The 115,343-nt window shown below is 66.1% G+C and carries 100 protein-coding genes, 1 pseudogene and 2 riboswitches (1 of these 103 running past the window's edge); of the genes and pseudogenes, 72 read left to right on the forward strand and 29 right to left on the reverse strand.

Features of this window, described 5'->3' with window-relative positions:
* Positions 1 to 25: 25 nt before the first annotated feature.
* A complete protein-coding gene (locus WFP78_RS12825; protein ID WP_336962801.1) occupies positions 26 to 1,123 on the reverse strand; it encodes a tyrosine-type recombinase/integrase in 1,098 nt (365 codons plus the stop codon).
* 232 nt (positions 1,124 to 1,355) lie between these two features.
* Between WFP78_RS12825 and WFP78_RS12830 the strand changes: the two genes are divergently transcribed.
* Together WFP78_RS12830 and WFP78_RS12835 are read left to right on the forward strand one after the other, a co-directional pair.
* A complete protein-coding gene (locus WFP78_RS12830; RefSeq protein ID WP_336962803.1) occupies positions 1,356 to 1,484 on the forward strand; it encodes a hypothetical protein in 129 nt (42 codons plus the stop codon).
* 229 nt (positions 1,485 to 1,713) lie between these two features.
* Complete coding sequence (locus tag WFP78_RS12835; protein WP_336962805.1) at positions 1,714 to 1,944, forward strand: hypothetical protein; 231 nt, start codon at positions 1,714 to 1,716, stop codon at positions 1,942 to 1,944.
* 4 nt (positions 1,945 to 1,948) lie between these two features.
* Here WFP78_RS12835 and WFP78_RS12840 read toward each other — a convergent pair whose 3' ends face one another.
* Together WFP78_RS12840 and WFP78_RS12845 are read right to left on the reverse strand one after the other, a co-directional pair.
* The gene (locus WFP78_RS12840) at positions 1,949 to 2,452 is read right to left on the reverse strand and encodes an isoprenylcysteine carboxyl methyltransferase family protein (RefSeq protein ID WP_336962807.1); all 504 of its coding nucleotides are present in this window, start codon (positions 2,450 to 2,452) and stop codon (positions 1,949 to 1,951) included.
* Positions 2,449 to 3,501, reverse strand: coding sequence for a type III polyketide synthase (locus WFP78_RS12845; RefSeq protein ID WP_336962809.1), 1,053 nt, complete (start codon positions 3,499 to 3,501; stop codon positions 2,449 to 2,451). Before WFP78_RS12845 ends, WFP78_RS12840 begins: the two co-directional genes overlap by 4 nt.
* 141 nt (positions 3,502 to 3,642) lie before the next feature.
* Between WFP78_RS12845 and WFP78_RS12850 the strand changes: the two genes are divergently transcribed.
* Positions 3,643 to 5,175, forward strand: coding sequence for a DHA2 family efflux MFS transporter permease subunit (locus WFP78_RS12850; RefSeq protein WP_336962812.1), 1,533 nt, complete (start codon positions 3,643 to 3,645; stop codon positions 5,173 to 5,175).
* A 58-nt stretch (positions 5,176 to 5,233) separates the two neighbouring features.
* On the opposite strand, the gene WFP78_RS12855 is transcribed toward WFP78_RS12850, so the two are convergent.
* Positions 5,234 to 5,626 (reverse strand): cupredoxin domain-containing protein, encoded by a 393-nt coding sequence (locus WFP78_RS12855; RefSeq protein WP_336962814.1) that lies wholly within the window; start codon positions 5,624 to 5,626, stop codon positions 5,234 to 5,236.
* 392 nt (positions 5,627 to 6,018) lie between these two features.
* On the opposite strand from WFP78_RS12855, the gene WFP78_RS12860 reads away from it, so the two are divergent.
* The 5 genes from WFP78_RS12860 (at position 6,019) to WFP78_RS12880 (ending at position 14,341) form a co-directional block, all read left to right on the forward strand.
* Entirely contained in the window at positions 6,019 to 9,099 is a 3,081-nt protein-coding gene (locus WFP78_RS12860; protein ID WP_336962817.1) for a TonB-dependent receptor domain-containing protein, read from the forward strand.
* 35 nt (positions 9,100 to 9,134) lie between these two features.
* A complete protein-coding gene (locus WFP78_RS12865; RefSeq protein ID WP_336962820.1) occupies positions 9,135 to 10,271 on the forward strand; it encodes an alpha/beta fold hydrolase in 1,137 nt (378 codons plus the stop codon).
* 140 nt (positions 10,272 to 10,411) lie between these two features.
* The gene (locus tag WFP78_RS12870) at positions 10,412 to 12,079 is read left to right on the forward strand and encodes a M1 family metallopeptidase (RefSeq protein WP_336962823.1); all 1,668 of its coding nucleotides are present in this window, start codon (positions 10,412 to 10,414) and stop codon (positions 12,077 to 12,079) included.
* 299 nt (positions 12,080 to 12,378) lie between these two features.
* Positions 12,379 to 13,113: a tetratricopeptide repeat protein gene (locus WFP78_RS12875; protein ID WP_336962826.1), complete on the forward strand. Its 735-nt coding sequence runs from the start codon at positions 12,379 to 12,381 to the stop codon at positions 13,111 to 13,113.
* A gap of 187 nt (positions 13,114 to 13,300) precedes the next feature.
* Positions 13,301 to 14,341 (forward strand): rod shape-determining protein, encoded by a 1,041-nt coding sequence (locus WFP78_RS12880; RefSeq protein WP_336962829.1) that lies wholly within the window; start codon positions 13,301 to 13,303, stop codon positions 14,339 to 14,341.
* Positions 14,342 to 14,813: 472 nt separating this feature from the next.
* Here WFP78_RS12880 and WFP78_RS12885 read toward each other — a convergent pair whose 3' ends face one another.
* Positions 14,814 to 17,276 carry a patatin-like protein gene (locus tag WFP78_RS12885; protein ID WP_336962832.1) on the reverse strand — a complete coding sequence of 821 codons (2,463 nt, stop codon included), beginning with the start codon at positions 17,274 to 17,276 and terminating at the stop codon, positions 14,814 to 14,816.
* Between the two features lie 62 nt (positions 17,277 to 17,338).
* On the opposite strand from WFP78_RS12885, the gene WFP78_RS12890 reads away from it, so the two are divergent.
* From WFP78_RS12890 to WFP78_RS12960, 15 genes are all read left to right on the forward strand, one after another.
* On the forward strand, positions 17,339 to 17,704 hold the full coding sequence (locus WFP78_RS12890) for a VOC family protein (protein ID WP_336962835.1): 366 nt from the start codon (positions 17,339 to 17,341) through the stop codon (positions 17,702 to 17,704).
* A 117-nt stretch (positions 17,705 to 17,821) separates the two neighbouring features.
* Entirely contained in the window at positions 17,822 to 18,355 is a 534-nt protein-coding gene (locus WFP78_RS12895; RefSeq protein ID WP_336962837.1) for a Csu type fimbrial protein, read from the forward strand.
* A gap of 1 nt (position 18,356) precedes the next feature.
* On the forward strand, positions 18,357 to 18,926 hold the full coding sequence (locus WFP78_RS12900) for a Csu type fimbrial protein (RefSeq protein WP_336962840.1): 570 nt from the start codon (positions 18,357 to 18,359) through the stop codon (positions 18,924 to 18,926).
* 9 nt (positions 18,927 to 18,935) lie between these two features.
* Entirely contained in the window at positions 18,936 to 19,751 is an 816-nt protein-coding gene (locus WFP78_RS12905; RefSeq protein WP_336962843.1) for a fimbrial biogenesis chaperone, read from the forward strand.
* Between the two features lie 6 nt (positions 19,752 to 19,757).
* Positions 19,758 to 22,076, forward strand: a complete 2,319-nt coding sequence (locus WFP78_RS12910; protein WP_336962846.1) for a fimbria/pilus outer membrane usher protein — start codon at positions 19,758 to 19,760, stop codon at positions 22,074 to 22,076.
* Positions 22,067 to 23,071 carry a Csu type fimbrial protein gene (locus tag WFP78_RS12915; RefSeq protein ID WP_336962848.1) on the forward strand — a complete coding sequence of 335 codons (1,005 nt, stop codon included), beginning with the start codon at positions 22,067 to 22,069 and terminating at the stop codon, positions 23,069 to 23,071. Before WFP78_RS12910 ends, WFP78_RS12915 begins: the two co-directional genes overlap by 10 nt.
* A gap of 557 nt (positions 23,072 to 23,628) precedes the next feature.
* Positions 23,629 to 23,718: a K(+)-transporting ATPase subunit F gene (gene kdpF, locus WFP78_RS12920; protein ID WP_336962850.1), complete on the forward strand. Its 90-nt coding sequence runs from the start codon at positions 23,629 to 23,631 to the stop codon at positions 23,716 to 23,718.
* A 13-nt stretch (positions 23,719 to 23,731) separates the two neighbouring features.
* Complete coding sequence (gene kdpA / locus WFP78_RS12925) at positions 23,732 to 25,435, forward strand: potassium-transporting ATPase subunit KdpA (RefSeq protein ID WP_336962852.1); 1,704 nt, start codon at positions 23,732 to 23,734, stop codon at positions 25,433 to 25,435.
* A gap of 26 nt (positions 25,436 to 25,461) precedes the next feature.
* The gene (gene kdpB, locus WFP78_RS12930) at positions 25,462 to 27,498 is read left to right on the forward strand and encodes a potassium-transporting ATPase subunit KdpB (protein ID WP_336962855.1); all 2,037 of its coding nucleotides are present in this window, start codon (positions 25,462 to 25,464) and stop codon (positions 27,496 to 27,498) included.
* A gap of 12 nt (positions 27,499 to 27,510) precedes the next feature.
* Positions 27,511 to 28,101 (forward strand): potassium-transporting ATPase subunit KdpC, encoded by a 591-nt coding sequence (gene kdpC / locus WFP78_RS12935; protein ID WP_336962858.1) that lies wholly within the window; start codon positions 27,511 to 27,513, stop codon positions 28,099 to 28,101.
* On the forward strand, positions 28,098 to 30,764 hold the full coding sequence (locus WFP78_RS12940) for a sensor histidine kinase KdpD (RefSeq protein WP_336962862.1): 2,667 nt from the start codon (positions 28,098 to 28,100) through the stop codon (positions 30,762 to 30,764). The genes kdpC and WFP78_RS12940 overlap by 4 nt, the downstream gene beginning before the upstream one ends.
* Positions 30,761 to 31,453, forward strand: coding sequence for a response regulator transcription factor (locus tag WFP78_RS12945; RefSeq protein ID WP_336962864.1), 693 nt, complete (start codon positions 30,761 to 30,763; stop codon positions 31,451 to 31,453). Before WFP78_RS12940 ends, WFP78_RS12945 begins: the two co-directional genes overlap by 4 nt.
* 172 nt (positions 31,454 to 31,625) lie before the next feature.
* Positions 31,626 to 33,320, forward strand: a complete 1,695-nt coding sequence (locus WFP78_RS12950; protein ID WP_336962867.1) for a TIR domain-containing protein — start codon at positions 31,626 to 31,628, stop codon at positions 33,318 to 33,320.
* A 25-nt stretch (positions 33,321 to 33,345) separates the two neighbouring features.
* Positions 33,346 to 33,942 carry a hypothetical protein gene (locus WFP78_RS12955; protein WP_336962870.1) on the forward strand — a complete coding sequence of 199 codons (597 nt, stop codon included), beginning with the start codon at positions 33,346 to 33,348 and terminating at the stop codon, positions 33,940 to 33,942.
* A 299-nt stretch (positions 33,943 to 34,241) separates the two neighbouring features.
* The gene (locus WFP78_RS12960) at positions 34,242 to 35,768 is read left to right on the forward strand and encodes a TRAFs-binding domain-containing protein (protein WP_336962872.1); all 1,527 of its coding nucleotides are present in this window, start codon (positions 34,242 to 34,244) and stop codon (positions 35,766 to 35,768) included.
* Here the strand turns inward: WFP78_RS12960 and WFP78_RS12965 are convergent.
* Complete coding sequence (locus tag WFP78_RS12965; protein ID WP_336962874.1) at positions 35,745 to 36,410, reverse strand: Crp/Fnr family transcriptional regulator; 666 nt, start codon at positions 36,408 to 36,410, stop codon at positions 35,745 to 35,747. The genes WFP78_RS12960 and WFP78_RS12965 overlap by 24 nt on opposite strands.
* A gap of 546 nt (positions 36,411 to 36,956) precedes the next feature.
* Here WFP78_RS12965 and WFP78_RS12970 point away from each other — a divergent pair.
* A complete protein-coding gene (locus tag WFP78_RS12970) occupies positions 36,957 to 37,742 on the forward strand; it encodes a DUF2189 domain-containing protein (protein ID WP_336962876.1) in 786 nt (261 codons plus the stop codon).
* Positions 37,743 to 37,770: 28 nt separating this feature from the next.
* Here the strand turns inward: WFP78_RS12970 and WFP78_RS12975 are convergent, their stop codons facing one another.
* Positions 37,771 to 39,069, reverse strand: a complete 1,299-nt coding sequence (locus WFP78_RS12975) for a cobyrinic acid a,c-diamide synthase CobB (RefSeq protein ID WP_336962879.1) — start codon at positions 39,067 to 39,069, stop codon at positions 37,771 to 37,773.
* A gap of 63 nt (positions 39,070 to 39,132) precedes the next feature.
* The gene (locus WFP78_RS12980) at positions 39,133 to 39,711 is read right to left on the reverse strand and encodes a hypothetical protein (RefSeq protein WP_336962882.1); all 579 of its coding nucleotides are present in this window, start codon (positions 39,709 to 39,711) and stop codon (positions 39,133 to 39,135) included.
* Between the two features lie 216 nt (positions 39,712 to 39,927).
* A riboswitch (cobalamin riboswitch) is annotated at positions 39,928 to 40,125 on the reverse strand.
* 69 nt (positions 40,126 to 40,194) lie between these two features.
* Positions 40,195 to 40,385: riboswitch (cobalamin riboswitch) on the forward strand.
* A 155-nt stretch (positions 40,386 to 40,540) separates the two neighbouring features.
* On the opposite strand from WFP78_RS12980, the gene WFP78_RS12985 reads away from it, so the two are divergent.
* The 9 genes from WFP78_RS12985 to WFP78_RS13025 are packed head-to-tail and all read left to right on the forward strand — an operon-like array spanning position 40,541 to position 47,987.
* Complete coding sequence (locus WFP78_RS12985; RefSeq protein WP_336962884.1) at positions 40,541 to 42,481, forward strand: TonB-dependent receptor plug domain-containing protein; 1,941 nt, start codon at positions 40,541 to 40,543, stop codon at positions 42,479 to 42,481.
* Positions 42,481 to 42,900 carry a DUF1636 domain-containing protein gene (locus WFP78_RS12990; protein WP_336962887.1) on the forward strand — a complete coding sequence of 140 codons (420 nt, stop codon included), beginning with the start codon at positions 42,481 to 42,483 and terminating at the stop codon, positions 42,898 to 42,900. Before WFP78_RS12985 ends, WFP78_RS12990 begins: the two co-directional genes overlap by 1 nt.
* A complete protein-coding gene (cobT, locus tag WFP78_RS12995; RefSeq protein WP_336962890.1) occupies positions 42,897 to 43,943 on the forward strand; it encodes a nicotinate-nucleotide--dimethylbenzimidazole phosphoribosyltransferase in 1,047 nt (348 codons plus the stop codon). The genes WFP78_RS12990 and cobT overlap by 4 nt, the downstream gene beginning before the upstream one ends.
* Positions 43,940 to 44,506: a histidine phosphatase family protein gene (locus tag WFP78_RS13000; RefSeq protein WP_336962893.1), complete on the forward strand. Its 567-nt coding sequence runs from the start codon at positions 43,940 to 43,942 to the stop codon at positions 44,504 to 44,506. Before cobT ends, WFP78_RS13000 begins: the two co-directional genes overlap by 4 nt.
* The gene (locus WFP78_RS13005) at positions 44,503 to 45,213 is read left to right on the forward strand and encodes an adenosylcobinamide-GDP ribazoletransferase (protein WP_336962896.1); all 711 of its coding nucleotides are present in this window, start codon (positions 44,503 to 44,505) and stop codon (positions 45,211 to 45,213) included. Before WFP78_RS13000 ends, WFP78_RS13005 begins: the two co-directional genes overlap by 4 nt.
* Positions 45,210 to 46,196 (forward strand): threonine-phosphate decarboxylase CobD, encoded by a 987-nt coding sequence (cobD, locus tag WFP78_RS13010; protein WP_336962899.1) that lies wholly within the window; start codon positions 45,210 to 45,212, stop codon positions 46,194 to 46,196. Before WFP78_RS13005 ends, cobD begins: the two co-directional genes overlap by 4 nt.
* On the forward strand, positions 46,189 to 47,124 hold the full coding sequence (cbiB, locus tag WFP78_RS13015) for an adenosylcobinamide-phosphate synthase CbiB (RefSeq protein WP_336962901.1): 936 nt from the start codon (positions 46,189 to 46,191) through the stop codon (positions 47,122 to 47,124). The genes cobD and cbiB overlap by 8 nt, the downstream gene beginning before the upstream one ends.
* A gap of 40 nt (positions 47,125 to 47,164) precedes the next feature.
* Positions 47,165 to 47,671 carry a bifunctional adenosylcobinamide kinase/adenosylcobinamide-phosphate guanylyltransferase gene (gene cobU / locus WFP78_RS13020; protein WP_336962904.1) on the forward strand — a complete coding sequence of 169 codons (507 nt, stop codon included), beginning with the start codon at positions 47,165 to 47,167 and terminating at the stop codon, positions 47,669 to 47,671.
* A gap of 43 nt (positions 47,672 to 47,714) precedes the next feature.
* Complete coding sequence (locus WFP78_RS13025; protein ID WP_419722963.1) at positions 47,715 to 47,987, forward strand: hypothetical protein; 273 nt, start codon at positions 47,715 to 47,717, stop codon at positions 47,985 to 47,987.
* A 27-nt stretch (positions 47,988 to 48,014) separates the two neighbouring features.
* On the opposite strand, the gene WFP78_RS13030 is transcribed toward WFP78_RS13025, so the two are convergent.
* Complete coding sequence (locus tag WFP78_RS13030; protein WP_336962908.1) at positions 48,015 to 49,205, reverse strand: MFS transporter; 1,191 nt, start codon at positions 49,203 to 49,205, stop codon at positions 48,015 to 48,017.
* A gap of 487 nt (positions 49,206 to 49,692) precedes the next feature.
* On the opposite strand from WFP78_RS13030, the gene paoA reads away from it, so the two are divergent.
* Genes paoA through paoC form a run of 3 tightly spaced genes read left to right on the forward strand, consistent with a single transcriptional unit; the run spans position 49,693 to position 53,475 of the window.
* Entirely contained in the window at positions 49,693 to 50,328 is a 636-nt protein-coding gene (gene paoA, locus WFP78_RS13035) for an aldehyde dehydrogenase iron-sulfur subunit PaoA (protein WP_336962911.1), read from the forward strand.
* Positions 50,325 to 51,275 (forward strand): FAD binding domain-containing protein, encoded by a 951-nt coding sequence (locus WFP78_RS13040; protein ID WP_336962914.1) that lies wholly within the window; start codon positions 50,325 to 50,327, stop codon positions 51,273 to 51,275. The genes paoA and WFP78_RS13040 overlap by 4 nt, the downstream gene beginning before the upstream one ends.
* Positions 51,276 to 51,279: 4 nt before the next feature.
* Positions 51,280 to 53,475, forward strand: a complete 2,196-nt coding sequence (paoC, locus tag WFP78_RS13045; protein ID WP_336962917.1) for an aldehyde oxidoreductase molybdenum-binding subunit PaoC — start codon at positions 51,280 to 51,282, stop codon at positions 53,473 to 53,475.
* A 78-nt stretch (positions 53,476 to 53,553) separates the two neighbouring features.
* Here the strand turns inward: paoC and cueR are convergent, their stop codons facing one another.
* A complete protein-coding gene (gene cueR / locus WFP78_RS13050; protein ID WP_336962919.1) occupies positions 53,554 to 53,949 on the reverse strand; it encodes a Cu(I)-responsive transcriptional regulator in 396 nt (131 codons plus the stop codon).
* Complete coding sequence (locus WFP78_RS13055) at positions 53,946 to 56,318, reverse strand: heavy metal translocating P-type ATPase (RefSeq protein WP_336962924.1); 2,373 nt, start codon at positions 56,316 to 56,318, stop codon at positions 53,946 to 53,948. The genes cueR and WFP78_RS13055 overlap by 4 nt, the downstream gene beginning before the upstream one ends.
* A 144-nt stretch (positions 56,319 to 56,462) precedes the next feature.
* Here WFP78_RS13055 and WFP78_RS13060 point away from each other — a divergent pair, with 144 nt between their 5' ends.
* From WFP78_RS13060 to WFP78_RS13080, 5 genes are all read left to right on the forward strand, one after another.
* Positions 56,463 to 56,741 carry a hypothetical protein gene (locus WFP78_RS13060; protein ID WP_336962927.1) on the forward strand — a complete coding sequence of 93 codons (279 nt, stop codon included), beginning with the start codon at positions 56,463 to 56,465 and terminating at the stop codon, positions 56,739 to 56,741.
* The gene (locus WFP78_RS13065) at positions 56,738 to 57,178 is read left to right on the forward strand and encodes a periplasmic heavy metal sensor (protein WP_336962930.1); all 441 of its coding nucleotides are present in this window, start codon (positions 56,738 to 56,740) and stop codon (positions 57,176 to 57,178) included. The genes WFP78_RS13060 and WFP78_RS13065 overlap by 4 nt, the downstream gene beginning before the upstream one ends.
* Positions 57,175 to 57,738: an RNA polymerase sigma factor gene (locus WFP78_RS13070; protein ID WP_336962933.1), complete on the forward strand. Its 564-nt coding sequence runs from the start codon at positions 57,175 to 57,177 to the stop codon at positions 57,736 to 57,738. Before WFP78_RS13065 ends, WFP78_RS13070 begins: the two co-directional genes overlap by 4 nt.
* A 49-nt stretch (positions 57,739 to 57,787) precedes the next feature.
* Entirely contained in the window at positions 57,788 to 59,650 is a 1,863-nt protein-coding gene (locus WFP78_RS13075) for a copper resistance system multicopper oxidase (RefSeq protein WP_336962936.1), read from the forward strand.
* A 77-nt stretch (positions 59,651 to 59,727) separates the two neighbouring features.
* Positions 59,728 to 60,825 (forward strand): copper resistance protein B, encoded by a 1,098-nt coding sequence (locus WFP78_RS13080; RefSeq protein WP_419722964.1) that lies wholly within the window; start codon positions 59,728 to 59,730, stop codon positions 60,823 to 60,825.
* A 27-nt stretch (positions 60,826 to 60,852) separates the two neighbouring features.
* Here the strand turns inward: WFP78_RS13080 and WFP78_RS13085 are convergent, their stop codons facing one another.
* Positions 60,853 to 61,185, reverse strand: a complete 333-nt coding sequence (locus tag WFP78_RS13085) for a PilZ domain-containing protein (protein ID WP_336962940.1) — start codon at positions 61,183 to 61,185, stop codon at positions 60,853 to 60,855.
* 228 nt (positions 61,186 to 61,413) lie between these two features.
* Positions 61,414 to 61,902: a hypothetical protein gene (locus WFP78_RS13090; protein WP_336962942.1), complete on the reverse strand. Its 489-nt coding sequence runs from the start codon at positions 61,900 to 61,902 to the stop codon at positions 61,414 to 61,416.
* Between WFP78_RS13090 and WFP78_RS13095 the strand changes: the two genes are divergently transcribed.
* The 15 genes and pseudogenes from WFP78_RS13095 to WFP78_RS23435 form a co-directional block, all read left to right on the forward strand.
* Complete coding sequence (locus WFP78_RS13095; protein ID WP_336962945.1) at positions 61,849 to 62,460, forward strand: M48 family metallopeptidase; 612 nt, start codon at positions 61,849 to 61,851, stop codon at positions 62,458 to 62,460. The genes WFP78_RS13090 and WFP78_RS13095 overlap by 54 nt on opposite strands.
* Positions 62,461 to 62,905: 445 nt before the next feature.
* Positions 62,906 to 63,517 carry a tyrosine-type recombinase/integrase gene (locus WFP78_RS13100; RefSeq protein WP_336962948.1) on the forward strand — a complete coding sequence of 204 codons (612 nt, stop codon included), beginning with the start codon at positions 62,906 to 62,908 and terminating at the stop codon, positions 63,515 to 63,517.
* A 196-nt stretch (positions 63,518 to 63,713) separates the two neighbouring features.
* Positions 63,714 to 65,024 (forward strand): EAL domain-containing protein, encoded by a 1,311-nt coding sequence (locus WFP78_RS13105; RefSeq protein WP_336962951.1) that lies wholly within the window; start codon positions 63,714 to 63,716, stop codon positions 65,022 to 65,024.
* Positions 65,021 to 65,152, forward strand: coding sequence for a hypothetical protein (locus tag WFP78_RS13110; RefSeq protein WP_336962954.1), 132 nt, complete (start codon positions 65,021 to 65,023; stop codon positions 65,150 to 65,152). The genes WFP78_RS13105 and WFP78_RS13110 overlap by 4 nt, the downstream gene beginning before the upstream one ends.
* Before the next feature lie 58 nt (positions 65,153 to 65,210).
* The gene (locus tag WFP78_RS13115) at positions 65,211 to 65,498 is read left to right on the forward strand and encodes a hypothetical protein (protein ID WP_336962957.1); all 288 of its coding nucleotides are present in this window, start codon (positions 65,211 to 65,213) and stop codon (positions 65,496 to 65,498) included.
* Positions 65,499 to 65,612: 114 nt separating this feature from the next.
* Complete coding sequence (locus tag WFP78_RS13120) at positions 65,613 to 67,037, forward strand: sugar transferase (protein ID WP_336962960.1); 1,425 nt, start codon at positions 65,613 to 65,615, stop codon at positions 67,035 to 67,037.
* A gap of 155 nt (positions 67,038 to 67,192) precedes the next feature.
* The gene (locus WFP78_RS13125) at positions 67,193 to 68,458 is read left to right on the forward strand and encodes a nucleotide sugar dehydrogenase (protein WP_336962962.1); all 1,266 of its coding nucleotides are present in this window, start codon (positions 67,193 to 67,195) and stop codon (positions 68,456 to 68,458) included.
* 67 nt (positions 68,459 to 68,525) lie between these two features.
* Entirely contained in the window at positions 68,526 to 69,878 is a 1,353-nt protein-coding gene (locus WFP78_RS13130) for a glycosyltransferase (RefSeq protein WP_336962965.1), read from the forward strand.
* A gap of 5 nt (positions 69,879 to 69,883) precedes the next feature.
* A complete protein-coding gene (locus WFP78_RS13135) occupies positions 69,884 to 71,185 on the forward strand; it encodes a lipopolysaccharide biosynthesis protein (RefSeq protein ID WP_336962968.1) in 1,302 nt (433 codons plus the stop codon).
* Positions 71,178 to 72,542, forward strand: a complete 1,365-nt coding sequence (locus tag WFP78_RS13140) for a hypothetical protein (RefSeq protein ID WP_336962970.1) — start codon at positions 71,178 to 71,180, stop codon at positions 72,540 to 72,542. The genes WFP78_RS13135 and WFP78_RS13140 overlap by 8 nt, the downstream gene beginning before the upstream one ends.
* A complete protein-coding gene (locus tag WFP78_RS13145; protein WP_336962972.1) occupies positions 72,539 to 73,618 on the forward strand; it encodes an acyltransferase family protein in 1,080 nt (359 codons plus the stop codon). The genes WFP78_RS13140 and WFP78_RS13145 overlap by 4 nt, the downstream gene beginning before the upstream one ends.
* Before the next feature lie 47 nt (positions 73,619 to 73,665).
* Positions 73,666 to 74,385 carry a polysaccharide biosynthesis/export family protein gene (locus WFP78_RS13150; protein ID WP_336962975.1) on the forward strand — a complete coding sequence of 240 codons (720 nt, stop codon included), beginning with the start codon at positions 73,666 to 73,668 and terminating at the stop codon, positions 74,383 to 74,385.
* Between the two features lie 40 nt (positions 74,386 to 74,425).
* Complete coding sequence (locus tag WFP78_RS13155) at positions 74,426 to 76,657, forward strand: GumC family protein (RefSeq protein WP_336962978.1); 2,232 nt, start codon at positions 74,426 to 74,428, stop codon at positions 76,655 to 76,657.
* 5 nt (positions 76,658 to 76,662) lie between these two features.
* Positions 76,663 to 77,790 (forward strand): hypothetical protein, encoded by a 1,128-nt coding sequence (locus tag WFP78_RS13160; RefSeq protein ID WP_336962981.1) that lies wholly within the window; start codon positions 76,663 to 76,665, stop codon positions 77,788 to 77,790.
* A gap of 680 nt (positions 77,791 to 78,470) precedes the next feature.
* Positions 78,471 to 78,893, forward strand: a pseudogene (locus tag WFP78_RS23435) (O-antigen ligase family protein); the annotation flags it as partial.
* 261 nt (positions 78,894 to 79,154) lie between these two features.
* Here WFP78_RS23435 and WFP78_RS23440 read toward each other — a convergent pair.
* Positions 79,155 to 79,868 carry a heparin lyase I family protein gene (locus tag WFP78_RS23440; protein ID WP_419722965.1) on the reverse strand — a complete coding sequence of 238 codons (714 nt, stop codon included), beginning with the start codon at positions 79,866 to 79,868 and terminating at the stop codon, positions 79,155 to 79,157.
* 86 nt (positions 79,869 to 79,954) lie between these two features.
* On the opposite strand from WFP78_RS23440, the gene WFP78_RS13170 reads away from it, so the two are divergent.
* From WFP78_RS13170 to WFP78_RS13190, 5 genes are all read left to right on the forward strand, one after another.
* Positions 79,955 to 81,742 carry a heparinase II/III family protein gene (locus WFP78_RS13170; RefSeq protein ID WP_336962984.1) on the forward strand — a complete coding sequence of 596 codons (1,788 nt, stop codon included), beginning with the start codon at positions 79,955 to 79,957 and terminating at the stop codon, positions 81,740 to 81,742.
* Positions 81,739 to 82,110, forward strand: coding sequence for a hypothetical protein (locus tag WFP78_RS13175; RefSeq protein WP_336962985.1), 372 nt, complete (start codon positions 81,739 to 81,741; stop codon positions 82,108 to 82,110). Before WFP78_RS13170 ends, WFP78_RS13175 begins: the two co-directional genes overlap by 4 nt.
* 175 nt (positions 82,111 to 82,285) lie before the next feature.
* Positions 82,286 to 82,534 (forward strand): hypothetical protein, encoded by a 249-nt coding sequence (locus tag WFP78_RS13180; RefSeq protein WP_336962986.1) that lies wholly within the window; start codon positions 82,286 to 82,288, stop codon positions 82,532 to 82,534.
* 62 nt (positions 82,535 to 82,596) lie between these two features.
* The gene (locus WFP78_RS13185) at positions 82,597 to 83,895 is read left to right on the forward strand and encodes a L,D-transpeptidase family protein (RefSeq protein ID WP_336962988.1); all 1,299 of its coding nucleotides are present in this window, start codon (positions 82,597 to 82,599) and stop codon (positions 83,893 to 83,895) included.
* Positions 83,896 to 83,969: 74 nt separating this feature from the next.
* The gene (locus tag WFP78_RS13190) at positions 83,970 to 84,653 is read left to right on the forward strand and encodes a phosphatase PAP2 family protein (RefSeq protein WP_336962990.1); all 684 of its coding nucleotides are present in this window, start codon (positions 83,970 to 83,972) and stop codon (positions 84,651 to 84,653) included.
* On the opposite strand, the gene WFP78_RS13195 is transcribed toward WFP78_RS13190, so the two are convergent.
* The 6 genes from WFP78_RS13195 to WFP78_RS13220 form a co-directional block, all read right to left on the reverse strand.
* On the reverse strand, positions 84,650 to 85,921 hold the full coding sequence (locus WFP78_RS13195) for a dipeptidase (RefSeq protein ID WP_336962993.1): 1,272 nt from the start codon (positions 85,919 to 85,921) through the stop codon (positions 84,650 to 84,652). The genes WFP78_RS13190 and WFP78_RS13195 overlap by 4 nt on opposite strands.
* A 107-nt stretch (positions 85,922 to 86,028) precedes the next feature.
* Positions 86,029 to 87,282 carry a bifunctional alpha/beta hydrolase/OsmC family protein gene (locus tag WFP78_RS13200; protein WP_336962995.1) on the reverse strand — a complete coding sequence of 418 codons (1,254 nt, stop codon included), beginning with the start codon at positions 87,280 to 87,282 and terminating at the stop codon, positions 86,029 to 86,031.
* Positions 87,283 to 87,305: 23 nt separating this feature from the next.
* A complete protein-coding gene (locus tag WFP78_RS13205) occupies positions 87,306 to 87,689 on the reverse strand; it encodes an OsmC family protein (protein WP_336962997.1) in 384 nt (127 codons plus the stop codon).
* A 25-nt stretch (positions 87,690 to 87,714) separates the two neighbouring features.
* Positions 87,715 to 88,611 (reverse strand): pirin family protein, encoded by an 897-nt coding sequence (locus WFP78_RS13210; protein ID WP_336962999.1) that lies wholly within the window; start codon positions 88,609 to 88,611, stop codon positions 87,715 to 87,717.
* Between the two features lie 32 nt (positions 88,612 to 88,643).
* Complete coding sequence (locus WFP78_RS13215) at positions 88,644 to 88,961, reverse strand: hypothetical protein (protein ID WP_336963001.1); 318 nt, start codon at positions 88,959 to 88,961, stop codon at positions 88,644 to 88,646.
* A 157-nt stretch (positions 88,962 to 89,118) separates the two neighbouring features.
* The gene (locus tag WFP78_RS13220; RefSeq protein ID WP_336963004.1) at positions 89,119 to 89,817 is read right to left on the reverse strand and encodes a pirin family protein; all 699 of its coding nucleotides are present in this window, start codon (positions 89,815 to 89,817) and stop codon (positions 89,119 to 89,121) included.
* Positions 89,818 to 89,930: 113 nt separating this feature from the next.
* On the opposite strand from WFP78_RS13220, the gene WFP78_RS13225 reads away from it, so the two are divergent.
* Positions 89,931 to 90,860 (forward strand): LysR family transcriptional regulator, encoded by a 930-nt coding sequence (locus tag WFP78_RS13225; RefSeq protein WP_336963006.1) that lies wholly within the window; start codon positions 89,931 to 89,933, stop codon positions 90,858 to 90,860.
* Positions 90,861 to 90,948: 88 nt separating this feature from the next.
* Here the strand turns inward: WFP78_RS13225 and WFP78_RS13230 are convergent, their stop codons facing one another.
* The 8 genes from WFP78_RS13230 to WFP78_RS13265 all read right to left on the reverse strand — a co-directional run bounded on the left by WFP78_RS13230 (position 90,949) and on the right by WFP78_RS13265 (position 98,352).
* Positions 90,949 to 91,647 (reverse strand): YoaK family protein, encoded by a 699-nt coding sequence (locus WFP78_RS13230; RefSeq protein WP_336963008.1) that lies wholly within the window; start codon positions 91,645 to 91,647, stop codon positions 90,949 to 90,951.
* Between the two features lie 136 nt (positions 91,648 to 91,783).
* Positions 91,784 to 93,181: an alginate export family protein gene (locus WFP78_RS13235; protein WP_336963011.1), complete on the reverse strand. Its 1,398-nt coding sequence runs from the start codon at positions 93,179 to 93,181 to the stop codon at positions 91,784 to 91,786.
* Positions 93,174 to 93,611: a DoxX family protein gene (locus WFP78_RS13240; RefSeq protein ID WP_336963014.1), complete on the reverse strand. Its 438-nt coding sequence runs from the start codon at positions 93,609 to 93,611 to the stop codon at positions 93,174 to 93,176. The genes WFP78_RS13235 and WFP78_RS13240 overlap by 8 nt, the downstream gene beginning before the upstream one ends.
* Positions 93,608 to 94,513 (reverse strand): VOC family protein, encoded by a 906-nt coding sequence (locus tag WFP78_RS13245; RefSeq protein WP_336963016.1) that lies wholly within the window; start codon positions 94,511 to 94,513, stop codon positions 93,608 to 93,610. Before WFP78_RS13245 ends, WFP78_RS13240 begins: the two co-directional genes overlap by 4 nt.
* 41 nt (positions 94,514 to 94,554) lie before the next feature.
* Positions 94,555 to 96,498: an amidohydrolase gene (locus WFP78_RS13250; protein ID WP_336963018.1), complete on the reverse strand. Its 1,944-nt coding sequence runs from the start codon at positions 96,496 to 96,498 to the stop codon at positions 94,555 to 94,557.
* Positions 96,495 to 96,743, reverse strand: a complete 249-nt coding sequence (locus tag WFP78_RS13255) for a XapX domain-containing protein (protein ID WP_336963021.1) — start codon at positions 96,741 to 96,743, stop codon at positions 96,495 to 96,497. The genes WFP78_RS13250 and WFP78_RS13255 overlap by 4 nt, the downstream gene beginning before the upstream one ends.
* 22 nt (positions 96,744 to 96,765) lie before the next feature.
* Positions 96,766 to 97,596 carry an alpha/beta fold hydrolase gene (locus tag WFP78_RS13260; protein ID WP_336963023.1) on the reverse strand — a complete coding sequence of 277 codons (831 nt, stop codon included), beginning with the start codon at positions 97,594 to 97,596 and terminating at the stop codon, positions 96,766 to 96,768.
* Between the two features lie 96 nt (positions 97,597 to 97,692).
* On the reverse strand, positions 97,693 to 98,352 hold the full coding sequence (locus WFP78_RS13265; RefSeq protein ID WP_336963026.1) for a hydrolase: 660 nt from the start codon (positions 98,350 to 98,352) through the stop codon (positions 97,693 to 97,695).
* A gap of 326 nt (positions 98,353 to 98,678) precedes the next feature.
* Between WFP78_RS13265 and WFP78_RS13270 the strand changes: the two genes are divergently transcribed.
* The 5 genes from WFP78_RS13270 (at position 98,679) to WFP78_RS13290 (ending at position 106,088) form a co-directional block, all read left to right on the forward strand.
* Positions 98,679 to 99,287 carry a TetR/AcrR family transcriptional regulator gene (locus tag WFP78_RS13270; RefSeq protein WP_336963028.1) on the forward strand — a complete coding sequence of 203 codons (609 nt, stop codon included), beginning with the start codon at positions 98,679 to 98,681 and terminating at the stop codon, positions 99,285 to 99,287.
* Positions 99,288 to 99,670: 383 nt separating this feature from the next.
* Positions 99,671 to 100,075, forward strand: coding sequence for a hypothetical protein (locus tag WFP78_RS13275; protein WP_336963031.1), 405 nt, complete (start codon positions 99,671 to 99,673; stop codon positions 100,073 to 100,075).
* A complete protein-coding gene (locus WFP78_RS13280) occupies positions 100,072 to 101,355 on the forward strand; it encodes an efflux RND transporter periplasmic adaptor subunit (protein WP_336963034.1) in 1,284 nt (427 codons plus the stop codon). The genes WFP78_RS13275 and WFP78_RS13280 overlap by 4 nt, the downstream gene beginning before the upstream one ends.
* 126 nt (positions 101,356 to 101,481) lie before the next feature.
* Positions 101,482 to 104,670 (forward strand): efflux RND transporter permease subunit, encoded by a 3,189-nt coding sequence (locus WFP78_RS13285; RefSeq protein WP_336963036.1) that lies wholly within the window; start codon positions 101,482 to 101,484, stop codon positions 104,668 to 104,670.
* Positions 104,671 to 104,681: 11 nt separating this feature from the next.
* Positions 104,682 to 106,088, forward strand: coding sequence for an efflux transporter outer membrane subunit (locus tag WFP78_RS13290; RefSeq protein ID WP_336963040.1), 1,407 nt, complete (start codon positions 104,682 to 104,684; stop codon positions 106,086 to 106,088).
* A 246-nt stretch (positions 106,089 to 106,334) separates the two neighbouring features.
* On the opposite strand, the gene WFP78_RS13295 is transcribed toward WFP78_RS13290, so the two are convergent.
* Positions 106,335 to 106,796 (reverse strand): MarR family winged helix-turn-helix transcriptional regulator, encoded by a 462-nt coding sequence (locus tag WFP78_RS13295; RefSeq protein WP_336963042.1) that lies wholly within the window; start codon positions 106,794 to 106,796, stop codon positions 106,335 to 106,337.
* A gap of 137 nt (positions 106,797 to 106,933) precedes the next feature.
* Between WFP78_RS13295 and WFP78_RS13300 the strand changes: the two genes are divergently transcribed.
* The 5 genes from WFP78_RS13300 to WFP78_RS13320 form a co-directional block, all read left to right on the forward strand.
* On the forward strand, positions 106,934 to 108,097 hold the full coding sequence (locus WFP78_RS13300) for an HlyD family secretion protein (RefSeq protein ID WP_336963044.1): 1,164 nt from the start codon (positions 106,934 to 106,936) through the stop codon (positions 108,095 to 108,097).
* 14 nt (positions 108,098 to 108,111) lie between these two features.
* On the forward strand, positions 108,112 to 109,632 hold the full coding sequence (locus WFP78_RS13305; protein ID WP_336963210.1) for an MDR family MFS transporter: 1,521 nt from the start codon (positions 108,112 to 108,114) through the stop codon (positions 109,630 to 109,632).
* 8 nt (positions 109,633 to 109,640) lie between these two features.
* The gene (locus WFP78_RS13310) at positions 109,641 to 111,086 is read left to right on the forward strand and encodes an efflux transporter outer membrane subunit (protein WP_336963046.1); all 1,446 of its coding nucleotides are present in this window, start codon (positions 109,641 to 109,643) and stop codon (positions 111,084 to 111,086) included.
* Between the two features lie 544 nt (positions 111,087 to 111,630).
* Positions 111,631 to 112,995 carry an oligogalacturonate lyase family protein gene (locus WFP78_RS13315; RefSeq protein ID WP_336963048.1) on the forward strand — a complete coding sequence of 455 codons (1,365 nt, stop codon included), beginning with the start codon at positions 111,631 to 111,633 and terminating at the stop codon, positions 112,993 to 112,995.
* Between the two features lie 144 nt (positions 112,996 to 113,139).
* Positions 113,140 to 115,343 carry the 5' portion of an exo-rhamnogalacturonan lyase family protein gene (locus WFP78_RS13320; RefSeq protein WP_336963050.1) on the forward strand. It continues 511 nt past the right edge of the window, so the window shows 2,204 of its 2,715 coding nt (coding positions 1-2,204); it begins with the start codon at positions 113,140 to 113,142; the stop codon falls past the right edge of the window.

Genomic DNA, 115,343 nt, shown 5'->3' on the forward strand with positions numbered 1-115,343 from the left:
AAACCATCGAAATGAGGGGTCCCTTTTAGACGCCGATCACCCCGCTAACGGGGTCCTTTTTGCACGCCGATCCACAGGTCGTTGAAAAGACAAAGTCGGACTTCGCCGGTCGATCCGGGTGATCGATCGCTTCTTTGATTAGCGATCGCGCCAATGTCGATATCGGCACCCGCAACGCGTTCCGATTCTTGGTTCTGGGCGCGGGAAGCGTCCACACGGCGCTCCCCGATTCCTCATCAGTTCCAAGTGCAAGTTCCTTGAGCGACATGGCGGCGATCTCTTCTCGGCGCATCGGCACAACGATGAGCAAGCGGAAGAGTTGTGCGAACGGATACCCGAGATCATCGGTGGCCGCCCAGATTTCTCTAAGCTCGTCCACGGAATGGTAGCGGTCTCGTGTGTTCTCTTTCGCCGGCTTCTTGAGCCTGATGGCAGGGTTAAGTTCCAGTATTTCTTCGTCTACGCACCAATTGAAGAATGCCTTGGCATATGCAAGTTGGCGGTTAGCGGAGGCGGGAGCGATAGCGACTTTCGCCTTCACTGCCTGCGAGATATCACTGCGCGTAATTGAAGCCGGCTCGCGATCGACCAAGTCTTTGAACAGCCCTTGTTCGCCGTCAAGCGCCCTGCGCGTAGCCTTTCCGCGAGCCAGATAGGCAAGATGCTCGCTCTCGTACCGGTCAAGCACATCTTTTAGAGACTTGCGATTGCGAGCGGCCTCCTCTTCCTGCAACCGCTGCTTCTCGGTTTCGGCACGGCGACGCTCCTCCTCGAGCCGCTGCTGCCTCGAAATCTCGGCGGGATCGATGCCCTGCCGGATGAGATTTTTCCACTCGACTGCAATCTCGCGGGCCCGTTGCAGCGTCACGCCTCCTAATCCTCGCGAATAAGTTCCGATCGCGCGACGGGTCGGGTTGTGACTCGGCGGAAAACGGGCGAGCAGCACGAAGGTGATCCGAGAGGCCTTGCCGCGATAGCGCCCTCCCTCCACTTCTTCATCGCTTACGCGAATGCGCAAACCTGAGATGAGCGCATCGGCAATCTCATAGCGGCTACCAGCCTGGGCCGGCGGAAGATTATCGAGTTTAAAGCTCGTTAGTTCAATTTTTTGCGTGGCTAGCATGACGCTTTAGGGCTACATTTTGGGCAACAAAATAGCAAGCTTCTGCGAAACCGTTTGAGACAGCTTGGTACGCTCATTCATAGATATATATCAAATATACAATGAGTTATAAAAACACACTTGGCATTTTGAGACGATTTGAGATCGCTTGAGACAAATGGAACCGCGTCTCTTAATCAGCGGGTCCTTGGTTCGAGCCCAAGGGGACGAGGCTCGAACCAAGGACCCGCTGATGAGGGTTCCTCTCCCGAAGCCGTTCATTATTGAGCAGCTTCCACCGGATCGCCGGCAACTCGGCGCCGACGGGGTCGAGATCGTGTTGGGACAGCGATTGCTCGCGCTGCTCACCGACGCCATATGATAGCGATAAATATCATTTTTACGACAGTTACAAAAATCGGTCGAGGCGATCATACGCGCGCCAAAACGCGCCCGGCGATGCACGAATTTATTGGTAACTGCGCCGGATCGCGGCCTGATATGTTGACCTGCCATCCCTTTTCCGGTGTCTAATACCGGTACATGATTTGCGGACTCGCCACGCCATGAAACCAGCCTTCCTTCGCCATTTCCAGGGTCATGCCGTCTGCGTGACGCTGTCCGCCGCTGCCCTGGGCGGAACCGCCCATGCCGCCGCGCCCGATCCGGCCAGGAAGGCCTGCGCCAGGGAAGCAAAGACTCTCTGCCCGGCCGAGATGAAGTCGTTCAGCCGCAAGAAGGTGGAGGCGTGCATGATCGTCAAGATCAGCCAGACGTCGACTGAATGCCACGCGGCGATGCTGCGCATCAAGGCCGAGCGTGAGGCTGCCGGGAAGCGCTGAGCCGTCAGGCCCCCTGCCCCGTGCCACCATATAGCACCTGCGATTCGCTGCGTATCCGCACCCACAGGATGGCCGCGTTGAGGCACGAAAAGACGATCGCCACCCCGACCAGCCCGAACACCAGCGGCAGCACCGCGATCTCGCCGATCACCACGCAATAATTGGGATGGCGCAGAAACCGGAACGGCCCGCGGCTGACCAGCGGCGCGCCGGGCAGGACGATGATCCTCGTGGTCCAGCGCCGCCCGAGGGTCGCCAGCACCCAGACCCGCATCGCCTGCAGCGCCAGGAACAGCCCGAGCAACGGCAGGTTGACCGGACGTCCCCCGACCATCAGCCAAAGCGCGAGCAGCCACGACGCATGGATCGCGACCATGGCCGGGTAATGCCCGCGACCGATTTCGATCGCGCCCTGCGCGCGCAGGTGGCGCGTGTTGCTGTCCGCGATCGCCAGCTCTCCCAACCGCTGGATCGTAACCAGCGCCATGATCATATAGGGCAGCATCATGCCGCGCGCTTCAGCGTCACGGTGCTCGCGGTGAAGCCGGGGCCAAGCGCGGTCAGCACCGATCGCGGTGGCAGTTCTTGCGCACGCGCGCGGTCGAGCACGAACAGCGCCGTCGGCGCGGACATGTTGCCGTGGAGGCGGAGCACCTCGCGTTCATGATCGAGCGCGCCCTGGTTGAGCAGCAGCGCGGTCTCCAGGGCATCGATCACCCTGGCGCCGCCCGGATGGCAGATGAAACGATCGACATCGCCGGTGCGCAGGCCCTGCGGCTCAAGCATCTGTGCCATCGCCTCCGCCATATGGCGGCGCGCAAAGGCCGGAATCGCGCGGTTCAGCACCACGCCCAGCCCGCTCGGCTCCATCTGCCACCCCATGATGTCGAGTGTATCGGGCCAGGTCTTCTCGGCGCTGTCGGTGATCTGCGCAAAGCCCTCGTCGCCGGCCCTAACCACGCAGGCCGCCGCGCCATCGCCGAACAATGCGGCGGCGACGACATCCGCCTTGTCCACCGTGGCATCGCGTATCGTCAGGCTGCACAGTTCGACCGTCACGAACAGAACCGTCGAGCCCGGCGCAACCCGCGCCAGCTTGGCGGCGAGGCCCAGCCCGGAAACGCCGCCCGCGCAGCCGAGCCCGAATATCGGCACCCGCACCACATCGCTGCGAAAGCCCATGCGGCCCAGCGCGCGCGCCTCCAGGCTGGGCGTGGCGATTCCGGTCGAGGACACGGTGATGATCGTGTCGACCGCGCTCACGTCGATCCCGGCCTGGGCGAGCGCCTTTTCCGACGCCGAGACGAAGAGGTCGAGCGCGACTTCGAGATAGACCGCCGTCCGTTCGGTGAAGTCGTGCGGGGTGAGATACCATTCGACCGGCCGGGCCAATTGCCGATATTGGATACCCGCATTGGCGAAGACCGACGTCATCCGCTCGAAATCACGGAATTCATGCGCCATGAGATCGCGCGCGGCGGCCAGCGCGACATGCTGATCGAGCACATGTGGCGGACTCGCCGTGGCAAGCGAAAGAAGCGTTACCGGCGTTGTCATACCCGTCCTGTCTGTCCGGCTTGCCGGTGAGTTTCGATTGCATAAGAAACGAACCCGCGCAATGTCCGTTCCACCATCTCCGCGCGAACATATCCGGCGACCAGCACATGGCGATCATGATTCTCCCCGCAGAGCCCCTGCATGAATGACGACATGATGCCCAATCCCGGCCTGCGGATATGGATAGGGTTCGTCATCATGTGCATCGGCATGTTCATGGCGATCCTGGACATCCAGATCGTCGCGACATCGCTGCCCACGATCCAGCACGCGCTCGGGATCGCGCCCGACCAGATGCTGTGGGTGCAGACGGCCTATCTCACGGCCGAGATCGTCGCGATCCCGCTGACGGGCTATCTGACCGGATTGTTCGGCATGCGCCGGCTGTTTGTCCTGGCGGTGACGGTCTTCACCGTCGCTTCGGCGGGCTGTGCGCAAAGCCAGGATTTCGCCGCGCTGATCGGCTGGCGCATCGTCCAGGGCTTTGCCGGGGGCACGCTGATCCCGGCGGTGTTCTCGGCGGTGTTCCTGCTGTTCCCCCCGCGCCTGCAGGGCATAGCGACGACGATCGCGGGGGTCGCCGCGGTGCTTGCGCCCACGGTCGGGCCGATCGTGGGCGGCTGGATCACGCAGACTTGGTCGTGGCACTGGCTGTTCCGCATCAACATCGTGCCCGGTCTCCTTGCCGCGTTCGGTGCCGCGGCAATGCTGCGCGGGGGCCCAAGCGACCAGCGCCAGGCGCGCGCGTTCGATCCGGCGGCGCTGGTCGCGCTGGCGCTGGCGCTGAGCGCGCTCGAAATCGGGCTCAAGGACGCGCCAGTGCTTGGGTGGGATGCGCCGCGGGTGCTAACGCTGCTGGCGGTATTCGCGCTGGGCAGCGCATTCTTCGTGGTCAAGACGCTGCGTTCGGCCTGGCCGCTGGTCGAGATCACATGCTTTGCGGATCGCAATTTCACGATCGGCTGCGTGCTCAGCTTCGTCCTGGGGATCGGCCTGTACGGCTCGACCTATCTGATGCCGTTCTTCCTTGGCCTGGTGCGCGGCCATGGCGCGCTGCGCATCGGCGAGATCATGCTGGCAACGGGAATCGCGCAGCTGCTGGCCGCGCCGTTCGCGGTGTTCCTCGAACGCCGGCTCGATGCACGGCTGTTGACGTTCGCCGGGTTCGGGCTGTTCGCCCTGGGGTTGCTGCTCAGCACGCGCCAGACGCAGGCCACCGACGCCGCCGACATGATGCTGCCGCAGATCGTGCGGGGCGCGGCGATCATGTTCTGCCTGCTACCCCCGACCCGGCTGGCGCTGGGCCAGCTCGCCAGGCCGCTCGTGGCCGATGGCAGCGGCCTGTTCAACCTGATGCGCAACCTGGGCGGCGCGGTGGGGCTGGCGCTGATCGACACCGTCATCTTCAGCCGCAGTGCAACGCATGCCGGGCAGATCGTCGCCCAGCTGCGTGCCGGCGACATCGCCACCGCCGTGGGGATCGGCATCCCCCGCGCCGCCTTCATCGAGCAACTGGGCGAACCGCCCGACGCGTTCACCGAGGAAATGGTCCGGCCGCTGGTGGAAAAGGCCGCGCTGGTCCATGCGATCAACGACGCCTGGCAATTGATCGCCCTGCTCACCGCCGCCGCGGTGGTGCTGGTGCTGTTCGTCCGCCCCATGCCGCGCGACTAGGGTCGATCGCCCCTGGAATATTGTGCGGAAAAGCGGGCCGGCGCGCCTTCCAGATCCGTCAGCCTACAATGATCTCGCCCTTCATCCCGAAGATCCGGTGAAAGCTGTGGGTGCATTTGAGCGGATATTGCCCGGCCCTGGGCACCAGGCCGATATCGACGCTCTGATGTTCGGGCACTTCGACGGTGCCTTCGTGGATCATCGCTGCGTCGGTCGGCCGCACCGCGGCCGTATCGAAAAATGCCCTGGCCGTGAAATTATGCCCTCCGGACGCCGTATTGACGATATGGAGGATGACCGGCCGGTCGGCTTTCAGATGGAGCGAGCGTGGCGCGAATTTGAAATTCGACAACGTCACCTCGGCCTGATCGGCATGGCTCCAATCGGGTGTTGGGACAGTTCCCGGTGCCGCCACAAGAAATGCGAATGGCACGCATGAAATCAGGCGCATCACACCCTCCACGAACATTTGCCTTCACCGGGCTTATAGCAGACCGGCGGGCATAAAGGCAGCCTTCCCTCGCCAGCGCGCCCTTGCGCGCGCCGCCAGCTTCGCTGCATGCCCCCTCCCCCGGTCGGCCAGCGCTACCAGCATGAGAGTTGCGCGAACCGCCCGGGTTTGGCGCATGCGTGGCGATGGCCGCCCTTATCGACGGCGTCGCGGAATCAAGGGCATCGATCACCGGGATGTCGTCCCGGCCATAACCTGCGGCGCGGGCCTGCCGCGCCCGCTCCATCCCCCTCGGAATCCCGTCATATTTCTTTGCCCGATCGACTTGACAAGCCGAGCACCGATGATCGTATACTGTAAATCTTCTACAAATATGACAACAGGGGGCTGTTATGTCGAATGGGGATGGACGTTCCACCAAATCGAAGTTGCTCACAGGGGCGGCGCTGCTTTATATTTTGACGGGTCCGGGCTGGGCGATGGCGCAGGATGCGGCGCAGGCGCCCGCCGCACGGGATGCGGCCACTCCTCCCGAGAACGGCGCATCGTCCCGCGAGGCGGCGCAGAGCCAGGAGATCACCGTCACGGGATCGCGCATCCGGACCAGCGACACCACCACGCCGGCGCCAGTGACCATCATCAGCCCGGCCGTGATCGAGGAGCGCGGCTTTACCCAGATCGGCCAGGCGCTGAACGAAATCCCTTCGATCACGCCGTCCTATTCGCGCAACACCGGCATCGGCAGCCAGGTGACGGTGCAGAATTATCCCAACCTGTTCAATCTCGGCGCCGGGCGCACGCTCAGCCTGGTCAACGGTCGCCGCATGGTCACGACCGGGTCCGGGCTGGAGGATGCTGCGGTCGACACCAACATCATTCCGCTCGGGCTGATCGACAGGGTCGATGTCGTGCAGGGCGGCGGGGCCGCCGTCTACGGATCGGGCGCCATGGCCGGCGTGATCAACTATGTGCTGAAGCGCAATTTCCAGGGCATGGTGCTGGACGGCCAGTACAGCATCTCCTCGCATGGCGATTATCCGGTCTACAGCCTGCGCGGCACATTCGGCACCAACTTCAAGGAAGGGCGCGGCAACATCGCGGTGAACGTCGACTATTCGAAGTCCGACGCGCTGCTGTTCCCCGATCGTGAGGCGTCGCGCCTGGTGCCGTTCCCCGGCACCAACCCGGCGAACAAGACCGGCACCGACGGCATCCCGGCGACCGTCTATTTCACCGATACCAAGACCTGGTCGTCCAGCTACAACGGCATGTTCTGGGCCAATACCGGCACGACGCTCGGCTCGCTGCTCAAGGTCAATGGAAATTACGTCCAGTTCAACCAGGCCGGCACGGCGCTGGTGCCCTATGACACGGGCACGGTCGTGTTCTCCAACCTCGCCCAGGGCGGGGACGGCGTGGCCTATAACTCCAAGTCGACCCTGTTCGCGGGCATCGAGCGGCTTTCCGGCACGATGGTCGGTCATTATGACCTGACCGACAACATCACCGTTTCCACCGAGCTTCTGTACGCGCGCACCGTCGCCAACGATCCGCTCGCCCGCATGCGCCCGATGCAGTTCGACAATACCGGTTCGGCGGCCGGCGGCACCTTTTCGTTCGCGGTCTATCGCGACAACGCCTATCTGGCCCCCGCGGTCCTCTCCCAGCTCAGCGCGGCGTCGCCCAGCTTCGCGGCGGGCGGTCCGCTTTATCTCGGCAAGTTCCTCGACAATATCATGCCGGACACCAACCTGCGGACCGATACCAAGACCTATCGCGGCCTGCTGGCGCTGGATGGCAAGTTCGAGGCGCTGGACCGCCAGTTCAACTGGTCGGCCTCGGTCAGCCGGGCACGCGTCGATACCAGCTATCAGGGCTGGAACCTCAACCAGATCCGGCTTCGCAACGCGGCCGATGCGGTCAGGAACAGTGCCGGACAGACGGTGTGCCGCATCAACCAGCTGACCGTCACCGATCCGAACTGCGTGCCGATCAACCTGTTCGGGCATGACAACATCACCGAAGCCGCGCGCAGCTATGTCACCGTGCAGAGCGGCACCAACCAGAGCAGCGTGCTGCCCAATTATGTCAACGACCAGACCGATGCCCTGCTGAGCTTCAGCGGCGACGTGGTGAAGCTGCCGGGGGGCATGGCGAAGTTCAACCTGACCTATGAATATCGTCAGGAGAAGGTGGACGCCACGCCGCTGGAGGCCGATCGCCTGGGGCTGATCGGCGCGGGCTCCAAGCTCCTGCCGTTCAAGGGCGGCTACCACACCAACGAAATCGCCGGCGAGTTGCTGATCCCGCTCGTGGGCGAGGATTTCACGCTGCCGCTGGTGGACTCGTTCGAGATCAACGGCTCCTATCGCCTGGTCAACGATTCACTGGCCGGCCGCGAGAATGTGTGGGGCTTGGGCGCGCGCTGGGGCGTGTTCCGCGGGCTCACCATCCGCTCCTCGCTCAGCCGCAACTTCCGCGCACCGAACCTCAACCAGTTGCTCCAGCCGCAGACCACGGCGGTTGCGACCGCCACCAATCCCTGCTCCAACGCATCCATCGCGAGCGGCTCCAATCCCACCGCGCGCTACAATAACTGCCTCGCCCTGTTCCAGGCCAACCCGACCTATGGCGCGACCGATGCGCTGCCCGCGGGGTCGCCCGCGGCCGCGCGCCTTGCCGGGTTCTTCGATCTGGGCGGCACCTTCCGCAGGGTGCTGGTGACGACCGGCGGCAATCCGGACCTCAAGAACGAAACGTCGCAAACCTTCACCCTGGGCTTCGTGTTCCAGCCCGGCTTCATCCCCGGCCTGACGCTCACCGCCGACCGCATCCGCCTCAGCCTCGACGAGGCCTTGTCGAGCTTCTCGTCCTCGTCCTTCCTATCGACCTGCTTCGACAGCCCGAACCCGGCCCCCAGCATCTGCAGCACCTTCTCCTTCAATCCGGACGGCACGCTCGCCTCTGCGCGGGCGACCACCTTCAACGCCGGCTATCTCAAATATCATGGCGAGATCTATACCGCGAGCTACCGCGCCGACCTGGCCGACCTGTTCGGCGCCAGGGGCAATATAGGCACGCTGACGCTCAGCCTGCAGGCCACGCACAACACGCTCCGGATCACATCGGTGACGGGCCTCGACATCGTCCGGATCGACGACACGACGTCGCTGCCGCGCTGGGTGTGGAAGCCCGACGTCCGTTATGCCATCGGGCCGTTCCGGCTGAGCTACAGCGCCTACATCCTGCCGGCGGAGAAGATCAACTATACCGATACGGTCGAGAACGCCTCGGTCCTGCCAGTGGCCGGCAACACCCGCCACAACATCTCGGCGGAGGTCACCGTGGATCGCTATACGCTGCGCGCCGGCATCAACAACTTCACCAACAAGCAGCCGTCCTTCCCCTATAGCGCCGGTTATGGCGACATCATCGGGCGCCAGTTCTTCGTCGGCGTCAAGGCAGCATATTGATCATGCTCCCGCACCATCTTCGCAAGGGCCAGCAAATGAACCGGACCATTTCGACTCTTCGGCGCATGATCCTCGGCACCGCCGCACTCGCCCTGGCGGGGATGGCGGGCGGTGCCGCCGCCCAGCAAGCGGCGCGCCCGCCGGAACCACCGGCAGCCATGCCCCAGCGCCCGCCATCGCCATGGAAAACCGTGGAGGCCGACTATGCTGCGCCGAACTTCAGGTTCCACACCGGCGAGACCCTGCCCAGGCTCAACATCCATTATGCAACGCTGGGCACGCCCAGGCGCGACGCGCAGGGCCATGTCACCAATGCGATCATGCTGCTCCACGGCACCGGCGGCACCGGGCGCGGCATGGCCTCCGCGGCGTTCGGCAACGAGGTGTTCGGCCCCGGCCAGATGTTCGACATCGCCAGATATTTCATCGTCATGCCCGACGGCATCGGCCATGGCGGCAGTGCGAAACCCAGCGACGGGCTCAAGGCCGCCTTCCCCAAATATAATTATCTCGACATGGTCAACGCGCAGCGTGCGCTGGCCGGCCATCTGGGCATCGACAGGTTCGAGCTGATCGGCGGCCAGTCCATGGGTTGCATGCATTCCTGGGTGTGGGCAACCACCTATCCCGACGCGATGAAGCGCATCCTGCCGCTCGCCTGCACGCCCACCGCGATCGCCGGCCGGAACCGCATGTTCCGCAAGATGCTGATCGAAAGCATCAAGAGCGATCCGGCCTATATGGACGGCAACTACACCACGCCCCCGGTCTATGGCCTGCGCGAGGCCAATTTCATCCTGAGCTTCTCCACCTCGACCGCGCAGACCCTGCAGCGCCAGTTCCCGAACCGGGAAGCCGTCGACGCCCATATCGATCGGCTGGTGCAGAGCGCGCCGCGGCAGGACGCCAACGACATGATCTATCAGTTCGACGCCTCGCGCGACTACAATCCCGAACCGGACCTGGGCAAGATCAAGGCCAGGATATTGTGGATCAACAGCCAGGACGACTTCGTGAACGATCCCTTTGCCGGAGAGGTTCCGCGCATGGCGGCCAAGCTCAAGCCAGAGCAGTTCATGATGATCCCGTTCGGGCCCGAGACGGTCGGCCACGGCACGACGATGCGGCCCAGATTATGGGGCGACCGCGTCGCCGCGTTGATGCACGAATAAGCGAAACGCGGTCCGCCGTTCCGGCGCGGCCTGCGATCCGATGACATCGGATCGGCCGCGCCATGGCCCGGGTTGACCGCGCTTTCTTGACCGGCGACCGATCCCGGTCGCTTGAAAATCGCTCCAGGAAGGGGAATGAGATGCGTCGATCGTTGAAGCTTGCCGTACCGTTGATGTGCGTGGCGCTGGGCAGCGGGGCCGCCGGGGCCGAAACCTATGAGCGGCAGCCGGGCATTTCGGTCGAACATTATGTCTTCAACGTCGAAGTTGCGGACAACAGCCACAAGATCGCGGGCGAGACGGTGATCACCGTGCGCTTCGCCGCCGCGGGCGTCGACCGCTTCTTCCTCGATCTCGCCGCGCGGCGACCCGATGGCAGCGGCATGCAGGTCGCCTCCGTGACGGAGAAGGGCGCGGCGGTACGCTATACCCATCAGGGCGCCAGGCTCACCATCCTCACCGGCACCGCGCCCAGGCCGGGCGAGGTCCGCGCATATCATGTGCGATATTCGGGCGAGCCGCAGGACGGAATGCGCTTTGGCACCACCGACGCGGGCCAGCGCGGCATCTTCTCCTGGAACTGGCCGACGAAGATGCGCGAATGGGCGCCGACGCTCGACCATGTCTCGTCCAAGGTGACGACCGAATTCGTCATCACCGCGCCCGAGCAATATTCGGTCGCGGCCAACGGCCTGCTCCAGAGCGAAGTCTCGCTGGGCGACGGGCGCAAGGTGACGCACTGGAAGCAGGGCGTGCCGATCACGCCATGGCTCAACGCCGTCGCGATCGCGCGTTTCCAGACCTATTATGGCGGCACCGCGCGCGGCATTCCGCTGCAGATCTGGGCACCGGTCGGGCAGAAGGTCGATGTCGAAAACGGCTTCACCGTCGCGCGGCGCACCATCGACTTCTTCGGCGATCTGGTCGGCCCCTATCCCTATGAAAAGCTGGGCCAGGTGGTGGCGCCGTTCGACCATTCGAGCACCGAGCATGCGAGCGTGATCTTCTATGGCGGCGGCGGCACGCGCGACGGCGAGCAACCGATCCAGCGGCGCGGCGGACAGGAGGCGTCGGTGCTCGGCCGCACCGGCCTGCTCGCGCACGAGATCGCGCATCAATGGTTCGGGGATTCGATCACCGAGGCGGGTTGGGGCGACGTGTGGCTGAGCGAGGCCTTCGCCACCTATTTCGCCGATCTCTATGCCGAACATTATGACGGCCGCGATGCTTTCGTCGCGTCGCTCCGCAATGAGCGGACAGGCGCGCTGGCCGCCGAGCGGCGGGAGCGCGATCCCGTCATCACCCCGGTGGACGACGCGGCGGGCCCAGACCTCACCCGCGTGCAATATCTGAAGGGCGGATGGGTGCTCCACATGCTGCGCCAGCAGGTGACGTCGCCGGTCTTCTTCAAGGCGATCCGCACCTATTATGCCGGCCATGCCGGCGGGCATGCGACCACGCCGGACCTGCGCCGCACGATGGAGGAGGCGTCGGGGCAGGATCTGGGCTGGTTCTTCGATCAATGGCTGACGCGGATCGATTCGCCCAAGCTCGATGCGCGCTGGACCTATGACGAAAGCACCAAGGCCGTGCGCCTGACCGTCACGCAATCGCAGCCCGGCGCGGCCTATCGCCTGCCGGTCGAGATCGGCATCGCCGACGCGCCGCGCGGCACCCTCCAGGTTCACAAGGTCGAGATGGACGGCAAGACCCAGACATTCACGATCCCCGCTGTCAAGGCGCCGGCCGAACTGATCCTCGACCCCGACACCAACCTGCTGGCAGAGATGACGCTGACGGCACAATGACATGCCCGGCCGTGGCCAATGGCCCGGCCGGCGGGGCATGCCGCAGTCGCCGTTCCTTCTCCGACAGGCATTGCCTGGTCTCGCTTATGGTCCCGCCGACGCCGCGCATCTCCCGGGTGCAGCGTCGGCTGGCCCGTCCGTGGCGTCGGTTGCCGGCGCGAGGAGCACCATGCGCAGGCGCTCCGCAACGATCCGCAATCGCATCCGCCCGCTTCTTTTCCTCCGTGCCTGTTCAACGGAACATCTTCCTGATAAGCGCTCGCAATAGCATGGCGAAGGAATGGAAAGGCGCGACGCCCATGACACTGCATCGAACAGCGGCGGCGGACCTGCTTGCCATGTCGGCGGACGAGATGCGGACGCAACTCGCCACCTCGCCGGAGGCGGCGGCCGGGCTTCTGCAAGCCGGCGCGCAAGCCGGCCTACCCGAGGCCCAGGCGCTCTATGGCCAGATTCTGCTGGACGGTCGCGGTGTTGCGGCCGATCCCGTGGCCGCGCTGAAATGGTTTCTCCAGGCCGCGCGATCGGGGCATCTCATGGCGATCAACATGGTGGGCCGCTGCCATGAGAAAGGCTGGGGCACCGCCATCGACAAGGGGGTTGCGACCCTATGCTACAAGGCGGCGGCCGAGGGCGGCCTCGATTGGGGCATGTATAATTATGGCAGTGCGCTGGGGCTTGGGTCCGGCATCGCCAGGGACGAGCGCGCGGCGCTGGACTGGTTCCGCAAAGCCGCGGCGCTCGGCCACGCCAAGTCGATCAACTTCGTCGGCGCCTTCTTCGAGGAAGGCCGGCTGGTGCCGCAGGATATCGACAAGGCGGCCGCATGCTACAAACGCGCCGCTGAAGGCGACGACTTTCGCGGCCAGTTCAACCATGCCCGGATGCTGGCGCAGGCCGGCAGGCCCGACGAGGCGGCCGCATGGCTGATGAAAGCCGATGAGACATGCACCCCAGACTTCCGGCAGATGATGAAGACCTTTCTTGAAGCCTCTCCCCTCCCTGCCCTGCGGACGCTCGCCTCCAGGCTCTAGCCAGGGGAAAGCCCGCCACGCGACAGGCGCATATGGGCGCACGTCAGGCGATGCGTGCCGTGAGCGAGAGCGGGCATTCCAACGTTCAAACGCGGATTTTGCCCCGGCGCATCCACCTCAGCCGTAGCATTGACCGGTTGGCCGCAGTTCGGTTGCCCCAGCCCGTCCAACGCTCTTGGTCCCGCTCATGAAAATGCCGCGCTTTTTTAACGCGATCGCGCACGATATGGCGATCGACCTGGGAACTGTGAATACCGTCGTTCATGTGCGCGGCAAGGGCATCGTGCTGAACGAACCGTCCGTCATCGCCATAGAAACGCTCAATGGCCTGCGCCGGGTCAAGGCGGTGGGCGATGAGGCGAAGCTGATGATGGGCAAGACGCCCAGCGGCATCCAGGCCATTCGCCCGCTGCGCGACGGCGTGATCGCCGACATCGACGTGGCCGAGCAGATGATCAAGCATTTCATAGACAAGGCGCTGGGCGGCCCCAGCCGTTTGCCGCGCCGCTATGAGGTCGTGATCTGCGTGCCTTCCGGCTCCACGATGGTGGAACGCCGCGCGATCCGCGATGCCGCGTCCAATGCCGGGGCTTCGCATGTGCGATTGATCGAGGAACCCATGGCCGCGGCCATCGGCGCGGGGCTTCCGGTCACGGAACCTATCGGGGCGATGGTCGTCGATATCGGTGGCGGCACCACGGAAGTTGCCGTCCTGTCGCTGCGCGGCATCGCCTACAGCAATTCGGCGCGGGTCGGCGGGGACAAGATGGACGATGCGATCTCATCCTATATCCGGCGCAGGCACAATCTGATGATCGGCGAAATGACGGCGGAACGGGTCAAGCATGAAATCGGTTCGGCGGTCATGCCCGATGGCCCCGGAACGATGCTGCGGGTCAAGGGGCGCGATCTCGTCAATGGCCGGCCGAGCGAACTGCATATCTCGGAAGCGGAAATCTGCGAGGCTCTGTCGGAACCGGTGGCGCAGATCGTCAGCGCGGTCCTGTCGGCACTGGAGCAGACCGCGCCCGAGCTTTCGGCGGATATCATCGAGGAAGGGATTACCCTGACCGGCGGCGGCGCGCTCCTGGGGCGCATGGATGAAGCACTGGCCGCCGCGACGGGCCTTTCGGTCAAGGTCGCCAAAGATCCCCTGATCTGCGTTGCCATGGGGGCGGGCCTTGCGCTGGAAGATCCGGCCTATGATGGCGTATTGGCGGCGGCCTGACGCTCCGCTGTGCCGTTTCCCCGTAAAAGCGCCATCGCCGGGGGCGGCGGTAGCGTTATTGCGCCTTATCCCAGACGTCCAGCCCTTATTCCGGGCACTCCGAAGCAGCCCCTTCCCCCTCGCCCATGCGCGCGCGAACCCGCGACACAGGCATGACCGGGGAGCAGCGCCACGCCGGAATCACTTGTCATTGCCGCATTTTCCGGGGGGCTCGAAAAGAAATTCGAGATCGGAAGTCTCAGTAACCCATTGGTCTATGGCGTATTCAAGCTCTGCCGCATGCTTTCGACGTCTTCGAAACAACCGAAAGCGCAACGCCCGGATGCGACATGCAATTTGCATATCCATTGCAACATGATCCTGATTGCACGCCATCGTGTCGCGGCCCTGTGCCGCAGCAGGCCGTGCAATGCACAAATGGCGAAGACTTGATAGCATATTTCCCCGGAAAATGCAAAAGGCATCGCCGCTTTCACAGCCCTTCCACGATGGCGTCGACCGCCGCCAAAATGTCCGGAATGTGCGTAAGCCGGCCGCTTTCCTGATGCAGCATCGCCTGGAAGGCCCTCTTCTTGAGGGCGCGCAAATCCGGATGCACGTCAGCCAATTCGGATGCCGCCGTGCTGGTCACAATATCGAACAGCCGATCGATGGCGTGGATGCGCCCCCATAAATAATCGTTTTCGCGGGCACTGCGGCTCAGGAATCCGCCAAAGCCGATCATCGAGGCGCCGCGCAAGCGGCTGGCTTCCGTATCCGGGCAGATCGTCTTTGCGTCATTCGGACTGATGCGATCGACAAGCACTTCCTCAAAGGCACTTGTCTCAAGGCCAAGAGCGCTCATGGCCGGCAGCAGAATGACGTCCCAATAGGGAAAGCCCAGATAGCCGGTCAGGACGACCCGACGGCAATTTGGCCCCATTTCAGAGACAAGGGGCGAGGCCAGGATCGCGTCCAGCTCCTCATTCGCGCCCACCAGTCCGCATTCCTTGCCCACGGCCAGGACCAGTTCGGAGAGCGCCGCCTGGTTTTGCGCCACGAATATTTGGGGGCTCGGCATGGCATCGGAGGGCACGCCCTTAAACAGAACATCGATTAAATCTGCAAAACCCGCATGGGAAATCTCAATATCGTCATAACCGGAGATAGATTTAAGACAATGGCTGATCTCCCTCTTCAAATTATCCAATTGTTCTGGGGAAGTGCCGCAACCGTATAATATTTCCTTATCTTCATAAAGCCTATTAATATCCTGAAGAATGAATGTAATTCTTCTCCTTTTATATTTCGCCCCGAAATCCACGATGAATCTTCCAAATGCCGGAAGCTCGGCATCCTTGGCGACGCTCACCGGAATTTTGTAGTTTTCCGGGAACATGCCCTGCGTTCCGCACCATGCCTCGATGACTTTGTGAATCCAGTGCGCATGGCGCGACCGGTGTCGATAGCCGCATTTCCGCATGATGATTTCGCTCAGGACATCGGCGGATTCCAGGACCAGCGCCCTCATCCAGGCATTGTAGACAATGGCAGTCTGAGACAGGAGCGTATTCGATGTCAGCCGCCAGTGCCGGAGCTGCTCGATCGTGATCCTGCCGGTCAATTCCCCCGAGGTCGTCTCTTCGATCAGCGCTTCGACCTGCGGGCGGGAAATCTGCATGATGGCCTTCAGGCGGCTGACCTGATCGTTGAACCGGCTTGTCTCTTCGAGTTCCTCGTAGATCGGACTGTGCCGGGGCAGATCGCTCAATGCCCTGCGCAGGGTCGTGAAAAATCCCGGGACTTTGGTGATGGACGGGATATTCGGCCGATCCGGACGGGGGTCGATATAGACCAGCCGGCGATCGACCTCCCGATAGGCGCTGTGGGTGCGGATGGCCTCGATGGCGGCAAGGATCGGCTTGTTGTTGAGAATGCTGCCGTCGAGCAGGGTCGTGGCATCCCTTTGCATGCCGATATCCTGATAATAAGCGAAATTGCTGTTCAGGAAATTCTCGCGCTCCGGCCAGTCCATGCTCCGGCTCGCGATGATTCCGTCCATCTCCTTGATCTGCGCCGGCGGGAACGCCCCTGGATAGCTGGCTGAAGCACGCCCGGCAAAGGCGAGCGACGGGATATTGGCGGACTCGAAATCGGATTTATAGCGACCTGTTGCCGATCTTTCCGCGCAAAAACGCAGGAACTGGCGATGTTCGCGCTCGTAAATCTCCCCCGGATCATGAAGGAAGACCGTCTGCTGCGAGCCATAATAATCGGTCACGGCGATCAGCAGATCCAGCCTGACCTCCGGCGGCAGCAGCGTCGCGTCGGCGCTCCCGACGCTCTCCATCGCGGCCAGGCCATCCAGCAGCAGATTGGAAAAATAGGGGCCGTCGAACGGCGGCTTGAACCAGCGCGAGCGGAGGAAGGTGGAGATTCTCTCCCGGATCTCGGCATCGGGATTGCGAGGGAGCATGCCTTCATGGGAGAGATGCGTCATTAGCGGCCGCATGAACGGCCAGAAATACCATTTGCTCCACGGCCCGGCCCGTGCATCCGGGGCGATCAGCTGTTTCAGATCCGCCTTGGCGAACCATAATTCCGTGAGCGGCGACAGGCTGAGATCATGGGCGATGGCACGGGCAAGCGCGATGCCGTTGATCCCCCCGGCGGACGATCCGGTGATGACGTCGATGATGATCCGCAGGTCCAGCGATCTGCCGATCAGCTTGAGCAGGTCGACATAGATCGCCTCGGTGGACGTTGTCCGGCTGCCCTTCGCCGGATGGACCTCGGCATTGGCGTCGACAGGTCCTGCCGTGGAGGATCGCGCCTTGTGATAAGCCTTGGAAGCCCGGATCAGGTTCAGGATTTCGACATTGACACCATGCTGGTAGATGGCGAGCGACACGCCGCCATAAAAGACCAAGGCCAGGCGAAGCTCTTTTTCCTTCATCGTTCCATACCGGGCAGCTCGGCTGGCATTCCCGACCTGCCGATCGTCTTTATAGCATGAAAGTGACGGAAGATATTGTTCGATATCCGGTGCTGGAGCGCGAGCGGATCAGGAGGAAGCAGCCAATGGCTCGGCTTATCCGCATCGATCATCTTGCGGTACGGGTTGGCGATCTTGCCGGATCGAGGGCCTTTTACGACCGGCTGCCGGGGGTTATGGATTTCGAGCGGGAATGGGGGGAGTTCGGCGAGGTCGTCGGCTGGAACAATGGCGAAACCCTGTTCTGGATCACGCAGGCCGACGCCGAAAGCCGACGCCATAAGCACCGATCGACCGAGAGGTCCGGACCATCGCCTGTTACCGAACCCGTCGAACCGTCCGGCGGGCGCGTCCAGCCGCTTAAACGACTGAAAAAATTTCAGAATTAAAAGTTCATTTACTATTCATGTGGCATAAAAATCAAAAGAAATTCAAGAATACTGCCAAATAGTCAGAATAAATATGACAGGATTGACATATTTATGATCTTGAAAGGTGTGGATAGCATGAGCAGGCTGTTTAATATCACATCGTCCGTCATCGCCATAACAGGATGCGCCCTTGGCACGCCGGCCATTGCCCAAAATGTTTCTGGTACCGTAGATGCCACGATCACCCTGACTTCGGCTTGCGAAGTCAATGGCTCCACCGGCACAAGCAATGTCGATTTCGGCACGCTCGACTTCGGGACGCATTCAACCCTTTTTACTAGCGCGACGGCCCAGGTGAACGGCAATGGCAGCGGCGAGATCGCCGTCCAGTGCTCGCCGGGCGCGGACGCCACCCTGACGTTCACGGGCGGCCTCCACGATGCCGCGATCGGCGGCTCGGGGCGGGCGATGTCCGATGGCACGCTGTTCGTGCCTTATGACATCTACCGGGATTCCGCGTTCAACACTGTCCTGGCCAACGGCGCCAGCATCACGATCACGGCGGACGGCAGCATCCAGCACATTCCCGTCTATGGCAGGGCGCTGGGCATATCCGGCCTTGCCGCCGGAACCTATACCGACACGATCTCCGTCATGCTGGCATTCTGACATGCGACATCGCGGGAACAGCCTGCCCGGCGTACCGCGCCGGGATATGATGGCGCGCGCCCTGGGCATCGCCATGGCGAGCGTCGCCGCGCTGCCATCGGCGGCGGAGGCGGCGACATCGGCCTTGTTCCAGGCATCGGCCACCATCGTCTCGGGCTGCGAGATCAACCGCGCGCTTCCCGCCGGCGGCGCATCCCTGGGCGAGATCGGCACGCTCGATTTCGGGACGCATTCCGCCCTCGCCACCGGGCCGGCAACGGCGATGATGGCGCAGGATGCCAGCGTCGAACTGCGCTGCACCCCCGATGTCACGCTCACCATGACTACCGACGCGGGGCTGCATGGCGGCACGACGCGCAACCTGCAGGCATCGCACAGCAGCGACCGCCTGCCCTATCGCCTCTATCGCGACGCCGCCTTCAGCCAGGAAGTGCTGGCGAACCAGCCCATCGCGGTGAGTTTCAGCGCGGCCTCGCAGATCAGCCTGCCGCTCTACGGCCGGATGACCCTGCCCGGAAACATGCCGCCCGACACATATGGCGACACCATCGTCGTGACCCTGAACTGGTGAAGGAAGGCCATGAACAAGCATCTTCCCGGCGCGCCCTCCCCCCTCCTGCTTCTGGCGGGCGCCGCCCTGTGCCTGTGGGCACCGGGCACGGCCCATGCCGGCGCTTCGCTGCGCATCTGGCCGATAGACCCGGTGATCGAGGCGGATCGCTCGTCCGGCGCGCTGTGGCTGGAAAATCCCGGCGACGCGCCCGCCCTGATCCAGGTGAGGCTGTTCGGCTGGACACAGGCGCAGGGCGAGGACGTCTATGACGGCCAGCCCGCCGTCGTCGCCAGCCCACCGGTCGTCTCCATTCCGCCCAAGGCGCGTCAACTGGTGCGTCTGTCGAACATGCTGGGCGTGCGCCCGGCCGGCGAAAGCGCCTTCCGGATCGTCATCGACGAGATTCCCGTCGATCCGACCTCGCCCGGCGCAGCGGATGCGCGGAGCCCGGCAACGCCCCCGCGCGAGGCGCACGCCATCAAATTCCAGATGCGCTATTCGATCCCGCTGTTCGTCTATGGCGGACAGCCCAGGCGGAACGGCGGCGGCGGCGCGCCGGCCAGCGCGGCAGGCGCCACGCTGCGCTGCGCCCTGGTGGAGCGGGCCGGCAGGACATTCGTCCAGATCCGCAACAGCGGGCCTTCCCATGCCCGCCTGGTCGACGTGCATTTCGCACCTCCCGGCCGCGCGGCCCCGCTGGCGGAAGGATTGCTGGGCTATGTGCTGGCGGGCAGCAGCATGGCGTGGCCCCTGCCCGCCGGCGTGACCGGCCGCGAGCCGCTGTCCCTCTCCGGCCCCACGCGCGGGGCCCGCATCGTCCTTCCCGAATGTACCGACGGATAACGCGACATGGCGCGCCTGCGGCATTGTCTGGCGGCATTTGCCCTGGCTGGCGCGGCGGCTCCGTCGCCGGTGCTGGCCGGGCTGCCGCCGCCGCAGACGATGACGCAGCTGCCCGCCATGCAGCTGCAGCTTGAACTGGTCGTCAACGGCATGGCGACAGGGCGGACCATGTCGGTGCTGATGGAGCGGGGCAGATATCTGATCGCGGCGGAAGACCTGCGCTATGTCGGCTTCGACATCGACACGCTTCCCGCGGGGCAGGTCGACCTGGCCGGGGTGCCCGGCATCGCCCTCGCCTATGACGAACGCGCCCAGCGGCTGTTGCTGCAGGTGCCCGACGACTGGCTGCCGCAGCAGTCATTCAGCCAGAGCGGCGCGGTCGAACGGATAAGGCCGGAAAGCAGCACGGGCGCCCTGCTCAATTATGACGTCTATGTCGCCGACAGCGACGGCGACGCGACCTATGCGTCCGTCGCGAGCGAGATCAGGGTCTTCGGCAGTTTCGGCGTGGTCCGCAATACGGGCGTCTATCGCCTGTCGGGGCCGGGCGGACAGGACGGCTATGTCCGCCACGACACCAGCTGGACCTTTGTGGACGAGGAGAAGATCCGCACCTACGAGGTCGGCGATTTCGTGACCCGCACGCTGGCATGGAGCAATCCGGCCCGGCTTGCGGGCGTCCAGATTTCCCGCGATTTCGCGGTCAGGCCGGATATCGTGACCTATCCGCTGCCGATCTTTGCCGGCAAGGCATCGGTGCCGACGACGCTCGACCTGTTCATCAACGGCCATAAGACGGCGAGCCAGTCGCTCCAGCCCGGCCCCTTCATGCTGAGCGACGTGCCCTATGTGAACGGCGCCGGCGAAGCCGTGATGGTGACGACGGACGCGCAGGGGCGCCAGGTGAGCACATCCGTCCCCTTCTATGTCGCCAATACATTGCTGCGGCCGGGGCTGGCCGACTACACCCTTTCGGTGGGCATGGTGCGACGCGACTATGCGATCAGGAGCTTTTCCTATGGCGAGGCGGCGGCCAGCGGCGCGGTGCGCTATGGCCTGAGCGGTGCATTGACCCTTGAGGCGCAGGCGCAGGCGGCGCAATCGCTGAAGCTGGTCGGCGCGGGCGGCGTGTTGCGGCTGGGCAATCTGGGCGTCCTCAACGCATCGACGACATTCAGCCAGCATGAGGGGCAGGCCGGCAGCCAGCTGACATTCGGCTACCAATATAGCGACCGGCGCATCACCCTGATGGCAGGGCATACCCGCCGCAGCCGGGATTTCATGGATCTTTCGGGCTATGGCCTGTCCAATTTCCGGTTCGCCAAGGAACAGACGCAGGCGACAGCAAGCATCGTGCTTGGCGATACGCTGGGGACGCTGGCGGCAAGCTATGTCGAATCCGAGGATCGGGACGACCGCTTCCGGCTGTTCGGCCTTTCCTACTATAAATCCCTGTGGGGCCGCAGCAGCCTCTACCTGTCGGGCAATCACGAGCCCGGCCGCGGCCGGACGAGCGCGATGCTGCAACTGGTCGTGCCGCTCGGCCGGATGGGGACGGCCATTGCCGGCATCGACAGGACAGGCGACAGCGCCGTTCGCGAGCGCATGGCCTATAGCCGGTCGGTGCCCAGCGCAGGCGGGCTGGGATGGGGCATGACCGCCACGCGCAGCGACCGGGACGGCGCGCAATATCAGGCCGACCTGACATGGCGGGCACAGGCGTTGCAGGTGCAGGCGGGTCTGTATGGCGGAGGCGGCAGCCAGACCCGGTGGAGCGACGTCAGCGGATCGCTGGTGCTGATGGACGGCGGCATGTTCGCTGCCAATCGGATCAACGACGCCTTCGTGCTGGTCAGCACCGATGGCGTGGCCGGCATACCGATACGCTATGAAAATCAGGAGATCGGCAGGACGAACGGCGACGGGCAGCTGCTCATCCCCTGGGCGAGCGCCTATTACAGCGCCAAATATGAGATCGACCCGCTCGATCTTCCCTCGGACGTCTCCACGCCGGTCGTCGCCCAGCAGGTGGCGGTCAAGCTTGGCAGCGGCCGCATCGTCCGCTTCCCCGTCCGTCATCTGGCCGCCGCCACCCTGACCTTGGTCGACAGCCAGGGGCATTATCTGAAGGCCGGCACGCCGATCCTCACCGACGATGGCGCGACCATCTATGTCGGCTGGGACGGGCTCGCCTATCTGGAAGGGGTGAAGGCCGACAACCGGCTCACCGCCACATTATCGGACGGCACATCATGCACCGTCGCTTTCGCCCATGACATGGCGACGCAGGGCATCGCGAAGATCGGGGCCCTGACATGCCGGTGATCGGCACCTTCCCCAGGGCGAGAGTCTCCGCGCTGCTGGCCATGGCCCTGTTCGCCATGCTGGCGATATTCTCGCCCCCCGCCCATGCCGGATGCACGACCCAATCGGGCACCGTCAGCCTGGGCTCGGTCAACGCCTTCACGGTCGAATCCACCCCCCAGAATGCATCGGGATCGACCGGCTTTGCCTGCACCGGCAGCCTGCTGTCCATCATTTCGACAAACCAGATCCATGCGACCATCGCCAGCGTGACCAACAGCAACGGCACGCAGGCGCGATTATACAATGCGGCCAGCGGCGACTATATCCCCTATGTCATCTGCAAGGACGCCGGTTGCAGCGCGACCTATGCCGTCGGCAGCCAGATCGACTGGAGCAGCACCACCTTCCTGGGCATCCTGTCGCTGTTCAATGCCAGCGACGGCACATTGCCCATCTATATAAGAACGGCGCCGGGCGCGCGGGTTGCCGCCGGCACCTATAGCAGCGCGATCAGCCTGAACTGGAGCTGGCATCTGTGCGCGCTGGGCGCGCTCGGGCTTTGCGTCTACGATGACGGCACCACCACCAGCATCGTCAATGTGACGATGATCGTGACGAACGATTGCGCCATCACCGCGCCCACGCTGAACTTCGGCAGCGCCGCATTTGTGGGCAGCTTCGACCCCGTCACGCAATCCATCGCCATCCGCTGCACGAAGGACGCCGCCTATTCCGTGGGCATCGACAACGGCACGCATTTCTCCGCCACGCGGCGGTTGGGATATAATGGCAATTATATCCCCTATGAAATCTACTATCCGGCATCGTCCACAACGCGTTGGGGCAATATCGGCGCAGAACGACGCAGCAGCGCCCTGGCGACGACCAATGCAGGCGTCTATACCGGGGCGGTCGACCAGATATACACCTATAAGGCGGCCATCCTGCCGGGGGGATCTTCGCTGCCCGCCGGAACCTATACGGACACGCTCATCATCGACGTGCAATTCTAGGACGAATCGACATTCAACTCTCTTGAATAATTGAGCTATGTTTATTCCAATTTGTCATGCCGAACGTGTTTCAGCATCCATTCCTCCACATGCGCGATGGCTTCAGGAGGCGCGATGGATTCTGAAACACGTTCAGGATGACGATGGTCCTCCTGGCTGTAGCCAACCTGCCCTCTTCTGAATGTCGATCCGCCCTAGGCAAGGGCGACGGCACCGCTTTCGGGATGTGCCGAGCCGATAGCATGCATTGTCATCCCGGCGGCCCCGTCGGGCCCGTCCGCTGGCGAAATGTCGCATTCCATATGCAAAACATATGCGACCTCCCGGCGCTGTGTCTCGTTTTCAAATGCGTCCAGCGCCTAATCGGCTCCCACATTCCATCGGCATGTGGAGGCCATGATGCACATTTTCGTCACAACCCGGTCCGCGCCTGAAAAGGGGCGCTGACATGCAGGATATTCTCTGGATCGGCCTTTCGCTCGGCATCGTGGCCGCGACGCTGGCCTATCTCCGCCTCGCCGACAGCGCCTGAGCGAATTTACCATGGGGAATTTGCCATGAACATCGATCTCACCCTGGCCGCGCTGACCGCGGCCGGATTGCTCGTCTATCTGGTCGCGGCGCTGCTGCGGCCCGAACGCTTCTGATCGGAGGAGCATCATGACCTTTCAGGGATGGACACTCATCATCCTCTTCGTCGCGATCCTGCTAGCCCTCACCCGGCCGATGGGATTGTGGCTCCACGCCCTTTACGAAGGGCGGCGCACCCCGCTCCATGCCGTGCTCGGCCCGGTCGAGCGCGGCTTCTACCGCCTGTCGGGCATCGACCCGAACGAGGAGCAGGGCTGGCGGCGCTATGCCGCGCACATGCTGTTGTTCAACGCGGCGCTGATGCTGCTGACTTATGCGGTGCTGCGGCTGCAGGGCTTATTGCCGCTCAATCCGCTGGGCTATCCCGGCCTGTCGCCGCATCTGGCGTTCAACACCGCCATCAGCTTCACCACCAACACCAACTGGCAGAGCTATAGCGGCGAAAGCACGATGTCGAACCTCAGCCAGATGCTGGGGCTCACCATCCATAATTTCCTGAGCGCCGCGACCGGCATCGCGCTGGCCTTCGCGCTGTTCCGCGGCTTTGCCCGGCGCAGCAGCGCGACGATCGGTAATTTCTGGGCCGATGCGACGCGGGTGACGCTGTACCTGCTGCTGCCGCTGTGCGTCGTCTACACCCTGTTCCTGATCGCGAGCGGCGTGCCGCAGACGCTGGCCGGTTCCATCGACGCCACCACGCTGGAGGGCGCAAAGCAAACGCTGGCGCTCGGCCCGGTGGCGAGCCAGGAAGCGATCAAGATGCTGGGCACCAATGGCGGCGGCTTCTTCAACGCCAACAGCGCCCATCCGTTCGAGAACCCGACCGCGCTGGTCAACCTCGTCCAGATGCTGTCGATCTTCGTCATCGGCTTCGGCCTGACATGGTGCTTCGGCAAGGCGGTGGGCAACACACGGCAGGGCTGGGCGATCCTGTCGGCCATGCTGGTGCTGTTCATCGCCGGCGTCACCGTCACCTATTGGCAGGAAGCGGCCGGCACGCCGCTGATGCACCATCTGGGCGCGGCCGGCGGCAATATGGAGGGCAAGGAAATCCGCTTCGGCATCGCCGCCTCCGCGCTCTTCTCGGTCATCACCACGGCGGCGTCCTGCGGCGCGGTCAACGCCATGCATGACAGCTTCACCGCGCTGGGCGGCATGATCCCGCTGTTCAACATCCAGCTGGGCGAAGTCGTCGTTGGCGGCGTGGGCGCGGGCATCTACGGCTTCCTGCTGTTCGCCATCCTCGCGGTGTTCATCGCCGGGCTGATGGTGGGCCGCACGCCCGAATATGTCGGCAAGAAGATAGAAGGCCGGGAAGTGAAGCTGGCGGTGCTGGCCATCGCCGTCCTGCCGCTCATCATCCTTGGCTTCACCGCGCTGTCCAGCGTGCTGCCCGCCGGCCTTGCCGGGCCGCTCAACAAGGGGCCGCACGGCTTTTCGGAGATCCTCTATGCCTTCACCTCGGCGGTGGGCAACAACGGGTCGGCCTTTGCGGGGCTCAGCGCCAACACGCCTTATTATAACGGCATGCTGGGGCTCGCCATGTGGATCGGCCGCTTCTTCGTGATCGTGCCGATGCTGGCCATCGCCGGCAGCCTGGCGGCCAAGAAATATACGCCCGAAAGCGCCGGCTCCTTCCCCACCACCGGCCCGCTATGGGTTGGCCTGCTGATCGGGATCATCCTGGTGATGGGCGGCCTCACCTTCCTGCCCAGCCTCGCGCTCGGCCCAATCGCCGATCATCTCGCGATGATCCGCGGCCAACTCTTCTGATGCCAACTCTTCCGACGAGGGCCATCATGGCACACACCGCATCCAAATCATTGTTCACCGCAGACCTGATCCTGCCCGCCTGCCGCGACGCGGTGCGCAAGCTCGATCCGCGCCAGCTTATCCGCAATCCGGTGATGTTCGTCACCGCCTGCGTCGCGATGCTGCTCACGATCCTGCTGGTCGTCGGCCATGACAGCCTGTCGACCGGGTTCAAGCTGCAGCTGGTCATCTGGCTCTGGCTGACCGTGCTGTTCGGCACCTTTGCCGAGGCGCTGGCCGAAGGGCGCGGCAAGGCGCAGGCCGCCTCGCTGCGCGACACCAAGGCGGACCTGAAGGCCAAGCGCCTGCTGGGCGTGGGCGACACCTATGAGATCGTGCCCGCCACCCGGCTGGAGAAGGGCGAGGTTTTCCTGGTGGAAACCGGCGACCTCATCCCGTCCGACGGCGAGGTGATCGAAGGCGTCGCCTCGGTCAACGAAGCGGCGATCACCGGCGAATCCGCCCCCGTCATCCGCGAGGCCGGCGGCGACCGGTCGGCGGTGACGGCGGGCACCCGCGTCATCTCCGACGCGATCAAGGTGCGCGTGACGGTGGAGCCCGGCCAGGGCTTCCTCGACCGGATGATCGCGCTGGTCGAGGGCGCCGAGCGGCAGAAGACCCCGAACGAGATCGCGCTGACGATCCTGCTCGTCGGCCTGACCATCATCTTCCTGATCGCGGTCGGCACCATTCCGGGCTTTGCCGCCTATGCCGGCGGCTCCGTGCCGGTGGCGATCCTGGCCGCGCTGCTCATCACCCTCATCCCCACGACCATCGCCGCGCTGCTCTCCGCCATCGGCATTGCCGGCATGGACCGGCTGGTGCGGTTCAACGTGCTGGCAAAATCCGGCCGCGCGGTCGAGGCGGCGGGCGACATCGACACGCTGCTGCTGGACAAGACCGGCACCATCACCATCGGCGACCGTCAGGCGAGCGAATTCCGCGCGGTCGGCGGTGCCTCGCCCCAGGAACTGGCGCATGCCGCCCTGCTCGCCAGCCTGGCCGACGAGACGCCCGAAGGCCGTTCCATCGTCGTCCTCGCCCGCGAGCAATTCGGCGCGGAGACAAAGGCGCTGCCGCACGATGCGGAAGTGATCCCCTTCACCGCCCAGACCCGCATCTCGGGCGTCAGCATCGACGGCGTCACGATCATCAAGGGCGCGGTGGACTCCGTGCTCAAAGCCTATCCCGCGCTGGTCGACACCCCGGCCGCGAACGAACTGCGCCGCGTGACCGACGAGATCGCGCGGGGTGGCGCCACCCCGCTCGCCGTGGCCCGCGACGGCCGGCTGATGGGGGCGATCGCCCTGAAGGACGTGGTGAAGGCGGGCATTCGCGAACGCTTTGGCGAACTGCGCCGCATGGGCATCCGCACGGTGATGATCACCGGCGACAATCCGCTGACCGCCGCCGCCATCGCCGCCGAGGCCGGGGTGGACGATTTCCTGGCGCAGGCGACGCCGGAGGACAAGCTGGCCCTGATCCGTCAGGAGCAACGGGGCGGACGGCTGGTCGCGATGTGCGGCGATGGCACCAACGACGCCCCCGCCCTGGCGCAGGCCGATGTCGGCGTCGCCATGAACACCGGCACGCAGGCGGCACGCGAAGCGGGCAACATGGTCGATCTGGACAGCGACCCGACCAAGCTGATCGAGGTCGTGGGGCTGGGCAAGCAGTTGCTGATGACGCGCGGCGCGCTCACCACCTTTTCCGTCGCCAATGATGTCGCCAAATATTTCGCGATCATCCCGGCCATGTTCGTCGCGCTCTATCCGGGCCTTGGCGTGCTCAACCTGATGGGCCTCGCGACACCGGAAAGCGCGATCCTTTCGGCGATCATGTTCAATGCGATCATCATTCCGCTGCTCGTGCCGCTGGCGCTCAGGGGCGTCACCTACCGGCCGGTGGGCGCCGGCGCGCTGCTGCGCCGCAACCTCGCCATCTATGGCCTTGGCGGGCTGATCGCGCCGTTCATCGGCATCAAGCTGATCGACATGGCCATCGGCGCCGTCGGTCTCGTCTGAAGGAAGCGTTTCATGTTCAAGGATATTGCCTCCGCCCTGCGCCCCGCGCTCATGATGACCATGTTGTTCGCGCTGCTGCTGGGCCTTGCCTACCCCCTCGCGCTGACCGGCATCGGCCAGCTCGTCTTCCCCGCGCAGGCCAATGGCAGCCTTGTCCGGCAGGATGGCCGCATCGTCGGCTCCAGCCTGATCGGGCAGGGTTTCGCCAGCGACCGCTATTTCCATGGCCGCCCGTCCGCCGCCGGCAAGGGCTATGACGCGATGGCCTCCTCGGGCTCCAACCTCGGCCCGGCATCCCAGGCGCTGTCCGATCGGGTGACGGTCGACAGCGCCGCACTCCGTCTCTCTTCACCAGGTCTCCCCGTTCCACCGGACCTCGTGACCACTTCCGCCTCGGGGCTAGACCCCCATATCAGCCCCGAGGCGGCCTTTTTCCAGGTAGAGAGAGTGGCGCATGCGCGCGGCATCCCGGCGGCACGGCTGCGCGGACTGGTGGAACAGGGCACCGAACGGCCGATGCTGGGCTTCCTTGGCGAACCGCGCGTCAACGTGCTCGCGCTCAATCGACAGCTGGATTCATTGGGTGCAGATAGGAGGCCATGAACGCGCCCTCCGATCGCCCCCAGCCGGAAGCCTTCCTGCGCGCCGCCGCGCAGGAAGGCCGTGGCCGTCTCAAGGTCTTCCTTGGCGCCGCGCCCGGTGTCGGCAAGACCTATGAGATGCTGAGCGAGGGCATGGCGCGGCTGCGGGCGGGCGTCGACGTCGTCATCGCTGTGGTCGAGACGCATGGCCGGGCGGAGACCGAAAGCCTGACGCAAGGCCATGAGATCATCCCCCGCCGCGCGATCGACTATCAGGGCCGCGTGCTGGAGGAGATGGACATCGACGCCATCCTCGCCCGCCACCCCGCGCTCGCGCTGGTCGACGAACTCGCCCATACGAACGCACCCGGCAGCCGCCACCCCAAGCGCTGGCAGGATGTGCAGGAGTTGCTGGCCGCCGGGATCGACGTGTTCTCCACCGTCAATATCCAGCATCTGGAAAGCCTGAACGACGTCGTCGCCTCCTTCACCCGCGTCCGCGTGCGCGAAACCGTGCCGGACAAGGTGCTGGAGGAGGCGGAAATCGAGGTTGTCGACATTCCGCCCGACGAACTGATCGAGCGGCTGAAGGAGGGCAAGGTCTATGTCCCCCATGAGGCGACGCGGGCGCTGGGCCATTTCTTCGCCAAGTCCAACCTCTCCGCCCTGCGCGAACTGGCGCTGCGCCGCGCCGCGCAGGCGGTGGACAGCCAGATGCTCGACTATCTGCGCCAGCATGCGCTTGCTGGCACCTGGGCGGGCGGCGAGCGCGTGCTGGTCGCGGTCAGCGAGCATCCCGGCTGCGAAGCGCTGGTCCGCGCGGCCAAGCGCATCGCCGACGCCCTGCGCGCGCCATGGACGGTGCTGCATGTCGAAACCGCCCGCGACGCGGACTTCGGCGATGACGAGCGGCGGCAACTGGCCAAGATATTGAACCTTGCCAGCCAGCTGGGCGGCGCCGTCATGTCCCTGCCCGCGCAAACCGTGCTGGCGGGCATAAAAACCTGCGCGGCAGACATGCGCGCCACCCAGATCCTCGTCGGCAAATCCAGCCGCTCGCGCTGGTTCGAGCTGCGCCATGGCTCCGTGGTCGACCGGCTGGTGCGCGAAACGCCGGGCGTTGCCGTGCATGTCTTCCCCATGGATGCGGAGGGCGTGCCCAGGGGCCGCCGGTCGGCCCCGCGCGACTGGGGACAGGCCAGCCACTATGCCTGGACGCTGGCGATGGTCGCGGCCGTCACCGGCATCGCCTCGACGCTGTTCCACATCCTCAACCTGGGCAATGTCGCCCTGCTCTATCTGCTGCCGGTCATGGTCGCGGCCAGCACCTTCAGCCTGCGCGCAGGGCTGTTCGCCGGCATCGCCTCCAGCCTTGCCTATAATTTCTTCTTCCTGCCGCCCACCGGCACGCTGACCGTCAACAATCCGGAAAATGTCGTCACCATCGTCGTGCTGCTGGGCGTCGCCTTTGCCACCAGCCAGCTTGCCGCGCGGGTGCGCGGCCAGGCGGACCTTGCGGCATCCAGCGCGCGCCAGAACGCCGCGCAGGCGGGGTTCCTGCGCCAGCTCAACGCGGCGGGCACCGACGAGGAAGTGATGCAGACCATCTGCGCCGAGATCGCGCGCCTGCTGGACGTGCGCACCGTGCTCATCACCCCCTCCGCCCATGGCCCCGAACTGCGCGCCGCCATGCCGCCGGAGGACCGGCTGGACGCATTGGCCCGCGCGGCGGTCGACTGGACGCTGGAACGCGGCCAGTCCGCCGGGCGCGGCTCCGACACGCTGACCGCGTCCGACTGGCTGTTCCATCCGCTCGCAACGCCTGCACGCACGCTGGGCGCGCTGGGCGTCGCGCGGGACGATGGGCGCGATCCGCTGCGGTCGGACCAGTTGCCCCTGTTCATGAGCCTGCTGGATCAGGCGACGCTGGTGCTGGAGCGCATGCGGCTGGAGGACGAGATGCGCGATGTCGCGCAACTCAAGGAACGCGACCGGCTGCGCGCCGCCCTGCTCTCCTCCGTCAGCCACGATCTGCGCACGCCGATCACCGCCATCTCCACCGCCGCCTCCCAGCTTTCGGGCGAAGGCGACATGGCGCTGGCGGGCACGATCCAGACGGAGGTCGCGCGGCTCAACCGCTTCGTCGCCAACCTGCTCGACATGGCGCGGGTGGAGGCCGGGGCGCTGACGCTCGCCGTCGAGCCGACCGACCTTACCGACGCGATCGCCAGCGCCGTGCATGACACCCGCGCCACGCTGGAAGGGCATGCCATCGATCTGGACGTGTCGCCGGGGCTGCCGCTGGTCCGCGTCGACCCGCGCCTGCTCCACCACATCCTCATCAACCTGCTCGACAATGCCGGGCGCTATGCCGATCCCGGCACGGCGATCGCCATCGCCGCCAGCCGCCAGCCCGGCGCGCTGATCCTCTCGGTCATCGACCATGGGCCGGGGCTGCCGCCGGGCAGCGAAAGCCGCATCTTCGACAGTTTCAAGCGCATCGAGGGATCGGACCGCACAAAGGGCGGCACCGGCCTGGGCCTTGCCATCGTCAAGGGCTTTGCCGATGCGATGGGCATCGGGGTAGAGGCCCGATCCCGGCTGGATGACAGCGGCGCCGTCTTTTCCCTGCGCTTCCCCGAAACGCTGCTGGTCCGGCAGATGGAAGCGGGAACCCTGACATGACCAGAAGCGCCACCATCCTGATCGTCGAGGACGACCAGCATATCCGCCGCCTGCTGCAGGGCGCGCTCAGCCGCGCCGGCTATCATATAATCGAGGCCGCGACGGCGCGCGATGCCGTCGCCAGCCTCAAGGCCGATCCCCAGCTCATCCTGCTCGATCTTGGCCTGCCCGATCGCGAGGGGATGGAATTGCTGCCGGTCATCGCCAGGCAATCGAAGGCGCCTGTCCTCATCGTCTCGGCCCGTGAGGCGACGGAAGAGAAAGTCACCGCGCTGGACCTGGGCGCGGTGGATTTCGTCACCAAGCCGTTCGACACGGACGAACTGCTGGCCCGCATCCGCGCGGCGCTGCGGACGGTCCTCGCGGCCGATGGCGGGCGATCCAGCGTCACCATTGGCGCCATCCAGATCGACCTGCTCAACCACCGCGTCACCCGCGACGCAGAGGAAGTGCATCTGACGCCCAAGGAATTCGCGGTGCTCGCCGAGTTGGCGCGCTTCCCTGGCCGGGCCATCACCCACCGCCAGCTGCTCTCCGCCGTCTGGGCCAACGACTATGACCAGCATATCGAATATCTGCGCGTCGTGGTGCGCAACATGCGGCAGAAGCTGGAGCCCGATCCGGCGCGGCCGTCGATCATCGTCAATGAACTGGGCGTGGGATATCGCCTGATGGGCAGCGACGGATAGCGGGCGGAAACCGCCTTCCCCCCGATGCCGCCGGGGCGCTGCCGGGCCGGCGGCACGGCTTCGCCCTCACCCTGTCGCCGACGGGCCGAACGCGCGCCGGTTGCGGAAATATTTCCCCGCGCGCACGCCACGATGATAAAGGACGATGGGTACGCATGGGGGTAGGTTTGGCGTGGCAGCAGACGAACAGGCATTGGCGGCCACATATGCCGCCTTCCTCAGTTACAATCACAAGGACGCCGGAGAAGCCCGCCGGCTTCACCGGAGGCTGGAGGCCTACAGGCTGCCAAGGGGCCTGACCCATGGCGACCCTTCCCGAAAACTGGGGCCGATATTCCGCGATCAGGACGAGCTTCCCGCCGCGGCCGACCTTTCCGAGGCCGTAAAGGCGGCCATCGCCAAATCGCAGGCGCTGGTCGTGCTGTGCTCGCCGCACGCCGCCGCCTCTTCCTGGGTCGACCAGGAAATCCGCCTGTTCCGCGCAATCCATCCCGATCGCCCGGTGCTGGCCGCGCTGGTCGCCGGAGAGCCCGAGGACGCCTTCCCCGCCGCCCTGAGGGAGGGGTATGAGCCGCTGGCCGCGGACCTGCGGCCCGATGGCGGCAGCTATCGCCATGGCATGCTGAAACTGGTCGCCGGCCTTGCCGGGGTCGGCCTCGACCAGCTGGTGCAGCGGGACGCGCAGCGGCGGATAAGACGCGTGACGGCGATCACGGTGGTCTCCCTGATTGTCATGCTATGCCTGCTGATGCTGTCCGTTTTCGCCTGGCAGGCACGGCGGGAAGCCGAGAAGCAACGCGCCGAGGCAGAGGGACTGGTCGAATTCATGCTCACCGATTTGCGGCAGCGACTGCGCAGCGTCGGAAGGCTCGACGCGCTGGCCGCGGCGAATGAGCAGGCGATGAACTATTACCGCGCGCAGGGCGATCTGGAGCGGCTGCCCAGCGCCAGTCTGGAGCGGCGCGCGCGCATCCTGCATGCGATGGGGGAGGATGACATCGCCAAGGGCAATCTGGCCGGCGCACTGGGCAAGTTCAACGAAGCGCATCGGACGACCGCGGCCATGCTGGAGAACGCCCCGCACGATCCGGAACGCATCTTCGTGCATGCACAGAGCGAATTCTGGGTCGGTTATGTCGATCAGCTCGAAAAGCGCCCGGATGAGGCGCTCAGCCACTACAGCGCCTATCTGGACCAGGCGCAGCAATTGCTGAAGCAGGAGCCGAACCGGCCGCGCAGCTTTGTCGAGCTGGGATATGCGCTCAGCAACATCGGCGCGGTGAAGCGCAAGTTCCTGGCGGACTATGCCGGCGCGCTCGCGGACTATGAACGCTCGCTCGCCTGGTTCCAGCGGGCCCAGGCCGCCGACCCGAAAGCGCTGGACGTGCGCATGGAGGTTGCGGAACGCCACGCACGGATTTCCGATGTGCAGTTCGACCTCAAACATTATCCCGCCGCACGCGCCCACCGGCTGGAACAGCTCAGGCTGCTAGCGCCGCTGCGGCAGGAAGATCCCCAGAATGGCGACCTGGCCTATGACACCCTGGTCGCCACCCGGGCCCTGGCCCGGATCGCCTTTGAAATCCGGGATTTCACGACCGCCGCCGGCCTGCTGAAGGACGCGGAGGTGGAGGCAGCGCGGCTGCAGAGCCGGGATCGCGACAACCAGCGCTGGTTCGAACAATATCTGCGCGTCGTCGTGGATGCCGCGGAAGTGGCGGCTGGGCAGAAGAACGAGGCCGAAGTCGTCCGGCTGTCCGGCCTCGCCCGCGGCCTGCTGCGCGAAGACGCCTCGCATCCGGCGGCGGAACCTGCATTCCAGGCGGAAACCATGCGCCGCCTGAAAGCGCTCGACCAACCAGACTGAAACGCTTTTTTTCAAGGAGTAACTTATGACTTTTGGAGACAGCATAAGAACTGCCGGGCCGGAGCGGCCCATAAAGCATGTGACCCTGCTTTACATCGGCGTGACGGATGGCCTGTGGACGGTCAATCGCTGGTTCGCGCCGATCGGCAAGGAGGGGCTTGAGGCGACCGAGGCCAGGTTGCTCAAGCTGGCGCAGTCGGACGATCCCGAGCGCCATCCCGAATTCCAGGGCTTTGGTTTCGAGGATATCCGGTTCGCCCGGCTGGTCTCCTATTTCACCATCGTGCTGAACGCCAAGGGGTACAGCTTCCACGACGGGGCGGACACCGATCCGATCTGGTTCCTGGAGAAGAAGGAAAATTCATCCCTGCCGCCGCCGCCGGCGCCGGTTGCCCCCAACAAGAGCTTCTGCGATCTGGAAAGCGTTGTCGTCGGCGGCCTGCCGGCGCTGCGGTGCCGGAACTATCTGCGCAACGGCTATGATGGCGCGCCGCTGAAGGAAGGCGAAACCCAGGGCTTCATCTTCAACATCTACATTCGCGCCGACTATGCGCAGGGCAGCAAGACGGGGGTCGTGCTGGTGATCGACCCCGACGGCACGAATTCCGGGCCGGACGGCTGAAGCCCGGTCATGTCACTGCACGGGCCGGCGCGTTTGCGCATTGCGCGACAATATGCCGGCCCGTGTCGCCGCATTTTCGAACCCGATCATCGTTTCATGGTCGTCCTGAAAATGCTCCAAAGCATTCTGAAATCGGCTGGAACAGCCCACGGCGCGCAGAATGCGGAAAACAAAAGACAATCAGGGCGGCGAACGATTCAATCCAATCGTTCACCGCTCTGGAGCGGTTTCCAGGCGACCGGAATCGATCGCTGGTCAAGAAATCGCGATCAATCAAGGATATGGAACAGAGTCCCTGAATGACGAGATCGCAACTGAACATGATCACGCGCCTGGCGCGCGCAGGCGCGCTGGAGCGGGCCTGGGCCTTGTTCCATGCCGGCGGGGGCGATCTGGCCGGATCGCAGGACCCGGACGTGCTCACGGTGCATGGCCGATTGCTGAAGGATCGCGCCGCCCAGGAACAGGGCGCGGCGCGGGAGACATCGCTCAACGATGCCATTACCGCCTATCTGCGGGCCTCGGAACTGTCGCGCGCCACCTATCCCCTGATCAATGCGGCCACGCTCGCCTGCCTCGCCGGGCGTCGCGATCAGTCGCAACGCCTTGCGCAGGAAACCATCGCGCTGCTCGACGGCGGCCAATATGCGCCGGAAACGGATTATTGGCTCAATGCCACCAGGGCGGAAGCCCTGCTGCTGCTCGACAGGATATCCGAGGCCGACGCCGCGCTCGGAACGGCAATCCGCTGCCAGCCCGAGGCATGGGAGGACCATGCCTCCACCCTGCGGCAATTCTCCCTGATCCTGCGGGAAACGGGAGGCGCCGAAACATGGCTGGCCCCCTATCGCCCGCCGCCATGCCTGCATTTCGAGGGCATATTGGGGATCGCGGCCGATGACGCGGCGGCACAGGCCGCCATCGAGGATCAGGTGCGGGCCATCGCCCCCAGCTATGCCATCGGCGCCCTTGCCGCCGGCGCGGATATCCTCGTCGCCGAGGCGGCCGTCCGGGCCGGGGGGCTGGTCCATGTCGTCCTGCCCTGCCCCCCGGAGCTGTTCTGCGAACTGTCGATCGCGCCATTCGGGGCGGCATGGCAATCCCGGTTCGACCTGCTGATGGATCAGGCCGCTTCCGTGCTCATCCTGGATGACTGGCACCCGTTGAGCGGCGCCTCGGTTGCCGTCGCCCGCGAGGCGGCCATGGGCCAGGCCATCAAGGAAGGCCGTCGGCTGCAATCCTCTGCCCTTGCCCTGCGCGTCCGTTCCCTGGACGAGGCGCCGCCGCCGTTCGATGACGACGCCCTGAAACAGGTGGGCATTCCGCTACGCGAGGTCACGGTCGAACGGAGCAGCAACGTCCAATCCGCCCTGTCCGCCGATATGCGCCCGATGGCCCTGCTCGCGGTGCCGCCGGGCGCCGGCGCCAAGCTGGAGCCGGAGGCATTGGGGTCGGGCCGGCGGCTGTCGGGTCGGCGATTGGGCAAGCAGCAGGATCATCTCATCTTCGGCTTCGATGCGCTGGCCGATTGCGCCGAAGTCGCCTGTTCTTTCGCCCGGCGCCATCCCGATGTCCGGCTGGGGATCGACTATCGGGCGGTGCCACTGGCGAACAGGCATGATCTTCGCGCGGATCGCGCCGCCGCGATCGCCTTGGCCGATCTGGGCGGCGCGATCGGCCTCAGCGAAAGCGCGGCCCTGGCGCTGGCGGTTCACCTACCCTCGGCGCATGTCCAGACCATGGGGGATATCCACACCGCCGCCGGCGACGTGGCCATTTACGGCCTGTTCCTCGACACCGCGTCAGGCGACAAGATCGGCCAATAGGCGCGGCGACAGGATTTCCAACGCCGTTTCGGACCGGCGGACGATCCCGCGGCGCGCCAGATTCGCGATGGCGCGCGAGGTGGTTTCCCGGGTCGTGTGGACGTTGAGCGCCAGCGCGGCAAGCACGGGCGGCGGCGCGATCCGGCCGGACGGCCCGGCCATCCTCAGAAGCTCGGCATAGACCCGCCCCGTCGCCGTCAATGTCGTCCTGGCCGCCATGCGGTCCAACATGATGTCGAGTTGCCGCGCGAACAATGCCGACAAGCCGCAGCCGATGTCCGCATGCCGACGGGCGAACGCCATCAACGCACCGGATTCGATGGTCAGCAGGTGGAGGAAACCCACGGCGATGATATCCGCGCGAAGCGGCGCGGGTTCCGGATAATTGCCGAAGATCTCGCCCGGCCCGTAGACCGCGAGCAGCGTTTCCTGGCCGTCGGACGAAATGATGCGGGACTGGGCCGTGCCCTCCACGACCAGCCAGCACTGCCCGGAAATGTCACCCTGCCGGGCGACCGCGCTCTTGTTGGCGAATCGGATATCCTTCATCGCGGCAGCCAGGGCGGCCGCGCTGTCGCTGTCGCAGGCAAAGACGGTTCTGATCACGGCCAGCCGTTCCGCTTCCTGCAACTTGTCCCCCACCGATCATTCAGACAGCGGCCCAAAAGCGCCCTTGCGGCCCGTCCTGTCAACTCACTGCGTGATGCGGCCGTAGCATAAAAAATGACCCGGCAAGCGGTAAGGCTTGCCGGGTCAGGATATAGGAAATCAGGAGTGTCTGATCTCCTCGGGTCGCGCCGCTAGAATAGATGATTCGCACGGGCGCACGCGTGATCGCCGTCACGCATCTGAAAATAGTCATGCGGCGCAATGGCGCGCCCGTTCCGCCCCTTTTCTGCCGCACGGACCCCGGCAGCGCTTCCCGCGTGAAGCGCAGGAACAGGCAGCATCCATCGCGGCGCAAACAACGGTGCTGGAATCCGGCATGGGAAAGGCGTATCGTTCTTCAATCGGATAGCGCTTTTGCACCCGCGCCATGTCCGTTCGGCAGCTTGGCTGATCGTAGCCCGGAACTGCCGGGAGCATTTTCGGCAATGGCCGGGAAACAGGCATTCGGGCCGAAAATGCGACCACAAGGGAAAGAGCGTTTCCGCGCCATGTGGCGACGCTCCAGTTGGGAGACTCGCTATGGTCGCCGCGTCACCGCATCTGTCTTCGATGTCATCCTTGAAGCTGCGCCGCATTGGCGTTGCCGATCTCCATTGGGCGCTCCGGGAGGGCGTGCGTGATTTTCTCGCGCTTCGGGGCGATTTCCTCTTCGCGGGCATCATCTATCCGGCGGTGGCGCTCATCGCCGCGGCGTTCGCGCTCAACCGCCATATGGTGCCGCTCATCTTCCCGATGGCGGCCACCTTCACGCTGCTGGGGCCGGTCATCGCCATCGGCTTCTACGAACTGGCCCGGCGCCGCGAAAAAGGGCTGGAGACCGGATGGAATCATTTCTTCGATCCCCTGCGCGGCACCTCGCGCGTCCAGATCCTGGGGCTGGCGGCGGCGCTGACCATCATGGCCATCGGATGGATGGTGGCGGCCCGCGCCATTTACGATGCCACGCTCGGCACGCTGGCGCCGGCGGATGTCGGCGCGTTCCTGACGCAATTGTTCGGCACGCCCGAAGGCTGGCGCCTGATCGTCATCGGCAATGCCGTCGGCCTGTGCTTTGCCATCGTCACCCTGACCATCTCGGTGATTTCCTTCCCGATGCTTGTCGACAGGCCGGTGCATGCGAGCGACGCGGTCGAGGCGTCGTTCCGGGCGACCGTGCAGAATCCGATCGTCATCTTCCGCTGGGGGCTGTATGTCGCGATCATCCTGGCGGTGGCCTGCATTCCCGCATTCATCGGGCTGGCGGTGGCACTTCCGGTGCTCGGCTATGCCAGCTGGCATCTCTATACGCGCATCGTGGAGCGTTAGGGCCAGTCACCATTCAGCTCCATGCCGATCAGGCGTGCCGCGCCGTGAACAGCGCCGCCACGGCAGCGGGGCATGACGGGAAATAGAAATGCACATAGGATGCCGTGAGCGAACCCCGCCGGTACACGGCCTCCCCCACGCCGCCATTGGGATTTGACGTCCTCGCCAGGGGTAGCTCCGCCGTTTCGAGCCGGGAATAATGGAAGCTGTGCCCCCGCAGATGGCCCTCCGGCAATGTCACCTCCTGCAGGCCCAGCCCGGACAGGCGCGGCTGCATGCTTGCCCCGGCATCCAGCAGGCCGAGCATGGACGCCTGCTCCCCCGCGACATCGGCCAGCGTGCGCGCGCAATACAGCATGCCCCCGCATTCGGCGAGGATCGGCCGGCCCAATGCATGATGCGCGCGAATGCTCTCCATCATCGCGATGTTTCCGGCGAGCGCCCGCAGGTGAAGCTCGGGATATCCGCCCGGCAGCCACAGGGCATCGCAGGGCGGCAGCGCCCCATCGCGAATCGGGGAGAAAAAGCGCAGGCGAGCACCCATCCTTTCCAGCAGGGCGAGATTGGCCGGATAGAGAAACGCAAAGCCATCGTCGCGGGCGACGGCGATTCTGACATCCTCCAGCAGGCGCGGCGGCTCCCCATCGTCCGGCGCGGCGAAAGACACCGGCGGCGGCAGCCATTGCGCATCGGCGGACAGAAGCGCCGCCGCGCGCTCGATCCGGGCATCGAGATCGTCGATTTCCTGCGCCTGGACGAGCCCCAGATGCCGTTCTGGAAGTGCGATCCCACCATCGCGGAACAATGCGCCCAGCCAGCGGACATCCCCCCTTAGGCTGTCTCGCAGCATCCCGGCATGGCGCGCACCCGCCACCCGATTGGCGAGCACGGCGCTGACACCGATATCGTCCCGATAGCTGGCAAGGCCATGCACCAGCGCGCCGAAGCTCTGCGCCATCGCGGAACCATCGACCACCGCCAGCACCGGCAGGCCGAAGCGCGCCGCTAGGTCGGCGGCGGAAGGATGGCCGTCGAACAACCCCATCACGCCTTCGACAAGGATCACATCGGCGTCGCGCGCCGCTTCATGCAGCAGGGCGCGGCAATAGGCCTCACCCCCCATGAACAGGTCGAGCTGATGGACGGGCGCCCCCGATGCGCACTCCAGGATCATCGGGTCCAGGAAATCCGGGCCGCATTTGAACACGCGCACCCGCCGCCCGGCCATGCGATGCCGCCGGGCGAGCGCCGCGGTGACAAGCGTCTTGCCCTGCCCCGATGCCGGCGCGGCGACCAGCAAGGCCGGGCATCGGGCGTCACCCCGCATCGATCGATGCCGCCACGGCCCTCGGATCAACGACCGCCTTGTGGTGCTGGCCCTCCATGTCGCTCATCGGCGCTGTCCCGATGACTGGCCGGACGTCAGCAATACGACCACCGCATGACAGGCGATCGCAACGCCCGTCCATGTCAGCGTCGACAGCAGCGATCCGGGGAAATAGCGGATGATGCGCCCCGCGAACCCGGCCAGCGACGGGTCCTTGAAATGGCCGCTCAGGACATAGAATCCACCGCTGGAAAACAGATGGCCGACAAATGTCGCGCCGACCGCCAGCACGACGATCGCGGGCAGGATGGCAAGGCTCGCCCCCATGCGCTTCGCCGCGAAACGCCCGGCGCACCACATGGTGCCATAGGCCGGCACCAGCATCCAGTAGGCCGGGGTGAAGCAGAAGGACGCCCCGCCCCTCGCGCCGATGACGACAAGGTCGATGGCAAAGGCGAGCAGGAACAGCGCCGGAAAGGCCATGCGCGAACGGATATAATATCCGGCGACGAAAAAGCTCGCCCAGCCGGTGTCGGGCAGGTGGACATAGGCGCTGAGCGAATGGGTGCGGGTGGCAAGCATCACCAGCGCCAGCAGCGCAAAAATGCCAAGGTCGAAACGCGTGCGTTGGGCCATCATCATGGTCTCCGAACAGGAAAGGGAATCAGCGATGCCGGCGCAAAGGCCGGCGGGGAAAGCGCATCGTGGCCGGCATGGTGGCTGCACACCACGCGCGCCGGGCCATGGCGTCATTCTTCAGCTGTGAGGCATCATCGCGGCTCCCCCCTTCAACGTTACGCACAATGTCGTCACGCAAGGGGTTCAGCCCTCGTCCGCCCGGTACATCCCGCCCGCGCGAAGGATCGACGGCAACCGGCCGGTTTCCTGACTTCTCGGTTCCTCGCGCCCTCGCCGCCTTCTCAGGGCCAAGACCCCAATGGCATGTGGCGAAGCGCTCGCCGATGACAGTTGCGGGAGCAGTGCCGGCTTTGGCCAGATGGCCGTTCCGGACTTCCCGATTAAGCCCTTTCGGGCACCCGTTGCGCCACCGGGGATAGGATAGCGGGCGTCGTTGCGCAAGCGTGCGGCATGATCGCGGCTTGCGGAATGCTGCAACGCACGGTATCTGCCCGCCTCGCGACAGGTTCCCCGAAAGGGGATTCAAAGGGAACGGGGTTCGATACCCCGGCTGCCCCTGCAACTGTGAGCGGTGAGCCATCGGGCCAAATGCCATTGGGACTTTCGGGTTCTGAGAAGGCGGTCCGGAACGGCGTCGACCCGCAAGCCAGGAGACCTGCCTGACGCGGTCGTTCTTCGTCCGGGCAGGGTGCACCGGCCGAGCGGGGTCTTCCTCGAGCAACGACATTGACTGCCTCGCGCGGGAAAGCGCGGGCCGGATGTCGTGCGCATGCGCCCGTGCATTCTCCCGCGTCTCCCGTTCGGGGCTCCGTGCCTTTGGGGGACCGAATCAATGCATACCGTTTCACATTTCTTCTGCCTTTCCGCTCTTATCGCCTCGCCCGCGCTGGCCCAGACGCCCGATACGGAAGCCAGTGCTGGCGCCGACGCCGACAACAGCCAGATCGTCGTCACCGCGCTGCGCACCCCGGTCGAGCGCGACCGGGTCTCGTCCAGCGTGACCGTGCTCGACCGCGAGGATATCGAACAGGCACAGCCGATCGCCATATCGGACGCGCTCGTGCGGACACCGGGCATCAGCATGGTCCGCAACGGCGGCTATGGCACCACGACATCGCTGCGCATCCGTGGCGCGGATGCCGGGCAGACGGTGTTCGTCATCGACGGGATGCGGCTGGCCGATCCGTCATCGACGGCGGGCGGCTACAGCTTTTCCAACCTGCTGACCGACGATATCGAGCGGATCGAGATATTGCGCGGGCCGCAATCCATCCTCTGGGGCAGCGACGCCATCGGCGGCGTGGTGAATGTCCAGACCGCGCGCCCCACAAAAGCGCTGGAGGGCAGCGCCGCGATGGAGGCCGGATCGCGCCAGACGATCAGCGGCCGGGCGGCTGTCGGCGGGCATAGCGACCTGCTGGACTGGCGCCTGTCCGGATCGACCTTCACCACGGACGGGATTTCCGCGCTCGCCAGCGGAACGGAAAAGGACGGTTATCGCCGCAACGCCGGCAATGGCACCGCCACGCTGCGCCTCTCGCAGGCGGTCTCGGTCGACCTTCGCGGCTATTATGCCAGCGCCCGCAATGATTTCGACGGCAGCTCCGGCGACGCCCCCGTCTATGGGCTGACGAAGGAATGGACCGTCTATGCCGGCATCAACGCGGCGCTGCTGGATGGCCGGCTGAGGAACCGGATCGCCATCCTGCAGAGCGATACCGACCGCGAGAATTACGATCCGCGCCGCACGATCCGCGCCCTCAATTTCGATGCGAAGGGCAAGGTCCGCCGCTATGAATATCAGGGCACCTTCACGCTTTCACCGCTGGCCGACATGGTCTTCGGCGCGGAGCGCGAGGAGCAGCGGATGACCAATGGCTCGCCCGCCAACAACGCCCTGCCCTATACACTGACGCAGACGCGCGCCGATATCGACAGCCTCTATGCCGAGCTGCGCCTGACGCCTCTTGCCGGGCTGACGCTGAACGGCGGCGCGCGGCGGGATCATCATTCCAACTTCGGCGGAAACACGGTATTCAGCGCCGGGGCGGCATGGTCGCTGAACAAGGGGGCGACCGTGCTGCGCGCCAGCTATGACGAAGGGTTCAAGGCGCCATCGCTCTATCAGCTGTTCAGCCTCTATGGCGCGGCCAACCTGCAGCCGGAAAAGGCGCAAAGCTGGGAGGCGGGCATCGAACAGGCGCTGCTGGGTGAGAAGCTGCGGCTTTCGGGCACATGGTTCGAACGGCAGACCGATAATCTGATCGACTTCGCCTATTGCCCGACCAGCGGCGCGCTGCCGGCCATATGCTATGTCCCCGGCACCACGACCACGCGTTTCGGCTATTATGCCAATGTGAACAAGAGCCGCGCCCATGGGCTGGAATTTGCCGGCACGCTCCACCTCGGGCGCCTGACCATGGATGGCAATTACAGCTGGATCGCCGCCGTCGACCGGACCGAAGGCGGCAATTTCAATCGGCAGCTGGCGCGCGTGCCCCGGCATCTGGCCAATGGCCGGATCGGCTATGATTTCCCCTTCGGCGTCACCACCAGCGTTGCCCTGCGCTATGCGGGTGGCAGCCTCGACCGGATCGGCGGCACCATGCTGGACGATTATCTGCTGACGGACCTGCGGGCGGAATGGAAGCTCCTGCCCGGCCTGACCGTGCAGGGCCGGATCGAAAACCTGTTCGACGTCGCCTATGAGACGGCGGGCGGCTATTCATCGCTCGGCCGCTCCGTCTATCTCGGCATCAGGAGCCGTTTCTGATGCTGCGCCGGGTGGAGGATGGATCGGCGGCTGGAACGGGGGTGGTCGTGTGCAGCACATGCCGCCTTTCCCCCGAACAGCGCGAGGACGGGGACGGGCGGCGCGGCGGTGCGCTGCTCGGCGATGCCTTGCGGCGCGTCAAAGACGGCGATCCCGCCTTTGACGGCATCGCCGTGCAGGACATGGCCTGCCTGTTCGCCTGCACCCGGCACTGCACCGTCCACATCCGCGCGCCGGGCAAGATCGGCTATGTGCTGGGCGATTTCACGCCCGATGACGATGCCGCCCGCGCCATCCTCGATTATGCCCGCCATCATGCCGCCAGCGCGGAAGGACAGGTGCGCTATGCCGACTGGCCGGCCGGCGTGAAAGGCCATTTCATCACCCGCACCCCGCCAGAGGGATTTGTGGTGCCATGAGCCTGTTTCCTTCCGTCGCGGCATTCGAGCATGCGCTCGCCAACCTGACGCAGCCCGATCCGCAGGCCATGGAGGCCACTTCGCTCCGGCAGGCGGCATTGACCAAACCGGCCGGATCGCTGGGGCGGCTGGAAGAGATCGCGCTGTTCATGGCGAGTTGGCAGGGCACCGCCCGCCCCCGCGCGGAGCGCATCCGGGCGGCCGTGTTCGCCGGCAATCATGGCGTGGTCGCGCAAGGGGTCAGCGCCTTTCCGCCGGAGGTGACGCAGCAGATGGTCGCCAATTTCCGCGCCGGCGGGGCGGCGATCAATGCGCTGGCGGGGGCGTGCGGGGCCGAGCTGACGGTCATCCCGCTCGACCTCGACAGGCCAACGGGCGACATCAGCCGCGCGCCCGCGCTGACCGAAGCGGAATGCCTGGCCGCCCTGTCGGCCGGGGCACAGGTCGTCACCGCCGGCATCGACCTGCTGTTCGTCGGCGAGATGGGGATCGGCAACACCACCCCCGCCGCCGCGCTCTGCGCACAGAGCTTCGGCGGGACAGTGGAACGCTGGGTCGGGCGCGGCACGGGCATCGACGATGCCGGCATCGGTCGCAAGACAAGCGTGATCGCGCAGGCGCTCGCCTTTCACGCGGCGGGATGCATCAGCCCCTTCGAAACGCTGCGGCGCCTTGGCGGGCGGGAAATCGCCGCCATGGCGGGCGCCATCCTGGCCGCGCGGATGCAGCGCGTGCCGGTGCTGCTGGACGGGTTTATCTGCTGCGCGGCCATCGCACCGCTGGCAGCCGCCGTCCCCGGTTTCACCGCCCATTGCCTCGCCGCGCATTGCTCGGCGGAAGCGGGGCATGTCCGGCTGCTGGAAAAGCTCGGCCTGGAGCCGTTGCTGCAACTGGGCATGCGCCTTGGCGAAGGCACGGGCGCCGCGGTGGCCGCGCAGATCGTCCGCTCGGCGCTCGCCGCGCATAACGGCATGGCGACCTTCGCCGAAGCAGCCATCGCCGGCGCCCTGCAACTGCCCTCCCTGCCACCGCCCGCATCGTGACCGCCTTCACGCTGCACCTCATGCGCCATGGCGCGCCCGTCGGCGCCGGACGGCTGCTCGGCCATACCGATGCCGCCGCTACCGACGAGGGCTGCGCCGCCTGCCTTGCACGCGCGCGCGAACTTGAGGTCGATGCGGTCGTCTGTTCGGACCTTGTCCGGGCGCGCGATCCAGCGGACATGATCGCGGCATCGCATGGCCTGCCGCTGCGCATCGACCCACGCTGGCGTGAGCTGGATTTCGGCGCATGGGACGGCGCCCATCCCGGCGAACTGGACACGGCACGGCTCGCCGCCTTCTGGAACGACCCTCTGGGCCATGCGCCGCCGCAGGGGGAGACATGGCACGCCCTTGTCGCGCGCGTCGGCGCCGCGCTGGAGGAGATCGGGGCACCGACGCTGGTGGTCACGCATGCAGGCGCCATGCGGGCCGCGCTGTCCTGCCTGTTCGGCCTCGATTACCGGCAGAGCTGGGCCTTCGACCTTCCCTATACGGCGCTCATCTCCTTGCGGATATGGCCCGGCGCGCAACGCACCGCGCTCATTACGGCGCTGGCCACATGAGGCGGCTGATCCTTGCCATGCAGTTCATGACGCGCCTGCCCTTGCCCGCCATGGCGGCGAGCGAAGAGGATTTCGCGGCCTGCATGCGCTGGTTCCCGGTGGCCGGGCTGGCGGTCGGCGCGGTGGTGTCCGCCGCGACCTGGGCGGGGGGACGGGTCGATCCCTGGGCGGGTGCGCTGGCGGGGCTTGTCGGCTGGATATGGGTGACGGGCGCGTTGCACCTGGACGGCCTTGGCGACATCGCCGACGCCGCGGGCGCGGCGCACAAGGACAGGAGTCGGCTGAGCGCCGTGCTGGCGGACCCCCATATCGGCAGTTTCGGCGCGACCGCCATCGCGCTGCAACTGATCGCCAAGCTGGTCCTGCTGCGGCTCGCGATTCCCGCAGCGCCGCTATGGGCCATCGCCGCTGTGCCGGCCATCGCCCGGATCGGGCCGCTCGTCTGGACGCTATGGCTGCCCCCGCTGCATCAGGGGCTTGGCGCGCGGTTTGGCGGCGCGATCCGCTGGAGTCATGTCGCCTGCTGGCTGGCGGCCGGCGGGATTGCGGCCTGCTTCGCGCCGGGGCTGGCGATTGCGCTCCCGCTCTTTATCGCCTGGGGCTGGTGGATCGGGCGCCGGATCGGCGGCATCTCCGGCGACGGCCATGGCGCAGGCATCGAACTGGTGGAGAGCGGGCTGCTGTTGGGCCTGCTGTGCGCGGCATGAGCGGCGAGTGGACATGGCATGGCGGCCGCCTTGCCGAAGCGCGCGCCTTTTTCGGCGAAGGCGCCGAGCCGTGGATCGACCTGTCCACCGGCATCAACCCCGTCGCCTGGCCGGGAGCCGCCGCCATCGCGCCGGACTGGCATCCCCTGCCCGATCCCCGGCAGCTGGCCGCTCTGGAGGCGGCGGCTGCGCGGCATTTCGGCGTCGATCCCGCCCATTGCTGCGCCGTGCCCGGCAGCGAGATGGGCTTGCGCCTGCTCGCCGCCATCCTCCCCCTGCCCGCGCTGCATTTCACGCCCGCCTACCGAACCCATGGCGCGATCTTTCCGCAGAGCCGGGGGATCGCCGATGTCCCGGCCTCGCTGGCGGAACCATCCGCGCTGCTGCTCGCCAATCCCAACAATCCCGATGGCCGGATGGTCGCCCCGGCGCAATTGCTGGCATGGCTTGGCCGGATGCAGGACGCCGGCGGCTGGCTGATCGTGGATGAAGCCTTTGCCGATGCCGCGCCGGGGCAGTCCGTCGCGGCCATGGTGGCGGATGACCGACAGCTGATCGTCATGCGCTCCTTCGGCAAATATTTCGGGCTGGCCGGTCTCAGGCTGGGTTTCGTGCTGGGTCCGGCGCGGATCGTGGCGGCCTATCGCCAATGGCTGGGCGATTGGCCGCTGTCGGCGGCGGCGCTGGCCATCGGCACGGAAGCCTATCGGGACACAGGCTGGATCGCCCGGACGCGCGCGGACCTGCCGGAACGGGCGGCGCGGCTGGACGATCTGCTCATGCGCCACGGCCATCGGCCCATCGGCCATTGCCCCCTGTTCCGCCTGATCGAGGCGGACGACGCCCATGGCCTGTTCCAGCATCTCGCCCGCCATGCCATCCTGACCCGTCCCTTCGCGGAAAACCCGCGCTGGCTTCGCTTCGGCCTCCCCTCTGGCGCGGCGGCCTATGAACGGCTGGACCGGGCGCTTGCCAATGGCTGACCCCGTCGCCCTCGCCGCGCTGATGCTCGACGCGAGCATCGGCTGGCCGCGCTGGCTCTATGCACGGGTCGGGCACCCCGTCGGCGGATTTGCCCGGATCATTGCTGCCTGCGAAACCCGATGGAACCGCCCGGACCTGCCCGATGCCATGCGCCGGGCAGCGGGCATCGCCACTCTTCTGATCCTGTTGCTGGCGGGCGGTGGCACGGGGTGGCTGATCGCGCTGGCGATCGACCATCACGCCGGACCGGCCGGCTGGCTGCTGATCGCGCTGGCGGCATGCCCCGCGCTCGCACAGCGCAGCCTGTTCGACCATATCCTGCCGGTGGCCCGCGCGCTGGAGCGCGACGACCTGCCCGCCGCCCGGCAGGCCGTTGCCATGATCGTCGGCCGCGATACCGCCGGGCTGGATGAGGCCGGGATCGCTCGCGCCGCCATCGAAAGCCTGGCCGAAAGCTTCTGCGACGGCGTCGCCGCACCTTTGTTCTGGCTGATGCTGCTGGGGTTGCCGGGCATCTGGGCCTATAAGGCCGTCAATACCGCGGACAGCCTGATCGGCCATCCCGAGCCGCCATTGCGCGCCTTTGGCTGGGCTTCGGCCCGATGCGACGATCTGGCCAACCTGCTGCCCGCCCGGCTTGCCGCCATGCTGCTGTGCCTTGCCGCCGGGCGGGGATGGCGCATCCTGCGGCGCGATGGCGGCAAACATGCTTCCCCCAATGCGGGCTGGCCGGAGGCGGCGATGGCCGGTGCGCTGGGCATCCGCCTTGGCGGACCGCTGCGCTATGACGGCGTGGCGACGCCCAAGCCATGGCTGGGCGATGGACGAGACCCATGCCGGCATGACGTCCGCCGCGCGCTTGCCCTGTATCGCCGAGCCTGCCTGGGGCTCTGGATCGTGGCGCTAGGATGGGCGTGGATAGTATGAGAACCCCGCAAACAAATGACACCGGGAGGCGCACCAGAACATGACCTCGATCCTCATCCTCGGCGGCGCGCGATCGGGCAAGAGCCGCCATGCGCAGGCACGCGCGGAGGCGTTGCCGGGTGCGCTCCTCTATATCGCGACAGGGCAGGCGCTGGACGAGGAAATGGCGGAACGCATCGCGCGCCATCGGGAGGACCGGGGGCCGCGATGGCGCACCATCGCGGCGCCGTTCGCGTTGCCCGAAGCGATTGAAGAGGCCGCGGGCGACGAGCAGGTGCTGCTGGTGGATTGCCTGACGCTGTGGCTGTCCAACCTGATGCTGGCCGGGCACGACCTTGAGGATGCGGCGGAGAGCCTTGCCGATGCGGTCGGCCATGCGCCCGGCACCGTCATTCTGGTGGCCAATGAAGTGGGCCTGGGCATCGTGCCGGAAAACGCCCTCGCCCGGCGGTTCCGCGACGCGGCGGGGCGGCTCAACCAGAAGGTCGCGGGCTGCGCCGACGAAGTGCTCCTTGTCGCCGCCGGCCTGCCGCTGAGGTTGAAGTAGGCGGGCCGGGCGCGTAACGCTCCGCCATGCCGGACATCGCATGATGGCCACCATCTTTGCAAGGAACCATGTCGTGAAGCCTATCCCCTGGGACCAGCCAGCCACCCTCATCGACCTGGCGGGCAAGGCGCCCCTGATCGCCACCATCCGCGAATGCGTGCGGCATTTTGTGGCGCTCAAGGCGCTCCATCAGGCCGAAGCCCGGATATTGCTGACTCACCCGATGGCACGCGAGGGGCAGAAGACCCGGACATGGCTGCTCGAACCGCAGGAGATCGAGCGCCTGTTCCTGCAACTGCGCGCCGAAGGCAACTGACGGCCGGGCAACGCGCGGAGGCGCCGCCTATGCGCGGGCAGAGCGCGCATTCGCCCATTCCGCCAGCATCAGCGTTGCCAGCATCAGCAGCGCCAGCAACGCGATCACGCCGCCAAGCGCCGTCCATCCCCAACAGGACACGACCAGACCGCCGAGCGGCGGACCGATCAGCGCGCCTCCGGCCCCGAACTGGGTCAACAGGCCCGTCGCCACGGCGATGCGGGGATCGTCGGGGCTTGCGGCACCCGCCAGGATCGGCAGACGCGCGAAGACCAGCGGAGAGCTGATGCCGCTCAGCGTCACGGTGAGAAAGGCGAGCAGGCCGGGCACCGTCGCGCCCGCGCCCGGCACGCTGCCTCTGGCAAAGACCAGTGGCGAGAGCGCGGCGGTGACGACAAGGCAGGCGATGAGGACGGCATAGAGCGCCCTGCCCTCCAGCGTGCCCCGCCGCATGGCCAGGATGGCGATTGTCGTCGCCGGCAGCGCCGCAAGCGAGACGAGCCCCGCAATCACGCCCGCATCGGCCACGCTCGCGCCGGTCTTCTCCACCAGGAAACTCGGCAGCAACATCATCAGCGCGCAGACGAACATGGTGTAGAAACCGAAGGCCAGGGTCGCGAGCCACGCGCCGGCCAGCGGCATCCGGATCGCGGCGCGCTGCCCGCCACCGCCGATCGGCAATTGCCAGGCGAAAAGCAGCGCGGCGCAGGCCACCCCGCCCCAGAGCAGGATGGTGCCCGAAGCCCCCACGCCGCCCACCAGCAGGCCCGTCAGCGCGCTGCCCAGTGCGATGCCCACCGGCACGAATGTGCTCCAGACGGCAAGGGCGGCGGCGCGCTGACGCTCATGGGCGATGGCGATGATCAGTGTCGGTGCGGCGATGACGACCAGGACATAGCCGATGCCTTCCGCCGCGCGGGCAAGGAACAACGGCAAGGCATGCGCCGCAAGCCCCTCGACCGCGCTGGTCGCGGCCAGGATCACCAGCCCCGTCAGGAGAAAGCGGCGCGCGCCGATCCGGGCGACGCCCAGGCCGGAAACGAAGCCGAACAGCGCGCCCCCGACCTCAAGCAGCGAGATCAGTAGCGCGACCTGCGCAAGGGTCAGCCCGTAGCTCTGCCGGAGGATCGGCGCCAGCGCGGAGAATTTGGCGAGCTGTGCCGCAGCCAGCACGCCGATCAGATAGAGGCCGATGATGGAGAACCAGTTGCGAGACATGCGCGCCGCCCAGAGCATTTCCGGCCATGACCATGGAACAGCCATCGGGTTCGAAAATGCGACCACAAGAATAGGCGTTTCCGCCCCATGCGGGATCGCTCTAGCGTGCGCAGGCGCGAAGCGACACGCATAAAATATGCGCGTCAGCCGATGGACGATGGGTCCGGCATGGATCGTTCCCGGGGGCCTGATTGCGACAGCCGTCACAATCGCGGTCCATAACCGCGCCGACAGATGTCTCTGCCGATGGATATCGCCCATATCCATCGTTCCGGACGCGGATGCATGATTGATGAAGTGCCGATATCGCATTATGCCTAGCGGAGATATTTCTTCGTGGAACTGCCGGGCGTTACGTTCGCTTGAAACATCACCATGAGCCGGGCGGCGTCACGGTCGTCACGGTTCATTTCGAAAAGACATGGCGGCAAATGCCGCTCCCTTCGGCTTCATATCGTGGCCGGCCTGACGAAAGAGAGCGACCATCATGAGCAGCATGCCCGAACTTGAGCTATCACGGCGAGAATTGCTCGCGACGGGGGCCGCCGGTGTCGCCGTCGCCACCGTTCCCGTGGCCGAAGCGCAGGCGCCCCGGCAGCAGCCCGACCCGGAAAAAGTGAAGACAAGCTTCGTGGTCAACGGCACCCCGCGGGAGATGGCGCTCGACACGCGCACGACACTGCTCGACGCCCTGCGCGAACATCTCCACCTGACCGGCACGAAAAAGGGCTGCGACCATGGCCAGTGCGGCGCCTGCACGGTGATCGTCGAAGGGCGGCGCATCAACAGCTGCCTGACCCTGGCCGTGATGCATGAAGGCGATGCGATCACCACCATCGAGGGATTGGGCACGCCCGACAACCTACACCCGATGCAGGCGGCCTTCGTCAGGCATGACGGCTATCAGTGCGGCTATTGCACGCCGGGCCAGATCTGCTCGGCCGTGGCGGTGCTGGACGAGATCGCGGCGGGCATCCCCAGCCATGCAAGCGAAAGCCTCACCAGCCGTCCGCAGGCCAGCAATGATGAGATCCGCGAGCGCATGAGCGGCAATATCTGCCGCTGCGGCGCCTATTCCAACATCCTGGAAGCGATCACCGACGTCGCCGGGAGGCGTGCATGAAACCCTTCACCTATGAACGCGCCGGTTCGCCGACCGAGGCGGCGGCCGCCGCCATCCGCACCCAGGGCGCGAAGTTCATCGCCGGCGGCACCAACCTGCTCGACCTGATGAAGCTGCAGATCGAGGCGCCCACGCATCTGATCGACGTCAACGGCCTTGGCTTCGACAGGATCGAGACGACGCCCGAGGGCGGGCTGCGCATCGGCGCGCTGGTGCGCAATACCGATCTTGCCGCGCATCAGCGGGTGCGGCGCGACTATGCGCTGCTCTCCCGCGCACTGCTGGCCGGCGCATCGGGCCAACTGCGCAACAAGGCGACGACGGCGGGCAACCTGCTCCAGCGTACCCGCTGCCCCTATTTCTACGACACCAACCAGCCGTGCAACAAGCGCAAGCCAGGCAGCGGCTGCGCCGCCATCGGCGGGGTCAGCCGGCAACTGGGCGTGATCGGCGTCAGCGATGCCTGCATCGCGACTCATCCCAGCGACATGGCGGTCGCCATGCGCGCGCTCGATGCGCGGGTGGAAACGGTGAAGGCGGACGGCCAGACCCGCGCCATTGCCATCGCCGACTTCTATCGCCTGCCCGGCGACACCCCGCATATCGAAACGGCGCTGGAGGCCGGGGAACTGATTACGGGCGTCACCCTGCCTCCCCCCGTCGGCGGCACCCATGTCTATCACAAGGTGCGGGACCGCGCGTCCTACGCCTTCGCCCTCGTTTCGGTGGGCGCGATCATCCAGCGCGACGGCACGGGGCAGGTCGCCCTGGGCGGCGTTGCCCACAAGCCCTGGCGCATAGAGGCCGCCGAAGCGGACATGCCGCGCGGGGCGAAAGCGGTCACGTCCGCGCTGCTCGCTGGCGCGAAGCCCACCCATGACAATGCATTCAAGCTCAAGCTGGTCGAGCGCACGCTCGGCGCGGCCATGGCGCAGGCAAAGGGATAAGGCGATGAAATTCGATACGCCCGCGACCACCAACCCGATCGACCAGCTGAAGGTCATCGGCAAGCCGTTCGACCGCATCGACGGGCCGCTCAAGACCAGCGGCCTCGCGCCCTATGCCTATGAGCGGCACGATGTGATCGCCAACCAGGCCTATGGGTTCATCGTCGGCGCCGGCATCGCCAAGGGGCGCATCGCCAGCATCAGGCTGGATGCGGCCCGCGCGGCGCCCGGCGTGATCGGGATCGTGACGGCGGCGGAGGCCGGCACGCTCGGAAAGGGCCGGATGAACACCGCCAGATTGCTGGGCGGCCCGGTCATCGAACATTATCATCAGGCCATCGCCATCGTCATCGCCGAGACATTCGAACAGGCGCGCGCCGCGGCGCAGCTTGTCCGCGTCGACTATACGCGCGAAAAGGGCGCGTTCGACCTCAGCCATGCGCTGGACGGCGCCACCGAGCCGGCCGGCGACACGGATATCGCGGTCGGCGATTTCGCCAGCGCCTTTGCGGCCGCCCCCGTGACGCTCGACGCGCATTATACGACGCCGGACCACAGCCATGCGATGATGGAACCCCATGCCTCCATCGCCGCATGGGAAGGCGACAAGCTGACGCTGTGGACATCGAACCAGATGATCGCGTGGAGCGTGGGCGAAGTCGCGACGACGCTGGGCATCCCCAAACAGAATGTGCGGCTGCTCTCGCCCTATATCGGCGGCGGTTTCGGCGGCAAGCTGTTCGTGCGGGCGGATGCCATATTGGCGGCGCTGGGCGCGAAGGCGGTCGGGCGGCCGGTGAAGGTGGCGCTGACCCGCCCCATGATCATGAACAACACCACCCATCGCCCGGCGACCATCCAGCGCATCCGCATCGGCGCATCGCGGGATGGCAGGATCACCGCGATCGGGCATGAAAGCTGGTCCGGCGACCTGCCGGGCGGCGGCCCCGAAACCGCCGTGCAGCAGACCCGCCTGCTCTATGCCGGGGCCAACCGGATGATCCGCACCCGGCTGGCCGTGCTCGACCTGCCGGAGGGCAATGCGATGCGCGCGCCCGGCGAAGCGCCGGGCCTGATGGCGCTGGAGATCGCCATGGACGAGATGGCGGAAAAGCTGGGCATGGACCCCATCGCCTTCCGCATCCTCAACGACACGCAGGTCGACCCGGAAAAGCCCGGCCGGCCCTTTTCCCAGCGCCAGCTGATCCAGTGCCTGCAACAGGGGGCGGAGCGCTTCGGCTGGAACAAGCGGGCGGCGCAGCCCGGCCGCGTGCGCGATGGCCGCTGGCTGGTCGGCATGGGGGTCGCGGCGGCCATCCGCAACAACCTGCTGATGAAATCGGCGGCGCGGGTCAGGCTGAACAGCGGCGGCATCGTCACGGTGGAAACCGACATGACCGACATCGGCACCGGCACCTATACGATCATCGCCCAGACCGCCGCCGAGATGATGGGCCTGCCGATCGACAGGATCGTCGTGACGCTGGGGGATTCCAGTTTCCCGGTCTCCGCCGGGTCCGGCGGCCAATGGGGGGCGAACAACGCCACCGCCGGCGTCTATGCCGCCTGCGTCAAGCTGCGCGATGCGGTAGCGGCCAGGCTCGGCTTCAATCCCGCCGATGCGGCATTTTCCGACGGGGAGGTGCGTTCGGGCAACCGCCGCGCGAAGCTTGCCGACGCGGCGCGGGATGGCGAGCTGGTGGCCGAAGACCTCATCGAATATGGCGACCTGGGCAAGACCTATCAGCAATCGACATTCGGGGCGCATTTCGTGGAAGCGGCCGTGGACGCCGCGACCGGAGAGATCCGCGTCCGCCGCATGCTGGCCGTCTGCGCGGCGGGGCGTATCCTCAATCCCAAATCGGCGCGCAGCCAGGTCATCGGCGCGATGACCATGGGGGTCGGCGCGGCGTTGATGGAGGAACTGGCGGTCGACAAGCGCTTCGGCTTCTTCGTGAACCACGACCTTGCCGGATATGAAGTGCCGGTCCACGCCGACATCCCGCATCAGGAGGTGATCTTCCTCGATGAAACCGACCCCATCTCGTCACCGATGAAGGCGAAGGGCGTGGGCGAGCTGGGCATATGCGGGGTGGCCGCGGCGGTCGCCAATGCGATCTACAATGCGACGGGCGTGCGGGTGCGCGAATATCCGGTCACGCTGGACAAGCTGCTCGCCGGGATGCCGGACTATGCCTGAAGGGCTGGGCTGAGGGCATGTCCGGGGTTTCCGGGCGCCACTCGGGGAATGACGGGCGACGACGGCGCCGGCGATCGCTCATGCCGGGCTGCGCGCGATCCCGTCGATGATCGGGCAATCGGGCCGGCTGTCGCCATGGCATTGCCGCGCCAGTTGCAGCAGGGTCGCGCGCATCCGCTCCAGCCGTTCCGCCTTGCGATGCAGTTCCTCCGCCCGCGCCAGCGCCAGCGCCTTCACGTCCGCGCTCGACCGGTTCCGGTCGGCCCAGAGCGAGAGCAGTTCGCGGATCTCCTCGATGGGAAAGCCCAGATCGCGCGCATTGGCGATGAAGCTCAGGCGGTGCAGATCGGCATCGGCATAATCGCGGAAGGTGCCGTTGCGGCGCGGCGGCGCCGGGATGAGGCCGATCTTCTCATAATGGCGGATCATCCGCTGCGACACGCCCGCGCGCGCCGCGATCTCCCCGATGTTCATCCCCGTCCCCCCAGATCGACCAGCCGCAGGCGCAAGGCGTTGGTGATGACGCTGACCGAGGACAGCGCCATGGCCGCCGCCGCGATGGCGGGCGAGAGCATCCACCCGAAGGCGGGATAGAGCGCGCCCGCCGCAATCGGCACGCCCGCGACATTATAGGCAAAGGCGAACAGCAGGTTCTGCCGGATATTGCGCATCACCGCCCGCGACAACCGGCGCGCCCGCACGATGCCGTTCAGATCGCCCTGAAGCAGCGTGACCCCCGCGCTTTCGATCGCGACGTCGGCGCCTGCCCCCATCGCGATCCCCACTTCGGCGGAGGCGAGAGCGGGCGCATCGTTGACGCCGTCGCCGGCCATCGCGACGCTGCGCCCCTCGCGCCGCAGACGCTGCACGACGCTCGCCTTGTCCTCCGGCAGCACCTCCGCCTCGACCGCGTCGATGCCGAGCCGGGTCGCCACGGCCTGCGCGGTCGTGCGATTGTCGCCGGTCATCATGACGATGCGGATGCCCTCCGCCTTGAGCGCCCGGACCGCTTCGGCGGAGGTCGCCTTGATGGGATCGGCTATGCCCAGCATCCCGGCCAGTGCCCCGTCGATCCCGCAGAAGATCGCGGTCGCCCCTTCGGCGCGGATCGCTTCGGCGACGGCATCGAGCGCGCTTGTGTCGATATGCCGTTCGGCCATGAAGCGCGGCCCGCCGAGCAGGATATGCTTGCCCGTCACGATCCCGGTGATACCGCGCCCGACCGGCGAATCGAAATCGCGCGCCTGCTCAAGGGCAAGGCCCCTGCCTTGCGCGGCGCGCAGGATGGCGTCCGCCAGCGGATGCTCGCTGCCCCGTTCCAGGCTGGCGGCCAAGCGCAGCAATTCATCCTCTTCCATGCCGCCGACCGTGCGGATGGCCGTCACCGCCGGGCGCCCCTCTGTCAGCGTGCCGGTCTTGTCGACCACCAGCGTGTCGATCTTCTCCAGCCGCTCCAGCGCCTCGGCATTCTTGATGAGCACGCCTGCCTGCGCGCCGCGCCCGACGCCGACCATGATCGACATCGGCGTCGCCAGCCCCAACGCACAGGGACAGGCGATGATGAGCACCGAGACGGCAGCGACCAGCGCATAGGCAAGGCGCGGATCGGGCCCGAACAGCGCCCATGCCGCCGCCGCGACCAGCGCGACGCCGACGACCGCCGGCACGAACCAGCCGGAAACCTGATCGGCCATGCGCTGGATCGGCGCGCGGCTGCGCTGCGCCTGCGCCACCATCTGGACGATGCGCGCGAGCAGGGTGTCGCTGCCCACCTTCTGCGCGGTCATGACGAAGCTGCCCGTGCGGTTCAGCGATCCGGCGATGACGGCTGCGCCCGTCTCCTTCGTCACCGGCATGGATTCGCCGGTCACGAGGGATTCGTCGATCGACACCCGGCCTTCCAGGATGACGCCGTCGACCGGGATCTTTTCGCCGGGGCGCACCCGCAGCCGGTCGCCCACGGCGATCAGGTCGAGCGTCACTTCCTCATCGCTGCCGTCGGGCGTGATCCGCCGGGCGGTCTTGGGCGCGAGGTCGAGCAGTGCCTTGATCGCGCCCGATGTCCGCTCCCGCGCGCGCAGTTCCAGCACCTGCCCCAGCAGGACGAGTACGGTGATGACGGCCGCCGCCTCGAAATAAACCGGCACCGTTCCCATCGCGTCGCGGAAGGCCGGCGGAAAGGCGCCCGGCATGAAATGCGCCGCCAGGCTGTAGAGATAGGCGACGCCGACCCCCATCGCGATCAGCGTGAACATGTTGAGGTGGCGTGATTTGAGCGAGGCCCATCCGCGCACGAAGAAGGGCCAGCCCGCCCACAGCACCACCGGCGTCGCGAGCACGAACTGGACCCAGTTGGACAGACGGTGCCCGATGGGCATGCGATGGCCGAGCAGGTGCCCGCCCATTTCCAGCACGAACACCGGCAGCGCCAGCGCCAGCGCGACCCAGAAGCGCCGGGTCATGTCCGCCAGCTCGGGATTGGGGCCGCTCTGCGCCGACACCGTTTCGGGCTCCAGCGCCATGCCGCAGATCGGGCAGGAGCCCGGCCCCGGTTGCCGGATGTCCGGATGCATCGGACAGGTATAGATGACATGGGCGCCGCCGGCGGGGACCGAGGCAGCCTGGGCCGGGGTGAGATAGCGCGCGGGATCGGCGATGAATTTCGCGCGGCAGCCGGCGCTGCAGAAATGATAGTCATGGCCCGCATGAACGGCATGATGCTCTGTCATGGCCGGATCGACCGTCATGCCGCACACCGGGTCCGTCACAACCGGCGCCCCGGGCACAGGCCCTGCGCCATGATGTCCGGCATGATGCGCGTCCTGATGATCCGATATTGCCATGGCGATTCTCCTTGCACGCACCGCCATCTGGGGTCTGACACCATGTCAGGGTCAATAGGTAAAGGCACCAATGATCGCGCAAGAAATGATTGAGGGGTTGGCCGATGGGCCGCGTATGATGTCAAAAGCGTCCGGAGGAGCAGAATGATGGACATCGACAGCAGCCTTGCACGCCTGCGCGCGCTTCCGGTTGACCCGCGTCTCGCCGATATCGACGCGGCGGTGCTTGACGGACTGGGCAAGCACGCCCTGTCGGGCTCGGGGCCGTCCACCGCGATCATCGGCATGGCGGCGGCGCTGGCGCTGCTGACCGGCATTGCCGGTGCCGCCATGCCCGACGGACGGGATCGTGCCGCCAGCCTCTTCCCGCTCGGCGCGCCCGCGGCGCTCGCCCCGTCGACCCTGCTGGCAAGCGCGCAATGAACGGCCGCTCCCGGTTGATCGTCATGGCGCTGGTCGCCTTTGGCGCGGCGCTGGCCGGCGTGCTCGTCGGCCGCACTGTCATCGCCCCCGCCCCGCCGGTGGAAAGCGAACTGCATCAATTGCTGCACGACCGGCTCGCCCTGGATACCGATCAGGAACGCCGGATCACCGCCATCGAAACGCGCTTTGCCGTCGAGAAGCGGGCGCTTGAGCTGGAACTGCGCGCGGACAATGCTCGCCTCGCCAGGGCGATCCAGCAGGAGCATGGCTATGGCCCGCAGGTGAGCGCGGCCATCGACCGCTCGCACAAGGCGATGGGCGAACTGCAAAGGGCGACGCTCGCCCATGTCTTCGCCATGCGCGGGGTGCTCCGCCCCGAACAGGCGCGCACATTCGACGATGCGGTGGTCAAGGCGCTGACCGTCCCGGAAAAATGAGCCTGGACCTTGCCGACTGTTCCGATGGCGAGCTTGCCGCGCTGGCGCTTGGCGGGCGGCAGGCCGCCTATGGCGAACTGATGCGCCGGCACCGGGAGGCGGTCTTTCGCCTGGCGCGCCTGCACACCGCCAATGACGACGCCGCGCTCGACATCACCCAGCAGAGCTTCATCGCGGCCTTCGCGGCGCTGGAACGCTTCGACCGGTCGCGCCCCATGCGCCACTGGCTGGCGCGGATCGCCCTCAACAAATGCAGGGACTGGGCGCGGCGGCGCAAGGTGCGCGCGCTGTTCGCCTTTGCCGTGCCCCTTGACGAGGCGCCGGAAGCGGCGGACCCGTCGACCGACATCGAGCGCGCGGCCAGCGATCGGTCGGAACTCGCCCATGTCCTCAAGGCGGTCAACCGGCTGCCCGCCGGGTTGCGCGACGTCATCGTCCTGCGCGCCATCGAGGGCTGGCCCCAGGCAGAGGCCGCCGCCGTCCTGGGCATCAGCGAAAAGGCGGTCGAAACGCGCCTCTATCGCGCCCGGCAAAAATTGCAGGATATTTTGAGGGGCTGACGCGGCGCCCGCGTATGGGTGCATGACGGATCAAGCACGGGGCATGTTCATGAATTCTGGTTCCAATCGCGACAGGCGCATGGATCGCCGCACGCTGCTGCGCGGGGCCGGGTTCGCCGGTGGCGGGCTCGCGCTCTCGGCATGGATGCCCGGCTGGGCACAGCCGGTCTCGCGCGGGATCGCAAGGGCCATGCCCGCACTGTCCGGCCCCGAACTTTCCGGCGACTCCATCGCCCTTCAGGTCGCCCATGCCATGGTGAATGTCGACGGGCGGCAGGCGCATGCCGTCGCCCTGAACGGCACGGTGCCCGCTCCCCTGCTCCGCCTGCGCGAGGGGCAGACGGTGCGGATCACGGTGGACAACAGGCTGGAGGAGGAAAGCTCGATCCACTGGCACGGGCTGCTGCTGCCGTTCCAGATGGACGGGGTGCCGGGCCTGAGCTTCCCCGGCATCAAGCCGCGCTCGTCTTTCACCTATGAATTTCCGCTGATCCAGTCGGGCACCTATTGGTATCACAGCCATTCTGGGCTGCAGGAGGCGATGGGGCTTTATGGCCCGATCGTCATCGACCCGAAGGATGCCGATCCCATCGCCAGCGATCGCGAGCATGTGGTGATGCTCTCCGACCACAGCGCCGTCCATCCGCACCGGCTCTTCACCAAGCTCAAGCAGGAGCCGGGCTATTACAACCGGCAGAAGCAGACATTGTCCGGCCTGCTGGAGGGCAAGGACCAGCCGCTTGCCGAACGCCTGCAATGGGGCGCGATGCGCATGGACGCGACCGACATCCTGGACGTGACCGGCGCCGCCTACACCTATGTCGTCAACGGCCATGGCCCGCGGGACAACTGGACCGCGCTATTCAGGCCGGGCGAACGCGTGCGGCTGCGCTTCATCAATGCCGCCGCCATGACCATCTTCAACATCCGCATCCCCGGTCTGCGGATGACGATCGTCGCGGCGGACGGCCACCCCGTCCGCCCGGTCGAGGTCGACGAGTTCCAGATGACCATCGCGGAGACCTATGACGTGATCGTCACCCCGCAGGACGATCGCGCCTATAGCATCGTCGGCGAGGCGGCCGACCGCTCCGGCATGGCGCGGGCAACACTGGCCCCGCGCGAGGGCATGGCGGCGCAAGTGCCGCCGCTGCGGACCCGCCCCGTCCTCGACATGAAGGACATGGGCATGGGGGACATGGCGATGGGCGACGGCGGGGCGACGGACCATGGCGCGATGCCCATGGGCGATGCCACGGCCACGCCCGACATGGCCGGGATGGACATGCCCGGGATGAACCATGGCAGCATGGATCATGGCGCCACGAATCAGGAATCGGCCAACATGTCCGGCCATTCCATGAAGATGCGCGATGGCGCCAATGCGCCGGCCGTCACCCTTGGCCCCGGCGTGCAGAGCATCGCCCCGATGCCGATCGACCGCACCGGCGAGCCCGGCGTCGGCCTGTCCGATGTGGGACACAAGGTGCTGGTCTATCGCGATCTCGTGGCGCTGGATCGCAACCCGGACGTGCGCGGGCCGGCACGCGAGGTCGAGCTGCACCTGACCGGCAATATGGAACGCTATATGTGGTCGTTCGACGGCAAGACACTCTCGGAAGCCAGGGTGCCGATCCCGATCCGCACCGGAGAGCGGGTCCGTATGACGCTCATCAACGATACGATGATGAACCACCCCATCCACCTGCACGGCCATATGTTCGAGCTGGTGACGGGGCATGGCGACCATTCGCCCCGCAAGCACACCGTCAACGTGCCGCCGGGTGGCAAGCTGAGCTTCGACATGACCGGCATCCATGGCGACTGGGCCTTTCACTGCCACATGCTGTTCCACATGCACGCGGGCATGATGCGCATCGTGCAGGTCCGCGATGCGGGAGCGGCAGCATGAGCCGCCTGTCGCTGCCGGACCTGTCGCTGCCGGGCCTGTCGCTGCCAGGCTTGGCCCTGCTGGCCGTGTCGCCCCTGATGCTCGCCGCCCCGCTCCGGGCGCAGACCGTGGACCATGGCGCGCATCAGGGCCACGACATGGGCACGATGCAGATGCCCGCCAGTCCTGCGCCCAGCCCCGATCCGCAACCCAGTCCACGGGCCGGTCAACAGGCCGATCAACAGCCCGATCCGCATGCCGGGCACCGGATGGACACGAGCGAAGAGAGCAACGCCCATAAGGGCCATGCCATGCCGGGCATGGACGGCATGCCCATGGACCATGACATGAAAGCCATGAACGGGATGCCGATGGATCATGCCATGCCCGGCATGGCGCATCCCGCACCACCCGCCCCGCAGGAGCCCGCCGGCCCTTTGGGAACCGATCTGGGGCCCGGCAATGCCGCCCCGCCGCCCATCGCGCAGGATCGCCCGGCGGATCGCTATTTCGATCCGGCGGCCATGGCCGATGCCCAGGCCATGCTGCTGGGCGAACATGGCGGCATGACCTTCTACAGACTGTTGTTCAACCTGGCCGAATATCAGGCGCGCAAGGGCGGCGACGGCTATCGCTGGGATGCCGACGCCTGGATCGGCGGCGATATCGACCGGCTTGCCCTGAAGTCCGAAGGCGAAGGCGGTTTCGGGGGCGCCATGGACCATGCCGAGGTGCAGGCGCTCTGGTCCCGCGCGCTCGATCCTTACTGGAACCTGCAGGCTGGCGTGCGGCAGGATTTCGGCACCGGGCCGGATCGCACCTATGCGACAGTCGGCGTGGAAGGTCTGGCGCCCTACTGGTTCGATCTGGGCGCGGCGGCCTTCCTTTCCACCAAAGGCGACGTGCTGGGTCGCATTTCGGGCCATGTCGATCAGCGCATCACCCAGTCGATCGTCCTGCAACCCCGTGTCGAAGCCAATTTCGCCGTGCAGGATGTGCCGGAGAACCGGATCGGCGCCGGGCTCTCCAGTCTCGAAACGGGGCTGCGCCTGCGCTATGAGGTGGTCCGGGAATTCGCACCCTATGTCGGCATATCCTGGGAGCGCCGCTTCGGGCACAGCGCCGACATGGCCCGCGCCGCCGGCGACAGCCCGGAAACGACAAGCCTTGTCGCGGGTGTGAGGTTCTGGTTCTGAAAGCCCCCGGAGGCCCCGGGGGCCCGATCAACCTGCCGCCGGACCAGCCTGGGCGATAGCAGCCCTGTACCGTTCAAGGTCGATAGACGTCTGGAACTTCACGCCTGCGCTGGCGCGCTTGAGACGCACGACCCGCCCCATGACGGCGCCGAGCCCGGGCAGCGTTGCGATGATGATGTCATCCACGGTCAAAAGCCCGAAATGATCGACAAGCATGCCCGACGAGGAGATATTGTGGAGCGTGGTGCGGAACGCCCCCACCGTCGGGCCGGAGATTTCGATCTTGCATAAAGAGGCATTACGATGCGCGCGAACCATGAAGGCCTGCCGTTGCAGGGGGCGCGGGATATTCCGGGGCATCTGTCTATCCAGCCAATGAAAAACATATATCGACAACGCCTGACGACAATATCAATGCGCAACGCGACACGTCCGGCATTGCTGGGGAATTAGGCATGCATATCGCTCTCCATTTCCTTCAAAACGCTAATGGCATGCATATGCATGATTTTCGCCCGTGGGCAAAAGGCCTTCGATGAACGCCCGTCTCCCATGGCATGAGCTGCCCCGATGCCCTCTGACCACGCATCAATGCTGAACAGCGCCCGGCCCCGCAGCCTGGGGGGCTGCGCCTATCGTCTCGCTGTGCTGCTGCTTGTGGGCCCGATCCCGGGCACTGTCCAGGCGCAAGCACCCGCCGCGGCACAGATGGAAGCCATCCGCGCCGCGGACATCAGGGTCGCCGCCGTCGGTGAACGCCTTGCCATCGCCAATCGCGCGCTCTGCACCCGGACAACCTATCGGACCGGCCTGCTGCTCCACGACCGCCGCCAATATGCCGATGCTGTGCAGGATGCGGCACGCAGCGTCTTTCGCTTTGACCGCGATATCGCCGTCGAGGCCGTCGTCCCCGGCAGCCCGGCGGACCGGGCCGGCATTCACCGGAACAGCGCCCTTCTCGCCGTGGACGGCATTCCCGTCGAGGCCCTCGTCAAGGCGGGATCGGGCGATCCCTTCGCGCGGATGGACATGATCCTGGATGAAATCGAGCGGCGAAGTGCCGATGGCATCCTGCATGTCGATCTTCTTGAAGACGGGACGGTGCATCGGCGGGAGATCGCGGCGGAAAATGGCTGTGCCGGCCGCTTCCAGATCGTGCTCGAAGGGGCGTTGAATGCCTATTCCGATGGGGAATATATCCAGATCGACGGCAGGATGGTCGATTTCGCGCAGGATGACATCGCACTCGCCGCCATTCTCGCGCATGAACTGGCCCATGATATTCTCGATCATCGCCAAAGACTGAATGCCGCCGGCGTCGATCGAAGCCTCTTCGGCGGCATTGGCCACAACGCCGCGAAAATCCGCGCGACGGAAGCCGAGGCGGACAGGCTTTCCCTGTACCTCATGGCCAATGCCGGCCTCGACCCGGCCGCGGGCATCGCATTTTGGGCGCGCCTCGGCCGGAAAGCCGGTGCCAAGATCCTGCCGGATGAAACGCATGGAAGCAGCAAGACCCGCCTCGCCATGCTGCAGAAGGAACTGGCGGCCCTAAAACAACTGCGTGAAGAAACGCCCTCGGGTCAATTACTGATCCCGACTTTTGCCCACCCCCCATTTCCTCCCCTGCGCTGATAATTTCCAAAACACACTCTTGCGCCGAAGATTCAAAACACAATCCTCACGGCGATCTGCGGCAAAACGCCCTTTTTCCCGCACCCTCCGTAAAAACCCGAATAGGGCTAACCCATATTGCGACAGCCGGCGTGTCGCGGGATAATTACGCTAACGATAAAAGGGTCATTATAGTTAATGATCCGATGTGGAGGGATGGATGCAGCGCACAAATCGCGCCTTTTTGGAATTACCTCGTCCGATATGACGGTAATTTAACGCGCTCTTCAGGTTTAATTCAATATAACTAGGTTAACTCGAAAATCCATGCGGTATTTTCGGATAAAGTGACTTATAATTAACTTTGATACAATTTACCCAATTTTGTATCAACCTCGCTCGTTACGAAAGTATACAGCCCGGTCGCTAATAAGATATACACGAATAGAGATTGAAGGAATTTCCCATGGAATGGTCAATGTATAATGACTATGGAGAAAGAAAATATCTAACATTGGATGAGTTTGAAGAATTCATGAACTGTGCATCCAAGGAAAATGACGATGTTAAATCGTTTTGTTATGCTGTTGCAATTTCAGGATGCAGAATTTCTGAGGCACTTTCACTTTCATCTAGAAGTATAGATTTTTCTGATGGTCATTTGATCGTTGATACATTGAAGAAGCGGGAGCGGCGACTCTTCCGTGCGGTGCCCTTGCCGACCTGGATGTTGACGCTGCTCGACGAGCAGATTCAGGCGGGCATTTTGTTGCCGCAGCAGCTGTGGCCATGGTCCCGGATGACGGGCTACCGCCGCATTTGCGAGGTGATGACGGCGGCTGGTATATTCGGCGCCCATGCCTGCCCAAAGGGTTTGAGGCACTCCTTTGCCGTCCGGGCCATCCAATCGGGCGCGCCGCTCAACCTTGTCCAGCGTTGGCTTGGGCATGCGGATATCAAGACGACAGCCATCTATACGAATGTCATGGGGCCTGAAGAAAGGGCCATCGCGTCAAGGATGTGGAGTAAATATCAGCCATCGAAGAGTAATTCCAGCGTGCTTCAGGCCGCGTTCTGAATGCATGACTGTGCCGGCTCCGACCCAGGATCAGCAAAAGATCGTAGATTACGAAAAACTGTTCCATTTTGAAACAAATGGAAATTTACCATTCTTTTTACGAGCAAGAATCCGAAATGCCGTTGCTCGCTGATACAAAATTGGGTAAACAGTCTCACGTCGGCGCCAGATGGCCCGCCGAGATGGGGATTGTTGCATGGCACAAACGGTCGAAATGGCGAGCAAATCCGCGCCTCCGGGCGCGGCTTCGTCTTCATCGCGGACCCCGGAAACCGATCGCCCGGCGCATGCCCGTTTCACATTCCGGGTCGAAAATTATTTACATATCGCTGCTGTTTATGGCCGGGTGGTTGCCGACACGCTGCTCGACGAGGTGGGTCAGCTGCTGGCCGCCTCGCTGGGCGAGAACGGCATCATCCGCGCCGATCGATTGGCCGGCGGTTTCACGATCAGCAACGCATATCGCTGCAGTGCACATCATGTCGGCCAGCAGCTTGCGCACGACCTCAAGGCTTTCTGCACCGCAACAACCAGCCGTGCGTTTCGCTGCGCCGGGCACAGGCTGCACCCGATTCTTTCATGGTCGCGGCTGTCGCTGGACGGCGAACTTTTCTCCATGCCCACAGAGCAGCTCGGCTTTGGCGGCGACGCCGTTCGCCATGAAGGAGACTGGGTCGCCCGATATCGCCGCGACATGGAGTTGGCGGCGGGCCTGCTGGCGGATATCGCCGAAGACCGGCTCTTCCTGCAGTGGCAGCCCATCGCGCCGGCGGGTGGCGATTTCGGTGCCCTTTTCCATGAGGCCATACCCTGCCGCATGAATGCCCGCGACGGCAGCGCATCACCCCTGCATGAGGTCGAGGCCGCCGAGCGCGTCGGCCTTGTCCGGATATTCGACCGCTGGTCGGTTAGCCAGGCGATGCGCCGCCTTGATGCCGGCGCATTCCCGCAACTGGGGGTCTGCATCTCCGCACAGAGCGCAGTCGTGGATGGCTGGTGGACGGATATCCTCGCTCATCTGCGCCGCTATCCCGATCAGGCGCAGCGGCTGACGCTGGTGATTTCCGGCGCGACGCCATTTCCATCCATCAACGATGCGCTGAAATTCGTGCGCCAGCTGCGCACGCTGGGATGCCGGATCGCCCTGGACGGCTTTGGCGTAGGCTTTTCGTCATTGCGGCATCTGCTGGCGCTGTCGCCCGACATGGTCAGGATCGACGGTCTTTTCGTCCATTGGGCGGAACAGTCCGCGCGCGACGCGTCGATGCTGCATCACGCGGTTCAACTGGCCGGCGCGACCGGCGCGACGGTCGTCGTCAACGGCATCGCCACCAAGCGGCAGCATGCCCTGGCCATCGAAGCCGGCGCGCGCTGGCTTCAGGGAGAATTTGTCGGCCGGTCCGGCTTGGGCTTCTCCCGCTTTTCCCAGGCGCGCCACCACCCGCAAGCGGCGGCGAGCGAACATCACCACCACCCTGAGCCTTCTTACCGGAGTGCATCATTGTGAAATGGACCGACCAATATGAGCTGCACGGCGCAGAATTCATGCACGGCATGCTCTGGGCCATCATGGTCAGCGCCGGCGCATTTGCAGTCATCGCACTGATCATAATGACTTTTTTATTATTTCAATAATGAAAATCACCTGGAGAGGTTCACGAGAGGCGAACGTCCATAGACATGGAGAACTGTGATGTTGAAGCAATCATTTCTTTTCAAGGCAGGGACGATAGCGTCCCTTATTTCCCTAGCCGTGGCGGCACCCGCCATGGCCGCGCAAAAGGCATCCGATCAGGCCGGCACCCGGATCGGCAATAATGTGGGCGTCCGGACGGGCGCAACGGCGGACCGGGCACAGCGCAGCAAGGCGCTGGGCGGGGCTTCGCTGGGGCTGCTCCTGCTTGGCGCGGCGGCGGCGGCCACGGCCGTCGTCGTGATTGCGGACGACAATAACGACGAACCGGCAAGCCCCGGGTCCTGATCGCCCGGCTCCTGACCGCATAAATCCGCTGCGCTGCTCGCCGGCAGCCTGTTATCGACTTGGACGTCGGCCTCGGCCGGCACGCAGGCAGCGGATATTTCCTGGAGAAGCAGCGTGCCAGCCTCTCAAGCTGAACTCACATTTTTGCCCGTGCCGCCCGTCGTCCTTGAACGACCGGTCGCGCCAGGCACGCGTCGGCGGGAACGCAAGCGCTTTGCCGCGCATATGCAGCTTCGGCTGATCGACGTCATCGGCATGGCCTGTGGCTATGGCATCGTGCTTTTGATGCCGGTGGATGCAAGGCAGCAGACGGTCGACATCCGTGTGCTGGCCGCGCTTGTCGCCGTATACCTGCTGGTCGCCAGCAATTTCCGCGCCTATGCGATGGATGTGTTTCAGGGCAGCAAGGCCGGCGTCGGCAGGGCGATCCTCTCCTTCCTCATTCCCGTCAACCTCATCGGCCTGCTCGCGATGCAGCTGGGCGCCAGTTCCGCCCTTGTCGAGGGACTGCTCCTGCGCATGTCGCCCGCCCTGTGCCTGGGGCTTGTCGCCGCGCGCGTGCTCTTCGCCTTTCATGCCTCCAGCCGGCGGCGGCGCGGGCTGGACGACTGGCCGGTCACGCTGATCCTCTCCGACGACGCAGACGACATCCCGATGCCGGCGGGCGCGACCGTCATCAACGCGGCGAAATATGGCCTGAGGCCCGACATCGCCGATCCCGATGCGCTGGACGCGCTGGGCAATATCGTCAGCGGCGCGGACCGCGTGATCGTCGCCTGCCCGGCCGACCGGCGCGCGAACTGGTCGATGGCGCTCAAGGGCGCCAATGTCGACGCGGAAATCATCACGGCGGAAATCGCTGCCCTTGGCCCCGTGGGCGCAGGCAGCTTCTTCGGCCATACGACCATCAAGGTATCGACCGGCCCGCTTGCCCTTCGGGATCGCGCCCTCAAGCGACTGTTCGATATCGTCGTGGGGACAGCCGCGCTTCTGTGCCTTGCCCCCATCATGCTGGCAACGGCAATCGCCGTGCGGCTCGACAGCCCCGGTCCGGTCTTCTTCAAACAGAAGCGGATCGGCCGGGGCAATCGCATCTTCTACATGCACAAGTTCCGCAGCATGCATGTCGCGCGGCAGGATGCCGACGGCAGCCGCCTGACAACCGGCAAGAATGACGACCGCGTCACCCGTGTCGGCCGCTTCATCCGGGCGACCAGCATCGACGAGCTGCCACAGCTGATCGACGTGATCCGCGGGGACATGAGCATCGTCGGCCCCCGCCCCCATGCCCTGGGCGCAAAGGCGGGCGACACGCTCTACTGGCATGTGGACCCGCGCTACTGGCATCGCCATGCGGTGAAGCCGGGCATGACCGGCCTTGCCCAGGTGCGCGGCTTTCGGGGAACCACATTCACCCATTCCGACCTGACCGACCGGCTGCAGGCCGATCTGGAATATCTGTCAGGCTGGACGCTGCTCCGCGATCTCATGATCACGGCGCTGACCGTGAAGGTCCTTGTCGGGAGCAAGACCTTCTAGCCCGCCATAACAGAACAAGACGACCGCTCCCCCAGGGGAAGCGCGCCGGAGATGTCGGCGATGCTTCCCCGCCCCCTTTCCACCCCGGCCCTGCCGTTCACGCGCTCATTTTGCGCGGCGGCGGTCTGCGGCCCGAGACGATGAGGAATATACCCATGCAGATCGCCATTTACGGACTTGGCTATGTCGGACTGACAGCCGCCGCCTGCCTCGCCAAATCGGGACACAAGGTCATCGGCATCGAAGTGAGCGAGGCGAAGGTCGCCGAACTCAAGGCCGGCGGCTGCCCGATCAGCGAACCGGGCCTGCAGGAACTGCTGCGCGAAGGCATCGCGAACGACCGCTTCGACGTGATGCAGAGCGCGGGCAGCGTCATCAACGAATGCGACATGGCCATCGTCTGCGTCGGCACGCCCAGCGGCCCCGACGGATCGCACAACATGACCTATATCAGCGAGGTCAGCCGGCAGATCGCCGCCGCCGTCAGCACCAACCGGCCGCAGCCGCTGACTGTCGTCTATCGCTCCACCATCCGCCCCGGCACGGTCGAGGAACTGATCACCCCGATTTTCGAGGCGGAGCTGAACGGTCGCTTCGCCGACGCGGTGGAGCTGGTCTACAACCCGGAATTCCTGCGCGAGGCGACCGCCATCCGCGACTATTTCAACCCGCCCAAGATCGTCATCGGCACCGCCGACGGCGCGCCTTCGCGCAATATGGACGCGATGTACGCGGGCATCGACGCCCCGATCTTCTACACCCGCTATCGCGAGTCCGAATTCACGAAGTTCGTCGACAACACCTGGCACGCGGTGAAGGTCGCCTTCGCCAACGAGATCGGCCGGACCTCGGTGAAGCTCGGGATCAGCGCGCGCAAGGTGCATGAGATTTTCGTGTCCGACACGAAACTCAACATCTCGCCCTATTATATGCGGCCGGGCGGCGCCTTTGGCGGGTCGTGCCTGCCCAAGGACGTGCGCGCGCTCCAATATATCGCCGCCGATGTGGGCGCGCATACCGTGCTGGTCGACTCCCTGCTGCGCTCGAACGACAGTCACAAATATTTCCTGTTCGAGCATGTGACGCAGGATATCGCACCGGGCGCCCGCGTGCTGATGGCCGGCCTTTCGTTCAAGGCCGACAGCGACGATCTGCGCGAAAGCGCCAATGTCGACCTTGCCCGCAAGCTGCTGGAGGCGGGCTATCGCCTGTCCGTCTATGATCCCAGCCTGATCCCCACCAAGCTGATGGGCGCCAATCTCGGCTATGCCTACAGCCAGCTCCCCGCCCTCAACCAGCTGTTCGTGACACGCGAGGCGGCCGAGGCGGAGGAATGGGATCTGGCGGTGGATTCCATCGGCATCCTCGACACGCTCGCCGTGAAGGCCGGCCGCAAGGTCAGCACCAACACGCTGCCCTGAAGCCCCCGAGCCGCGCCGTGGCGATCCGCGCCTGCATCTTCCGCCCACAGACATGCTGGAGCCAGCCTTGACCAAAGCCGCCCATGACCTGCCCAAGCGGATGGACTGCGACCGCGCGGATCGCCCGTTGAGGATCGCCCTCGTCTACAGCCGGCTGCCTTTCCCCATGATGCGCGGCGATCAGCTGACCGTCGCCCATCTGCTCAGCTTTTTCGGCGCGCGGGGGCATGCGGTCGATTTCTACACGCTCGACATGCAGGGGGCGATGTCGCCGGTCCAACGGGCATGGCTGGAAGATGCCTGCGCGCAGGTGCGCATCTATACCCAGGGCTGGTGGAGCCGGCTGTCGGGGCTGGCCCGCGGGTTGCTGAAGGGCCAGCCGCTGCAGGTCGGCCTGTTCCAGAATGCGCAGCTCACCCGCGACCTGCACGCGCAGGCGGCAGCAGGCGAATATGACGTCATCTACAGCTATTACATGCGCAGCGCGCCGACCATTCCCAGCCATCTGGGCCGGGACCGGGCGCGGCCGGAAGCGGCGGCCGACGGCACGCCCGCGACCTTCCTGGCGCTGCAACTGTCCCAATCGCTCAACACCCGGCGGATCTGGAAGAATGAGAAGAACCTGCTGAAGCGGCTCTTCTACCGGATCGAGACCGGGCTGTGCGAAGCCTATGAAGCCCGTGTGTGGCAGCGTTTCACCCGGTCGGTGCTGATCGGCCCGGCCGATGTCGCGGCGATCAAGGCGGTCTGCGCGCTGCGCAACGAACCGGCGATCGACAACTGGGTCTATGGCGCGCACGGCACCGATATCGGCCGCTATCCGCCCGCGCGCCCGGACGAGATCGTGCCCGGCCGTGTCGTCTTCTCCGGATCGATGCTCTACCAGCCCAATGTCCAGGCGGTGCATTGGTTTGTCGACCATTGCTGGCCCAGGGTCCGCGAACGCATCCCCGATGCCACGCTGATCATCCAGGGGCGCGATCCGCTGGCCTCGATCCGCGCGCTCGACGGCACGCAAGGCATCAGCGTGACCGGCACCGTGCCCGACATCGGCATCGTCGTGCGGTCCGCCGCCGTCTGCATCAACCCCATGGGGGCAGCAGGGGGCATGCAGAACAAGCTGATCGAATATATGGCCAGCGCCAAGGCCATCGTCGCGACCCCCATCGCCAATGAAGGCATCATGGCGCCCGCCGATACGCTGCGCCTTGCCGATGGCGCGGACGCCTTTGCCGACGGCGTGATCGACCTGCTCGACCATCCCGACGAGGCACTGGCCCTTGGCCAGCGCGCCCGCGCCCATGTGGTCGAGAACTGGACCTGGGAAGCGCATTTCCTGAAGCTGGAACAGGAATTCCTCAAGGCGCTCGGTCATGTCGCACACCCCCGCCCCCGGCTGCGGACCAGCGCGGCGGTTTGACGATCATGGCAAAGCTTTCCGGTGCGGTGATGGCGGTCGGCCTGCGTTATGCGGCGATCGCGCTGCAATTCCTCATTCTCAGCCTGATCGCCCATCATTTCTCGCGCCACGACTATGGGCTCTATATTTTCGTGCTGAGCGCTGTGCTGCCCCTCTTCCCGCTGCTGGGGCTGGGCGCGAGCGAATATGTGGTGCGGGAAATGCCCCGGCTGGATGCGCAGCGGGAGAGGCCGCTGCGCCGGCAGTTGGCCGGCACGACATTGGGCATCATGCTGCTCAATGCGCTGCTGGTCTTCGGGATCGCGCTGCTCCTGGCCGCCACCGTGACGCTGGATGCCCAGCAGCGGACGACGCTCTGGTTCGCCGCCGGTTTCTTCATCGCCAATGGCGTGATGTTCAATTGCGCGCAGCTGTTGCTGGCCATGGACCGGCAGGCGCTGGGCGCCTTCTTCTATTATCCCGCCATCAATCTGGGGCTGATGGCCGTGTCCGTACCCTATATGCTGCTGTCGGACACGCCCGATTTTGCCGGCCTCGCCACGGCGACGGTCGTGGGCGCATCGGTCATGGCCGCCATCGCCCTTGTGCTGGCGCTCCGGCTGGGCGGGCGTCCGCGCTTCTCGCTGGCGCCGGCGATGGTGCAGATCGCCATCGGCATCCGCCTCGCATGCGCCCGCGCGCTCTACGGCATCGGGCTCTGGCTGCCGACCTTCCTTGCCGGCGTGCTGCTCAGCCCGACCGATGCGGGCATATTGGGGACGGCCGGGCGCCTTTCGGTCGCCGTGTCCGCCGCGATGGCCGCCATCCGCTTCTCGGTCCGCCCCGCCATCGTGCGCGCCGCCCAGCGCAACGACATGGACGCCATTGCCGCCCTGTGCGGCCGCCTCGCCAGCGTCAACCTGCTCTTCGCGGTCGCGGCGATGGCGGGAACGCTGCTGCTCGGCCGCCCGATCATCGCGCTCGCCTTCGGGCCCGGCTTCGATGCGGTCGTGCCGGTGCTGGCGCTGCTGCTCATCGCCATCGCCATCGAATGTTTCGGCGGCCCGGTGGACGAGGTGCTGAAGATGACCGGCGCGCAGGATGGCGCGCTCTTCATCCTCGCGCTGGGCGTCGCGCTGCTGGCGGTGGCATCGGTCGCGCTGTCCCATGTCGGCCTGATGGCGATGGCGGGCGCGCAGGTGATCTATTCCGCCTTCGTCTTCGGCCTGATGCTGCTGTTGGCGCGGCGGCGCCTTGGCATCTGGCTGAGGCCCCGCATCGCCCTGCGCCCCGCCCGCATCGCCAGCGAAAGCCATGGTCATGTCTGAGGCAAGCTGGAACGCCATGCCCCGCCCCGCCGCGCCCCTCCCGCCAATGGCCGGGACGATCGGCGATCCCATCTCCATCGCGCTGCTCACCGTCGCGACGCTGCTGTGCTGCCTGCCCTATCTGGTGCTCGGGCCGCTCGCCGCCCCTTCTCAGGTCCAGCCCTGGGCGGCGCTGTTCTGCTGGCTGTATCTGGTGCAACGGCTGCTGACCCGGGACCTGCGGATCACCAACCTGCACATCATGCTGGCGGCCTTCGCGCTGTGGTTCATGGTCTATGTCTATCGCCCGGACCAGGTCAGCCTGGACTATTATTTCCGGCGGTCGGCATCCTTCCTGCTCTCCTGGGGCATCATCCTGGCGATGCAATATCTCTCGCCCGGCCTGCTGTGGCGGATGTTGAAGCTCACCCTGCCGCTGTGGACCGCCTTCGGCCTGCTCGGCTATGCCAGCAACGCACTGTATTTCAGGATCACGGCCCCGCTGGTGCCGACCATCGTCGGCGTCGCGGGCGGTCGCGGTTCCACCAGCCTTGCGCCCGAAGCGACCGATTTCGGCTTCACCATGGCGTTCATGCTGCTGATCTGCATGGTGACGCGCCGCGCGCTCGCCAACCGGAGCGAGGATGCGGAGCGCTGGCCGGTCTGGCTCGCGGTCTTCAACATCGCCCTGTCGCAATCGGGCTCCGGATTCTTCGCCGCCGTCGCCATCGCGTTCCTCTACAATCTGACCAAACGCACCGGCACGGGACCGGCGCCGGTGATGCGTTACCTGATCTTCGGCGCGATCGCCGTGCTGATGCTGGCCGCGCTGTCGACCCTGCCCGAAACGGGCGTGCGCGGCATCGACCTCATGGTCTCGACGCTCCAGTCGCCGCTGTCGCTGGTCAACACCACCTTCTCCTACCGGATCGTCCACAATTATGTCGGCATCCTCGGGATGATCGATTCCGGGTTCACCGGCTTCGGCGCCGGCGCCTTCATCTCGGAAGGGCCGCGGCTCTACACCGAATATGCGCTTGGCCGCCTGTTCGGGCTGACCGGCTGGTATGCGACCAACGTGCCGGTCACGCTGGGCGTCTCGCCGACCGCCTTCTTCCCGGTGATCCTGCTGGAATATGGGCTTGTCGGGCTGGTCTACATCCTCGTGCTGTTCCGTGGCGTCGGCCTGTCCCGCATTCCTTACAAGCCGATCTGCCTGGTGATGATGTTCATGACCTGGGCGCAGAGCTTCCCCGCCGCCTATCCCCCCTTCTGGCTGATCGTCGGGCTGGCGATGAACCCCGCCTTTCGCGACGCCCGCAAGGCCGCGGACACCCGCTCCATTCCTTCCCCGCAATATCGGAGACCTGCCGCATGACGGCGAAACAGAACCAGCCCGAGGCGGCGTTCGGCTATGTCAGCGGCCTTGATGGCCTGCGGCTGCTCGCCGTCTCGATCGTGGTGGTGCGTCACTATGAGATCGTGCCGATGCTGCCGGGCGGCTTTGGCGTGTCCCTGTTCTTCTTCATCAGCGGCTTCCTCATCAGCCGCCTGCTGCTCGCGGAGGAGAAGAGGAACGGCACCATCCGGCTCGGCAATTTCTACATCCGCCGTTTCATCCGCCTGCTGCCGCCGCTGATGCTGATGGGGATCGTCGCCGTGCCGCTGCTCTATGCGGTCGAGCCGGAGAATTTCTCGGCGGCGCAGATCGCCCTGTCCTTCCTCTACCTTGGCAATATCGTGAAATTCGGCGCGCCGATGTTCGGATGGGGGGAAGGCTATCAGGCGATAGAACCGCTCTGGAGCCTCGCGGTCGAGGAGCATTTCTACCTGCTGCTGCCGCCGGCGCTGCTGCTGCTGCGCAGCCACAAGGCCCGGATCACCCTGATGATCGCTGCCATCGTCGGCGCCCTGCTGCTGCGCATGATCGTTGCCGCGGTCGATCCCGCCAATGCCGACCAGATCAACTATCACTTCACCCTCACCCGCCTGGACGCGATGGCCTGGGGCGTATTGCTCACCCTTGTCATGGATGCGGGCTGGATACGCCTGCCGGCGGTCGATCGCTTTGGCCACCTGCTGTTCTGGGGTGGCGCCGTCGCCATGCTGGCATCCATGGTCCACTGGACGCCCTATTATGAGGAAGTCCTGAAATATACGCCGCAAAGCCTTGCGATCGGGATCTTTTTCACCGGCGCGATCTTTGCCCGCCAATATGGCTTCGTGCGAAAGCTGGCGGAATGGCCGCTGTTCTCGCATCTCGGCCGGATCAGCTACGAGCTTTACCTCTGGCACTTCCCGATCCTGACGGTCGTGTCGCATTTCGTGCCCGGTTTCGTTCCCGCCGTCACGATCGCCCTCATCCTCACGCTGATCGTCGCGGACATCGCCTATCGCCTCACCACCAAGCGCCTCGGCGCCATCCGGAAAAAATTTGGCGGGCATCCGGTCTGATGCCGGAGCCACACGCCATGCCTGTTCCATCAAGCCAGGAAAATCCTATGCCGTATCTTCTCCCCCCCATTGTCCAACCGCAGCGGCGGCGCGGCGCGATGCCGGCTCTGCTGGCCCTGGCGCTCGCCCTGTCCGGCTGCGCGACGGCGGACCTTCCGCGTGGGCAGGATGCTTATGCGATCATCCCCCCGCCCAAGGGAGAGATCGGCAGCGACTATGTGCTCGGCCCCTCCGACGTCATCAGCCTGACGGTGCTTGGCGAGCCGGAGCTGAGCCTGAAGGACGTGCAGATCACCAGCGGCGGCAACATCTCCATGCCGCTGGTGGGGCAGGTGCAGGCCGCCGGCCTCACCGCCGGGGCGCTGGCCAAGGATCTGGCCGCGCGCCTTGCCAGCAACATGCTGATCGACCCCGACGTGTCGGTCAACGTCACCAACGCAGCATCGCAGAAGGTGACGGTGGAAGGATCAGTCACCAAGCCCGGCATCTACCAGCTCGCCGGCAAGACCACCCTGCTGGGCGCGCTGGCCATGGCGGAGGGGACGACCAAGGTGTCCGCCCTCAGCGAGGTCGTGATCTTCCGCACCATGGACGGCAAGCCGATGGGCGCCGTGTTCGACGTGGGCATGATCCGCCGGGGCGAGCTGCCCGATCCGGAAATCCACGGCAGCGACACCGTGGTCGTCGGCTTCTCCGCGCTGAAGGGCGCATGGCGCGACGTGCTCTCTGTCGCGCCGGTCATCGCCGCCTTCCGCGCCTACCGATGATGCCGACGCGATCTTCCCCCATTTTGCTCAGGTTGCTCCCATGAAAATATCACCCGCATCGCCCCCGAAAACTGTGAGCCTGCTGTCGGCCGGCCAGGCATCGGAGCCACCGATCGAGGAAAGCTGGGCCTTTTCCAGCGCGCAGATCGACCTTTCGATGCTGCGCCAGATCATCTACCGGAACCGCTGGATCATCCTGGCGATCTGCGTTGCCGGTCTGGTCCTGGGCCTTGCGGTCACATTGCTGACGACGCCGACCTATCGGGCGCAATCGAGCATCCAGATCGAGCAGCAGGCCTCGCGCGTGCTCGACACGCCGGACCTTCAGCCGACCGAGGCGATCCAGGATGCCGACCGCTTCCTGCAGACCCAGCTTGAGATCATGCAAAGCCGGGCGCTCGCGATCCGGGTGGCCGAAGCCCAGCGGCTGTTTGCCGGCAACGGCTTTCTGGACGCCATGCGGGTGAAGCCCGACGATGAGCCCGCCGGCACGCTTTCGCCGCAGCAGGCGCATCGCGAGCAGGTGATCGAGGTGCTTCAGGAAAATCTGAAGGTCAGCCTGACGCAGAATTCACGCATCGTCCGCATCGCCTTCGACAGCCCCGATCCCGCCTTGTCCGCGCGGATCGCCAATGCCTTTGCCGACAATATGATCGGCAGCAATCTGAGCCGCCGCTTCGACGCCTCCTCCTATGCCCGCCGCTTCCTGCAGGAGCAGCTGGCCGAGACCAAGGAACGGCTGGAAAATTCCGAGCGGGCGATGATCGTCTATGCCCGCGCCACCGGCATCATCGACACCAGTTCCGCCGCGCCCGGCCAGTCGATGGGCAGCGCCAACACCAACTCGCTGACCGTTTCCAGCCTGGTCCAGGCCAATGATGCGCTGGTCGCCGCGACCGCGCGCCGCATCGACGCGCAGCAATTGTGGGACAATGCCCGCAATGCGCGCCTTTCCAGCCTGCCCGAAGTGCTCTCCAACCCCGCCGTTCAGATGCTGCAACAGCAGCGTGCGGAGCTGGAATCGAAGCTGGCCGAACAGAGCCAGCGCCGCCAGCCCGATCACCCCGAAGTGCGCCGTACCGTCAGCGAGATCGCCGCGGTGGACGCGCAGATCAACGATGTGGCGCAGGATATCCGCACGTCCATCCGCAACCGCTACCAGACCGCCCTGCAGCAGGAGGAACAGCTCGCGGGCGCCGTCGGTAGCCTGAAGAACGCGACGCTGACGGAGCAGGATCGCTCCATCCGCTACAACATCCTCCGTCGCGAGGTGAGCACCAACCGCGAACTTTATGACGGCCTGCTCCAGCGCTTCAAGGAAGTGAGCGCCACGGCCGGGATGAGCAACAACAACATCTCCATTGTCGATGTCGCGCGCATCCCGGTAAAGCCGGTCTCGCCCAATCTGATGGTCAACCTCAGCCTGGCGCTGCTCATCAGCTTCATGGCGGCGGTCGGCTTCATCTATGTCCGCGAGCAGTTTGACGATGTCGTCCGTTCGCCCGACGATGCCGAACGCAAGCTCGGCCTGCCGGCGCTCGGCATGGTGCCGGTGCTGCCGGTCAACATGACCCCGCATGAGGCGCTGGACCAGCCGACCTCCGCCTTTACGGAGGCGTTCCACGCCATCCGTTCGGCGGTCGAGCTATCGCAGGCCGGCGGCGCGCCCGCCTCGCTGCTCATCACCAGCAGCCAGAAATCGGAGGGCAAGTCCACCATCGCCCATGCCATCGCCCGCGATTTCGCGCGGGCCGGCGGCCGGCGCGTGCTCATCATCGACGCGGACCTGCGCCGCCCCACCCTGCACCGCATCCTGGGCCTGCCCAACGGCAAGGGGCTGACCAGCCTGCTGGTGCGCCAATGCGGGCCGGAACAGGCGATCCAGCGCACGTCCACCGAGGGGCTGGACTTTGTCGGCAGCGGCCCGACCGCGCCCAATCCGGGCGAACTGCTCGGCTCCCCGGCGCTGGCGGAGCTGATCGGCGCGTTCACCAAGCGCTATGACCTGGTCGTCATCGACGCGCCGCCGGTGCTCGGTCTTGCGGACGCCCCCAGCATCGCGGCCCATATGGACGCAACGCTGTTCGTCGTCAGCGCCACCAGCTCCCATCGCGGCGTCGTGAAGGCCGCCGTGCGGCGGCTGCGCCATGCCCGCGCGCGCATGCTGGGCGTGGTCGTCAACCGGGTGGACATGGTGTCGCTGGGCTATGGCTATGAGCAATATTATACCTATGACGGCGACGGCGCGTCTTCCGGCAAGGCGAAGGGCTGACATCCATGGCCGCCCGCCCGCTCAGCCGACAGCAGTGGATCAGGGGGGCAGCGACCGCCGCCGCCATGGTCGCGCTCGGCCTGGTCGTGATCGGCACGATGATGATCGGGTCTGGCGGGCGGCATGGCATGATGTCCGGCGTGGCGACGCCCATGGACGCGGCGATGCTCCGCCAGCGGGCGGAGGCGGCGCGCGATCGGGGCCGACCGGCTGAGGCGGAACGGCTGATCCGTCTTGGCGCGCGGCTTGGATGGCGGGACAGCCAGACCCAATATTGGCTGCTGCAGGATGCCTTGCAGCGTGGCGATCACCGGGACGCGCTGGAGCGGATCGACGCCCTGTTGCGGCGCCGGCCGGGGCAGGCGACGCGGCTCTTCCCCGTCCTGCATGCGCTGGCGATCGACCCGGACGGGCGGGACGCGATCGTCGCCCGGCTGGCGGACGCACCGCCATGGCGGGCGGCCTTCTTCCAGGATGTCGCCGGGATCGACGATGGGATGACGCAAGGCCATGAGGCGCTGCTCGATCGGTTGATGGCCGCGCGCGCCCTCTCTCCGCGCGACGAAATCCTCCCCTATGTGCGGCGCCTCGTCGCAGCGGGAGAATATGCGCGGGCAGGCGCCCTGTGGGTGCGCGCCATGGGTGCCCCTTCGTCCGCGCAGGCGCCGGCCGGCAGCTTTGCGGAGATCGACCTGCTGCTGGCCGCCGACCGCATCGCCCCCTTCGAGTGGCGCGTGGGTCGCGTGGCCGGCGCGGAAATCCTGCCGGAGCCGGCAGGGGTGCGCATCAGGATGGATGGCAGCACCTTCGGCACGCTGCTGGAGCGCACGATATCGCTCGCCCCCGGCATCTATCGCATCGCATCCCGCGCATCCGACGACTGGCCGCTACGCAACGGCCAGATCGGCTGGGCGGTCTCCTGCCTGCCCGCACGGCAGCGGCTGCCGGTCATCGCCTTGCCGCCGCGTGCCGGAGCGGTGGGCTGGCTGTTCTCCATCCCCTCGTCGGGCTGCGTGGCCCAGCAGCTTGCGCTCCAGACCCGGCGGGTCACGCAGGGCGGCGCGGTCGACCTCCTGCTGTCGGATGCCGGCATCACGCCCGCGACCCGCGATCAGGTGGAGGCGCTGCAATGAGCGCCCGCCCTGTCGGCCTGCTGAAGGACCGGGCGGATGCCATGCCGGCGGCACTGCTCCTCATCCTCTGTTTCCTGCTGAGCGGCGGCGGCAGCGATTATGTGCTGAACGAGACGCTGTTAAAGCTCGCCGCGCTGCCGGTGGCGGGCTATTATGCGGCCGGCTTCGCAGGCGGACAGCCCGACCGGGCAGGCTGGCAACCGCTTGGCCTGATCGCGCTCGCCTTCGCCCTGCCCCTGTTCCAGCTCATCCCCCTGCCTCCTGGCTTCTGGCGGAACCTGCCCGGCCATGGCCTGGGCGCCGAGATCCTCGATGCCCTTGGCCAGGGGCATGGCGCCCGTCCGCTCAGCCTCGATCCCGCCGCGACGCTCCGATGGCTGACGGGGCTGCTGCCCGGCGCGGCGATGCTGGTGGCGGTCCTCCATCTGGGGCAGCGCGACAGGCTGATGCTGGCGCAGTTGGTTGTCCTGCTCGCGCTCATCAGCCTTGCGGTCGGCGCGCTGCAACTGGTGACAGCCGGGCAATGGGGCGTGATCTATCCCTCTGCCCATGCCGGATATCCCACCGGCCTGTTCGCCAACCGCAATCATCAGGCGACGCTGCTGCTGATCGCCATCCCGCTGGCGGCGGCAAGCGGCAAGGGCCATGCCGAACATGCCCCGTGGCGCTGGCTGATGCCGATGCTGTGCCTGCCCTTTGCCGCGGGCGTGCTGGCCACCACCTCCCGCATGGGCCTGATCCTGTTGCCCGTCAGCCTGCTGGCGGCGGCGTTGCTCCTGCTCGGCATGCCGGACAAGCGGGCGCGATGGCTGGCGCCGGCCATTCTGCTTGTCGCGGCGGGCGGCGTCATGCTGCTGCTGCGCCTGAACGGCGTGGTCGCCCATACGCTCAACCGGCTTGAGAGCGGCAATGTCGACCGCCTAGCCTATTGGCGCGGCACGCTGCGCGCCATCGCCGACTATTGGCCCGCCGGATCGGGCATGGGGACGTTCGTGCCGGTCTACCGCTCCGTCGAGCGCCTGGCCGATGTCAGCCCCTATTACCCCAATCATGCCCATAACGACTTTCTGGAGTTCGTCCTGGAGGGCGGCGCGCCGGCGGCGTTGCTCCTCGTCCTTGGCCTGCTGTGGCTGGCCCTCGCGACATGGGCGTTGCGACGCCGCTCGGGCAGCGGGGCGCAGCTGGGCTGGGCCGCGCTGGCGGGCCTGATCCTGCTGCTGCTCCATTCCTGCGTCGATTATCCGGTCCGCATTCTCTTTCTAGAGGCGGTGGGTGCCCTGCTGGCAGGCTTCCTCCTGCCAGAGGCCCGTCAGGACGGCACATTGCCGGGTCTGCAGCGCATCCGCCCCGGCTCCGTCGTCGCCCTACCCCACCGGCTCCACCGAGCATCGGGGCGGCGGCGGAGTTTCCCCGATGGGACCGGCAGCGCCCGGCCGGATCGTCACATCGGCATAGGCGACGCGCATCACGCCCACATCCCGCACGCGGTAGATTCCGAACTGCCAATAGGGCCCACGCGGGTCATTATAGCCCAGCGGCATGGCCGCATCGACAATCGACGCGCCGTCGCGCCAGACGCGGAGGTGGCCGGACAGCGGATCGGGCGTGATTTCCCAGATCCAATGGACCCAGCGCCCGACAGTCTGTGGCGCCGACCACCGGACCATCGACACCGGCGCCTTCGGCGCCAGCCGCTCCGGCACCGCATGGGTGAGGATGCGCTGAACGCCATGCTGCGCCTGCATGGCGATGATCGCCGGCAGGGGCCGCTCCTCCGCTTCGGCGGAATTGTGCAGCTGACCGATGATCGCCGGCACATTCGCGGTGCTGCCGGGTGCGATATACTGGAAATAGCGGATGGTCGTCGGCCGGCCGAAGGGCAGGACGAAACGGCTGAGCAGCTCCGCACGCTCGAAGGGCCGCCCCCGCGCGCGGTCATAGCCCGCCCGGTCGCCGGGCCTGACGGTCATGACGACACAGCCATTGCGACGGTCGAACCGAAACGCGTTTCTGGAAGGCGCAGCATAAACATATTCCGCCCCTCCAAATATTTCGATCTTCTGGACAGCATGATCCATAAAAATATCCAGACCTATTTCGATAATATTCCTGACATATATTAGGATATATTTGCCGTGATCAACAATAATATCAAGAATAATACATGAAAATATCAGTAACTGCGCGCGCCGCTTCCAGAATTTCGCTGCAGATGCTTGTGCATCAGATCCGGCGTCAGCTTCGCAATCGCGTCGCGCCCCGCATCGCCTCGGCCTATGGCGCGCGGCTTGAGAAGCAGAGCGTGCAATTGCCCCCGCTGTCGGCCCCGGATGCCGTGCCCACTGGCCTAGCCGGCTTCATCGGCGCCTATTATGAAGCCGATGCACACGCGCCGGACAATGCTGCGCGGGGGCGGTTCACGCTGCTCGGCGAAACCGTGGATTTCGGCGCCATCGAAGCCATCGACTGGTATCACCGGCTGGCCAGGGAAAATGACCATCATCTCTGGCGGATGAAACTCTGTCAGTGCGAGGTGATCCATTCCCTGGTCGCGCGCGGCGATCCGGCGCATCATGCCACCGCGCTCGCCCTGATCGACCGCTTCGAGCAGGCCGCGAGCTTCAGCCATCCGGACGCATTCAAGGGCATGTGGTCCCCCTATGGCGCGTCGCACCGCATCCTGGCGATGCTGAGCGGACTGGCGCTTGCAAAACCGCAGACCCTTGCCCCTGAACTCGATGCCCGCCTGCGCGCCTTCATCCGCCGCGACGCCGCCTTCGTCCTCGACAATGTCGAACATGACCTGCGCAACAACCATACCGAGCGCAATCTGGCGGCGCTGTGCCTCTATGGCATCGCCGCTGGCGGCCTGCCCGCCGATCTTGCCGCGCAACTGGACCGCGCCGTCTCCGCCATCGTCGGGGATACGGTGCTGCCGGACGGGATGCAGATCGAACGATCGGCCATGTATCAGGGGCTGACCGTGATGTCGCTGCGCATCTTTGCCGAAGCCCCGTTCCTCTCGCCCCGCACCCGCGCCCTGGCGGCGAAGAGCGCGACGGCGGCCGCGCGGGCATGGGCGTTCATGACCCATGACGACGGCGAGATCGCGCTGTTCAACGACAGCTGGACAGAGGAGGTGCCGCCGGCCGGCGCGATCCTCGGCACGGTCGCGACGGACGCGGCATTGCCCGCCATCCTGCCCGATGCCGGCTATGCCCGCCTGCGCGCCGACCGCTTCTCGCTCTGGCTGGATGCGGGCGCGATCGGCCCGTCATGGAATCCGGGGCATGGCCATGCCGACTTCCTCTCCATCGAGCTTGACGTCGAAGGCCGGCGCCTCATCGTAGATCCGGGCACCGCCCAATATTCGACCGGCGCCGATCGCAGCTTCGAGCGTTCCGCGGCCAGCCACAACGGCCCGCGCTTCATCGACCAGGAGCCGGTGGAATATCTGGGTTGTTTCAAGGTCGGCCGGATGAACAGCGCGCGCCTGCTGGACCCGGACGAGCTGCAGGGGCTGGCCCCCGATGCGGTCGGCGGCGCGCTGACCATGCCGGAGGGGAGCGTGCGGCGGATCGCAACGCATCTGCCCGGCAGCGGCCTGATGATTGCGGACCATTGGTCGAGCGTCGCGCCCGGTTCCGTGCGCCTGCTCATTCCGGCGGACTGGGACATCGAGGATGAGAGCCCATCGGCGATCCGCTTCCGTCAGGACCATGTCCATATCCTGTTCCGTGCCCTGCGCGGTCGCTTCGCGCCGATCGCGACAGGCCGGTGGTGCCGCCGCTACATGCGCCCGGAAGCAGCACATGTCCTGACCCTCCAGCCGGAGATGGAATGCGACGGCCAGGGCGCGATCCTGCTGATCGGTGACGGCACCCAGCCATCGGCCGGTGCGGTGGAGCGGGTCGCGCGCGCCTGTGCCGGTCGGGCGCCGGCGCGGGCATGAGCATCGCCACGGTCGCGCTGGTCTGGAGCCAGATCAAGATGCAGATCGAACATGTGGTGGGCTTCAGCTCCGACTCCCTGCATGCGCAGGTGGGGATGCTGCTGTTCATCGCGCTCAACCGCTTCTTGCGCGGCCGTTCGCCCATGCTGCTGGCCTGGTTTTTCCTGCTCGGCCTTGAACTGGCCAATGAAGCGCTGGACATGTCCCGCCCCGCGGGGAGCGTGGAAAGCGATCTTGGCTCCTCGCTCCACGACCTGATCAACACCATGATCGTGCCCACGGCAATGCTGCTGTTCTGGCGACCGGCGGCACATGCATCCGCAGAAAACGGAGCCACGCAGCCGGAACGAGGCCCCGAGCTTTCCTGAGCCTGTTTCCGGGCGCGCATAACGCCCGCCCTCCGCGCCCCGGAAACCGACTATCCTGTCCACCGCACCATTGGTCGCTGGACGGATGACCCGCGCCTCGGGGCAGGCTCTCTCAAGTTACAGGGGTGGATCATTCGTGGACGGGCATCGCCCGCCACGCTGAAAGGGAAGAGATATGCGTTTGCAACCCATCATGCTGGCTGGTCTTGGCGCACTGGCGCTCACCGCCTGCTCCAAGAAGGAATATGTCGCGGCGCCGCCTCCGCCACCACCCGGCTCGGTCGCGGGCAGCACCGCCGCGGACCGGGATGGCGACGGCATGGTCGATGGCTATTACACGTCGGACGGCATCTACCATCCCTATGCGCCACCTGCGCCGCCCCCGCCGCCGCCCGCGCCGACGCGCAAGGGGGAACGGGGCTGATTGCTGCATTTACGGGAGTGCGGCGACGCCGCACTCCCCTCACCTTCCTATGTGCCATTGCAATGCTGGGCCTCGGCGGGATTCCGCCGTCCTTCGCCATGCCCGCGCCCGCAGAAGCGCCCGCGCCGGCGGCTCAGCAGGTTGCACAGCAAGCCCCTCTGGACGCCCTCCCCCTTGCCATCCGGGAAGAAGCCGGCGGTTCGTTCAGGCGGTTCTACGCCGGGCGGCGCTTCCGCCCGCTCTGGGTGCAGGATGGGCAGATCGGCCCTGCGGGCTCCATGTTCGTCGGCTTCCTCAAGACCGCGCATTATGACGGGCTGCGTCCCTCATCCTACCGCGTCGACACGCTGATCGAAGCCATCGGGCGTGCGCGCAGCGGCGATCCGGACGGCCTCGCCCGCGCCGAACTCGCGCTGTCGGCCGCCTTTGTCCGCTATGTGCAGGATCAGCGCCGGCCCGGCGCCGTGCGCATGACCTATGCCGACCGCGCGCTCAAGCCGAAGCGGTTGCGGCCGGAAACGGTGCTGCAGGCGGCGACCTTTCCCAAGTCGTTCGCGGATTATGTGTCCGACATGGGCTGGATGAGCCCGCATTATGTGCGCCTGCGCCAGCTGCTTGCCCGCGCGGAGAAGCAGGGCGCAGCGCCGGAGGAGATGGCCCGCCTGCACCTCAACCTGGACCGCGCCCGGCTGCTCCCCGGCCCGTGGACCAGTCATGTCGTGGTGGACGCCTCTTCCGGCCAGCTCTGGTATTATCAGGCCGGCAAGCAGGTGGGGACGATGCGCGTGGTGGTGGGCGCCGCGGAAACGCAGACCCCCATGCTCGCCGGGCGGCTGCAATGGGCGATCCTCAATCCCTATTGGAACATCCCCACCTATCTCGCGCGGCAGAACATCGCGCCCAAGATCCTGGCGGGCAGGACGCTCGCCTCCATGCGCATAGAGGCGCTGTCGGACTGGAGCGCCGCGCCGCGCACGCTGGCCGCATCCTCGATCGACTGGACGGCGGTGGCATCGGGCAAGCAGGAAGTGCGCCTGCGCGAACTGCCCGGCGGCGCCAATTCGATGGGGCGGGTCAAATTCCTGTTCCCCAATGACGAGGGCATCTATCTGCACGACACGCCCAACCGGGCGCTGTTCAAGAAGAGCGATCGCCATTTGAGCAATGGCTGCATCCGGCTGGAAAATGCCGGCGAACTGGGCCGCTGGCTGTTGCAGAAGCCGATCCGCGCCGCCTCGGGCGCGCCGGAGCAGGCCGTGCCCCTGCCCGTGCAGGTGCCGGTGTACCTCACCTATATCACCGCCACGGCGACGGACGGCGGCATTGCCTTTCGCGACGATATCTATGGGCGCGACAAATGACGGAAGGCTGGCCAATGTCGCAGCCGACAGCGTAGAATAACGTTCCCGCCACATCGGATTTGCGAGCTTTCCCCATGGTTTCTCCCTTCGGCAAAAAATGGGGCAAGCGGGTCGACAACCGCATCCTGCTGGTCTTCCTGCTGCTCGCGGTTGCGATCTTCATCTTCCTCAAGATCGCGTCCGAGATCGTGGAGGGCGATACCCTGGCCTTCGACAGGGTCATATTGCGCAGCCTTCGCAGCGCCGCGGACCCGTCCGTTCCGGTCGGGCCGGGCTGGCTGAAGGTCGCCGTGATCGACCTGACGTCGCTTGGCGGGGTGACGGTGCTGACACTCATCACCCTGCTCGCCGCGGGCTATCTCTGGGCGCGCAGACGGGCGGGGACGGCGCTCTTCCTGATCGTCGCGGTCGAAGGCGGCGCGCTGCTGGCCAGCCTGCTCAAATCCGGCTTTGCGCGGCCCCGGCCCAATCTGGTCGCGCATCTGGTCGACGTGCATACCGCCAGCTTCCCGAGCGGGCATGCGATGAATTCGGCCATCGCCTATCTGACGCTCGGCACCCTGCTCGCCGGCGCGCAGCCCGATCAGCGAGCGCGGGCCTATATCATGTCGGTCGCCGTCGCACTGACGCTCATGATCGGGTTTTCGCGGGTCTATCTGGGCGTTCACTGGCCCAGCGACGTCATCGCCGGCTGGTGCGTGGGCGGCAGCTGGGCGGCCATCTGCTCGCTGACCGCCCGCGCGCTGCAGCGGCGCTAGCGCGTGACCGGCACCGCCGGGATGGCCGCGGGATCGGCCGCGGCCTGCGCCTCGCGCACGACGCGCAGCGCGTTGCCGCCCCAGATCTTCGCAACATCGGCGGGCGTGTAGCCGGCCTTGAGCAGCGCCGCCGTTACCTTGGGATAATCGGTGACGTCCTCCAGACCGTCGATGCCCCCGCCGCCATCGAAATCGCCGCTGACGCCGACATGGTCCACGCCCACCAGCGCGATGGCGTGGAGCATGTGCTTCATGAAATCGTCAAAGGTCGCGCGCGGCACCGGCCAGCGCGCGTCGATCGCCTTGCGCTCGGCCATCAGGGCCTTGCGCCGATCGGCCGTCGGCGTTCCCATGGCGGCAAATTTCGCCATCAGCGCCTTCATCGCCGCGTCGCGCTCGGGGATTTTCGGCTGGGCGATCATGTAGCTGCTGAACGCGTTGATCTGAATGACGCCGCCCTTGGCCGCGAGCAGCTTCGCGTCCTCATCCGTCACGTTGCGCGGATGGTCGAAGATCGCGCGCATGCCGGAATGGGAAAGGATGATCGGCGCCTTCGACAGCGTCACCATCTGCCGCAGGGATTCGTCCGAGGAATGCGACGCATCCACCACGATGCCAAGGCGATTGGCCTCCGCCACGAACTCCCTGCCCCTGGGGGAAAGCCCATGCCATTCCGCGCCCTTGGGATCGGTGGCGCTGTCGGCCAGGTCGTTGTTCAGGAAATGCGCCGGGCTCGCCATCGTCACGCCCAGCGCGCGGAAGCTGCGCATCAGGCTGAGGTCGGCCTCGAACGGAGAGCCGTTTTCCATGCTCAGGAAGACGAAGCGCTTGCCCGCAGCGGCGATGCGGATGGCGTCGTCCGCCGTCAGCGCCAGTTCGAACACATCCGAATGCCTGGCGATCATCTCGCGGATCTGCACGGCGCGCACGATGGCGTTGTCGCGCGCCAGCCTGTCCCCCTCCGGCGTGCGCGGCCCCTGCGGCGTGTAGATCGCGAAAAAGCCGCCATCCACGCCGCCCTCGACCATGCGGGGATAATCGACCTGATCGCCATCCTCGCCATAGCTGTGGCGATCCATGATGCTCCAGCCCGGCCGGCCCAGATTGGCGGGCGTGTCGAAATGGGTGTCGAGCACGATCGCCCTGTCATGCGCGGCGCGGGCGGCGTCCGTGCCTTGCCCCAATGCCGGAACCGCGATGAACGCAGCGCCGAACAGCAGGAGGAAGCGCGGCAAAAGCAGGCCAGACAGGAGGAAGCGATGGTTCATGATCCGTGGTCCCTTGAAATTTCGTCGGCGTCTCAAGGCCCTTCGCGCCATCGGCCCGGTTGCTCCCGAACCTGGCGATGGCGCCGGACCTTGCGTCTTTCAGGGGGTTAAACGTCCGCGCCGACGATACCCTCCATCGCCTGCATATGCTCTTCCGCCGGCTCGGCGCTGGCCGGGGGCTCGCCCAGCGCCGTATCGAAGCGCGCGCCCCGTTCCAGCGAGCGATGGACGGGGCAGCGATCCGCGATCTCCAGCATGCGCGCGCGCTGATCGTCATTGACCGGCCCCTCGATCGCGATCCGGCGGCTGAACAGGTCGGGCATGTCGGCCCCCGCCTCCCGCCGATGGCCCACTGCAGTGCGGATGCGCGTGACCGGCAGCCCCTTGCCATCGGCATAGAGGCGCAGCGTCATCGTGGTGCAGGTCGCAAGCGCAGCCGACAGCAGATCATAGGGGGACGGCCCCGATCCCAGCCCGCCCACGCTTTCGGGCTCATCGGCAAGGAAACGCACGCCCCCGGCACTGATCGCGACCTGGAACTTGCCATTGCCCGTTTCCTCCGCCTCGACATCCGTGGGCAGCGCGGGCTGATCGGCAAGCGGCGGCAGATAGCGCGCGGCCCATGTCGCGATGATCCCGGCGGCATAATCGGCATCGGCCTTGCGCGACAGCAGGTGATCGGCATCGTCCAGCGAGATGAAACTCTTGGGATGACGCGCGGCGACGAAGATGCGGGTCGCATTGTCGGCGCCGACGGTATCGTCCAGCGGCGCGTGCATCACCAGCAGCGGCCGGTGCAGCGCCGCGATCCGCGCGCCAAGGTCATGCGATCGCAAATCGTCGATGAAGCCCTTGCCGATACGGAAAGGCCGGCCGGCAAGGTGCGCATGCGCTTCCCCCTTCGCCTCGATCTCTTCCAGCGCGGCGGGATCGAACTGCTTGAGCGCGAGGGACACGTCGAACGGCGCGGCGATCGTCGCCACCGCCTTGACCGAGGGCAGGTCGCCCGCCGCCGCCAGCACCGCCGCGCCGCCCAGGCTATGGCCGATGAGCAGGGAGGGCGTCATGCCCGCCGCCGCCATCGCATCGGCCGCGGTCATCAGATCGCTGACATTCTCCGAAAAGCTGGACCGGGCAAAGTCGCCGCCGCTTTCGCCAAGGCCCGCGAAATCGAACCGCAGCACGCCGATGCCGGTGCCGGCCAGCGCCCGCGCGATGCGGACGGCGGCCAGATTGTCCTTCCCGCAGGTGAAGCAATGGGCAAAGATCGCCCATCCCCGCACGCGCCCCTCGGGCATTTCGATCCGGCCGGACACGGCATGCCCCTGCGCGCCGGTGAATGCAAAGGGCTGGATAGGCATGGATGGCGGCTCCGGTTCCGGGATCAGGCGAGACGGGTATGAATCGGGATGCCGCCCTTCAGTGTCAAGGTGACGGGCGTGCGCTCGGCGATATCGGCGAGCCGCGCATTCTGCTCGGCATCCAGGCCGCCGATCGCCAACACCCGCTCGATCCGCAGTTCGCCCGGCCCGCCGGTCAGCCGCAAGGACACGTCCACCGTGTCGAGCGGCCATTGCTTGCGGTCGGCATACATGCGCAGCGTGATCGCCGTGCAGGCGCCAAGCCCGGCAAGGATCAGGTCGTAGGGCGCCGGGCCGACGCCCTGCCCGCCCAGCGCGGCGGGCTCGTCGGCGGTCAGGCGGTGGCCGCCGACCTCGATTTCGGTGCGATAGCGATCCTTGCCGATATGGGCGGTGCCATGGGCCATGATGATGTTCCTTTGTGGTTGGGAGTCAGGCGGGAAGCGGGGTGAATTCATGTTCGTCCGGGACGGGCGCGAAACGCCGGGCCTGCCAGTCGGCCTTGGCCTGTTCGATCCGTTCGGGGTCGGACGACACGAAATTCCAGAAGATATGCCGCTTCTCGGGCAGCGGCTCCCCGCCCAGCAGCATCAGCCGCGCGCCGCCCTTCGCCCGCAGGACGATTTCGGCGCCGGGCTTGAAGATCACCAGTTCGCCGGTCGCGAAACCGCCGGCCTGGCCGATCACCTCCACCGCGCCCGCCACGACATAGATGGCGCGTTCGACATGCTCGGCCTTCAGCTGATAGCGCGCGCCGTCGATCATCGCGATATCGGCATAGACCATGTCGGAGAAGGTCCTGATCGGCGAGACCAGACCGTCCGCGCTGCCCGCGATCAGCGTCAGGCGCATGCCGGCATCCTCGGCCGAGGGAATCTCGTCCGCCTTGTGATGCGCGAAGCCGGGATCGACTTCCTCGTCCCGGCGGGGCAACGCCACCCAGGTCTGGAGGCCGAAGAGCCTGCCGCCCGATGCCCGCACCTCCGGGCCGGTCCGCTCGGAATGGACGATGCCCTTGCCCGCCGTCATCCAGTTGACCTCGCCCGGACGGATCGGCTGGAGCGACCCCAGCGAATCCCGGTGCAATATCTCGCCTTCCAACAGGTAGGTGACGGTCGCGAGGCCGATATGCGGATGCGGGCGAACGTCCAGCCCCTCACCGCTGTCGAAGGCGGCAGGCCCCATCTGGTCGAAGAAGATGAACGGGCCGACCATGCGGCGATGCGCCGAAGGCAGGGCGCGGCGCACTTCAAAGCCGTCCCCCAGATCGCGCACGGGGGGCAGGATGACGAGGTCTACGCCTTCGATGTCGCTGGAACGGATGCTCATGGGACTCGTCCTTGTCTGAAAGGGTTTTAGGGTCAGGCGCCGAGCAGCGCCATCGCCTCGATCTGGGCGCGGGTGAAGCCCTGCGCCGAAAGGGTCGGGATATGCTGTTCGGCCAGGCTGTGGCTGCGGCCGCTTTCGCACAGGAAGGTGCGGACCGCCTCCAGCTGCGGCGGCAAAGCGGGCCTGGGCCTGGCTTCCCCGATCAGCCGGTTGACGGCGCGGCCGAGGATGGAAGGCCGCGATGCCTTGGCGGACGGCGTGCCGCATCCGCAATCGGACACCGCGCTCAGCGTGCTTTTCACCCGATCCCATTCGGCATCGGTCAGGCGGGGCTTGGCAATATCGAGCATCTCTGGCCTCCTGTTCGGGATTGGATATGGGTTGGGATGACGCCGATGTAGCAGCGGGCTGCTTTCCGGATCAGCTGGAAAAGATCGTGCAAAATGTTCGATAAAATCGAAATGTGGGCGCATGCCGGCCAAGGGGAGCCGACATGCGCCCGGTCATTCATGCCGCGTCGACAAGAACGATCTCGCTGTCCTCGATCGCGGTCACGGTCAGCACGTCCAGATCGCTGATCGCCGCGCCGTCACGGGCATTGACGCGCACTTCGCCGATCTGCACCGCGCCGGTGGCGGGGACCAGATAGGCCTTGCGGTCCTTGCCCAGCGGATAGTCCGCGCTCTCGCCGGCCTTCAGCGTGGCGGCTACCACCCGCGCATCGGTGCGGATCGGCAGCGCGTCATTGTCATTCTCATAACCCGAAGCGAGCGTGACGAAATGGCCCGAACGCTCGCCCTTGGGGAAAGGCCGTGCGCCCCATGCGGGTTCCTCGCCGCTGCGGGTGGGGACGATCCAGATCTGGAAGATCCTGGTCGTCACATCCTCCATATTATATTCCGAATGGCGGATGCCGTTGCCGGCCGACATCACCTGAACGTCGCCCGCCTCGGTGCGGCCCTTGTTGCCCAGGCTGTCCTGATGCGTGATCGCGCCCTCGCGGACATAGGTGATGATCTCCATGTCGCGATGCGGGTGCGGCGGAAAGCCGGTCTGCGGCGCGATCGTGTCGTCGTTCCAGACGCGCAGGTTGCCCCAGTGCATCCGGGCCGGATCGTGATAACCGGCGAATGAGAAGTGATGCTTGGCATCGAGCCAGCCGTGATTGGCGCCGCCAAGGCTGTCGAAGGGACGAAGTTCGATCATGTTAAGTCTCCATTGCGCGCGACCGGTGCCGCGCCGTTGAAGACGATTTAGGGATTGCCAGCTTTGCGGATCAGAGGGATAAATTCATTCGAAACGTTCGAGAGAATGGAACAGTGAACAATCCCGGCACCCCCACCTTCGATCAACTCCGCATCTTCCTCGCCATTGTCGATACCGGCAGTTTCGCCGCGGCGGGCCGCAGGCTCAACCGTGCGGTGTCCGTCATCAGCTATGGCATCGCCAATCTGGAAACCCAGTTGGGGATGCTCCTGTTCGAGCGCGAAGGCACGCGCAAGCCCAGGCTGACCGTGGCGGGCCGCGCCGTGCTGGCAGAAGCGCGCGCGGTGAGCCAGGGCATCGACAGGCTGCGCGCGAAGGTGAAGGGCCTGCTCGACGGGCTGGAGGCGGAAGTCGACCTTGCCGTCGATGTCATGCTGCCGAGCGAGCGGCTGGGCCGCGTGCTGCGCGCCTTCGCAGAGGAATTTCCGACCGTCCAGCTGCGCCTGCATATGGAAGCGCTGGGGGCGATCACCGCGATGGTGCTGGACCGCAAGGCCGTGATCGGCATTTCAGGGCCGCTGGCTGCGGGAATCGAGGGCGTGGAATGCATCGCCGCCGGCTCCGTGCCGATGGTGCCCGTCGCCGCGCCGGATCACCCATTGGGGCGCATGGACCGCATCGCGCCGGGCGCGGGCCGCGACTATACCCAGCTGGTACTCACCGATCGTTCGCGCTTCACCGAGGGGCAGGATTATTCGGTGATGAGCCCCAAGACCTGGCGCCTCGCCGACCTTGGCGCCAAGCACGACCTGCTGCGCGAGGGCATCGGCTGGGGCAATATGCCGCTGCCGATGATCGAGGACGATCTGGTCGCGGGCACGCTGATCCGCCTCGCCATGCCGGACCATCCGGGCGGCACCTATCGCTTCGCCGGCGTATGGCGGCGCGACACGCCCCCCGGCCCCGCCGCCTCCTGGCTGCTCGACCAGTTCGTCATCATGGGGCAGGTCGACCGGGAGCTGGAGGGCATGGGCGACATCTAGAGCGTTTTCAGGATGACCGTAAAACGGTCATCCGGTTCGAAAATGCGGCAACAAAGACCAGAGCGTTTTCGCTCAATGTGAAAACGCTCTAGGCAGTGGGTGCCGCCGAGGCCGGGTGCAGGGCGCAGGCAATGGTGCCCAGAAGCACCAGCAGGCCGGCGATCAGCAGCGGCGGCGCAAGCCCTACCCGCGCGACCAGCACCGCGCCGAATGCCGCCCCCACGAAGATCGCCGCGACGGCGCCCAGCCGCTTCGCCCAGTTCGGATTGCCGCCGCCCGCCAGCGACGAGTCCGCCGCGATCCCCGTCAGGGTCAGCGTCAGCACCGTGGTCGTGAGATCGGGCACCTTCAACTGCCGGATCGTCGCATTGCGGAACCCCATGGCAAGGCCGGTCAGCGCGATGACGGCATAGACGCCGTGGGCCGGCGACTGGCTGGCGATATCCAGGCCGATGGCAAAGATCGCCGCGATCCACAGCAGGCCCGTCTCGACCACCGCGGCGGAGAGCAGCCAGCGGCGCAGCGGCAGGCCGGCATATCCCTTCCCCACCCGTCCGGCGACCAGCGCGCCGAACAGGAAGGCCGCGATCGCAAGGATATAGAGCGGTGCGCGAAACCCCGGCGTGCCGGCGGCGGCAAAGCCCAGGAAGACGATATTGCCGGTCATATTGGCGGTGAAGACCTTGCCGAGGCCAAGCACGCTGATCGCATCGACCATGCCGGTCGTGACCGACAGCAGCAGGAGCAGCCAGGAAAGCGGCGCGGTGGTGGGCTTGGCGGCGGTCATGTCTGTCTCCCAATAAATGGATGGCCGATGAATGGATGGACTGGCCGCGAACCGCTCTAGGCCCGACCATTTCTGCAAAACATCCAGATAAAATGCGGGCGTTCATTCAAGATAATCGAACGGACATCCGCTCGGCTCATATCCGGTAATTGGCCTCCAGCCCCAGCATGCCGATGGTCTTCGCGCGCCCGGACTGGCGCAGGAAACCACCGGCATCGAAAGCCGAAAGCGAGGTCGAGAGTTCCAGTTCGGGCGTCGCCTGCCAGCTGAGGCTCGCCTCGACTTCCTTGCCGACGAAGCGGGACGTGGCATGGCCCGCCGGCCGGATCAGGTTGCCGGGAATATCATAGATACCGTCCCCGCGCGTGTAGCGCCAATAGGCCATGCCCGCGATGCTCAGCGACAGGGTGTCGCGCAGCGCCAGCGTCACGCCGGAGTGCATGTTGATGATGTTGGAGGGGCCGACGGGCGACAGCTCGCCGAAATATTTGCCCTTGGGAAACAGTGCGTTGAAGGTGCCCAGCCGGCCATCCCGCGCATCACGGTCGCCGCTGACGATGTTGACGCGCATCGTCGCGCGCGGGCGGAACGGCGCGGACGGGAAGCTGCGCGCAACCTCCGTCCCCAGCGTCCAGGCGCGGATCTCCTGCCCGGCAAAGCGGCCAAGCTGCACGACACCCTCGACATTCCAGCTCCACGGGCCCGATGCCCCATGCGCCCGCGCGCCGATGCTGTGCCGTTCCTCGCGCCCGGATACGCCGCCGAACAGCGCCGCACGGTTGCGATAATGCAGATAATAGAGGTCGACGCCGGGCAGCGCCGCATAGGCGCCCCAAAGCGCCCTGGTGGACGACGTGCGATCGTCGAAATCGCCGGTGCCGGGGGTTACGGGGTTGACGGCGAACAGGCTGAGCCTTGCCGCGCCATGGGTGATGTCCGCCCGCGCGCCATCGAAGGCGAGCGGCACATTGGGGCCATAGCGCGTACCGATGAGGCGCTCCGTCCCCAGCGACAGCATCTGCCGCCCGCCGCGCAGCGTGATGGCCGTGGCGGCATCGACCGGCAGCGTCACCTCGGCAAAGCCCTGCAGCAGGTCGACGCCGGTCCGGTCGATCGGCCCGGCGGAGGGCGCGACGCCCATCGCATAGGCCGCAATGGGCTGGACGAAGGCGCGGGCCGCCCCGACATGCAGGTCGACATAGGGCATCGCCCGCAACCAGAGATAGCCGTCATCCGGCGCGGCCGCGCCGCCCCAGAGATTGTCGCGATAGCTTTCCTGCCGCAGACGAAGCTCCGTCCCGGTGCCGATCCAGATGCTGCCGCCCTCGCGCCCGCTCTCGTTCAGCGGGATATATTTCAGCGTCTCGGTCCAGTGCCCGGTGCCCGAGGCGGGATCGGCGAGTTTCGACCAGTCCTCGTCATAGCGGGTGATCGTCAGCGTCGGCGCCTGCCAGGCCTCGCCGTCCTGCGCATGGGCGGGCATGGCCGCCAGCGCGAGCGGCAGAAGGCCCAGGACAGCCGCAACTCTAGCCATTGGTCGGCTGCCGACGGGAAAGCATGGCCACCAGGACGAAGCCGCCGATCAGGCCGACATGCTCGAAAAAGGCATTGGTCGCCATGAACCGCGCCTGCCCGGTCATCGACCAGAAGGCATTGGCGGTGATCGCCGCAAGCCCGGTGAAGACCCCGAGCATCCCCGCGCCCAGCCAGACCATGCGGCCCGACAGGATCAATACAGAGCCGATCAGTTCCACCGCGATCGTGAGCGCGGCGAACAGCGCGGGCGCGGGCATGCCGAAATGCGCCTGCTCGGCGACCGCGCCCGGAACGTCCGTCAGCTTGGCGATGCCGCCCAGCAGATAGGCGCTGGTAAGGGCGAAGCGCGCCACCAGGCCCGTCATCCGCCAGTCAAGCACGGTCTCCACGAACCGGGGGGCGCGGGAGGAGATAGGCCGCGCGCTCATCGTGCGGCGCCCTGATGGATTTCGGCGATGTACCCGCCCGGAAAGCGCACCATCGCGGCCCTGCGGCCTCCGGCGTCATGGGCCGGCACCAGGGTCTCGACGCCCGCCGCCGTCGCCTTTGCCAGGGTCGCGGATAGATCGGCCACCTCATAACCGGTCATGTCGCGGCCATAGGGCCAGGGCAGCTGGCCATCGGACACCAGCACCAGCATCCTGCCATAGCCGCTTTCGATCCGGACCCGGCGGATCGCCTTGCCGGGCTGCCCCACCTCTGCGCCCGGCGCCGCCTTTTCATCGGCGACGATCCGGCCATGCGAAAAACCGATCCAGTGCGCGATGAAGGAATCGGCCGCATCGGCGGTGAGATACACCCGGTTTTCCGGCACGCTGGCCAGCGGCGCATAGCTGGGCCTGGCCGTGTGCCAGTAAAGCTGCATGTTCACCCCGCCCGGCCACTGGACCACGACATCGCGACCGATGGGATCGGGGAAGGTCGTGATCAGCCGGGTCGCGCCATTTTTCAGCGCCGCGCCGACCGCACCGTCCATGTCCGTCACCAGATAGCCCGTCCGCTCGGCCCCGAAGGGATAGGGAATGGGCGTCCTGAAACCGAAGACGGACACCGTGCCCGCGGGCGTCAGCACCAGTTGCGACTTGGTGAGGCTGGGCGTCGGCGTGACCTGGAATTCGCCCTGCTTGCTGGCGGTGCCGCCGAAGGTCGCGGAAAAGCTGGTGACGAAGCGGTCGAAGTCCGCCTCCGGCACATAGACATGGGTGGTGTCATATTGCGGCCCGACGGCATAGCTGGTGGCGGCGGGTGCGGTGGCGGCGGGCGCGCCTGCGCCTGTCATCGTGCCGACACCGATCAGGCTGGCGGCCAACAGGATCTTGAAGGAGGTCATGGTTCGCGTCCTTTGGAAAAGTCGGGGGGTGAAGAGCGAAATCAGACGGCCCAGCAGCCGCAGCCAAGCGCACCCCAGAAGCTCTGGACATCGGCGGCGGGCACCGATGCGCCGAGCGCGGCGGCATGATCGTGCCCATGGACGCCGCAAGACGCATGACAACCACAGGCGGAGGCGAGCTTCTGCGCGGTTTCGGGCTTGCGGTAATAACCGCCGAAGGTCGCGACCGGCGACCAGTCGGGCATGGCCTTGGGCGCGACCGGCGCCAGCGGACCGAAATCGCCCTCGCCATAGACGATCTTGCCGCCAAGGACGGTCAGCACCGAACGCAGATGCGCGATCTCATCCTCGGCCACACTGAAATAATCGTCGGACAGCAGCGCGAGGTCCGCCAGTTGCCCGGCCTTGACCTGCCCCTTCTTACCCTCCTCGTTCGAGAACCAGGTGTTGCGCTCCGTCCACAGGCGCAGCGCCGTCTCGCGGTCCAGCCGGTTGCGGACGGGATAAAGCGTGAGCCCGCCGACCGTCTTGGATGTGACCAGCCAGCTCAGCGACACCCAGGGGTTATAGCTCGCCACGCGGGTCGCGTCGGTGCCCGCGCCCACCGGCACGCCGGCGGCCATCATCTTCTTGATCGGCGGCGTCGCTTCGGCGGCTTTCGCGCCATAGCGCTCGACGAAATATTCGCCCTGGAAGGCCATGCGATGCTGCACGGCGATGCCGCCGCCCAGCGCCGCGATCCGGTCGATATTGCGGTCGCTGATCGTCTCGGCATGGTCGAAGAACCAGTTGAGCCCTTCCAGCGGGATGTCGCGATCGACCTTTTCGAACACGTCGAGCGCGCGGCTGATCGTCTGGTCATAGGTGGCGTGCATGCGCCAGGGCCAGCGGCGTTCGGCGAGCAGGCGGATGACCGGCTCCAGATCGCCTTCCATCTCCGGCGGCATGTCGGGCCGGGCGACGCGGAAATCCTCGAAATCCGCCGCCGAATAGACCAGCATCTCGCCCGCGCCATTGTGGCGGTACGTATCGTCGCCGTCGCCCGGCTTCACCTGTGTCGACCAGCTAGCGAAATCCTTCAGCTCTTCCTTGGGCTTCTGGGTGAAGAGGTTATAGGCGATGCGCAGGGTCAGCTCGCCATCGCGATGCAGCTTTTCGACGATCTGATAGTCGTCGGGATAGTTTTGCGATCCGCCACCGGCGTCGATGACGCTCGTGACGCCAAGGCTGTTCAACTCGCGCATGAAATGCCGGGTGGAATTGAGCTGATATTCGGGCGGCAGCTTCGGCCCCTTGGCCAGCGTCGCATAGAGGATGGTCGCATTGGGCTGGGCCAGCAGCAGCCCGGTGGGATTGCCGGCAGCGTCGCGCATGATCTCCCCGCCCGGCGGGTTGGGCGTGTCCTTGGTATAGCCGACGGCGCGGAGCGCGGCGGCGTTCAGCAGCGCGCGATCATAAAGGTGCAGGATGAACACCGGCGTATCGGGCGCGGCGGCGTTGATCTCGGCCAAGGTCGGCAGGCGTTTTTCGGCGAACTGATGCTCGGTGAAGCCGCCTACCACGCGCACCCATTGCGGCGGCGGGGTGTTCTCCGCCTGTTTCTTCAGCATCGCCATGGCGTCGGCCAGGGTCGGCACGCCTTCCCAGCGCAGCTCCATATTATAGTTGAGGCCGCCCCGGATGACGTGGATGTGGCTGTCGATCAGGCCGGGGATCAGGCGGCGGCCCTGCGCATCGATCACGGTCGCGTCCGGCCCCGCCGCGGCGCGGGCCTCCTGCTCCGTGCCGACCGCCAGGAAGGTGCCGTTGCGGATGGCGACGGCCTGCGCGACCGGGTTGGCGCGATCCAGCGTCGTCACCTTGGCATTGATGATGATCAGGTCCTTGGGGGTCATGGCGAAACTCTCCGTGGCGGTCAGAAGGGCGGTGGCGGCGGCACCGGCGCCAAGGCCGGCAAGCGCCTGTCGGCGGGTCAGGGCGGTCATGCGTCGCGATCCATGTTGGCCGGCATCTGGCCGAGCACATGATGGGCGCAATCCTCGTGGACGAAACGAGTGAACTCGACGCTGCTGGTGAGGCGCCGGGCGAGCGGGATAAGCTGCTCGCCCAGCAAGATCCCCGCCAGCCCGACAAGGGCGATGACCGGCGGGGCGGGAGAACGCACGCCCAAGAGGCTGTAGACGATGCCGACCAGCAGCCCGGCACCCAGCGAGAGAAGATAGGGCTTCATGGCTCCGTTCCCCCTTTCCGTCTCAGGCCCTGATGAAGGCGAGCAGATCGGCATTCAGCCGGTCCTGATGGGTGGCGGTCAAGCCATGCGGCGCGCCTTCATAGATTTTCAAGGTCGCGTCCGGCACGATCTTCGCGGACAGCAGCCCGGCATTGCCGATCGGGACGATCTGGTCGTCGTCGCCATGGATGACGAGCGTGGGCACGTCGATCGCCTTCAGGTCGTCGGTATAGTCGACTTCCGAAAACTCCCGGATGCACAGATATTGGCCGAGGACGGAGCCCGCCATCCCCTGCGACCAGAAGGACAGGCGCAGACCTTCATTCACCTCAACGCCCTTGCGGTTGAAGCCGAAAAAGGCGGCCGGCAGGTCGAGATAAAGTTGCGAGCGGTTGTCGAACACGGCCTTGCGGATACCGTCGAAGAAGGAGATCGGCAGGCCATCGGGATAGGCCTCGCTCTTCGCCATCCTCGGCGGCACGGCACCGATCAGGACCATTTTGGCGACGCGTGCCGAGCCGTGGCGGCCGACATAATGGCTGATCTCTCCGCCGCCGGTCGAATGGCCGACAAGCACGGCATTCTTCAGGTCCAGCGCCTCGATCACCGCCGCCAGATCGTCGGCATAGCTGTCCATGTCGTTGCCGGTAGCGGGCTGGTCGGACCGGCCATGGCCGCGGCGGTCGTGGGCGATGACGCGATAGCCCTGTTGCAGCAGGAACAGCATCTGGCCGTCCCAGGCATCGGCCGACAGCGGCCAGCCATGGGAAAAGACGATGGGCTGGGCATCCTTGCTGCCCCAGTCCTTGTAGAAGATGCGGGTACCGTCGGCGGTGGTGATGAAATTACTCATGGGGGCAATCCTTTCGGGGGGAGGAAAAGTTGAGGGGGAGAGGGAAAAGCGCGGCCGGGCGGGCTGCGAGGGGTGCGCGCCCGGCCGCCGGGGCGATCAGTGGCCGCCTTCGGAGGCGCCGAACATGGCCTTGGCGTAGGTGATGCCCAGGCCATAGGCGCCACCCCATTTGCGGGCGATGCCGGTGGTCATGTCGTAGCTTTCGGTCCGCGCCCAATCGCGCTGCAATTCGAGCAGATACTGGAGCGCGGTCATGGGCCGGGCGCCCGCCTGCACCATGCGCGCAACGGCGCGCTCATGCGCTTCCTCGGAAATGTCGCCGCTGGCGTCGGTGATCACATAAACCTCGAAGCCCTGCTCGATCGCGGAAAGGACGGGGCCGACGATGCAGACCGATGTCCACAGGCCGGCGAAGACCAGGCGGTCCTTGCCGATGCGGTTCACTTCCGCGATCACGGCGGCGTCTTCCCAGGTGTTCATGGAGGTGCGGTCGAGCAGCGCCTGACCGGGGAAGGCATCGGTGATCTCGCTGAACATGGGGCCGGAGAAGCTCTTTTCGGCAACCGTGGTCAGGATCGTGGGCACGTTGAAGCCGGCGGCGGCGTTGGCGACCAGCGCGGCATTGTTGCGCAGCAGTTCGGGCGCAATCGACTTGGTGGCGAAGGCCATCTGCGACTGGTAATCGATGAGGACGAGGGCATGATTGGCGGGCGAAAGCAATGCCTTGCCGGGGGTCGGGGTGGCGGTGATGGACATGGATCGGGTTCCTTCCTGAATGCGAGCGCCCCGTGATGTCAGGGCGTGAAAGCAGGTCTAATGCGGATGATTTTTGCGAAACAGGCGCATAAAATCTCCATGACTGTTCGATATTCTTGAAATGATGGAGCGGCGATCACAGCTGTGATCACACCCGCAATCCCATCATGCCCGGCCGGCCGCCGCGCCTTCAAAGGATGATCCCGCGCGACCTATCGGGCGTCCAACGCGCGATCCGGCGCTGAAGCTCCCCGAATCCCTGCTGAATCTCCGGCGCATCCCCACAACTGGACGCGCGCCCGATTCATCACTATATACCGCCCGGTATGGAAATGGTCGCATCAACCGGCAGAGGCCGCCCTCGGGAATTTGATCCCGAAACAGCCTTGTCCGCGGCGCTCCAGGTATTCTGGCGGCGCGGCTATGAGGGCGCGTCGCTCACGGAACTGACCGAGGCGATGGGCATCACCAAGCCCAGCCTCTATGCCTGCTTCGGCAACAAGGAAGCGCTGTTCCGCAAGGCGCTCGATATCTATGAGCGCGACAAGCTCTGTTATACGCGCTCGGCGCTTGAGGCGCCCACGGCCAGGGGCGTTGCGGAACGGCTGCTGCACGGCTCGCTCGCGATCCAGACGGGAACGAAAGACCCGCGCGGATGCCTGGGCGTGATCAGCATGGTCGCCTGCACCACCCATGCCGACTCGATCAAGGACGAAGTCATCGCCCGCCGCCTTTCCTCGGACAAGGCGCTGGTCGAACGATTCGCACGCGCACGCGATGAAGGCGACCTGCCCGACGGGATCGACCCCGCGGCGCTTGCCTCCTACCTGTCCGCCGTCATGCAGGGCATGGGCGTTCAGGCGAGCGCCGGCGCGACCCACGAACAGCTGGAAAAGCTTGTCGACACCACCCTGGCGATCTGGCCGGGGAAATAGGCCCCCACGCCCCGGTCGCCGGGCGCGCGGCTTCGCCCGATGGCCGCTTGCGATAAAAATACCAACCGGTACAAAATGCGGTTGACGAAATGCCGCATCACATTATATACCGCCTAGTACGTAATTCGGCGGGGCTCTCCCCGGAGGAGGTCGAATGCAGACGGGTCTCTTGAACAGACACTTCTAGTCGTATCGTCGCGGGTGCCCGGCAAACGGGGGCCGCGATCTTCAATCATCCCTGGTCATCGTGCGACGGGCATCTGCCCGCGCTCGCACGACCGACCTTGTATTTTTTCCGCAGCCGGCATGATTTCCGGCCCCGCTTCCGTGCCCCTGCTGCGGAAGCGCCGGACCCGGTTGCGCGCATATCAGGGAGCATGGACATGGCTTTCATGGACTTTGCCCAGCCGCTGCCTGCGGCTGGCATCGCCAGCGCTTCTGCGTCCCGTTCGGGCAGAAGTCGGCCGGCACAAGCGGGTTTCACCCGGACGGAATGGCAGATCATCCACCTCGCGCGCGGGGATGGCCTGGCCTCGCTGCGTGCGCCGGGCCGATGGGACAGGTTTCTCGCGCTGGTCTTCGGCGCGCGAAAGACCCTGACGCTCGCCAGCGAGCGGCTGGAAGCCCTGCGCCGGATGGCCGTCGACGGCTGGCATCATGGCTATGCCGTTCCCCCCTCTTCCCTCAGGGATTTTCGCGACGCCGGCTTCAACGACGGCCAGCTTGAACTGCTGCTCGGCACGATCAGCACGGCGCGCACCACCTTCAGACGACGGAGTTTCTCATGAACATGCTCGCACGGATCGAAACCGACACGGACGGCGAGAACGCACCAGCCGGACGCCCCCTCTCCCGCTGGCGCAAGCGCCAGACGGCACTCGCCGTCATCGCGATCGTCCTTGTGGGCGGCGTCGGCTGGAGGCTGGTGGATCGCCCGCAGGCCGAAGCGGCCGTATCGCCGCTGGCCACGGTGGGCATCGCCGCGCCGCTCCTCAGCAAGGTGGTGCAATGGGACGACTATGTCGGCCGTTTCGCCCCGAGCCAGACGGTCGATGTTCGCCCGCGCATCTCCGGCCCCGTCACCGCCATCCATTTCCGCGACGGTGACATCGTCCAGAAGGGGCAGTTGCTGTTCACCATCGACCAGCGGCCCTTCCTGGCAACGCTGGCGGAGGCGCGCGCGAATGTCGCCAGTGCCCGCAGCGCGCTGGCGCTCGCACAGGCGGACTATGCCCGCGTCAGCCGCCTGACCGGCGACGAAGCCGTTTCCGCAAGCGAGATCGACGCCCTGCGCGCCCGGCTGCAAGCGGCGCAAGCGGCCCTCGCCGCCGCCGACGCCCGCGCCCGCCAGCGCGCGCTGGATGTGGAATTCACCCAGGTCCGCGCGCCGATTTCCGGCCGCGTGTCCGATCGCAGGGTCGACATCGGCAATCTCGTATCGGGGGCCGAGGGGGCCAACGCCTCGCTGCTGACCACGATCAACGCGCTCGACCCGATTTATTTCTCCTTCGACGCGTCCGAAGCGCTGTTCCTCAAATCCCAGCGGGATCGGGCCAATGGCGCCGCTGGCAGCGACGTGGAAATCCGGTTGCAGGATGAAGGCGACTATCGCTGGAAGGGCAAGCTGGACTTCACCGACAACGGCCTCGATCCGCGCTCAGGCACGATCCGGGGCCGCGCCGTGCTCTTCAACCATGACCTGTTCCTGACGCCGGGCATGTTCGGCAACATGCGCCTGTCGAACGGCGGCAAGGTCAACGCCCTGCTGGTGCCGGACGAAGCCATCCAGTCGGATCAGGCGCGCAAGACCGTGCTGGTCGTGGGCAAGGACGATGTCGTGACCGCCAAGCCGGTGGAACTCGGCCCCCTCGTCGACGGCCTGCGGATCATCCGTTCGGGCCTGGCCGCGAGCGACCGCGTCGTCATTTCCAACCTGCAGTCCGCCATGCCCGGCGCCAAGGTCGCGCCCCGCCAGGCGTCGATCAAGCCATTGCCGGAAACCGCCGGCAAGGATGGCACGGCAGGCTCCGCCGCGCCCGCAGCGGCGCAGGCGACGTTCGCGCGCTGAGCATGAGCGTTTTCGAAGCAGCCCGCATCACCTGCTGCCTCGGAAAACGCGTAAAATCAAAAGACTAGAGCAGCCGAACCGATGCAATCGGATCGGAACCTGCTCTAGAATATAAGGAATACGCCGATGCGTTTCTCGCGCTTCTTCATCGATCGGCCGATCTTTGCGGCGGTCATCGCCGTCATCATCACGGTCGTCGGCGCGCTCGCCTTCATCGGCCTGCCCGTCACCCAATATCCCGACATCGTGCCGCCCACGGTGACGGTCGCCGCGCAATATCCCGGTGCATCGGCGGAAACCGTCGCGCAGACGGTCGCAGCTCCCATCGAGCAGGAGATCAATGGCGTCGACAACATGCTCTACATGAGCAGCCAGTCGACCGGCGACGGCAAGGTGACGATCACCGTCACCTTCAAGATCGGCACCGACCTGGATGCCGCGCAGGTGCTGGTGCAGAACCGGGTCGCCGTGGCGACGCCACGCCTGCCCGAGGAAGTGCAACGGCTGGGCGTCGTCACCCGCAAGACCACGCCGGACTTCCTGATGGTCGTCAACCTGCAGTCCCCGGACGGCACGTTCGACCGCAATTACCTCTCCAACTATGCGCTGACGCAGGTCCGCGACCGTCTGGCACGGCTGGACGGCGTGGGCGACGTGCAGCTTTTCGGTTCGCGCGACTATGCGATGCGGATCTGGATCGATCCGGGCCGCGCGGCGGAACTCAACCTGACCGCCGGCGAAATCGTGTCGGCGCTGCGGGCGCAGAATGTGCAGGTGTCCGCCGGCGCCATCGGCCAGCCGCCCTATGATCGCGGTGAAGCCTTCCAGCTCGGCGTCGAGATGCAGGGCCGGCTGACCGATCCCCAGCAATTCTCCGACATCGTCATCCGCACCGATCCCGACGGCCGCCAGGTCCGCGTGCGCGATGTCGCGCGGGTCGAGCTGGGCGCGCAGGACTATGCGATCAACACCTATCTTTCCGGCAAGCCCACGGTCGTCGTCGCCGTCATGCAGCGCCCCGGCTCCAATGCGCTCGACGCCGCCGAGAAGGTGAAGGCGGAGATGGATACGCTGGCCAAGCGCTTCCCCAAGGGGCTTGAATATAGCGTCATCTACAACCCGACCGAGTTCATCAGCCAGTCCATCGACGCGGTGTATCACACCCTGTTCGAGGCGATGGTGCTGGTCGTGCTCGTCATCCTCGTCTTCCTGCAGAACTGGCGGGCGGCGGTCATCCCGATCATCGCCATCCCCGTGTCGCTGATCGGCACGGCGACGATGCTGGCGGCGGTGGGCTATTCGCTCAACAACCTCTCGCTCTTCGGGCTGGTGCTGGCGATCGGCATCGTCGTCGACGACGCCATCGTCGTGGTCGAAAATGTCGAGCGCAATATCGAGCATGGCATGAGCCCGCTGGAAGCCGCCCGCACCTCCATGGACGAGGTCGCGGCGGCGCTGGTCGCCATCGTCCTGGTGCTGTGTGCGGTGTTCGTGCCGACGCTGTTCATCACCGGCATTTCGGGGGCCTTCTACCAGCAGTTTGCGGTCACGATCTCGACCGCGACGGTCATCTCGCTGCTGCTCTCGCTCACTTTGTCTCCGGCGGCCGCGGCCCTGCTGCTCCGCCCGAAGCACGGCTCTGCCGCGAACGACCCGGCGGCGCCCGCATGGAAGCGGCTGCTCGCCAAGGCCGGCGACCGTTTCAATGCCGGTTTCGACCGGATGAGCGACGGCTGTGCCCGGCTGACGCGGTGGCTGCTCGCCCGGCCCAAGAAGATGCTGCTGACCTATGCTGGCCTGATCGCCGCCACCATCGGGCTTTTCTGGGTCACGCCGGGCGGGTTCATCCCCTCGCAGGACCAGGGCTATTTCCTCGCGGTCGTGCAGCTTCCCTCCGGCGCGTCGCTGGAGCGGACGGACAAGGTGACACGGGACGTCGCGCAGAAGATCCTGCCGATCAAGGGCCTGCGCGGCGCGGTGATGTTCGCCGGCTTCCATGGGCCCTCCCAGACGTCGGCGCCCAATTCGGCGGCAATCTACTTCCCCTTCAAGACCTTTGCCGAGCGCGAGGCCGAAGGCGTCACCTATGCCGGCATCATGGAACAGGCGAACAAGGCGGTCGCGGGCTATGACAAGGCGCGCATCCTCCTCGTGCCCCCGCCCGTCATCCAGGGCATCGGTTCCGCCGGCGGCTATCGCCTGATGCTGGAGGATCGCGAGGACCGGGGCTATGCGGAACTGAACAAGGTCGCCACCGACCTGATCGCCAAGGCCAACCAGACACCGGGCCTGGCGCAGATCTACACCCTGTTCGATGTCGCCACGCCGCGCATCTACGCCGATGTCGACCGGCGCAAGGCCGACCTGCTGGGCGTGCCGCCGGAGCGGGTGTTCGAAGCGATGCAGGTCTATCTGGGGTCCGCCTTCGTCAACGATTTCAACCTGCTGGGCCGCACCTATCGCGTCACCGCGCAGGCCGATGCCGAGCATCGCGGATCGGTGGCCGACATCGCCAACCTCAAGACCCGCTCCAACTCCGGGCAGATGGTGCCGATCGGATCGGTCTCCACCTTCCGCGACAAGACCGGCCCCTATCGCGTCGTCCGCTACAATCTGATGCCTGCGGTCGAGGTCGATGGCGATACCGCGCCGGGCTATTCCTCCGGCCAGTCGCTGAGCACCATCGAGAAGCTGTCGGACGCCAGCCTGCCGGCGGGATATGGCGGCGAGTGGACGGGCATCGCCTATCAGCAGAAGAATGCCGGGAACACCGCCGGCGTCGTCTTCGGCATGGCCGTGTTCTTCGTCTTCCTCGTGCTGGCGGCGCAATATGAAAGCCTGACCCTGCCGCTGGCGATCATCCTGATCGTGCCGATGTGCCTGTTCGCGGCCATGCTGGGCGTCAACCTGCGCGGCATGGACAACAACATCCTGACGCAGATCGGGCTTGTGGTGCTGATCGCGCTCGCGGCCAAAAACGCGATCCTCGTGGTCGAGTTCGCCAAGCAGGCGGAGGACGAACGCGGCCTGTCACCGGTGGAAGCGGCGATCCATGCCGCCCGCGCCCGGCTCCGCCCGATCCTGATGACCAGCTTCGCCTTCATCCTGGGGGCGGTGCCGCTGGTGATCGCGACCGGGGCCGGCGCCGAACTGCGGCAGGCGCTGGGCACGGCGGTCTTCTTCGGCATGGCCGGCGTCACCGCCTTCGGCCTGCTCTTCACCCCCACCTTCTATGTCGTCTGCCGCAATCTGGCCAACCGCTTTTCCCGCCACGGGCGGGAGGATGCGGCCCCTGCGCTGCAGCCGGCGGAATAAGGATTACCGTCATGACCAGACAACTGATTGCCTTGCTGCTGGGCGCCAGTGCGCTCAGCGCCTGCGCCGCCGGGCCGGATTATGCCCCGCCCGCCACGCCCTCCATCGCTGCCGCGCCGTTCAAGGGCGGCACGGCACCCGGCATCAGCACCGCCGCCGCGCAGGATCAATGGTGGACGCTGTATCGCGACCCGATGCTCGACCGGCTGGTGGGCGATGCGCTGAGCGCCAACACCGATATCCGCGTCGCCGTGGCGCGGATCGAGCGGGCGCGGGCATCCCTGCGCGGCGCCCGCTCCGACCGCTTGCCGCAAACCGGCCTGTCCACCTCGGCCCGCTATGGGCGGACGTCCGAAGCCCAGTCCCTCCCCGGCATCGACCGGGAGAACTGGACCTTCGACGGCGGGCTGGACGTCGCCTATGAGGTCGACCTGTTCGGCAGGGTCAAGCGCGGCGTCGAGGCGGCGCGCGGCGACCTGGAAGCGACACAGGCCGATGCGGCGGCCGTGCGCGTGGCGGTGATCGCCGACACGGTGCGCGCCTATCTGGACGTGACGACATCGGCCGAACGCCTCGCCGTTGCCGAACAGACGGTGGCGCTACTCGACAATTCGATCAGGATCACCAGCGCCCGCTTCGACGTCGGCCGGTCGGACCGGCTGGACGTGATCCGGGTGACGACCCTGCGCGATCAGCAAAAGGCGTTGATCCCCGCCCTGCGCGCCGATCGCGACGCCGCACTGCTCAGGCTTGCGACCCTGACGGGCCGGACGCCGCAAGACTTGCCCGAGGATGTCGGCGCGCAAAAAGTGACGCCCGTTCTGGGCCAGCCGATCCCCGTCGGCGATGGTCGTGCCCTGCTCGCCCGCCGGCCCGATGTCCGCGCGGCCGAGCGGCGGCTGGCGGCCGATGCGGCGCGCGTGGGTGTCGCCACGGCGGACCTTTATCCGCGCATCACGCTGGGCGGATCGGTGGGCACGACCGCGCTGGGCGGTGGCGACCTGCTTGGCGGCGGTCCGCTGCGCTGGGTGCTGGGTCCGCTCATCAGCTGGGCCTTCCCCAATCAGGAGGCGATCCGCGCCCGCATCGGCGCGGCAAAGGCCGACAGTGCTGCCTCGCTCGCGCAGTTCGACGGCACCGTGCTGCAGGCGCTGGAAGAAACGGAACGCGCCCTTTCCGCCTATCGCCATGCCATGGAACGTCAGGAAACCCTGGCGGCGGCGCGCGACGAGGCGGAACGCGCCGCCCGAATCAGCGTAGGGCGCCAGCGGGAAGGCCGCATCGATTTCCTCGCCGTGCTCGACACCCAACGCACCCTTGCCAATGCGGAGGCCGATCTGGCGACTGCGAGGCGCGCCACCGCCTTCGCGCAGGTGGATGTCTTCAGGGCGCTGGGCGGCGGCTGGTCTGCCGCCTGACCGGCAAGGACAGGCGCATGCTATGCAGGGCCGGACGCATCCGGCCCTGCATCGGGAGAAATGCTGCAATCGCCGGGCTTGCTTGAAATGCAGCCCCGATATGATATCCTCGGGGAACCGCCATGAGAGCGGACAGAGAGGGTGTCGGCAATGGAACGCTTGGAGTCCATATTCTGCAGCTGTGAATTCAAGCTGCTGTGCTTCGTCAGCGCCTGCTCCGGTACGATCGGGCTGGGGACCGTCCTGTTACTGCGCTGATGGATCGGATGCCGGCCCGGAATCGCTGTCCCCATCGCCATCGGGGGAAGGCCCGCCGAGCGCGATCAGCCTGTCGTTCAGGATTGTCAGCAGCCGCAGCATCTCGGCCTGGTCGGCCTCCGTCAGCACTTCGAAAATCTGCGCGGTAAGGGCCTGCCGATAGGGGTCCGCATCGCGGATCACGCCTTTGCCGGCTTCCGTCAGGCTGATGCGCTTGGCCCGGCGATCGTTCGGATCGGGATCGCGCTGGACCAGGCCGTCGCGCTCCAGCGCATCGATCGCTTCCGTCACGGTGCGCGGCGCGAAGCTGAACCCTTCGCAGATGTCGATCGACCGCACCGATCCGCTTCGTTCGATAAAAAGCAGAAATTTCAACTGCGCAAGCGAAACGCCCTGCGCCTTGAGCACATCGTTGAACGACTTTTGCATGCGCAGGTACAGATCGCGCATGCTTTCCATGAGAGGTTGATATGCCATCGGCCTAAATAATATATGGAACCATATGAAATGGTATTGCCATGTCATGCGTGTGAGTGCAAGGACCATCCCGCGCCGTCGCAGCGCAGGAACAATGTGAGACCTGTTTGATGGACAGTAGCGAAGACGATGTCAGGACGATTGCGGTCGCCGAGGACAATCCGGAAAAGAGATCGCCATTGAAGCGCCCCGCCGTGCGGCGGGTCATGCTGGTGGTCGTCGCGGCGATCGTCCTGGGGCTGATCGCCTGGCTCATCCACTATCAGATATACGGCCGGTATCTGCAGGAAACCAACGACGCCTATATCCAGGCGGACAGCGTGACCGTGGCGCCGAAGATTTCGGGCTATGTGGAACAGGTGCTCGTGCGCGACAATCAGGACGTGAAGAAGGGGGCGCCGCTGGCCCGCATCGACCCGCGCGACTATCACGCCCAGGCATCGCAGTTCAAAGCACAGATCGGCGTCGCGCTGGCCAATGCCGACAATGTCCGCGCGACGATCGGCGAACAGGAAGCGGCAATCGCGCAGGCGCAGGCGCAGCTGGCCACCGCCACGTCGGACGCGCACTTCGCCGCGGACGAGGTCGCCCGTTACACGCCCCTGGCCGCGAGCGGCGCCGAAACCCGCGAAAAGCTCTCCAACCTACGCAATCAGGCGGCAAGGGCCGCGCATATGGTCGCCAGCCAGCGCGCCGCCCTGCTGACCGCGCAACGCCGCGTCGAATCGCTGCGCGCGCAGATACGCCAGGCACAGGCGCAGGGCGAAGTCGCCAGGGCACAGCTGGACGCCGCCAGCGTCAATGTGGGATCGACGCTGCTGCGCGCCAGCGTGGACGGGCGGATCGGCGACAAGTCGGTGCGTGTCGGCCAGTTCGTGCAGGCCGGGACCAGGCTGATGTCGGTCGTGCCCCTCCCCTCCCTTTATGTCGTGGCGAATTTCAAGGAAACGCAGATCGGCCTGATGCGCCCCGGCCAGCCCGTGACCATCAAGGTCGATGCGCTGGACGGCACCGACCTGAGCGGGCATGTCGACAGCATCTCGCCGGGAACGGGCGCGCAATTCTCGCTGTTGCCGCCACAGAATGCGACCGGCAACTTCACCAAGATCGTGCAGCGCGTGCCCGTCCGCATCGCGATAGACGCCGGTCCGGACGCGCGCCGAGTCCTCGTCCCCGGCCTCTCCGTCACGGTGAGCGTCGACACGATTTCGGCCAAGGGTGCGCAACGGCGCATCGCCAGGGAGGAAGAGGCCCGGCGGAGCGCCGACCGGTGACAGACGCCGTGCCCATGCGCGCACCGGAGGAGCGCGCGGACGCCGCCGCATGGCTGGCGGTCGCCGCGGGCACGCTGGGCGCGTTGATGGCAACGCTCGACATCTCCATCGTCAACAGCTCGCTGCCCACCATCCAGGGGGAGATCGGCGCAAGCGGGACCGAGGGCACATGGATCGCGACCGCCTATCTGGTCGCCGAAATCGTGATCATCCCACTGTCCGGCTGGCTGGAGCGGCTGTTCGGGCTTCGCACCTTCCTGTTGATCGCCGCGTCGCTGTTCACGCTGTTTTCCATCCTGTGCGGCGTGTCGACCACGCTGCCGATGATGATCATCGGCCGCATCGGACAGGGTTTCACCGGCGGCGCGCTGATCCCCACCGCCATGACGATCATCGCCACCCGACTGCCCCGTTCGCAGCAACCGATCGGCAACGCGCTGTTCGGCGCGACCGCCCTGCTCGGCCCGGTCGCCGGCCCGGTGCTGGGCGGCTGGCTGACGGAGAATATGAGCTGGCACTATGCCTTCTTCATCAACCTGCCGGTCGGGCTGGCGCTGATCACCCTGTTGCTGGTGGCGATGCCGCACCAGAAATCGAAGCTGCGGCTGATTGCCGATGCCGACTGGCTGGGCATCATCGGCCTGGCGATGGGCCTGGGCGGCCTGACCGTGGTGCTGGAAGAGGGCGAGCGGGAACAATGGTTTTCCTCGTCCACCATCATCTGGCTGTCGGTCGTCTCGGCCGTGGGCTTCCTGCTGCTCGCCGCCGGGCAGGTGCTGGCCCGCCATCCCGTCATCCGGCTGGCGCTGCTGCGCAACCGCCAGTTCGGCAGCGTCGTCGTGATGGTGACGGTGGTCGGCATGGTTATCTACGGCACATCCTATGCGATCCCGCAGTTCCTGTCGGCAATCGCGGGCTATAACTCGCTGCAGGCGGGGCAGATCGTCATGCTCTCCGGCGCGCCGGTGCTGGTGATGATGCCGTTCACGCCCTGGCTGCTCCGCACCGTGGACATCCGGCTGTCGGTGGGATTCGGGCTGATCGTGCTGGCGCTGAGCGCATGGCTGGAAACCGATCTCACCCCGCTTTCCGACGGTTCGAGTTTTGTCGATTCCCAGCTGATGCGCGGCGTGGGCACGGTGTTCTGCATGATGTTCCTCAATCAGGCGGCGATCCGCTCCGTCCCGCCCGAGCAGGCGAGCGACGCGGCGGGGCTTTACAACGCCGCGCGCAACCTGGGCGGCTCTTTCGCCCTTGCCGGCATCGCCGTCGTGCAGGACCAGCGCCTCTGGCTCCACAGCCGGCGACTGGAAGAAACGCTGAGCGCCAATGCCGTCCATGTGCAGGATTATATGGCGGCCCAGCCCCAGGACAGCGGGCTGCGCTCGCTGGAGGGCATCATCCAGACGCAGGCGCTCACCATGACCTATTCCGATCTCTTCTGGATCCTGACCGTCGGGATCGTCATCGTCTGTCCGCTCGTGATGTTCCTGCGGCCGCTCCCCCGGGGCGGGCCGATGGCGTCCGGGCATTGAGGTACGTCATGCGCCACCATCTCACCCTCCCACTGGTCGTTTCGCTGCTCGCAGGATGCACGGTCGGCCCGCATTATGCCGGGCCGCCCGCGGTCGCGCCAAAGGCAACGGCCGCGCCCGGCTTCGTGCGCGCGGGCGACGCGCCGGTCACGGCCACCGCCCCCGCCGCCCACTGGTGGACAGGGCTGGACGACCCCATGCTCGACGCGCTGATCGTCAAGGCGCTGGCCGCAAACAGCGATGTGCAGGTGGCGCAGGCCCGGCTGCGGCAGGCACGCGCGGCGCTGGGCCTGCAACGGACCAATGGCGCGCCCAGCCTCAACGCCTCGGCCGTCTATGTGCATGCACATATTCCGGGGACCGACCTTGGCGGAAGCGACAGCGGCAGCAGCGACAACGGCAACAGCAACGATTCCAGCGATCTCAACCTCTATAATCTGGGCTTTGACGCGAGCTGGGAAATCGACCTGTTCGGCGGCCAGCGCCGGGCACTGGAGGCGGCGCGGGCAAGCGTGCAGGGCGCTGCGGCCAGTGTCCAGGATGTGCAGGTCAGCCTGTCGGCCGAAGTGGCGCAGGCCTATCTGAACCTGCGCGAACGGCAGCAGCGCATTGCGCTGAGCGCGCGCTCGGTCGCGATGCAGCAGGAGATGCTGGACCTCACCCGCCAGCGCTTCGCGCGCGGAACCGCCTCGGCGCTGGATGTCGCGCGGATGGAAGGCGATCTGGATACGACACGGGCGCAGGTGACGCCGCTCAATGCGGAGCGGGACGCCGCTCTGAACGCGCTTGCGGTCCTGACGGGCGAGGAACCGGGGGCGCTGGACGCCAGCCTTGCCGCGGGCGCGCCCATCCCCCTGCCCCCGGCCTCGGTCGCGGTCGGCGATCCCGCCGCACTGATCCAGCGCCGCCCGGATATCCGCGCGGCGGAACGTCAGCTCGCGGCGGACACCGCCAAGATCGGACAGGCGGAAGCCGCTCGGTTCCCGCGCCTCAGCTTCATGGGGCTGATCGGCATCGGCGGCACGAAGATCAGCGATCTGGGCAAGCTGGACGATTTCGCCGCCATCGCCGCGCCGCAACTAAGCTGGAGCTTCCTGGATTTCGGCCGCAACAAGGCCCGTGTGGGACAGGCGGAGGCCGTGCGGGACGAAGCCGAGGCGCGCTATCGCGGCACGCTGCTCGCGGCCCTGCGCGACGCGGAGGATTCGCTCGCCCGCTTCCGCGACCGCCGCATCACCGTCGCCTCGCTCGCCCGGACGCGCGACAAGGCCGACCTGGCTGCCCGGCTGATCGCCGACCGCTATCGCGCCGGCACCGCGACCCGGATAGAATATCTGGACGCGCAGCGGCAACAAGTTGCCGCCGAGGAAGACCTGCTATCGGCGCAGGCCGCGCTGACGGGCGATTTCGTGGCGATCCAGAAGGCGCTGGGCCTGGGCTGGGAAGGCGCCTGAACCCGCAAGGGCACGGCATGTCGATGACCGATGGCCATGATTGGCCGGTGTCGGCAGCCGGGCTGCGGAAAACAGCGTCGGCGGCGCCCTGACGGAGGCCTGACGTCCAGCCCAGCCATCTCTCCGCCGTTCTATCGGGAAGACCGTCAAGACCGAAGGCTTTTGCGCGACTCGCCCTGCTCGACCGCGCGCCGCACTCCCCAGATCCGCCGGGACGAAACATCGCCATCGGCGTTCACAAGCTGTTCCTGCCCGAGGCCGCGCGGGATCGGCACGTCATTACGCCCGCGTTCCCATCATCGGGCGCTGGCCTGTATCGCATAGCGCGCGCTGCATTCGACTTGGCCTGAAGTCTGTACGCTATAGCATTGTTTTTCCGTACTTCTTATGAAAAACTGGCCCCCGCCTTTCCGCACGACGCCTTGAAAAACAGCATCGGATCATCCGTTGCCGCTTCTGGACGATTGACTCTCAAAAAACCATTCTGTAGAATTCAGTCTCATAATATGAGAATCTTCAATCCAGGAGCGGGAGAAACCGGGCGGTGCGACACATCCGAGGATATAAGGGCGTAGGGCGGACAATACGCTTCGGCCTGGCGGCCATGCTGCTGGGCAGCGCGGCCCAGGCGATCGCGGCAGAGGCGCCCCCGCCCCGCGAGTGGATCGACCCGGATACCGGGCATCGCGTCGTCCGCCTGTCGGACGAGCCCAACAGTTCCAGCCTCTATTTCAACTATAACGGCTACACGCCGCAGGGCGACAAGCTGCTGATCTCCACCCCCGGCGGCATCGCCACGGTCGACCTCAAGACGCGGGCGCTCAAGCTCGTGGTGCCGGTCAAGGGGCCGTTCCGCCTGCTCTTCACCGGCCGCAAGACCCGTCAGGTCTATTATCAGACCGCCGCCACCGGCGCGTCGCTGGACCGGGTCGGCGCCAAGACCATCTTCGCCGCCGACATCGACACCGGCAAGGTCCGCAAGGTCGCCGACATCCCCTATGGCGACATCCAGACGATCAACGCGGACGAGACGCTGCTGGGCGGCGTCGAGACGGACCCCGCCGCCACCGCGGGCGCGCTGCGCTATTTCCAGCAGCGCGACGCACGCTTCGACCAGGCCGACTATCGCGCGACCTGGCCCGACGGACGGCCGATGACCTATGCGGAATCGAAGGAAGTCCGCATGAACGAGCGGCTGGACTCCAATATCCCGATGAAGATCTTTGTGGTCGACACCCGCACCGGCAAGCAGCGCACCGTGCGCGAGGCGACCGACTGGCTCAACCACCTGCAATTCTCGCCCACCGATCCCAATGTGCTGATGTTCTGCCACGAAGGCCCCTGGCACAAAGTGGACCGCCTGTGGCTGATGCGCGTCGACCAGCCGGATGCCGCGCCGATCCCGCTGCACAAGCGCACGATGAACATGGAAATCGCCGGCCACGAATGGTTCAGCGCCGACGGCAAGACCATCTGGTACGATCTGCAGACGCCGCGCGGCGAGGATTTCTGGGTCGCGGGCTATGAGATCGCGACCGGCAAGCGCAACTGGTATCATCTGGACCGCAACCAGTGGTCGGTGCATTTCAATAGCTCGCCCGACGGCACGCTGTTCGCCGGGGACGGCGGCGACGACGAGATGGTCGCCCATGCGCCCGACGGCAAATATCTCTACCTGTTCCGGCCGGAGGGCATTCCCGACGTGGCGGGCATCAAGGCGCCCAATGCCGGCGCGCTGATCCATCCCGGCGTCCTGCGCGCCGAAAAGCTCGTGAACATGAAGACCCACGACTATCGGCTGGAGCCCAATGTGAACTTCACGCCCGACGGCAAGTGGATCGTGTTCCGGTCCAACATGTTCGGCTCGACCCAGGTGTTCGCGGTCGAGGTGGCCAAGGCCGCACGATAGGGCCGCACGATAGGGCCGCGCCATAAGGCCGCACCATAAGGCCGGGCAGTGACGATGCCGTCCGTCCCGGAAGATCGGGGCGGACCTGATTTCTCATGACAATCGAACGCCACTGGCAACGGCCGGGGCGTAAAGGGAGGATGCATGGACTTCGAACAGGCACGCGAGGGGCTGACCCGGCGGGATGTGATGACGACGGGCGCCGGCGCGGCCGTGGCCGTGGTGGCCGGCGCGGCGGGACCGACCGAGGCCGCGACGCGGCGCGGCGTGGAACCGGTGGAGTTGAGCTGGCTGGGCGGCGCGCCCGCCACTGTCGGACAGGGCGTGATGTGGGGCATGCCCTGGCCGCGCGGCGCCTTGCCGCGCGTAGCGCCGTTCCAACTGAAGGGCGCGACCGGCACCGCGCCGGTGCAGACATGGCCCCTCGCCTACTGGCCCGACGGCTCGCTCAAATGGACCGGCCATGCGGCGGCGGGGCCGCTGCGCGACGCGACGCTCCGGCTTGAGCCGGGCGCCGCCAGGGTCGCGGCGCCGGTCGCCGTGCGCACGGACGGCGATGTCATCAGGGTCTCCACCGGCGACTTTTCCGCCACCATCGCGCAGGCCGGCCCGATCCTGATCCCTGAGGCCAGCCTGGGCGGCCGCACGCTGCTGCGCGACGGACGGCTCGTCTGCCTGCTGCGCGACAGCAGCGACCCGATGGCGGAAACCGCGCGCATGACCAGCTTCGACGGGCATGTCACCCGGGCGACGGTCGAGCAGTCCGGCCCGATCCGCGCCGTCGTGCGGCTGGAGGGCATGCATCGCGCCGCGGACCGGTCCTGGCTGCCCTTCTCCATCCGCATCGCCGCCCATGCGGGCTGCTCGACCTTGCAGCTCACCCATACGATGACCTTCGACGGCGCGGCCGACCGGGATTTCATCTGCGGCCTGGGCATCCGCTTCGACACGCCCTTCGCCGACGACCTGCACAATCGCCACATCCGCTTTTCCGGCGAGGCGCAGGGCCTGTGGAGCGAGGCGGTGCGCAATATCCCCGGCTGGACCGGGGGCAAGTTCAAACATGCCGACCGTTTCCAGGACCAGCTTGCCGGCAAGCCCGTGCCGACGCTGGCGCAGATGGACGCGAAGAGCCGGGAACAGCTCGCCATGGTGCCGAGCTGGGACAGCTTCAAGCTGTTCCAGGGCAGCCCCGATTATTTCACCATCGCCAAGCGCACCAATGGCAAGTCCAGCTGGGTCCATGCCGATCATGGCCATCGCGCCTCGGGCCTGGGCTATGTCGGCGGCGCCTCGGGCGGCGTGGCTTTCGGCCTGCGCGATTTCTGGCAGCTCCATCCGACGGGGATCGACGTGCATGGCGCCACCGGCGATGCCGCCACCACCACGTTGTGGCTGTGGTCGCCCGATGCCGGCGCGATGGACCTGCGCCATTATGACGACAAGGCGCACGGCCTGGAAATGACCTATGAGGATGTGCAGCCGGAACACAGCACCCCCATGGGCATTGCGCGCACCCACCAGGTGACGTTGCAGCTGCATGCCGCCACTCCCGCGCGCGAGGCGCTGGTGGCGCAGGCGCAGGCACTGTCTTCCCCGCCGCTGCTGGTGGCCGCCCCGCGCCATTATCACGACATCGGCGCATTCGGCACATGGAGCCTGCCCGACCGTACCCATCCCTCCAAGGCGCAGATGGAGCACCAGCTCGACGCCGCGCTCGACTGGTATGTGAAGGAAGTCGACCGGCGGCGCTGGTATGGCTTCTGGGATTATGGCGACGTCCGCCATACCTATGACAACGACCGGCACGACTGGCGCTACGATGTGGGCGGCTATGCCTGGGCGAACAGCGAGCTCGCCCCCGATCTGTGGCTCTGGTATTCCTTCCTGCGGTCCGGCCGCGCGGACCTGTTCCGCATGGCGGAGGCGATGACGCGGCATACGTCAGAAGTCGACATGCACCATCTGGGCCGCTTCGCGCCGCTGGGCACCCGGCACAATGTCAGCCATTGGGGCGACGGCGCGAAGGAAGCCCGGATCAGCCAGGCGGCGCTGCGCCGCATCTATCATTATCTGACCGCCGACGAGCGCACCGGCGACCTGATGCGCATGGTGGTCGACGCCGACCACGCGACCGTCGCCAACGATCCGCTGCGCCAGATCATTCCCGACAACATCTATCCCACACATGCCCGCAGCGGGCCGGACTGGCTGGCCTTCGCCGGCAACTGGATGACCGAGTGGGAGCGGACGGGCGACACCCAGTGGCGCGACAAGATCCTGCGCGGCATGGACGATATCGCCCGCCTGCCCAAGGGCATGTTCTCCGGCCCGCCGCTCGGCTACGA

Source organism: Sphingobium aquiterrae (assembly GCF_037154135.1).
Classification (GTDB): Bacteria; Pseudomonadota; Alphaproteobacteria; order Sphingomonadales; family Sphingomonadaceae; genus Sphingobium; species Sphingobium aquiterrae.

Coding starts and splice junctions, on each gene's coding strand:
- WFP78_RS12825 (WP_336962801.1), bottom strand. CDS start 1,123: ATGCTAGCCACGCAAAAAATTGAACTAACGAGCTTTAAACTCGATAAT.
- WFP78_RS12830 (WP_336962803.1), top strand. CDS start 1,356: ATGAGGGTTCCTCTCCCGAAGCCGTTCATTATTGAGCAGCTTCCACCG.
- WFP78_RS12840 (WP_336962807.1), bottom strand. CDS start 2,452: ATGATGCTGCCCTATATGATCATGGCGCTGGTTACGATCCAGCGGTTG.
- WFP78_RS12845 (WP_336962809.1), bottom strand. CDS start 3,501: ATGACAACGCCGGTAACGCTTCTTTCGCTTGCCACGGCGAGTCCGCCA.
- WFP78_RS12850 (WP_336962812.1), top strand. CDS start 3,643: ATGAATGACGACATGATGCCCAATCCCGGCCTGCGGATATGGATAGGG.
- WFP78_RS12855 (WP_336962814.1), bottom strand. CDS start 5,626: ATGCGCCTGATTTCATGCGTGCCATTCGCATTTCTTGTGGCGGCACCG.
- WFP78_RS12860 (WP_336962817.1), top strand. CDS start 6,019: ATGTCGAATGGGGATGGACGTTCCACCAAATCGAAGTTGCTCACAGGG.
- WFP78_RS12865 (WP_336962820.1), top strand. CDS start 9,135: ATGAACCGGACCATTTCGACTCTTCGGCGCATGATCCTCGGCACCGCC.
- WFP78_RS12870 (WP_336962823.1), top strand. CDS start 10,412: ATGCGTCGATCGTTGAAGCTTGCCGTACCGTTGATGTGCGTGGCGCTG.
- WFP78_RS12875 (WP_336962826.1), top strand. CDS start 12,379: ATGACACTGCATCGAACAGCGGCGGCGGACCTGCTTGCCATGTCGGCG.
- WFP78_RS12880 (WP_336962829.1), top strand. CDS start 13,301: ATGAAAATGCCGCGCTTTTTTAACGCGATCGCGCACGATATGGCGATC.
- WFP78_RS12885 (WP_336962832.1), bottom strand. CDS start 17,276: ATGAAGGAAAAAGAGCTTCGCCTGGCCTTGGTCTTTTATGGCGGCGTG.
- WFP78_RS12895 (WP_336962837.1), top strand. CDS start 17,822: ATGAGCAGGCTGTTTAATATCACATCGTCCGTCATCGCCATAACAGGA.
- WFP78_RS12900 (WP_336962840.1), top strand. CDS start 18,357: ATGCGACATCGCGGGAACAGCCTGCCCGGCGTACCGCGCCGGGATATG.
- WFP78_RS12905 (WP_336962843.1), top strand. CDS start 18,936: ATGAACAAGCATCTTCCCGGCGCGCCCTCCCCCCTCCTGCTTCTGGCG.
- WFP78_RS12910 (WP_336962846.1), top strand. CDS start 19,758: ATGGCGCGCCTGCGGCATTGTCTGGCGGCATTTGCCCTGGCTGGCGCG.
- WFP78_RS12915 (WP_336962848.1), top strand. CDS start 22,067: ATGCCGGTGATCGGCACCTTCCCCAGGGCGAGAGTCTCCGCGCTGCTG.
- kdpF (WP_336962850.1), top strand. CDS start 23,629: ATGAACATCGATCTCACCCTGGCCGCGCTGACCGCGGCCGGATTGCTC.
- kdpA (WP_336962852.1), top strand. CDS start 23,732: ATGACCTTTCAGGGATGGACACTCATCATCCTCTTCGTCGCGATCCTG.
- kdpB (WP_336962855.1), top strand. CDS start 25,462: ATGGCACACACCGCATCCAAATCATTGTTCACCGCAGACCTGATCCTG.
- kdpC (WP_336962858.1), top strand. CDS start 27,511: ATGTTCAAGGATATTGCCTCCGCCCTGCGCCCCGCGCTCATGATGACC.
- WFP78_RS12940 (WP_336962862.1), top strand. CDS start 28,098: ATGAACGCGCCCTCCGATCGCCCCCAGCCGGAAGCCTTCCTGCGCGCC.
- WFP78_RS12945 (WP_336962864.1), top strand. CDS start 30,761: ATGACCAGAAGCGCCACCATCCTGATCGTCGAGGACGACCAGCATATC.
- WFP78_RS12955 (WP_336962870.1), top strand. CDS start 33,346: ATGACTTTTGGAGACAGCATAAGAACTGCCGGGCCGGAGCGGCCCATA.
- WFP78_RS12960 (WP_336962872.1), top strand. CDS start 34,242: ATGACGAGATCGCAACTGAACATGATCACGCGCCTGGCGCGCGCAGGC.
- WFP78_RS12970 (WP_336962876.1), top strand. CDS start 36,957: ATGGTCGCCGCGTCACCGCATCTGTCTTCGATGTCATCCTTGAAGCTG.
- WFP78_RS12975 (WP_336962879.1), bottom strand. CDS start 39,069: ATGCGGGGTGACGCCCGATGCCCGGCCTTGCTGGTCGCCGCGCCGGCA.
- WFP78_RS12980 (WP_336962882.1), bottom strand. CDS start 39,711: ATGATGATGGCCCAACGCACGCGTTTCGACCTTGGCATTTTTGCGCTG.
- WFP78_RS12985 (WP_336962884.1), top strand. CDS start 40,541: ATGCATACCGTTTCACATTTCTTCTGCCTTTCCGCTCTTATCGCCTCG.
- WFP78_RS12990 (WP_336962887.1), top strand. CDS start 42,481: ATGCTGCGCCGGGTGGAGGATGGATCGGCGGCTGGAACGGGGGTGGTC.
- cobT (WP_336962890.1), top strand. CDS start 42,897: ATGAGCCTGTTTCCTTCCGTCGCGGCATTCGAGCATGCGCTCGCCAAC.
- WFP78_RS13005 (WP_336962896.1), top strand. CDS start 44,503: ATGAGGCGGCTGATCCTTGCCATGCAGTTCATGACGCGCCTGCCCTTG.
- cobD (WP_336962899.1), top strand. CDS start 45,210: ATGAGCGGCGAGTGGACATGGCATGGCGGCCGCCTTGCCGAAGCGCGC.
- cbiB (WP_336962901.1), top strand. CDS start 46,189: ATGGCTGACCCCGTCGCCCTCGCCGCGCTGATGCTCGACGCGAGCATC.
- cobU (WP_336962904.1), top strand. CDS start 47,165: ATGACCTCGATCCTCATCCTCGGCGGCGCGCGATCGGGCAAGAGCCGC.
- WFP78_RS13025 (WP_419722963.1), top strand. CDS start 47,715: ATGGCCACCATCTTTGCAAGGAACCATGTCGTGAAGCCTATCCCCTGG.
- WFP78_RS13030 (WP_336962908.1), bottom strand. CDS start 49,205: ATGTCTCGCAACTGGTTCTCCATCATCGGCCTCTATCTGATCGGCGTG.
- paoA (WP_336962911.1), top strand. CDS start 49,693: ATGAGCAGCATGCCCGAACTTGAGCTATCACGGCGAGAATTGCTCGCG.
- WFP78_RS13040 (WP_336962914.1), top strand. CDS start 50,325: ATGAAACCCTTCACCTATGAACGCGCCGGTTCGCCGACCGAGGCGGCG.
- paoC (WP_336962917.1), top strand. CDS start 51,280: ATGAAATTCGATACGCCCGCGACCACCAACCCGATCGACCAGCTGAAG.
- cueR (WP_336962919.1), bottom strand. CDS start 53,949: ATGAACATCGGGGAGATCGCGGCGCGCGCGGGCGTGTCGCAGCGGATG.
- WFP78_RS13055 (WP_336962924.1), bottom strand. CDS start 56,318: ATGGCAATATCGGATCATCAGGACGCGCATCATGCCGGACATCATGGC.
- WFP78_RS13060 (WP_336962927.1), top strand. CDS start 56,463: ATGATGGACATCGACAGCAGCCTTGCACGCCTGCGCGCGCTTCCGGTT.
- WFP78_RS13065 (WP_336962930.1), top strand. CDS start 56,738: ATGAACGGCCGCTCCCGGTTGATCGTCATGGCGCTGGTCGCCTTTGGC.
- WFP78_RS13070 (WP_336962933.1), top strand. CDS start 57,175: ATGAGCCTGGACCTTGCCGACTGTTCCGATGGCGAGCTTGCCGCGCTG.
- WFP78_RS13075 (WP_336962936.1), top strand. CDS start 57,788: ATGAATTCTGGTTCCAATCGCGACAGGCGCATGGATCGCCGCACGCTG.
- WFP78_RS13080 (WP_419722964.1), top strand. CDS start 59,728: ATGCTCGCCGCCCCGCTCCGGGCGCAGACCGTGGACCATGGCGCGCAT.
- WFP78_RS13085 (WP_336962940.1), bottom strand. CDS start 61,185: ATGCCCCGGAATATCCCGCGCCCCCTGCAACGGCAGGCCTTCATGGTT.
- WFP78_RS13095 (WP_336962945.1), top strand. CDS start 61,849: ATGGACATGATCCTGGATGAAATCGAGCGGCGAAGTGCCGATGGCATC.
- WFP78_RS13090 (WP_336962942.1), bottom strand. CDS start 61,902: ATGCAGGATGCCATCGGCACTTCGCCGCTCGATTTCATCCAGGATCAT.
- WFP78_RS13100 (WP_336962948.1), top strand. CDS start 62,906: ATGGAATGGTCAATGTATAATGACTATGGAGAAAGAAAATATCTAACA.
- WFP78_RS13105 (WP_336962951.1), top strand. CDS start 63,714: ATGGCACAAACGGTCGAAATGGCGAGCAAATCCGCGCCTCCGGGCGCG.
- WFP78_RS13115 (WP_336962957.1), top strand. CDS start 65,211: ATGTTGAAGCAATCATTTCTTTTCAAGGCAGGGACGATAGCGTCCCTT.
- WFP78_RS13125 (WP_336962962.1), top strand. CDS start 67,193: ATGCAGATCGCCATTTACGGACTTGGCTATGTCGGACTGACAGCCGCC.
- WFP78_RS13135 (WP_336962968.1), top strand. CDS start 69,884: ATGGCAAAGCTTTCCGGTGCGGTGATGGCGGTCGGCCTGCGTTATGCG.
- WFP78_RS13140 (WP_336962970.1), top strand. CDS start 71,178: ATGTCTGAGGCAAGCTGGAACGCCATGCCCCGCCCCGCCGCGCCCCTC.
- WFP78_RS13145 (WP_336962972.1), top strand. CDS start 72,539: ATGACGGCGAAACAGAACCAGCCCGAGGCGGCGTTCGGCTATGTCAGC.
- WFP78_RS13150 (WP_336962975.1), top strand. CDS start 73,666: ATGCCGTATCTTCTCCCCCCCATTGTCCAACCGCAGCGGCGGCGCGGC.
- WFP78_RS13155 (WP_336962978.1), top strand. CDS start 74,426: ATGAAAATATCACCCGCATCGCCCCCGAAAACTGTGAGCCTGCTGTCG.
- WFP78_RS13160 (WP_336962981.1), top strand. CDS start 76,663: ATGGCCGCCCGCCCGCTCAGCCGACAGCAGTGGATCAGGGGGGCAGCG.
- WFP78_RS23440 (WP_419722965.1), bottom strand. CDS start 79,868: ATGGATCATGCTGTCCAGAAGATCGAAATATTTGGAGGGGCGGAATAT.
- WFP78_RS13170 (WP_336962984.1), top strand. CDS start 79,955: ATGAAAATATCAGTAACTGCGCGCGCCGCTTCCAGAATTTCGCTGCAG.
- WFP78_RS13175 (WP_336962985.1), top strand. CDS start 81,739: ATGAGCATCGCCACGGTCGCGCTGGTCTGGAGCCAGATCAAGATGCAG.
- WFP78_RS13180 (WP_336962986.1), top strand. CDS start 82,286: ATGCGTTTGCAACCCATCATGCTGGCTGGTCTTGGCGCACTGGCGCTC.
- WFP78_RS13185 (WP_336962988.1), top strand. CDS start 82,597: ATGCTGGGCCTCGGCGGGATTCCGCCGTCCTTCGCCATGCCCGCGCCC.
- WFP78_RS13190 (WP_336962990.1), top strand. CDS start 83,970: ATGGTTTCTCCCTTCGGCAAAAAATGGGGCAAGCGGGTCGACAACCGC.
- WFP78_RS13195 (WP_336962993.1), bottom strand. CDS start 85,921: ATGAACCATCGCTTCCTCCTGTCTGGCCTGCTTTTGCCGCGCTTCCTC.
- WFP78_RS13200 (WP_336962995.1), bottom strand. CDS start 87,282: ATGCCTATCCAGCCCTTTGCATTCACCGGCGCGCAGGGGCATGCCGTG.
- WFP78_RS13205 (WP_336962997.1), bottom strand. CDS start 87,689: ATGGCCCATGGCACCGCCCATATCGGCAAGGATCGCTATCGCACCGAA.
- WFP78_RS13210 (WP_336962999.1), bottom strand. CDS start 88,611: ATGAGCATCCGTTCCAGCGACATCGAAGGCGTAGACCTCGTCATCCTG.
- WFP78_RS13215 (WP_336963001.1), bottom strand. CDS start 88,961: ATGCTCGATATTGCCAAGCCCCGCCTGACCGATGCCGAATGGGATCGG.
- WFP78_RS13220 (WP_336963004.1), bottom strand. CDS start 89,817: ATGATCGAACTTCGTCCCTTCGACAGCCTTGGCGGCGCCAATCACGGC.
- WFP78_RS13230 (WP_336963008.1), bottom strand. CDS start 91,647: ATGACCGCCGCCAAGCCCACCACCGCGCCGCTTTCCTGGCTGCTCCTG.
- WFP78_RS13235 (WP_336963011.1), bottom strand. CDS start 93,181: ATGGCTAGAGTTGCGGCTGTCCTGGGCCTTCTGCCGCTCGCGCTGGCG.
- WFP78_RS13240 (WP_336963014.1), bottom strand. CDS start 93,611: ATGAGCGCGCGGCCTATCTCCTCCCGCGCCCCCCGGTTCGTGGAGACC.
- WFP78_RS13245 (WP_336963016.1), bottom strand. CDS start 94,513: ATGACCTCCTTCAAGATCCTGTTGGCCGCCAGCCTGATCGGTGTCGGC.
- WFP78_RS13250 (WP_336963018.1), bottom strand. CDS start 96,498: ATGACCGCCCTGACCCGCCGACAGGCGCTTGCCGGCCTTGGCGCCGGT.
- WFP78_RS13255 (WP_336963021.1), bottom strand. CDS start 96,743: ATGAAGCCCTATCTTCTCTCGCTGGGTGCCGGGCTGCTGGTCGGCATC.
- WFP78_RS13260 (WP_336963023.1), bottom strand. CDS start 97,596: ATGAGTAATTTCATCACCACCGCCGACGGTACCCGCATCTTCTACAAG.
- WFP78_RS13265 (WP_336963026.1), bottom strand. CDS start 98,352: ATGTCCATCACCGCCACCCCGACCCCCGGCAAGGCATTGCTTTCGCCC.
- WFP78_RS13270 (WP_336963028.1), top strand. CDS start 98,679: ATGGAAATGGTCGCATCAACCGGCAGAGGCCGCCCTCGGGAATTTGAT.
- WFP78_RS13275 (WP_336963031.1), top strand. CDS start 99,671: ATGGCTTTCATGGACTTTGCCCAGCCGCTGCCTGCGGCTGGCATCGCC.
- WFP78_RS13280 (WP_336963034.1), top strand. CDS start 100,072: ATGAACATGCTCGCACGGATCGAAACCGACACGGACGGCGAGAACGCA.
- WFP78_RS13285 (WP_336963036.1), top strand. CDS start 101,482: ATGCGTTTCTCGCGCTTCTTCATCGATCGGCCGATCTTTGCGGCGGTC.
- WFP78_RS13290 (WP_336963040.1), top strand. CDS start 104,682: ATGACCAGACAACTGATTGCCTTGCTGCTGGGCGCCAGTGCGCTCAGC.
- WFP78_RS13295 (WP_336963042.1), bottom strand. CDS start 106,796: ATGCGCGATCTGTACCTGCGCATGCAAAAGTCGTTCAACGATGTGCTC.
- WFP78_RS13300 (WP_336963044.1), top strand. CDS start 106,934: ATGGACAGTAGCGAAGACGATGTCAGGACGATTGCGGTCGCCGAGGAC.
- WFP78_RS13305 (WP_336963210.1), top strand. CDS start 108,112: ATGCGCGCACCGGAGGAGCGCGCGGACGCCGCCGCATGGCTGGCGGTC.
- WFP78_RS13310 (WP_336963046.1), top strand. CDS start 109,641: ATGCGCCACCATCTCACCCTCCCACTGGTCGTTTCGCTGCTCGCAGGA.